Annotated in this window: 97 protein-coding genes, 1 tRNA gene and 1 pseudogene (1 of these 99 only partly in view); 60 read left to right on the top strand and 39 right to left on the bottom strand. The window is 70.6% G+C overall.

Features of this window, described 5'->3' with window-relative positions:
* The 5 genes from pgeF to ACFVUT_RS09475 all read left to right on the top strand — a co-directional run.
* Positions 1 to 415, top strand: the 3' portion of a protein-coding gene (pgeF, locus tag ACFVUT_RS09495) for a peptidoglycan editing factor PgeF (protein ID WP_389646029.1). It extends 347 nt beyond the left edge of the window; only the last 415 of its 762 coding nucleotides appear in the window; the start codon falls outside the window, past its left edge; the stop codon is at positions 413 to 415.
* A gap of 3 nt (positions 416 to 418) precedes the next feature.
* Positions 419 to 1138, top strand: coding sequence for a YggS family pyridoxal phosphate-dependent enzyme (locus ACFVUT_RS09490; protein ID WP_389646032.1), 720 nt, complete (start codon positions 419 to 421; stop codon positions 1136 to 1138).
* Positions 1139 to 1264: 126 nt separating this feature from the next.
* Complete coding sequence (locus ACFVUT_RS09485; protein ID WP_389646035.1) at positions 1265 to 1882, top strand: cell division protein SepF; 618 nt, start codon at positions 1265 to 1267, stop codon at positions 1880 to 1882.
* Between the two features lie 73 nt (positions 1883 to 1955).
* The gene (locus ACFVUT_RS09480; protein WP_389646038.1) at positions 1956 to 2240 is read left to right on the top strand and encodes a YggT family protein; all 285 of its coding nucleotides are present in this window, start codon (positions 1956 to 1958) and stop codon (positions 2238 to 2240) included.
* Positions 2241 to 2289: 49 nt separating this feature from the next.
* On the top strand, positions 2290 to 3423 hold the full coding sequence (locus ACFVUT_RS09475; RefSeq protein WP_389646041.1) for a DivIVA domain-containing protein: 1134 nt from the start codon (positions 2290 to 2292) through the stop codon (positions 3421 to 3423).
* A 319-nt stretch (positions 3424 to 3742) separates the two neighbouring features.
* Here the strand turns inward: ACFVUT_RS09475 and ileS are convergent, their stop codons facing one another.
* Positions 3743 to 6925, bottom strand: coding sequence for an isoleucine--tRNA ligase (ileS, locus tag ACFVUT_RS09470; protein ID WP_389646044.1), 3183 nt, complete (start codon positions 6923 to 6925; stop codon positions 3743 to 3745).
* Positions 6926 to 7468: 543 nt separating this feature from the next.
* Here ileS and ACFVUT_RS09465 point away from each other — a divergent pair.
* From ACFVUT_RS09465 to ACFVUT_RS09440, 6 genes are all read left to right on the top strand, one after another.
* The gene (locus ACFVUT_RS09465) at positions 7469 to 8404 is read left to right on the top strand and encodes a TraR/DksA family transcriptional regulator (RefSeq protein ID WP_389646047.1); all 936 of its coding nucleotides are present in this window, start codon (positions 7469 to 7471) and stop codon (positions 8402 to 8404) included.
* A 58-nt stretch (positions 8405 to 8462) separates the two neighbouring features.
* Positions 8463 to 9053 (top strand): signal peptidase II, encoded by a 591-nt coding sequence (lspA, locus tag ACFVUT_RS09460; RefSeq protein ID WP_389646050.1) that lies wholly within the window; start codon positions 8463 to 8465, stop codon positions 9051 to 9053.
* A gap of 24 nt (positions 9054 to 9077) precedes the next feature.
* On the top strand, positions 9078 to 10019 hold the full coding sequence (locus ACFVUT_RS09455) for an RluA family pseudouridine synthase (RefSeq protein ID WP_389646053.1): 942 nt from the start codon (positions 9078 to 9080) through the stop codon (positions 10017 to 10019).
* Positions 10016 to 10492 (top strand): GNAT family N-acetyltransferase, encoded by a 477-nt coding sequence (locus ACFVUT_RS09450; protein WP_389646056.1) that lies wholly within the window; start codon positions 10016 to 10018, stop codon positions 10490 to 10492. Before ACFVUT_RS09455 ends, ACFVUT_RS09450 begins: the two co-directional genes overlap by 4 nt.
* A 401-nt stretch (positions 10493 to 10893) precedes the next feature.
* A complete protein-coding gene (locus ACFVUT_RS09445; protein ID WP_389646059.1) occupies positions 10894 to 12480 on the top strand; it encodes a Na+/H+ antiporter in 1587 nt (528 codons plus the stop codon).
* A 31-nt stretch (positions 12481 to 12511) separates the two neighbouring features.
* Complete coding sequence (locus tag ACFVUT_RS09440; RefSeq protein ID WP_389646062.1) at positions 12512 to 13090, top strand: dienelactone hydrolase family protein; 579 nt, start codon at positions 12512 to 12514, stop codon at positions 13088 to 13090.
* A gap of 167 nt (positions 13091 to 13257) precedes the next feature.
* Here the strand turns inward: ACFVUT_RS09440 and ACFVUT_RS09435 are convergent, their stop codons facing one another.
* The 5 genes from ACFVUT_RS09435 to ACFVUT_RS09415 form a co-directional block, all read right to left on the bottom strand.
* Positions 13258 to 14250 (bottom strand): zinc metalloprotease, encoded by a 993-nt coding sequence (locus ACFVUT_RS09435; protein WP_389646065.1) that lies wholly within the window; start codon positions 14248 to 14250, stop codon positions 13258 to 13260.
* 316 nt (positions 14251 to 14566) lie between these two features.
* The gene (locus ACFVUT_RS09430) at positions 14567 to 16228 is read right to left on the bottom strand and encodes an alkaline phosphatase D family protein (RefSeq protein ID WP_389646068.1); all 1662 of its coding nucleotides are present in this window, start codon (positions 16226 to 16228) and stop codon (positions 14567 to 14569) included.
* A 140-nt stretch (positions 16229 to 16368) separates the two neighbouring features.
* Positions 16369 to 17184 (bottom strand): DsbA family protein, encoded by an 816-nt coding sequence (locus tag ACFVUT_RS09425; RefSeq protein WP_389646071.1) that lies wholly within the window; start codon positions 17182 to 17184, stop codon positions 16369 to 16371.
* 48 nt (positions 17185 to 17232) lie between these two features.
* Positions 17233 to 17964, bottom strand: coding sequence for a hypothetical protein (locus ACFVUT_RS09420; protein ID WP_389646074.1), 732 nt, complete (start codon positions 17962 to 17964; stop codon positions 17233 to 17235).
* Positions 17965 to 18028: 64 nt separating this feature from the next.
* On the bottom strand, positions 18029 to 19354 hold the full coding sequence (locus ACFVUT_RS09415) for a DUF2252 domain-containing protein (protein WP_389646077.1): 1326 nt from the start codon (positions 19352 to 19354) through the stop codon (positions 18029 to 18031).
* A 171-nt stretch (positions 19355 to 19525) separates the two neighbouring features.
* On the opposite strand from ACFVUT_RS09415, the gene dnaE reads away from it, so the two are divergent.
* Positions 19526 to 23065 carry a DNA polymerase III subunit alpha gene (gene dnaE / locus ACFVUT_RS09410; protein ID WP_389646080.1) on the top strand — a complete coding sequence of 1180 codons (3540 nt, stop codon included), beginning with the start codon at positions 19526 to 19528 and terminating at the stop codon, positions 23063 to 23065.
* A gap of 99 nt (positions 23066 to 23164) precedes the next feature.
* On the opposite strand, the gene ACFVUT_RS09405 is transcribed toward dnaE, so the two are convergent.
* Positions 23165 to 23344, bottom strand: coding sequence for a hypothetical protein (locus ACFVUT_RS09405; RefSeq protein WP_389646082.1), 180 nt, complete (start codon positions 23342 to 23344; stop codon positions 23165 to 23167).
* Positions 23345 to 23568: 224 nt separating this feature from the next.
* Between ACFVUT_RS09405 and ACFVUT_RS09400 the strand changes: the two genes are divergently transcribed.
* The 4 genes from ACFVUT_RS09400 to ACFVUT_RS09385 all read left to right on the top strand — a co-directional run bounded on the left by ACFVUT_RS09400 (position 23569) and on the right by ACFVUT_RS09385 (position 27628).
* Positions 23569 to 24834, top strand: a complete 1266-nt coding sequence (locus ACFVUT_RS09400) for an NYN domain-containing protein (protein WP_389646085.1) — start codon at positions 23569 to 23571, stop codon at positions 24832 to 24834.
* A 143-nt stretch (positions 24835 to 24977) separates the two neighbouring features.
* Positions 24978 to 25952, top strand: coding sequence for an ABC transporter ATP-binding protein (locus ACFVUT_RS09395; protein WP_389646819.1), 975 nt, complete (start codon positions 24978 to 24980; stop codon positions 25950 to 25952).
* A 58-nt stretch (positions 25953 to 26010) separates the two neighbouring features.
* A complete protein-coding gene (locus ACFVUT_RS09390; RefSeq protein WP_389646089.1) occupies positions 26011 to 26850 on the top strand; it encodes an ABC transporter permease in 840 nt (279 codons plus the stop codon).
* 34 nt (positions 26851 to 26884) lie between these two features.
* Positions 26885 to 27628: an ABC transporter permease gene (locus ACFVUT_RS09385; protein WP_389646091.1), complete on the top strand. Its 744-nt coding sequence runs from the start codon at positions 26885 to 26887 to the stop codon at positions 27626 to 27628.
* A 125-nt stretch (positions 27629 to 27753) separates the two neighbouring features.
* On the opposite strand, the gene ybaK is transcribed toward ACFVUT_RS09385, so the two are convergent.
* From ybaK to ACFVUT_RS09365, 4 genes are all read right to left on the bottom strand, one after another.
* On the bottom strand, positions 27754 to 28257 hold the full coding sequence (gene ybaK / locus ACFVUT_RS09380) for a Cys-tRNA(Pro) deacylase (protein WP_389646093.1): 504 nt from the start codon (positions 28255 to 28257) through the stop codon (positions 27754 to 27756).
* A 34-nt stretch (positions 28258 to 28291) separates the two neighbouring features.
* On the bottom strand, positions 28292 to 29035 hold the full coding sequence (locus ACFVUT_RS09375; protein WP_389646096.1) for an LON peptidase substrate-binding domain-containing protein: 744 nt from the start codon (positions 29033 to 29035) through the stop codon (positions 28292 to 28294).
* A gap of 5 nt (positions 29036 to 29040) precedes the next feature.
* Complete coding sequence (locus ACFVUT_RS09370) at positions 29041 to 30078, bottom strand: hypothetical protein (RefSeq protein WP_389646099.1); 1038 nt, start codon at positions 30076 to 30078, stop codon at positions 29041 to 29043.
* Between the two features lie 266 nt (positions 30079 to 30344).
* Complete coding sequence (locus ACFVUT_RS09365) at positions 30345 to 31946, bottom strand: oxidoreductase (RefSeq protein ID WP_389646102.1); 1602 nt, start codon at positions 31944 to 31946, stop codon at positions 30345 to 30347.
* 138 nt (positions 31947 to 32084) lie between these two features.
* Here ACFVUT_RS09365 and hisD point away from each other — a divergent pair, with 138 nt between their 5' ends.
* From hisD to ACFVUT_RS09315, 10 genes are all read left to right on the top strand, one after another.
* Positions 32085 to 33407 carry a histidinol dehydrogenase gene (gene hisD, locus ACFVUT_RS09360; RefSeq protein WP_389646104.1) on the top strand — a complete coding sequence of 441 codons (1323 nt, stop codon included), beginning with the start codon at positions 32085 to 32087 and terminating at the stop codon, positions 33405 to 33407.
* Positions 33404 to 34534, top strand: coding sequence for a histidinol-phosphate transaminase (locus ACFVUT_RS09355; protein WP_389646106.1), 1131 nt, complete (start codon positions 33404 to 33406; stop codon positions 34532 to 34534). Before hisD ends, ACFVUT_RS09355 begins: the two co-directional genes overlap by 4 nt.
* Entirely contained in the window at positions 34531 to 35133 is a 603-nt protein-coding gene (gene hisB, locus ACFVUT_RS09350; protein ID WP_389646108.1) for an imidazoleglycerol-phosphate dehydratase HisB, read from the top strand. The genes ACFVUT_RS09355 and hisB overlap by 4 nt, the downstream gene beginning before the upstream one ends.
* Positions 35130 to 35297: a hypothetical protein gene (locus tag ACFVUT_RS09345; protein ID WP_389646110.1), complete on the top strand. Its 168-nt coding sequence runs from the start codon at positions 35130 to 35132 to the stop codon at positions 35295 to 35297. The genes hisB and ACFVUT_RS09345 overlap by 4 nt, the downstream gene beginning before the upstream one ends.
* Positions 35298 to 35307: 10 nt before the next feature.
* Complete coding sequence (hisH, locus tag ACFVUT_RS09340) at positions 35308 to 35961, top strand: imidazole glycerol phosphate synthase subunit HisH (RefSeq protein WP_389646112.1); 654 nt, start codon at positions 35308 to 35310, stop codon at positions 35959 to 35961.
* Positions 35961 to 36686: a bifunctional 1-(5-phosphoribosyl)-5-((5-phosphoribosylamino)methylideneamino)imidazole-4-carboxamide isomerase/phosphoribosylanthranilate isomerase PriA gene (gene priA / locus ACFVUT_RS09335; protein ID WP_389646114.1), complete on the top strand. Its 726-nt coding sequence runs from the start codon at positions 35961 to 35963 to the stop codon at positions 36684 to 36686. Before hisH ends, priA begins: the two co-directional genes overlap by 1 nt.
* On the top strand, positions 36683 to 37081 hold the full coding sequence (locus ACFVUT_RS09330) for a RidA family protein (RefSeq protein WP_389646116.1): 399 nt from the start codon (positions 36683 to 36685) through the stop codon (positions 37079 to 37081). The genes priA and ACFVUT_RS09330 overlap by 4 nt, the downstream gene beginning before the upstream one ends.
* Positions 37078 to 37833, top strand: a complete 756-nt coding sequence (gene hisF, locus ACFVUT_RS09325) for an imidazole glycerol phosphate synthase subunit HisF (protein WP_389646118.1) — start codon at positions 37078 to 37080, stop codon at positions 37831 to 37833. The genes ACFVUT_RS09330 and hisF overlap by 4 nt, the downstream gene beginning before the upstream one ends.
* Before the next feature lie 158 nt (positions 37834 to 37991).
* The gene (locus ACFVUT_RS09320) at positions 37992 to 38579 is read left to right on the top strand and encodes an ArsR/SmtB family transcription factor (RefSeq protein ID WP_389646119.1); all 588 of its coding nucleotides are present in this window, start codon (positions 37992 to 37994) and stop codon (positions 38577 to 38579) included.
* 26 nt (positions 38580 to 38605) lie between these two features.
* The gene (locus ACFVUT_RS09315) at positions 38606 to 39850 is read left to right on the top strand and encodes an MFS transporter (protein ID WP_389646121.1); all 1245 of its coding nucleotides are present in this window, start codon (positions 38606 to 38608) and stop codon (positions 39848 to 39850) included.
* A 16-nt stretch (positions 39851 to 39866) separates the two neighbouring features.
* Here ACFVUT_RS09315 and ACFVUT_RS09310 read toward each other — a convergent pair whose 3' ends face one another.
* On the bottom strand, positions 39867 to 40499 hold the full coding sequence (locus ACFVUT_RS09310) for a TIGR03085 family metal-binding protein (RefSeq protein WP_389646123.1): 633 nt from the start codon (positions 40497 to 40499) through the stop codon (positions 39867 to 39869).
* 84 nt (positions 40500 to 40583) lie between these two features.
* Here ACFVUT_RS09310 and hisI point away from each other — a divergent pair, with 84 nt between their 5' ends.
* From hisI to lgt, 11 genes are all read left to right on the top strand, one after another.
* Positions 40584 to 40961 (top strand): phosphoribosyl-AMP cyclohydrolase, encoded by a 378-nt coding sequence (gene hisI, locus ACFVUT_RS09305; RefSeq protein WP_389646124.1) that lies wholly within the window; start codon positions 40584 to 40586, stop codon positions 40959 to 40961.
* A gap of 11 nt (positions 40962 to 40972) precedes the next feature.
* On the top strand, positions 40973 to 42466 hold the full coding sequence (locus ACFVUT_RS09300; protein ID WP_389646126.1) for an anthranilate synthase component I: 1494 nt from the start codon (positions 40973 to 40975) through the stop codon (positions 42464 to 42466).
* A 14-nt stretch (positions 42467 to 42480) separates the two neighbouring features.
* Positions 42481 to 43140 (top strand): TIGR02234 family membrane protein, encoded by a 660-nt coding sequence (locus ACFVUT_RS09295; RefSeq protein ID WP_389646130.1) that lies wholly within the window; start codon positions 42481 to 42483, stop codon positions 43138 to 43140.
* A gap of 128 nt (positions 43141 to 43268) precedes the next feature.
* Positions 43269 to 43517 carry an HGxxPAAW family protein gene (locus ACFVUT_RS09290; protein WP_389646133.1) on the top strand — a complete coding sequence of 83 codons (249 nt, stop codon included), beginning with the start codon at positions 43269 to 43271 and terminating at the stop codon, positions 43515 to 43517.
* 151 nt (positions 43518 to 43668) lie between these two features.
* Positions 43669 to 44118 (top strand): DUF2752 domain-containing protein, encoded by a 450-nt coding sequence (locus ACFVUT_RS09285; protein WP_389646822.1) that lies wholly within the window; start codon positions 43669 to 43671, stop codon positions 44116 to 44118.
* A 115-nt stretch (positions 44119 to 44233) separates the two neighbouring features.
* On the top strand, positions 44234 to 45043 hold the full coding sequence (trpC, locus tag ACFVUT_RS09280) for an indole-3-glycerol phosphate synthase TrpC (protein ID WP_389646136.1): 810 nt from the start codon (positions 44234 to 44236) through the stop codon (positions 45041 to 45043).
* An 8-nt stretch (positions 45044 to 45051) separates the two neighbouring features.
* Entirely contained in the window at positions 45052 to 45324 is a 273-nt protein-coding gene (gene trpM / locus ACFVUT_RS09275) for a tryptophan biosynthesis modulator TrpM (RefSeq protein WP_389646139.1), read from the top strand.
* A 137-nt stretch (positions 45325 to 45461) separates the two neighbouring features.
* On the top strand, positions 45462 to 46742 hold the full coding sequence (trpB, locus tag ACFVUT_RS09270) for a tryptophan synthase subunit beta (protein WP_389646141.1): 1281 nt from the start codon (positions 45462 to 45464) through the stop codon (positions 46740 to 46742).
* Positions 46739 to 47551 (top strand): tryptophan synthase subunit alpha, encoded by an 813-nt coding sequence (trpA, locus tag ACFVUT_RS09265; RefSeq protein WP_389646144.1) that lies wholly within the window; start codon positions 46739 to 46741, stop codon positions 47549 to 47551. Before trpB ends, trpA begins: the two co-directional genes overlap by 4 nt.
* Positions 47552 to 47626: 75 nt before the next feature.
* Positions 47627 to 48454 (top strand): DsbA family protein, encoded by an 828-nt coding sequence (locus ACFVUT_RS09260; protein WP_389646147.1) that lies wholly within the window; start codon positions 47627 to 47629, stop codon positions 48452 to 48454.
* A 98-nt stretch (positions 48455 to 48552) separates the two neighbouring features.
* Positions 48553 to 49692, top strand: a complete 1140-nt coding sequence (lgt, locus tag ACFVUT_RS09255; RefSeq protein WP_389646149.1) for a prolipoprotein diacylglyceryl transferase — start codon at positions 48553 to 48555, stop codon at positions 49690 to 49692.
* Positions 49693 to 49848: 156 nt separating this feature from the next.
* On the opposite strand, the gene ACFVUT_RS09250 is transcribed toward lgt, so the two are convergent.
* The 7 genes and pseudogenes from ACFVUT_RS09250 to ACFVUT_RS09220 form a co-directional block, all read right to left on the bottom strand.
* Positions 49849 to 50661: an HpcH/HpaI aldolase/citrate lyase family protein gene (locus ACFVUT_RS09250; protein ID WP_389646152.1), complete on the bottom strand. Its 813-nt coding sequence runs from the start codon at positions 50659 to 50661 to the stop codon at positions 49849 to 49851.
* Positions 50658 to 51857: a CaiB/BaiF CoA transferase family protein gene (locus ACFVUT_RS09245; RefSeq protein WP_389646155.1), complete on the bottom strand. Its 1200-nt coding sequence runs from the start codon at positions 51855 to 51857 to the stop codon at positions 50658 to 50660. Before ACFVUT_RS09245 ends, ACFVUT_RS09250 begins: the two co-directional genes overlap by 4 nt.
* Positions 51854 to 52738: a ribokinase gene (gene rbsK, locus ACFVUT_RS09240; RefSeq protein ID WP_389646158.1), complete on the bottom strand. Its 885-nt coding sequence runs from the start codon at positions 52736 to 52738 to the stop codon at positions 51854 to 51856. The genes ACFVUT_RS09245 and rbsK overlap by 4 nt, the downstream gene beginning before the upstream one ends.
* A complete protein-coding gene (locus ACFVUT_RS09235; RefSeq protein ID WP_389646161.1) occupies positions 52735 to 54108 on the bottom strand; it encodes an ADP-ribosylglycohydrolase family protein in 1374 nt (457 codons plus the stop codon). The genes rbsK and ACFVUT_RS09235 overlap by 4 nt, the downstream gene beginning before the upstream one ends.
* Positions 54105 to 55292, bottom strand: a complete 1188-nt coding sequence (locus ACFVUT_RS09230) for an ADP-ribosylglycohydrolase family protein (protein ID WP_389646164.1) — start codon at positions 55290 to 55292, stop codon at positions 54105 to 54107. Before ACFVUT_RS09230 ends, ACFVUT_RS09235 begins: the two co-directional genes overlap by 4 nt.
* Positions 55234 to 56412 (bottom strand): ADP-ribosylglycohydrolase family protein, encoded by a 1179-nt coding sequence (locus ACFVUT_RS09225; RefSeq protein ID WP_389646825.1) that lies wholly within the window; start codon positions 56410 to 56412, stop codon positions 55234 to 55236. Before ACFVUT_RS09225 ends, ACFVUT_RS09230 begins: the two co-directional genes overlap by 59 nt.
* A gap of 306 nt (positions 56413 to 56718) precedes the next feature.
* A pseudogene (locus tag ACFVUT_RS09220) lies at positions 56719 to 57819 on the bottom strand (ADP-ribosylglycohydrolase family protein); the annotation flags it as partial.
* Positions 57820 to 58080: 261 nt separating this feature from the next.
* Here ACFVUT_RS09220 and ACFVUT_RS09215 point away from each other — a divergent pair.
* The 3 genes from ACFVUT_RS09215 to ACFVUT_RS09205 all read left to right on the top strand — a co-directional run bounded on the left by ACFVUT_RS09215 (position 58081) and on the right by ACFVUT_RS09205 (position 65232).
* On the top strand, positions 58081 to 58815 hold the full coding sequence (locus ACFVUT_RS09215) for a VIT1/CCC1 transporter family protein (protein ID WP_389646167.1): 735 nt from the start codon (positions 58081 to 58083) through the stop codon (positions 58813 to 58815).
* 404 nt (positions 58816 to 59219) lie between these two features.
* Positions 59220 to 63779 carry a glutamate synthase large subunit gene (gltB, locus tag ACFVUT_RS09210; RefSeq protein ID WP_389646169.1) on the top strand — a complete coding sequence of 1520 codons (4560 nt, stop codon included), beginning with the start codon at positions 59220 to 59222 and terminating at the stop codon, positions 63777 to 63779.
* On the top strand, positions 63772 to 65232 hold the full coding sequence (locus ACFVUT_RS09205; protein ID WP_389646172.1) for a glutamate synthase subunit beta: 1461 nt from the start codon (positions 63772 to 63774) through the stop codon (positions 65230 to 65232). Before gltB ends, ACFVUT_RS09205 begins: the two co-directional genes overlap by 8 nt.
* 203 nt (positions 65233 to 65435) lie before the next feature.
* On the opposite strand, the gene ACFVUT_RS09200 is transcribed toward ACFVUT_RS09205, so the two are convergent.
* A complete protein-coding gene (locus ACFVUT_RS09200; RefSeq protein ID WP_389646175.1) occupies positions 65436 to 66359 on the bottom strand; it encodes a rhomboid family intramembrane serine protease in 924 nt (307 codons plus the stop codon).
* 137 nt (positions 66360 to 66496) lie between these two features.
* Between ACFVUT_RS09200 and ACFVUT_RS09195 the strand changes: the two genes are divergently transcribed.
* From ACFVUT_RS09195 to ACFVUT_RS09180, 4 genes are all read left to right on the top strand, one after another.
* Positions 66497 to 67240: a vWA domain-containing protein gene (locus ACFVUT_RS09195; protein ID WP_389646828.1), complete on the top strand. Its 744-nt coding sequence runs from the start codon at positions 66497 to 66499 to the stop codon at positions 67238 to 67240.
* Between the two features lie 382 nt (positions 67241 to 67622).
* The gene (locus ACFVUT_RS09190) at positions 67623 to 68234 is read left to right on the top strand and encodes a TetR/AcrR family transcriptional regulator (RefSeq protein ID WP_389646178.1); all 612 of its coding nucleotides are present in this window, start codon (positions 67623 to 67625) and stop codon (positions 68232 to 68234) included.
* A gap of 844 nt (positions 68235 to 69078) precedes the next feature.
* Positions 69079 to 69282: a cold-shock protein gene (locus ACFVUT_RS09185; RefSeq protein WP_003969786.1), complete on the top strand. Its 204-nt coding sequence runs from the start codon at positions 69079 to 69081 to the stop codon at positions 69280 to 69282.
* Positions 69283 to 69460: 178 nt separating this feature from the next.
* Positions 69461 to 71122, top strand: coding sequence for a DEAD/DEAH box helicase (locus tag ACFVUT_RS09180; protein WP_389646182.1), 1662 nt, complete (start codon positions 69461 to 69463; stop codon positions 71120 to 71122).
* 165 nt (positions 71123 to 71287) lie between these two features.
* Here the strand turns inward: ACFVUT_RS09180 and ACFVUT_RS09175 are convergent, their stop codons facing one another.
* Together ACFVUT_RS09175 and ACFVUT_RS09170 are read right to left on the bottom strand one after the other, a co-directional pair.
* Positions 71288 to 71671 carry a MerR family transcriptional regulator gene (locus tag ACFVUT_RS09175; protein ID WP_389646831.1) on the bottom strand — a complete coding sequence of 128 codons (384 nt, stop codon included), beginning with the start codon at positions 71669 to 71671 and terminating at the stop codon, positions 71288 to 71290.
* 26 nt (positions 71672 to 71697) lie between these two features.
* On the bottom strand, positions 71698 to 72459 hold the full coding sequence (locus ACFVUT_RS09170) for an SDR family NAD(P)-dependent oxidoreductase (protein ID WP_389646185.1): 762 nt from the start codon (positions 72457 to 72459) through the stop codon (positions 71698 to 71700).
* Positions 72460 to 72796: 337 nt separating this feature from the next.
* On the opposite strand from ACFVUT_RS09170, the gene ACFVUT_RS09165 reads away from it, so the two are divergent.
* Together ACFVUT_RS09165 and ACFVUT_RS09160 are read left to right on the top strand one after the other, a co-directional pair.
* On the top strand, positions 72797 to 73732 hold the full coding sequence (locus ACFVUT_RS09165; protein ID WP_389646188.1) for an SDR family oxidoreductase: 936 nt from the start codon (positions 72797 to 72799) through the stop codon (positions 73730 to 73732).
* A 234-nt stretch (positions 73733 to 73966) separates the two neighbouring features.
* Positions 73967 to 75259, top strand: a complete 1293-nt coding sequence (locus ACFVUT_RS09160) for an NADH:flavin oxidoreductase (RefSeq protein WP_389646191.1) — start codon at positions 73967 to 73969, stop codon at positions 75257 to 75259.
* Positions 75260 to 75272: 13 nt separating this feature from the next.
* On the opposite strand, the gene ACFVUT_RS09155 is transcribed toward ACFVUT_RS09160, so the two are convergent.
* Entirely contained in the window at positions 75273 to 76211 is a 939-nt protein-coding gene (locus ACFVUT_RS09155) for a hypothetical protein (RefSeq protein WP_389646194.1), read from the bottom strand.
* Positions 76212 to 76433: 222 nt separating this feature from the next.
* Between ACFVUT_RS09155 and ACFVUT_RS09150 the strand changes: the two genes are divergently transcribed.
* A complete protein-coding gene (locus ACFVUT_RS09150) occupies positions 76434 to 77210 on the top strand; it encodes a S1 family peptidase (RefSeq protein WP_389646197.1) in 777 nt (258 codons plus the stop codon).
* Positions 77211 to 77370: 160 nt separating this feature from the next.
* On the opposite strand, the gene ACFVUT_RS09145 is transcribed toward ACFVUT_RS09150, so the two are convergent.
* Positions 77371 to 79176 (bottom strand): beta-galactosidase family protein, encoded by a 1806-nt coding sequence (locus ACFVUT_RS09145; RefSeq protein WP_389646200.1) that lies wholly within the window; start codon positions 79174 to 79176, stop codon positions 77371 to 77373.
* 227 nt (positions 79177 to 79403) lie between these two features.
* Between ACFVUT_RS09145 and ACFVUT_RS09140 the strand changes: the two genes are divergently transcribed.
* Both ACFVUT_RS09140 and ACFVUT_RS09135 read left to right on the top strand, forming a co-directional pair.
* Positions 79404 to 80297 carry a helix-turn-helix domain-containing protein gene (locus tag ACFVUT_RS09140; protein ID WP_389646203.1) on the top strand — a complete coding sequence of 298 codons (894 nt, stop codon included), beginning with the start codon at positions 79404 to 79406 and terminating at the stop codon, positions 80295 to 80297.
* Positions 80298 to 80308: 11 nt separating this feature from the next.
* Positions 80309 to 80677, top strand: coding sequence for a chorismate mutase (locus ACFVUT_RS09135; protein ID WP_389646206.1), 369 nt, complete (start codon positions 80309 to 80311; stop codon positions 80675 to 80677).
* 158 nt (positions 80678 to 80835) lie between these two features.
* On the opposite strand, the gene ACFVUT_RS09130 is transcribed toward ACFVUT_RS09135, so the two are convergent.
* Positions 80836 to 81279, bottom strand: a complete 444-nt coding sequence (locus ACFVUT_RS09130; protein ID WP_389646209.1) for a hypothetical protein — start codon at positions 81277 to 81279, stop codon at positions 80836 to 80838.
* 777 nt (positions 81280 to 82056) lie between these two features.
* Here ACFVUT_RS09130 and pepN point away from each other — a divergent pair.
* The 3 genes from pepN (at position 82057) to ACFVUT_RS09115 (ending at position 87632) form a co-directional block, all read left to right on the top strand.
* Positions 82057 to 84561 (top strand): aminopeptidase N, encoded by a 2505-nt coding sequence (gene pepN / locus ACFVUT_RS09125; RefSeq protein ID WP_389646212.1) that lies wholly within the window; start codon positions 82057 to 82059, stop codon positions 84559 to 84561.
* Between the two features lie 249 nt (positions 84562 to 84810).
* On the top strand, positions 84811 to 86217 hold the full coding sequence (locus ACFVUT_RS09120) for a pyridoxal phosphate-dependent decarboxylase family protein (RefSeq protein WP_389646215.1): 1407 nt from the start codon (positions 84811 to 84813) through the stop codon (positions 86215 to 86217).
* Positions 86214 to 87632 carry a lysine N(6)-hydroxylase/L-ornithine N(5)-oxygenase family protein gene (locus ACFVUT_RS09115; RefSeq protein WP_389646218.1) on the top strand — a complete coding sequence of 473 codons (1419 nt, stop codon included), beginning with the start codon at positions 86214 to 86216 and terminating at the stop codon, positions 87630 to 87632. Before ACFVUT_RS09120 ends, ACFVUT_RS09115 begins: the two co-directional genes overlap by 4 nt.
* 134 nt (positions 87633 to 87766) lie before the next feature.
* On the opposite strand, the gene ACFVUT_RS09110 is transcribed toward ACFVUT_RS09115, so the two are convergent.
* The gene (locus tag ACFVUT_RS09110; protein ID WP_389646221.1) at positions 87767 to 88333 is read right to left on the bottom strand and encodes a hypothetical protein; all 567 of its coding nucleotides are present in this window, start codon (positions 88331 to 88333) and stop codon (positions 87767 to 87769) included.
* A gap of 73 nt (positions 88334 to 88406) precedes the next feature.
* On the opposite strand from ACFVUT_RS09110, the gene ACFVUT_RS09105 reads away from it, so the two are divergent.
* The gene (locus tag ACFVUT_RS09105; protein ID WP_389646223.1) at positions 88407 to 88952 is read left to right on the top strand and encodes a hypothetical protein; all 546 of its coding nucleotides are present in this window, start codon (positions 88407 to 88409) and stop codon (positions 88950 to 88952) included.
* Positions 88953 to 89396: 444 nt separating this feature from the next.
* On the opposite strand, the gene ACFVUT_RS09100 is transcribed toward ACFVUT_RS09105, so the two are convergent.
* The gene (locus tag ACFVUT_RS09100) at positions 89397 to 91208 is read right to left on the bottom strand and encodes a bifunctional metallophosphatase/5'-nucleotidase (protein WP_389646226.1); all 1812 of its coding nucleotides are present in this window, start codon (positions 91206 to 91208) and stop codon (positions 89397 to 89399) included.
* 261 nt (positions 91209 to 91469) lie between these two features.
* On the opposite strand from ACFVUT_RS09100, the gene ACFVUT_RS09095 reads away from it, so the two are divergent.
* A complete protein-coding gene (locus ACFVUT_RS09095; RefSeq protein WP_389646229.1) occupies positions 91470 to 92174 on the top strand; it encodes an SIMPL domain-containing protein in 705 nt (234 codons plus the stop codon).
* Between the two features lie 125 nt (positions 92175 to 92299).
* Positions 92300 to 93733, top strand: coding sequence for a pyruvate kinase (pyk, locus tag ACFVUT_RS09090; protein ID WP_389646232.1), 1434 nt, complete (start codon positions 92300 to 92302; stop codon positions 93731 to 93733).
* Between the two features lie 8 nt (positions 93734 to 93741).
* Here pyk and ACFVUT_RS09085 read toward each other — a convergent pair whose 3' ends face one another.
* Together ACFVUT_RS09085 and ACFVUT_RS09080 are read right to left on the bottom strand one after the other, a co-directional pair.
* Positions 93742 to 94518, bottom strand: coding sequence for a transcriptional regulator (locus ACFVUT_RS09085; protein ID WP_389646235.1), 777 nt, complete (start codon positions 94516 to 94518; stop codon positions 93742 to 93744).
* Positions 94519 to 94627: 109 nt separating this feature from the next.
* Positions 94628 to 94702 (bottom strand) — tRNA-Leu (locus ACFVUT_RS09080).
* Between the two features lie 101 nt (positions 94703 to 94803).
* Here ACFVUT_RS09080 and ACFVUT_RS09075 point away from each other — a divergent pair.
* Positions 94804 to 95466 carry an ANTAR domain-containing response regulator gene (locus tag ACFVUT_RS09075; RefSeq protein ID WP_389646237.1) on the top strand — a complete coding sequence of 221 codons (663 nt, stop codon included), beginning with the start codon at positions 94804 to 94806 and terminating at the stop codon, positions 95464 to 95466.
* Positions 95467 to 95557: 91 nt separating this feature from the next.
* On the opposite strand, the gene ACFVUT_RS09070 is transcribed toward ACFVUT_RS09075, so the two are convergent.
* The 7 genes from ACFVUT_RS09070 to ACFVUT_RS09040 form a co-directional block, all read right to left on the bottom strand.
* Positions 95558 to 96274 (bottom strand): ABC transporter ATP-binding protein, encoded by a 717-nt coding sequence (locus ACFVUT_RS09070; RefSeq protein WP_389646240.1) that lies wholly within the window; start codon positions 96272 to 96274, stop codon positions 95558 to 95560.
* Complete coding sequence (locus ACFVUT_RS09065; RefSeq protein WP_389646834.1) at positions 96271 to 97281, bottom strand: ABC transporter ATP-binding protein; 1011 nt, start codon at positions 97279 to 97281, stop codon at positions 96271 to 96273. The genes ACFVUT_RS09070 and ACFVUT_RS09065 overlap by 4 nt, the downstream gene beginning before the upstream one ends.
* 5 nt (positions 97282 to 97286) lie before the next feature.
* The gene (locus tag ACFVUT_RS09060; RefSeq protein WP_389646243.1) at positions 97287 to 99083 is read right to left on the bottom strand and encodes a branched-chain amino acid ABC transporter permease; all 1797 of its coding nucleotides are present in this window, start codon (positions 99081 to 99083) and stop codon (positions 97287 to 97289) included.
* 5 nt (positions 99084 to 99088) lie between these two features.
* Positions 99089 to 100018, bottom strand: a complete 930-nt coding sequence (locus ACFVUT_RS09055; protein ID WP_389646245.1) for a branched-chain amino acid ABC transporter permease — start codon at positions 100016 to 100018, stop codon at positions 99089 to 99091.
* A 108-nt stretch (positions 100019 to 100126) separates the two neighbouring features.
* Positions 100127 to 101335, bottom strand: a complete 1209-nt coding sequence (locus ACFVUT_RS09050) for a branched-chain amino acid ABC transporter substrate-binding protein (RefSeq protein WP_389646841.1) — start codon at positions 101333 to 101335, stop codon at positions 100127 to 100129.
* A 702-nt stretch (positions 101336 to 102037) separates the two neighbouring features.
* Positions 102038 to 102508: a PaaI family thioesterase gene (locus tag ACFVUT_RS09045; RefSeq protein ID WP_389646248.1), complete on the bottom strand. Its 471-nt coding sequence runs from the start codon at positions 102506 to 102508 to the stop codon at positions 102038 to 102040.
* Between the two features lie 98 nt (positions 102509 to 102606).
* Positions 102607 to 104928, bottom strand: coding sequence for an FdhF/YdeP family oxidoreductase (locus tag ACFVUT_RS09040; RefSeq protein WP_389646251.1), 2322 nt, complete (start codon positions 104926 to 104928; stop codon positions 102607 to 102609).
* 160 nt (positions 104929 to 105088) lie between these two features.
* On the opposite strand from ACFVUT_RS09040, the gene polA reads away from it, so the two are divergent.
* Complete coding sequence (polA, locus tag ACFVUT_RS09035) at positions 105089 to 107800, top strand: DNA polymerase I (protein ID WP_389646254.1); 2712 nt, start codon at positions 105089 to 105091, stop codon at positions 107798 to 107800.
* Between the two features lie 45 nt (positions 107801 to 107845).
* On the opposite strand, the gene ACFVUT_RS09030 is transcribed toward polA, so the two are convergent.
* Positions 107846 to 108685 carry a DUF4184 family protein gene (locus ACFVUT_RS09030; protein WP_389646257.1) on the bottom strand — a complete coding sequence of 280 codons (840 nt, stop codon included), beginning with the start codon at positions 108683 to 108685 and terminating at the stop codon, positions 107846 to 107848.
* Positions 108686 to 108870: 185 nt separating this feature from the next.
* Here ACFVUT_RS09030 and ACFVUT_RS09025 point away from each other — a divergent pair, with 185 nt between their 5' ends.
* From ACFVUT_RS09025 to ACFVUT_RS09015, 3 genes are all read left to right on the top strand, one after another.
* Entirely contained in the window at positions 108871 to 110529 is a 1659-nt protein-coding gene (locus tag ACFVUT_RS09025) for a lytic transglycosylase domain-containing protein (RefSeq protein WP_389646260.1), read from the top strand.
* Between the two features lie 140 nt (positions 110530 to 110669).
* A complete protein-coding gene (locus ACFVUT_RS09020) occupies positions 110670 to 110807 on the top strand; it encodes an SPW_0924 family protein (protein ID WP_389646262.1) in 138 nt (45 codons plus the stop codon).
* A 41-nt stretch (positions 110808 to 110848) separates the two neighbouring features.
* Entirely contained in the window at positions 110849 to 111859 is a 1011-nt protein-coding gene (locus tag ACFVUT_RS09015; protein ID WP_389646265.1) for a DUF3068 domain-containing protein, read from the top strand.
* Here ACFVUT_RS09015 and hrpB read toward each other — a convergent pair.
* Positions 111846 to 114344: an ATP-dependent helicase HrpB gene (gene hrpB / locus ACFVUT_RS09010; protein ID WP_389646268.1), complete on the bottom strand. Its 2499-nt coding sequence runs from the start codon at positions 114342 to 114344 to the stop codon at positions 111846 to 111848. The two genes, ACFVUT_RS09015 and hrpB, sit on opposite strands and share 14 nt — an antisense overlap.
* 65 nt (positions 114345 to 114409) lie before the next feature.
* Entirely contained in the window at positions 114410 to 115222 is an 813-nt protein-coding gene (locus ACFVUT_RS09005; RefSeq protein ID WP_389646272.1) for a class I SAM-dependent methyltransferase, read from the bottom strand.
* Between the last annotated feature and the right edge of the window lie 121 nt (positions 115223 to 115343).

The following is a 115343-nucleotide window of genomic DNA, read 5'->3' as shown; positions in this document are numbered from 1 at the left end:
CACCCCCGTACTGCTCGCCGACCCGGTCGCCGGGGTCGTGGCGGCCGCGCACGCGGGCCGTCCCGGTCTGGTCGCCGGAGTCGTCCCCGCGGTGGTCGAGGCCATGACCGGTCTCGGAGCCGAGCCCTCCCGGATCCTCGCCCGTACCGGGCCGGCGGTCTGCGGACGGTGCTACGAAGTCCCGGCCCGGATGCGCGCCGAGGTCGCCGAGAGCGTCCCGGCCTCATGGTCCGAGACCAGCTGGGGTACCCCGGCCGTGGATGTCACCGCGGGGGTCCACGCCCAGCTGGAGGCCCTCGGGATCCAGGACCGGCAGGCGTCGCCCGTCTGCACCCTCGAATCGGGCGACCACTTCTCGTACCGCCGCGACCGCACCACTGGGCGGCTCGCCGGATATGTCTGGTTGGACGGGTAGGGCATGACGGACCGTAAGAAGCAACTCGCCGCAAATCTGGCGCAGGTGGAGGAACGTATCGCTTCCGCCTGTGCCGCCGCGGGCCGCAAGCGGGAGGAAGTGACCCTCGTCGCGGTCACCAAGACCTACCCCGCGAGCGATGTGCGGATTCTGCATGAACTCGGTGTGCGTCATGTCGCAGAGAATCGTGACCAGGACGCGGCGCCCAAGGCGGCCGAATGTGCGGATCTGTCGCTCACGTGGCACTTTGTTGGTCAATTGCAGACCAATAAGGTTCGTTCTGTGGCGAGTTATGCCGATGTCGTGCAGTCGGTAGATCGGCTCAAATTGGTCACGGCGCTCTCGGCCGCGGCCGTGCGTGAGGGGCGAGAGCTCGGCTGCCTCATCCAGGTCGCACTCGACGCGCAGAGCGGCGAGCGTGGTGACCGGGGCGGTGTCGCGCCGGACGGGATCGAGGAGTTGGCCGCGGCGGTCGCGTCCTCGCCCGGGCTGCGGCTCGGGGGTCTGATGACCGTCGCACCGCTCGCCGGACCGTACGCGGGACGGCCGCGCGCCGCCTTCGACCGGCTGATGGAATTCTCATCCCGCCTGCGCGGGAACCATCCGGCTGCGAACATGGTCTCCGCAGGGATGAGTGCGGACCTTGAGGACGCGGTTGCGGCCGGAGCGACACATGTGCGCGTCGGTACGGCGGTACTCGGAGTCCGACCGAGGCTCGGGTAACGTCGCCAAGCAAGTCGGACCACAGCAGAAAATATGGTCATTCCCGCCTTTGGCGGGCAGGCCTCAGTGGATCGCGGGGCACTTGGTGACAGATGCCGATCCACCACAGAGCGGAGGACTCAGAGCATGGCCGGCGCGATGCGCAAGATGGCGGTCTACCTCGGCCTCGTGGAGGACGATGGGTACGACGGTCCGGGGTTCGACCCCGACGACGAATTCGAACCCGAGCCCGAGCCCGAGCGCGACCGGCGGCGGCATCAGCCCGCGCATCAGGTGGAGCGGGAGCGGGAGAGGGACGAACCGGTACGAGTGGTGCAGCCTCCCGCGCAGCGGGAGCCGGTTCAGATCCCGGCGGAGAGAGAGCGACCCGCCCGAATCGCCCCCGTGGCGTCCATCACACCTGAACGCCCGAACATGGAGAAGAACGCACCGGTGATCATGCCCAAGGTCGTGTCCGAGCGGGAGCCCTACCGCATCACCACACTGCACCCCAGGACCTACAACGAGGCCCGTACCATCGGGGAACACTTCCGTGAGGGCACTCCGGTGATCATGAATCTCACGGAGATGGACGATACGGACGCGAAGCGACTTGTCGACTTTGCCGCAGGACTCGTCTTCGGTCTCCATGGCAGCATTGAGCGTGTGACGCAGAAGGTGTTCCTGTTGTCGCCTGCTAACGTCGATGTCACGGCGGAGGACAAGGCCCGCATCGCTGAGGGCGGATTCTTCAACCAGAGCTGAGAACACGACACCGGGAACAACCCGGCCCGCAAGGCCGGAGCTACACGAGAGCCAGGGGAGAGGGAAGCGCGAAATGGGCGTCGCAGTGCAGGTTGTCTATATCGCGCTGATGTGTTTCCTCATCGTGCTGATCTTCCGGCTGGTCATGGACTATGTCTTCCAGTTCGCACGTTCATGGCAGCCCGGCAAGCCGATGGTGGTCATACTTGAGGCCACCTACACTGTCACGGATCCACCGCTCAAGCTTCTGCGGCGGTTCATTCCGCCGCTGCGTCTCGGGGGCGTGGCACTCGACCTGTCCTTCTTCGTTCTGATGATCATCGTCTACATCCTGATCAGGATCGTGATCAGGCTGTGAGCGATACGGTCTTGCCGACTGCCGACGACTACGTAGAGGTGAAGAAGAGATGCCGCTGACCCCCGAGGACGTGCGGAACAAGCAGTTCACGACCGTCCGCCTCCGAGAAGGCTATGACGAGGACGAGGTCGATGCCTTCCTCGACGAGGTCGAGGGCGAGCTGACCCGTCTGCTTCGTGAGAACGAGGACCTGCGCGCCAAGCTGGCCGCCGCCACCCGTGCCGCCGCGCAGAACCAGCAGCAGGGAATGCGCAAGCCGGAGCCGCAGGACCGGCCCGGGGCCCCCGTGCCCGCCGCCATATCGGGTCCGCCGGTCCAGCAGCAGCCCCCGCAGATGGGTCCGCCCCAGCTGCCCGGTGGTGCTCCGCAGCTGCCCGCCGGTCCCAGCGGTCACGGTCCTGGTCCTCAGGGCCCGCACGGTCCGGTCCCGCACGGCCCCGGTCCGATGCAGGGCGGTCCCATGGGTGGCCCCATGGGTGGTCCCATGGGTGGTCACGCCCCGCAGCAGCAGATGCAGCAGATGCAGCAGCCGCCGCAGATGCAGCAGCCCGGGCAGGGCCCCGGCGGCGACAGCGCCGCCCGTGTCCTCTCGCTCGCGCAGCAGACCGCCGACCAGGCGATCGCGGAGGCCCGTTCCGAGGCCAACAAGATCGTCGGCGAGGCGCGCAGCCGCGCCGAGGGCCTGGAGCGGGACGCGCGTGCCAAGGCGGACGCGCTGGAGCGGGACGCCCAGGAGAAGCACCGCGTGGCGATGGGCTCGCTGGAGTCGGCCCGCGCGACGCTGGAGCGCAAGGTCGAGGACCTGCGCGGCTTCGAGCGCGAGTACCGGACCCGGCTGAAGTCCTACCTGGAGAGCCAGCTCCGTCAGCTGGAGACCCAGGCCGACGACTCGCTGGCCCCGCCGCGGACCCCGGCGACCGCTTCGCTGCCGCCGTCGCCCTCGCTGGCTCCGGCCGGTGCGGGTGCCATGGGGCACACCATGGGCGGCAACCACGGCGGTCACGGCAACCAGCAGATGGGCGGCAACCCGTCCATGAGCGGCGGACCGTCCTACGGTGGCCAGCAGCAGATGACGCCGGCGATGACCCAGCCGATGGCGCCGGTGCGGCCGCAGGCGCCGCAGCCCATGCAGCAGGCTCCTTCGCCGATGCGCGGGTTCCTCATCGACGAGGACGACAACTGAGCCGGGTGCGCGCGATGAGCGCGTAGCCGTCGGCAGGCTGAGGGCCGGGCCCCGGGGTTTCCCCGGGGCCCGGCCCTTTTGCCATGGGCGGCGGGAGCGCGGGGTGCCGTGGGCCGTATGCGCCGGGCGTTCGCCTGCCCGTACGTTCCCGATCCGGGGCTCCGTCTTCGGCCACCGTGCCTCGGACTCCGGGACGGCGGAGAGCAGGCCCCCTCGGCGTCGCTGTGGGGCGGTCAGGGGGATCCCTCGCTCGCCGGGGGAGGGGAAGCCGGAGGCCCGCCGGACTGTTCGTCCGGCGGGCCTCCGAGCGGGGTGGGCGTTACCGCTCCGTCTTGCGGAGGCGGAACGTCAGGGACAGGCCCTCGTCCTCGAACGGGGTGCCGTAGGTGTCGTCCGCCTCGCCCTGTGCGTAGTCCAGCGCCAGGACCTCGTCCGCGATCAGGGCCGCGTGCGTGGTCAGGGCCTCCACCGTGGCGGGGGAGGCGGATGCCCAGCGGACAGCGATGCGGTCCGCGACGTCCAGGCCGCTGTTCTTCCGGGCCTCCTGGATGAGCCGGATCGCGTCACGGGCGAGGCCCGCGCGCCGCAGCTCGGGGGTGATCTCCAGGTCCAGGGCGACCGTCGCGCCCGAGTCGGAGGCCACCGACCAGCCTTCGCGCGGTGTCTCGGTGATGATCACCTCGTCGGGGGAGAGGGAGATCGTCTCACCGTCCACCTCGACCGATGCCGTGCCTTCGCGCAGGGCCAGCGAGAGCGCTGCCGCGTCGGCGTCGGCGACCGCCTTGGCCACCGCCTGGACACCCTTGCCGAACCGCTTGCCCAGCGCACGGAAGTTCGCCTTGGCCGTGGTGTCGACCAATGACCCGCCCACCTCGGAGAGGGAGGCCAGCGAGGAGACGTTCAGCTCTTCCGTGATCTGGGCGTGCAGCTCGGGCGAGAGGGACTCGAAGCCCGCTGCCGCGACGAGGGCCCGGGAGAGCGGTTGACGGGTCTTGACGCCCGACTCGGCGCGGGTGGCCCGGCCCAGCTCGACCAGGCGGCGCACCAGCGCCATCTGGCTGGAGAGCGTCGGGTCGACGACCGAGAGGTCCGCCTTCGGCCAGGCGGAGAGGTGGACCGACTCGGGGGCGTCCGGCGTGACCGGAGCCACCAGGTCCTGCCAGACCCGCTCGGTGATGAACGGGGTGAGCGGGGCCATCAGCCGGGTCACGGTCTCGACGACGTCGTGCAGGGTGCGCAGCGCGGCCTTGTCGCCCTGCCAGAAGCGGCGGCGCGAGCGGCGTACGTACCAGTTGGACAGGTCGTCGACGAACGATGACAGGAGCTTGCCGGCGCGCTGGGTGTCGTATCCCTCCAGGGCCTGTGTGACCTGGTCCACCAGTGCGTTCAGCTCGCTCAGCAGCCAGCGGTCCAGGACCGTGCGCTCCGCCGGGGCCGGGTCGGCCGCCGAGGGCGCCCAGTGGGACGTACGGGCGTACAGGGCCTGGAAGGCGACCGTGTTCCAGTACGTCAGGAGGGTCTTGCGGACGACCTCCTGGATGGTGTTGTGGCCGACCCGGCGTGCCGCCCACGGGGAGCCGCCCGCCGCCATGAACCAGCGCACCGCGTCCGCGCCGTGCTGGTCCATGAGGGGGATCGGCTGAAGGATGTTCCCGAGGTGCTTGGACATCTTGCGGCCGTCCTCGGCCAGGATGTGGCCCAGGCAGACCACGTTCTCGTAGGACGACTTGTCGAAGACCAGCGTGCCGACCGCCATCAGCGTGTAGAACCAGCCGCGGGTCTGGTCGATGGCCTCCGAGATGAACTGTGCCGGATAGCGGCTCTCGAAGAGCTCCTTGTTCTTGTAGGGATAGCCCCACTGTGCGAACGGCATCGAGCCCGAGTCGTACCAGGCGTCGATGACCTCCGGGACGCGGTACGCCTCCAGCTGGCAGTTCTCCTGCGAGCAGGTGAAGGTGATCTCGTCGATGAACGGGCGGTGCGGGTCGAGACCGGAGAGGTCGGTGCCGGTGAGCTCGCTCAGCTCGGCACGCGAGCCGACGCACGTGAGGTGGCTGTCCTCGCAGCGCCAGATCGGCAGCGGGGTGCCCCAGTAGCGGTTACGGGACAGCGCCCAGTCGACGTTGTTGTTCAGCCAGTCGCCGAAGCGGCCGTTCTTGACCGAGTCGGGGAACCAGTTGGTCTTCTCGTTCTCTTCGAGCAGCCGGTTCTTGATGGCGGTCGTGCGGATGTACCACGACGGCTGCGCGTAGTAGAGCAGCGCGGTGTGGCAGCGCCAGCAGTGCGGGTAGCTGTGCTCGTACGGGACGTGCCGGAAGAGCTTGCCGCGGGCGGCCAGGTCCGCGGTGAGTGCCTCGTCGGCCTTCTTGAAGAAGACGCCGCCGATCAGCGGCAGATTCTCCTCGAAGGTGCCGTCGGGGCGGACCGGGTTCACGACCGGGAGTCCGTAGGCGCGGCAGACGAGAAGGTCGTCGGCGCCGAAGGCGGGGGACTGGTGGACGAGACCCGTACCGTCCTCGGTGGTCACGTACTCGGCGTTGACGACGTAATGCGCCTCGGCCGGGCGGTGTCCGTCGCTTCCCTCGCCGGTGCTCGGGAAGTCCACCAGGGTGAACGGCCGCTCGTACGTCCAGCGCTCCATCTCGCGGCCGGTGAAGGTCTGACCGGTGGCCTCCCAGCCCTCGCCCAGCGCCTTCTCGACGAGGGGCTGGGCGACGACGAGTTTCTCCTCGCCGTCGGTCGCGACGACGTACGTGACGTCGGGATGCGCGGCGACGGCGGTGTTGGAGACCAGGGTCCAGGGGGTGGTCGTCCAGACGAGGAGGGAGGCGTCGCCTGCCAGCGGGCCGGAGGTGAGGGGGAAGCGCACGAAGACCGACGGGTCGACGACCGTCTCGTAGCCCTGGGCCAGCTCGTGGTCGGACAGGCCCGTGCCGCAGCGGGGGCACCAGGGGGCGACACGGTGGTCCTGGACCAGCAGGTCCTTGTTGAAGATCTCCTTCAGCGACCACCACACCGACTCGACGTACTCGGGGTCCATCGTGCGGTAGGCGTCGTCGAGATCGACCCAGTAGCCCATGCGGGTCGTGAGCTCGGTGAACGCGTCGGTGTGACGGGTCACGGACTCGCGGCACTTGGCGTTGAACTCGGCGATGCCGTACGCCTCGATGTCCTTCTTGCCGTTGAAGCCCAGCTCCTTCTCGACCGCGAGCTCGACCGGCAGTCCGTGGCAGTCCCAGCCGGCCTTGCGGCCGACGTGGTAGCCCTGCATGGTGCGGAAGCGCGGGAAGACGTCCTTGAAGACGCGGGCCTCGATGTGGTGGGCGCCGGGCATGCCGTTGGCGGTGGGCGGGCCCTCGTAGAAGACCCACTCGGGGCGGCCCTCGGACTGGGCGAGGCTCTTGGCGAAGACCTTGCTCTCGCGCCAGAAGTCGAGCACGGCGTGCTCCAGCGCGGGCAGGTCGACCTGGGCGGGTACCTGGCGGTACTGCGGCGATGTCATGGGCGGACTTCCTCCGGCGGACGTTTTCCACTTCCGTCGGAGGGACGAGAGCCTCCTCGACTCCCGCGGTACCACCCTCCTTGGCCCCGGGCGTGTGCGCCCGTGGCCCCCTCATTGGGGTCGCGATGCCGGTTCTACTCGCCCTGCGGCTTTCTTCCGACGGCTCCGGGTGATCTTCACGACGCGCTCGCCCCCGGGCTTACACCGTCCCCGGGTCGCTTCTGGCTGCGTACGACGCTACTCGTCCCATCCACGCCTCTCGCTGACGCCAGTGTACGGGCCCGTACGGGCGACGGCCGACCGGTTCAACCCGTGGGGCGGTGCGTGACCCGAATGGGCAGGCCCCCCTGTGCGGGGTGCGGCGGCACGGCGGGGCGGCGGATTACCCGGCGGGGAGCTGGGCACAACGGATTCAGGCGCGTCGGTGTCCGGAGCCGGGGAGGGGCGATGCGGCGGCGTGCCCCGTTGCCGCGGGGCTGGGGTCGACTTATCGTCCCAGCACGATTCGCGTGCAAGATCACAATATGTGAAGGGGCCGCGGCCATGACGGCGAAGAAGACCGCCGCGAAGAAGTCGGAGTCGGCGAGATCCACGGGTGCGGCGGCCGGGAGGAAGGGCGGAGAGGCGGGCCCGGAGGACGGCTCGCGCACGGACGCGGAGACGGCTGCCGGAGGGACGGCGGCCGGGGAGACGGCCCCCTCGGCCGGCCCGGGCGCGTCGGTCATGAAGAAGTCCGCGGCGAAGAAGTCCACGGCGAAGAAGGAAGCGGCGAAGAAGACAGCCGCGAAGAAGACAGCGGCGACGAAGGCGGCGGCGAAGAAGTCCGCCGCGAAGAGGACCGCGGCCCGCAAGCGGGCGGCGCCCGCCGAGCACACGGGACAGGCCGAGAAGGCGCCTGCGAGGAAGAGCGCGGCGAAGAAGGCTTCGAAGAAGGCCGCTGAGGCGGCCACGATGGCGGCCGAGGCCGCCGAGCAGACGGGAGCCCACACGGTGGTAGCCAAGAAGAGCGCGGCCAGGACCCGAACGGCCGGCAAGGGCGCGGCGCCCGTGCCGGCGACCGGGGGAGTCGTCACGACAGTCCCGGGCGAGCTGGCGGTCCGGCCGGGTGAGGACCCCTGGACACCGGAAGAGGTCGACGAGGCACGGGCCCTGCTGAGCAGCGAGATCATGCGGCTGCGCAGCGAGCTGGAGGCCGCGGGCGCCGCACTCGCCGGGTTGATGCGCGACTCCGGCGACGGGGCGGGTGACGACGAGGCGGACACCGGCACGAAGAACATCACGCGCGAGCACGAGATGTCGCTCGCCGCCAACGCCCAGGAGATGCTCGACCAGACCGAACGCGCACTGGCCCGTCTCGACGCCGGGACGTACGGACTGTGCGAGGTCTGCGGCAATCCGATCGGCAAGGCGCGGATGCAGGCGTTCCCCCGCGCCACGCTCTGCGTCGAGGACAAACAGAAGCAGGAGCGGCGCGGCTGATTCGCGGTCGTGTGTCGTACCCTCGTCCTCAGTCGGAAACCTAGGTTGAGGGACTCACGTGGCAGAGGCGGAGCGCATCATCGGTACGCCGGACATCCCCGATGCCGAGGGGGCCGAAGGGGACGAGGCCGCGGACCGGGTCGAGGAGCCGGCCCCGGGCAGAGGCAGGCGGAGGATCGCCATTCTCTTCGTGGTCGCCGTCTTCGCCTTTCTGCTCGACCTGTCCAGCAAGATCGTCGTGGTCGCGAAGCTGGAGCACCACCAGCCGGTCCAGGTCTTCGGTGACTGGCTGAGGTTCGAGGTGATCCGCAACTCGGGCGCCGCGTTCAGCTTCGGTGAGGCATACACGGTCATCTTCACCGTCATCGCGGCGAGCGTCATCGTCGTGATCGCCCGCCTCGCCCGCAAGCTCTACAGCCTGCCCTGGGCCATCGCGCTGGGCCTGCTGCTCGGCGGAGCGCTCGGGAACCTCACCGACCGCCTCTTCCGTGCTCCCGGCGTCTTCCGGGGAGCGGTGGTGGACTTCATCTCGCCCGCGCACTTCGCCGTTTTCAACCTGGCCGACTCCGCGATCGTCTGCGGCGGAATCCTGATCGTGATCCTCTCCTTCAAGGGTCTGGACCCTGACGGCACCGTGCACAAGGACTAGCGGGCGCAAGGCATACTCGATCAGGTGAGTACGTATCCCGAGGTCCGCACCCTGCCCGTACCCGACGGTCTGGAGGGCGAGCGTGTCGACGCCGCCATTTCCCGGATGTTCGGTTTCTCCCGCACCAAGGCCGCCGATCTGGCCGCGGCCGGGAAGGTGCAGGTGGACGGCGCGGTGGTCGGGAAGTCCGAGAGGGTACGGGGCGGCGCCTGGCTGGAAGTGGAGATGCCGCAGGCGCCCGCTCCGGTGCAGATCGTCGCCGAGCCCGTCGAGGGCATGGAGATCGTGCACGACGACGACGACATCGTCGTGATCGTGAAGCCGGTCGGGGTCGCCGCCCATCCGAGCCCCGGCTGGACCGGCACGACGGTGATCGGCGGTCTCGCCGCGGCCGGCTACCGGATCTCGACGTCCGGCGCCGCCGAGCGCCAGGGCATCGTCCACCGCCTCGACGTCGGCACCTCCGGTCTGATGGTCGTCGCCAAGTCCGAGCGGGCCTACACCCTGCTGAAGGCGCAGTTCCGCGACCGGGTCGTCGAGAAGAAGTACCACGCACTGGTGCAGGGCCACCCGGACCCGATGAGCGGCACCATCGACGCCCCCATCGGGCGCCACCCCAACCACGACTACAAGTGGGCCGTCACGGCCGAGGGCAAGCCCTCCGTGACCCACTACGACCTCATCGAGGCCTACCGCGCCGCCAGCCTCCTGGACATCAAGCTGGAGACGGGCCGCACCCACCAGATCCGCGTGCACATGTCGGCCCATCGGCACCCCTGTGTCGGAGACCTCACCTACGGCGCCGATCCGACGATGGCCAAGCGCCTCGGCCTGACGAGGCAGTGGCTGCACGCCGTCCGGCTCGGCTTCGAGCACCCGTCCGACGGCAGCTGGGTGGAGTTCTCCAGCAGCTACCCCGACGACCTTCAGAACGCCCTGGACAAGATCGCGGCGGAGAGCGAATGACCGGCACGCCTGCCTCGTACACCACTCGTACCGCCGTCGACGAGCAGGACCGCGCCGCCTGCTTCCAGGTTCGCAAGGAAGTCTTCGTCGGTGAGCAGAACGTCCCCGAGGAGATCGAGTACGACGCCTACGACGCCGACGCGGTGCATGTGATCGCCGTCGCGGCGAACGGCTCCGCGCTCGGCACCGGGCGCCTGCTGCACGGCCCGGCCGCCGCGGCCAAGACCGGCGGCGACCTCGCCGTGGGTTCCCTCGGCCGGCTGGCGGTGACCGGTCGGGCGCGCGGCCTCGGCGTCGGAGCGGCGCTGGTGCGCGCCATCGAGGACGCGGCCCGCGGGCTCGGTCTGGCCGCCGTCGACCTGCATGCCCAGACGCATGCGCTCGGCTTCTACGAGCGGCTCGGATACGTGGCGTACGGTCCCGAATTCCCGGACGCCGGGATTGCGCACCGGGCGATGCGCAGGGCTCTGTAGCGGCGACGGACCCCGCCCCGGCCGTGCTGAGCCGGAGTCCGCCCCGGTCCGTGGCGAGTCGCCGACCGCGCGCGTACGCCCGGCGTGCTCGCCGACTGGCTTCGGGCCGGGGCAGCGGCGGCCATGGCTTCCTCCTGGTCCGCCCGGAAGAGCGGATCGCGTGGTGCGCGCCGGTGGGCCTCGGCGTGCGGAACGTTTCTGCCGGACGGGACGCGTCCGTCGCCCGCACCTCGACGTACGGGGTGATCCGCCGACGGGACGTCAGAGATACATCGGAGGAATAGCCGGTCAGGTAGGCACTGCAGAGGGGGCGTTGTCCGGTTCGCAGGACCTCCGTGGCACGCTTGAAGTCCAGATCACCGACCGCGGAGGTCGGCTCGCCGCGTTTCGGAAGGCACCTCGTGGACCAAATGGCACTGCTCCTCCTGCTGTTGCTCGGAGCTGTGGTCATGGTGCCACTGGGGGAGCGTCTCGGACTGCCCGCGCCCGTACTGATGACGCTCGCCGGAGTCGGCCTGGCGTTCGTCAGCTTCGTGCCGAATGTGAACATTCCGCCCGAGATCATCCTTCCCGCGCTGCTGCCGCCGCTGCTCTACGCCTCCGTGCAGCGCACCTCCTGGCGGCAGTTCGCCGCCAATAAACGACCGATCTTTCTGCTCGCCGTGGCGCTGGTCTTCATCACGACGGCCGCTGTCGCCGTGGTCGCCAACGCGATCGTCCCGGGGCTGCCCATCGCCGCCGCCGTGGCGCTCGGCGCGCTCGTCGCCCCGCCCGACCCGGTCGCGGCGACGGCCGTCGCGGGCTCGGTCGGGCTGCCGCGCAGGCTCGTCTCCATCCTGGAGGGCGAGGGGCTGTTCAACGATGTGACCGCGATCGTGCTGTACCACGTGGCGGTCGCCGCCGCGGTGAGCGGTACGTTCTCGGTGCCGGAGGCGTTCGGGCTGCTGGTCCTCTCGGCGGTCGTCGCCCTGGTGGTGGGGCTCGCGCTCGGCTGGATCACCATCAAGCTGATGGGGCTGCTCGGTGATGCCACGCTCCAGGTCGGCCTCACCCTGCTGGTGCCGTTCGTGAGTTATGTGCTCGCGGAGGAGTTGATGGGGTCGGGTGTCCTCGCCGTCCTCACCACCGCGCTGTTCCTCGCCGAGCACACCGCCGACGCCGACGACGTCCTCGGGCGTCTCACCGGCCGCACCTTCTGGGAGATCGTCGACACCCTCGTCACCGGGGTGGCCTTCGGGCTGATCGGCCTCGAACTGCACAACGTCTTCGGAACGGCCGACGGGCGCGAACTCCAGCTGCTCGGCTGGGGCCTGGCCGTCGTCGCGGTCGTCGTCGGCGTACGGCTGCTGTATCTGCTGCCCGCGACCTGGCTCACCAAGCGACTGCACACCCGGCGTGACGTCAGCGAGGACATCCCCACCAGCTGGCGGGAGACCGTCGTCATGTGGTGGTCCGGGATGCGCGGAGTGGCCTCGGTCGCGCTGGCGCTCGCGATTCCGCTGAAGACGGACGACGGGAAGCCGTTCCCGGGCCGTGACGAGATCATCTTCATCGCCTTCGCCGTGATCATGGCCACGCTGGTCGTCCAGGGGCTCACCCTGCCGTGGCTGGTCCGCAAGCTCCGTGTCCGTGCGGACACGGACGCCGAGGATGCGCTGGAGAAGGACCTCGCGATCCGCGCCGCGAAGGCGGCGAAGCAGCGGTTCAAGGAGATCCAGGAGGTCGAGGAGTTCCCCGACGAGGTCGTGGAGCGGCTGCAGCGACTCGCGTACGACATGGGCGCGCGGATCAGCCCCGAGATGGTCGACGAGGAGCGTCGGGAGGCGTACGCGAAGCGTGCCGAGCGCTTCAAGGCGGTCCATCGCGTCCAGCGCGAGATGATGTCGGCCGCCCGCCACGCGGTGCTCTCCGCCCGCAACGAGGCGGGCGCGGACCCGGAGGTCGTCGACCGGGTGCTGCGGCAGCTGGACGTACGCAGCCTGCGGTGACACTGCGCCGACCGCGACCGCAACTGGCACCATGGGCCCCATGAACATCATGCTTTTCCACTCGACGTACGGTCTGCGCCCCGCGGTGCACGCGGCCGCCGCGCGGCTGCGCGCCGCCGGTCACGAGGTGCAGGTGCCCGACCTCTTCGAGGGACGCACCTTCGAAACCGTCGAGGAGGGCCTGGCCTTCAAGGAAGAGGTGGGCAAGGACGAACTCCTCAGGCGGGCCGTGCTGGCCGCCGCGCCCTACTCCGAGCGGGGCCTGGTGTACGCGGGTTTCTCCTTCGGCGCGTCCACCGCGCAGACCCTGGCGCTCGGTGATGAGAAGGCGCGCGGACTGCTGCTCTTCCACGGCACCTCGGACATCGCCGAGAACGCCTCGGTGGACGACCTGCCCGTACAACTGCATGTCGCGGACCCGGATCCGTTCGAGACGCACGACTGGCTGAACTCCTGGTACCTACAGATGCGGCGCACAGGTGCCGATGTCGAGATCTACCGCTATCCGGGCGCGGGCCATCTCTTCACGGACGCCGAACTGCCCGACCATGACGCGGCCTCCGCCGAGCTGGCCTGGAAGGTCGCACTCGGTTTCCTCGCCACGCTGTGACCGACTCGGCATACCGTGACCGACTTTCCGCGCTGTGACCGACGTGCCGCGCTGTGACCGACGTGCCGCGCTGTGACCGACGTGCCACGCCGTGACCGACTTGCCGCGCCGTGGCCGTCCGAAGGGCCCCGCTCCGTGCGCGGAACCCGTCGGACGGACGGGGCGGATCAGGCCCGGTAGGCGGTCCAGCTGTCGCTCATCCGCTGCACCTGGCCCGCGGTGAACTGGTACATGCAGGCGTCGTACGTGTAGTCCATGAAGTTGTGGATCGGGTCGACCCCCGCGCTGGTGCAGGTGTCGCGCCCGGTCGGGCACTCGAACGCGGCGCTGCCCTCGGCGGGCGTGTCGGAGACGTAGTCACCGTTGCCGCTGCAGCCGCCCTGGAAGGTGTGGTAGAGCCCCAGCCAGTGGCCGACCTCGTGGGTGGCGGTGTCGCCCTCGTCGTAGTTGGTGGCGGAGCCGCCGGGCAGTGATTCGTCGAGGATGACGACGCCGTCCATGCTCGGGCTGGAGGAGTACGAGCTGGGGAAGGTGGCCCAGCCGAGCAGGCCGCCGCCGAGGTTGGCGGTGTAGACGTTGAGCGCGTTCTTGCCGCCCTTGCGCAGCGCCGTCTTCATCGTCCGCTCGGTGGACGAGCCCGAGGAGACGTTGTACCAGGTGGCGTTGTCGGTGTAGTCGGTGCCGGCCAGCGAGAACTGGAAGCCGGTGTTGGTGTTGCCGGTGCCCTGGCCGCTGTAGGCCGCGTTCAGCACGCTCATCTGGCTGCTGATGTCGGCCGCGGTGAGCTTGCCGGTGGTGCCGGAGTGGATGACGTGGAAGTAGACCGGGATGGTCGCCGCGGCGACGGTGAGCGTGGAGCCGCTGAGCCGGCGGGCCGCGAGTCTCTCCTTGAGCTGCGTGTCCATGGCCTTGGCCTGGGACGCGGTGAGTTCGTTGGGCTCCGCGGCGTGCTCGGTGCCCGAGGGGCGGGCCTCGCGCGCGGTGGCGTCGGTGCCCGCCCCGCTCGCGCACTTCTCGGCGGATGCGGCGGACGCGGACGTCGACGCGGCGGACGTCGACGAAGCGGACGCCTTCGCGGCGGCGGAGCCGGTGGAGACGGAGAGCGGTGCCAGGGCCAGGGTTCCGGCCAGGACGGCGGTGCCGATCGCACGGTGACGCATACGCGGTGATAGGCGGGCAAGAGTGCGCACGTGGACTCCTCGCGAATGATGTGGGGGGAGAGGGATTTCCTCGCCTGCCGTCGAAGATTACGTGCGCATGTCATCTCTTGGGGAGCGGCGATCAGGCCCATTCGCTCACGGGCGGATGGGGAGGAACGTGGGGTGGTCGGGCTCCGGGCCCGGGAGTTCGATACGCGGACGTAACGTCGCGCGTCACCCCGGCGGGTGGTGTGTCCCCATTGGGGCAGGGCGGACACCACCCGCCGTAGCGACGTAACGCACCGTCAACACGAACCGGTCTGGCCGAGAACAGACTTCACAGCACCGGGTTGTCCACCCGCTCGACCTTCTGTGTCCCGCTGAGCGTTCGGTACGAACGCGTCCAGGCGGAGGTCGCGTCCCGCTTCGTCCGGTCGGAGACCGCGTAGTAGTCCATCTGCGCGCGCTCGGCGGTCACGTCGAGGACGCCGTAGCCGTGCGCGTCCATGTCCACCCACTTCACATGGCGGTTGGCGGCCTTGACCGCCGCGGCGGCGACCACCGAGACGGTCTTCGGCGCGACGTGCAGGATGTCGTCGAGATTGTCCGAGGTCACCGACGTCACCACGAACTCGGTGGCGGCCGACGCCGAGAGCGGGTACGTCGCCGCCTTCACCGGCACGTCATTGGCCCACGCCATGTGGATGTCGCCGGTCAGGAAGACCGTGTTGGTGATCGACCGGTCCCGCAGATGCCCGATCAGCTCCTTGCGGTCGTCCGTGTAGCCGTCCCACTGGTCGACGTTGACGGCGAGTCCCTCGGTGGGCAGCCCCAGCAACTCGGCCAGCGGCGCCAGCAGATGCGCGGGCACGGAACCGAACGCCACCGGCGAGATCATCACCGATGTACCGACCAGCCTCCAGGTGGCGTCCGAGCCGGCCAGGCCTGACTTCAGCCAGTCCAGCTGCGCCCGGCCGGTGATCGTGCGGTCCGGGTCGTCGACCGAGCCGCTGCCGATCGTCGCCTGCTGGGAGCGGAAGGTGCGCAGATCGAGCAGATGGAGATCGGCCAGGTCGCCGAAGCGCAGCCGCCGGTAGACGGTGCCCTCGGTGGAGGCGCGCACCGGCATCCACTCGAAGTACGCCTGCTTCGCGCCCGCCGCCCGCTCGGCCCAGGAACCCTCGGTCTCCGGCGTGTGGTTCCCGGCCCCGCCCGACCAGGCGTCGTTGGCGAACTCGTGGTCGTCCCAGATCGCGATCAGCGGGTGGGTGGCGTGCAGGGCCTGGAGGTCGGTGTCCGTCTTGTAGTGGCCGTGCCGGGTCCGGTAGTCGGCGAGGGTGAGGATCTCGTGCCGCGGCTCGTGCGGTCGTACGACGTACTTCGCGTCCGGGTAACTGCCCGACGCGTACTCGTAGATGTAGTCGCCGAGATGCAGGACCGCGTCGAGGTCGGCGCGGGCGGCGAGATGCCGGTACGGGGAGAAGAACCCGGCCTCCCAGTTGGCGCACGACACCACTCCGAAGCGCACGCCGGGCGTGGCCGTCCCGGTCGCGGGCGCGGTGCGGGTGCGGCCCACCGGCGAGAAGGTCTCCGTACCGTCGCCCGCCGAGAAGCGGAACCAGTAGGCGGTGGCCGGGCTCAGCCCCCGCACGTCGGCCTTGACGGTGTGGTCGGAAGCGGCCTTCGCGACGGCCGCGCCCCGGGCCACGACCCGGGCGAACTCCTTGTCCGCGGCCACCTCCCAGCGCACCGCCGTATCGGCGCCGCGGCCCGATCCGGGCACGGCGTCGGGGGTCGGGGTGACGCGGGTCCACAGAAGTACGCCGTCGGGAAGGGGATCACCGGAGGCGACGCCGTGCAGGAAGGCAGGCCCGTCCGCGGCATGCGCGGTGGTGGCGGCGCCCAGCACGGGCGCGACGACGGCGGTGGCGGCAGCGGCCTTGACGACCGCGCGGCGGCTGGGTGCGGAAAGCTGCGAGGTTACGTGTCGACTGGTCACGGAGCAGCACCCTACTGACGGGTACGGCGAACGGGCAGGCGAATGACGGAAGTTCGCCTGCCCGTCGGGGAGCCGCTGCCGGGGGTTTGCCGTTCGAACGGTCCGGCTCGGCCCGGTCGGCGCCGGACCCGGCCGCGCTGCTAGCCCTTCAGCGCGGCGGAGATCGCGGTGTTGAACTCGTCCACCGTCATCGGCGCGGCCTTGCCGTCCGAGCCGGTGAGCGCCTTGCCGTCCATCTTCAGCGTCGGAGTGCCCTCCACGCCGCTCTTGTCGAAGGCCGCGGACATCTTCATCGCCCAGCTGTCGAACGTGCCGTCCTCGACGTTCTTCTGGAACGCCTTGTTGTCCTTCAGGGCGTCGACCGTGTCGGCGACCTTGATCAGGTACGCGTCGTCCTTGAACTTGTCGTCGCTCTCCTCCGGGTGGTACTTCGCGGAGTAGAGCGCGTACTTGTAGTCGAGGAACGCCTGCGGGCTGACGTCGAGCGCCGCGCCGAGCGCGCTCAGCGCGTTCTTCGAGCCCTCGCCGTTGTCACTCGTGTCGATGAACGTGGCACCGATGTACTTGATCTTGTACTTGCCCGCGTCGACGTCCTTGTGCACCGTCTCACCGACGGTCTGCTCGAACGAGGCGCAGATCGGGCAGCGCGAGTCCTCGTACAGTTCCAGGGTCTTCTTCGCGGTCGACTCGCCGATGACGACGGTCGTGCCGTTGTCGCCCGAGGTGTTCTTGGGGACCGTGACGTCCTTCGCGTCCTTGGCCGCTTCCCAGTGGGACGGCTTGTTCAGCTCCGATATCCCCCAGGCACCGGCGCCCACGACCGCCAGGACGGCCACGATGGAGGCGCCGACGACGATCTGCCGGCGGGCCTTGTCCTTCTTGGCCTGGCGCTCGCGCTCGGCCCGCATCCGCTCGCGGGCCGCCGCCTTGTTGGACTGGCTGTTGCGCTTGCTCATGTTCGTTTCTCCATGGTGTGGGTGGTCTGTCGGCGGGGATCCATGTGCTCAGGCGATGGCGAGGGCCGAGCGCGGTGGTCCCCTCCGTCCCACGGAGTGCACGAGCAGACGGGCGTGTACGGGCAGGTGCGGGCCGCGTCCGGCGGGGTGCGTCCCGCAGCGTGCGGGGCGGCGGGCCCCACCCGCCACGGCGACCGCGATCAGCAGCGGCCGGAACGCCAGGACGGCGACCGCGCCCAGCAGGCCGGCGAGCGCGGCCTCGCCGCGCCGCAGCCAGGCCGCGGCGAGCAGCCCGACCGTCACGTGGGCGGCGAGCAGCAGCCACGGCACCGCCGGGCCCGGGGAGGCCAGCAGCGCGGCGGCCGTGTGCCCGCCGCCGGTCACCGAGGTGAGCGGGGTGCCGACGTCACCGACGCCGCCGAGCTTCGGCGCGCCGGCGCCGATGTCGCCGCCGCCGCAGAGCACGTCGACGCCGACCGAGCGCAACGGCCCCGCGATGGGGCCGCCCGCCGCGCCGTAACAGAGGTGCTGGCCGGTCGTGAAGACGGTGTCGGCGGCCAGCTCCAGCGGGACCAGCAGTCCGGCGATCGCCCCGAAACCGCGCTCCCGGCCGGCCAGCGCGTACGCCACGGCGAACACCGCGCCGGCCAGCAGGGCGACGACGGTCAGCGGCAGCGCGACCCGGGAGAGCAGTACGTGGGACGCGGCGGAGAGCGTCACGACGAGCGCTGTGAAAAGCGCCGCGCGAACGACTCTGAGCTGCGTCCCGGATATGTCCATCGCCGAGGAGTGTCGCACGCGAACCTGTAAGCGACCGCTAAAGGGGTCGCCGGTGTGCGGTGCCTTACAGCCCCGGGATGCGGCCGTTGCGGAAGAGGTCCACGAAGATCTGGTGGTCGGCGCGGGCCCGCGCGCCGTAGCTGTGGGCGAAGTCCACCAGCAGGCCGGCGAATCCCTCCTCGTCCGCCGCGATCGCGGCGTCGATCGCCCGTTCCGTGGAGAACGGAACCAGCGAGTGGCCGCTCTCGTCGTCCGCCGCGGAGTGCATCGTCGCCGTCGCCCGGCCGAGGTCGGCGACGACCGCGGCGATCTCCTCCGGCTCGTCGATGTCGGACCAGTCCAGATCGACCGCGTACGGAGACACCTCGGCGACCAGATGACCCGCCCCGTCCAGCTCGGTCCAGCCGAGCCACGGGTCGGCGTGCGCCTGCAGGGCACGCTGCGAGATCACCGTGCGATGGCCCTCGTGCTGGAAGTACTCGCGCACGGCCGTGTCGGTGACGTGGCGGGAGACCGCGGGGGTCTGTGCCTGCTTGAGATAGATCACCACATCGTTCTCCAGGGCGTCGCTGTTGCCCTCCAGAAGGATGTTGTACGAGGGCAGCCCGGCCGAACCGATGCCGATGCCGCGACGGCCGACGACATCCTTCACGCGGTACGAGTCGGGGCGGGTCAGGCTCGACTCCGGCAGTGTCTCCAGATAGCCGTCGAAGGCGGCCAGCACCTTGTAGCGCGTCGCCGCGTCCAGATCGATCGAGCCGCCGCCCGGCGCGAACCGGCGCTCGAAGTCCCGGATCTCCGTCATCGAGTCCAGCAGCGCGAAGCGGGTCAGCGACCGGGCGTCACGCAGCGCGTCCAGCAGCGGGCCCTCGGCCGTGTCGAGAGTGAAGGGCGGCACCTCGTCGTTCTTCGCGCCCGTCGACAGGGCGTGGATCCGCTCGCGGTAGGCCGCCGCGTAGATCCGGACCAGCTCGGTGATCTGGTCGTCACCCAGCGCCTTCGCGTACCCGAGCAGCGCGACGGAGGCGGCGAACCGCTTCAGGTCCCAGGTGAACGGGCCGACGTACGCCTCGTCGAAGTCGTTCACATTGAAGACCAGCCGGCCGTTGGCGTCCATGTACGTGCCGAAGTTCTCCGCGTGCAGATCGCCGTGGATCCACACCCTTCCGGTCCGCTCGTCCAGATACGGGCCGCCGTGCCGCTCGTGCGCCAGGTCGCCGTAGAAGAGGCACGCCGTGCCCCGGTAGAAGGCGAACGCCGATCCCGCCATCTTGCGGAACTTGACCCGGAAGGCGGCAGGATCGGCGGCCAGCAGCTCCCCGAACGCGGTGTCGAACACCTCAAGAATCTGCTCCCCGCGCTGCGCTGCGCCGGTCTGCGCTTCCGACATCTCTGGTTGCCTCTCCTGGTACCTGGCGTGCATGACAAAAAGGACGGACTTCTCAGCCCTTCCAACGCGCGACCGTACCCGGGAGTGCCCCTCGGCTGTCACCTCGGAGACGTAGACTTCCACGCTGTCCCCCCAGTCCGTCATCGCCCGTTTTCCCGGAGGCACAGCGCCGTGACCAAGCCGCCCTTTACGCACCTCCACGTCCACACCCAGTACTCGCTGCTGGACGGTGCCGCGCGGCTCAAGGACATGTTCGACGCGTGCAACGAAATGGGCATGTCGCACATCGCGATGACGGACCACGGCAACCTGCACGGTGCCTACGACTTCTTCCACCAGGCGAAGAAGGCGGAGGTGACGCCCATCATCGGCATCGAGGCGTACGTCGCCCCGGAGTCGCGCAAGCACAAGCGGAAGATCCAGTGGGGCCAGCCGCACCAGAAGCGTGACGACGTCTCGGGTTCGGGTGGTTACACCCACAAGACGATCTGGGCGGCGAACGCGACGGGCCTGCACAACCTCTTCCGGCTGTCCTCGGACGCGTACGCGGAGGGCTGGCTGCAGAAGTGGCCGCGCATGGACAAGGAGACCATCGCCCAGTGGTCCGAGGGCCTGATCGCCTCCACCGGCTGCCCCTCGGGCGAGGTGCAGACACGCCTGCGGCTCGGCCAGTTCGACGAGGCGGTCCAGGCGGCCTCCGACTACAAGGACATCTTCGGCGAGGGCAAGTACTTCCTGGAGCTGATGGACCACGGCATCGAGATCGAGCGCCGGGTCCGCGACGGGCTCCTCGAAATCGGCAAGAAGCTGAACATCCCGCCGCTGGTGACCAACGACTCGCACTACACCTACGCGCACGAGGCCACCGCGCACGACGCCCTGCTGTGCATCCAGACCGGCAAGAACCTCTCCGACCCGGACCGCTTCCGCTTCGACGGCACCGGCTACTACCTCAAGACGACCGAGGAGATGTACGGCGTCGACTCCTCCGACGCCTGGCAGGAGGGGTGCGCCAACACGCTGCTGGTCGCCCAGCAGATCGACACCAGCGGCATGTTCGAGAAGCGCGACCTGATGCCGAAGTTCGACATCCCGGACGGCTACACGGAGATCACCTGGTTCCAGGAGGAGGTCCGGGTCGGCATGAACCGCCGCTTCCCGGGCGGCGTCCCCGAGGACCGGCAGAAGCAGGCCGAGTACGAGATGGACGTCATCATCCAGATGGGGTTCCCGGGATACTTCCTGGTGGTCGCCGACTTCATCATGTGGGCGAAGAACAACGGCATCGCGGTCGGCCCCGGCCGAGGCTCCGCGGCCGGCTCGATCGTGGCGTACGCGATGGGCATCACCGACCTCGACCCGATCGAGCACGGACTGATCTTCGAGCGGTTCCTCAACCCCGAGCGCGTCTCCATGCCCGACGTCGACATCGACTTCGACGAGCGCAGGCGCGTCGAAGTGATCAGGTACGTGACGGAGAAGTACGGCGCCGACAAGGTCGCCATGATCGGCACGTACGGCAAGATCAAGGCGAAGAACGCCATCAAGGACTCCGCCCGCGTCCTCGGCTACCCGTACGCCATGGGCGACCGGCTCACCAAGGCCATGCCCGCCGACGTCCTCGGCAAGGGCATCGACCTCAACGGCATCACCGACCCGAAGCACCCGCGCTACAGCGAGGCGGGCGAGATCCGGGGGATGTACGAGAACGAGCCGGACGTGAAGAAGGTCATCGACACCGCGAAGGGCGTCGAGGGCCTGGTCCGGCAGATGGGCGTGCACGCCGCAGGCGTGATCATGTCCAGCGAGCCCATCGTCGACCACGCCCCGGTCTGGGTGCGGCACACCGACGGCGTCACCATCACGCAGTGGGACTACCCGCAGTGCGAGTCGCTCGGCCTGCTGAAGATGGACTTCCTCGGCCTGCGCAACCTCACCATCATGGACGACGCCGTCAAGATGGTGGAGAGCAACAAGGGCGTCAAGCTGGACCTGCTCGGCCTCCCGCTGGACGACCCGAAGACGTACGAGATGCTCTGCCGCGGTGACACGCTCGGCGTCTTCCAGTTCGACGGCGGCCCGATGCGCTCCCTGCTGCGCCAGATGCAGCCCGACAACTTCGAGGACATCTCCGCCGTCTCGGCCCTGTACCGACCGGGCCCGATGGGCATGAACTCGCACACGAACTACGCCGAGCGCAAGAACGGCCGCCAGGAGATCACCCCGATCCACCCGGAGCTGGAGGAGCCGCTCAAGGAGACGCTCGGCCTGACCTACGGCCTGATCGTCTACCAGGAGCAGGTGCAGAAGGCCGCCCAGATCGTCGCCGGATACTCGCTCGGCGAGGCCGACATCCTGCGCCGCGTGATGGGCAAGAAGAAGGCCGACGAGCTGGCGAAGAACTTCGTCCTCTTCCAGGCGGGCGCCAAGAAGAACGACTACTCCGACGCCGCGATCCAGGCCCTGTGGGACGTGCTGGTCCCGTTCGCCGGATACGCGTTCAACAAGGCGCACTCCTCCGCGTACGGCCTGGTCACCTACTGGACCGCGTACCTGAAGGCGAACTACCCCGCCGAGTACATGGCGGCGCTGCTGACCTCGGTCAAGGACGACAAGGACAAGTCGGCGGTCTATCTCAACGAGTGCCGCCGCATGGGCATCAAGGTGCTGCCGCCCAATGTCAACGAGTCCCTGTCGAACTTCGCCGCACAGGGCGACGACGTGATCCTCTTCGGCCTCACGGCCGTCCGCAACGTGGGCCAGAACGTCGTCGACTCGATCATCCGCTCCCGCAAGGCGAAGGGGAAGTACAGCAGCTTCCCCGACTTCCTGGACAAGGTCGAGGCGGTCGTCTGCAACAAGCGCACCGTCGAATCACTCATCAAGGCCGGCGCCTTCGACGAGATGGGCCACACCCGCAAGGGCCTGGTCGCCCACCACGAGCCGATGATCGACAACGTGGTGCAGGTCAAGCGCAAGGAGGCCGAGGGGCAGTTCGACCTCTTCGGCGGCATGGGCGAGGAGGAGAGCGACGAGCCGGGCTTCGGGCTCGACGTGGAGTTCTCCGACATCGAGTGGGAGAAGTCGTACCTGCTGGCGCAGGAGCGCGAGATGCTCGGCCTGTACGTCTCCGACCACCCGCTCTTCGGCCTGGAGCACGTGCTGTCCGACAAGGCCGATGCCTCGGTCTCCCAGCTCACCGGCGGGGAACACGCCGACGGCGCCATCGTCACCGTCGGCGGCATCATCTCCGGCCTCCAGCGCAAGATGACCAAGCAGGGCAACGCCTGGGCCATCGCCACCGTCGAGGACCTGGCCGGTTCCATCGAGTGCATGTTCTTCCCCGCCACCTATCAGCTGGTCTCCACCCAGCTCGTCGAGGACACCGTCGTCTTCGTCAAGGGACGCCTCGACAAGCGGGAGGACGTGCCCCGGCTCGTCGCCATGGAGATGCAGGTCCCCGACATCTCCTCGGCCGGGACCAACGCCCCCGTGGTCCTGACCATCCCCACGGTCAAGATCACCCCGCCGATGGTCAGCCGCCTCGGCGAGGTCCTCAGCAACCACCGGGGGGACACCGAGGTGCGGATCAGGCTCCAGGGCCCGCGCAAGACCACGGTGCTCCGGCTCGACCGGCACCGGGTGAAGCCCGACCCGGCGCTCTTCGGTGACCTGAAGGTGCTGCTCGGACCGTCCTGCCTGGCGGGCTGAGCGGCACCGCACCGGCAGACGCACAAGAGGGGCGCCCCGCGGCCGCGGGGCGCCCCTCTCGGCCACCCGGCCTGCGGCCGGACCGGAGAATCCGCCCGGTCAGTTGTGGCCGAAGCGCCGCTGATGCTTACGGGCGGCATCACCAGGGCTGCCCTGGGCCTGCGACTGAGGCTGTATCTGCGATTCGTACGTCGTCGCCTTGTCCTCTTGCGCACCGTGCTCGGGACCGGACGCGCGGTTCTGCCGGCCGCTCTGCTTGCGGTTCTTGTTCTTGGCCATGGTGTTCCTCCTGGGGGACTCTCGGGGCCAGGACCGCGTTCAGATTCACATGAGGGAATAAACGGTGCATGTTGGATCATTACTGTGCGTAGCGGTGGGGTATTATGCGCCGTTTTCCGGATCCGCCACGCCGATGATCGAGTTCCGGACGTCTACCCCCGTGCCGTCGGGCAGACTCGATGGAAACCCTTGGCAAAGACCACACCCGAACTTCTGGAAGAGGGGTGGAACACGTGGACCGTTGCGTCGTCCTCGTGGACGCCGGCTACCTGCTGGGCGCAGCCGCGAGCCTGCTGGCCGGGGAGCCCGCCCGTTCCCGCATCACCGTCGACCACGCGGCCCTCATCCGGGGCCTGCGCGAGCTGGCCGAGGACGATACGCAGCTGCCGCTGCTGCGCATCTACTGGTTCGACGGCGCCCCCGACCGCGTACCGCAGCCCGAACACCGCAGGCTGCGGGTGATGCCCCGGGTGACCGTGCGACTCGGTGCCCTGACCCGCAGCGACGGGCGCTGGGCGCAGAAGGGCGTCGACGCCGCCATGCACGCCGAACTCACCGAACTGGCCAGGAACCGGGCCTGTTCCGATGTGGTGCTGGTGACCGGTGACGGCGATCTGCTGCCCGGCCTGATGTCCGCCAAGGAACACGGCGTCGCCGTCCACCTGTGGGCCGTCCAGGCCGCCGACGGGGACTACAACCAGTCCGAGGACCTGGTCGCCGAGGCCGACGAACGAAGGGTGCTCGACCGGGCCTGGATCACCCAGGCCGTACAGGCCAAGGAGACCGGCGGTGTCTGCGCCCCGCCGCCCGCGCCCCGCCCGGAGATCGCCGCGATCCTCTCGGCGCCGCTGCCCGAGGCGGCCCTCGCCGCCTCCGCCGAGCGGGCCTCACAGGCCCGGACGGCCGCCGACGACGGCGCGGGGCCGGTGCGCGGGGAGAGCCCCGCCGACCGGCCCGGCCACGGTGCGAAGGGCGTGCCCACCCCGAAGGACCTGGCGGGAAGCCTGCGCGGCCCCGGCGTCCAGCCCGCCCAGCCCTCGCCCGCCAACGCCACCCTGCGCTGGTCCTCCGACAAGGGCTGGATGGAGCGCGGCGGGCCCCTGGGCGAGCCCGCCGAGACCGCGTCCCTCCCGACCCTGGCCCAGCTCACCAGCGCCGAGCAGCGCTGGGCGGACCGCGAGGAGGACATCACGACCGTCGGCGGTGACCCCTTCGAGGTGGGTCAGGTCTTCGCCCGCCGCTGGATGGAGCGCCTGCCGGAGACCGCTCATCTCCAGACGCTGTCGACCATGTATCCGCGCATTCCGCACCGCATCGACGGAGAACTGCTGCGGTACGCGGCACGGTTCGGCCTGCTCGCCCACAAGGACGACCAGATCGACGAACACGACCGCTACGCGATCCGGGCGGGCTTCTGGCGGGAGATCGACGTACGGGCCGCGGCGGAGCAGGCCCCGGCGGAGGAGCGGACGACTCCGTCCGGCGACTGAGGGCACAGCGGCCTCGCGGCCGGCCGGCTCGCGGCGCCGGTGCCCCACCGGCACGGCCCCGCGCGCGATCAGGGGCATCCGACCCCGTACTCTCGTACCTCGTGAGTACGGGCACAGCACAGGCGCAGACGGCGACCGGGACCGTGTGCGCGGTGCGTGATCTGGTCAAGACCTATCCCGCAGCCCGCGGTCGCCGCGGTGCGCCCGCCACGCCCGAGGTACGCGCCACCGACGGGATCAGCCTGGATGTCCGGCGCGGCGAGATCTTCGGACTCCTCGGCCCCAACGGCGCCGGAAAGTCCACCCTGGTACGGCAGCTCACCGGGCTGATGCGACCCGACTCCGGCAGCGTCACGCTGCTCGGCCACGATCTCGTACGCCATCCCGAGCGCGCCTCCCGGCTGATCGGATACCTCGGGCAGGAGTCCACCGCCCTCGACGAACTGACCGTGTCGCTCGCCGCCGAGACCACCGGACGGCTGCGCGGCCTCGCGGTACGGGACGCCCGCGCCGAGCGCGACGCCGTACTCGACGAACTCGGTCTCACGGAGATCGCCGGCCGCCCGTTGAGGAAGCTCTCCGGCGGGCAGCGGCGGCTCGCCTGCCTCGCCGCCGCGCTCGTCGGCGAGCGGCCGGTGCTGGTGCTCGACGAGCCGACGACCGGAATGGACCCTGTCGCACGGCGCGCCGTCTGGGCCGCCGTGGACCGGCGCCGGGCCGAGCGCGGCACGACGGTGCTGCTCGTCACCCACAACGTCATCGAGGCCGAGACGGTGCTCGACCGGGTCGCCGTGATCGAACGGGGCAGGGTCATCGCCTGCGACACCCCTGCCGGGCTCAAGGAGCGGGTCGCGGGCGAGGTCCGGGTCGAGCTGGTGTGGCGTGAACGGGCGCCGCTGGACGTGCCCGAGGTCGCCGCGCTGCGCGGATCGGCGCAGGAGTCCGGGCGGCGCTGGGTGCTGCGGCTCTGCCCCGACGAGGCGCGGGCGGCGGTCGCCGCGGTGACCGGCGGTGCGGCCTTCGCCGCGCTCGACGACTTCACGCTGGCGACGCCCAGCCTGGAGGACGTCTACCTCGCCCTCGGCGGGGACGGGGCCAAGGGGCTGGTGAAGTCATGAGCGGGGCGATCGGGTGCACAGGCGTGGCCGGGCCGGGAGCGAACAGGAGCAGTGCCAGGTGACGAGCATCGTTCCCGCGCAGGCGGTGACCGGACCCGTCCGGACCGGCGAGGACGGACGGGTCGGCGGGGGACCGGCGGCTGCCGTGCCGCTTGCGCCGCGGGCCCGGCTGTTCCCCTCCCTCGCGGCGGTCTACCGGGCTCAGCTGTCCCGGGCCAGGGTCGCCCGTATCCCGCTGCTCTTCGTCGCGACCTTCCAGTCCGTGGGGATCATGGTGCTGATGCGCGGCGTCGTGGACGGCGGCGTCGAGGCGCGTGCCGTCGTCGCCGGGTCCAGCGTCCTCGTGGTGGCGTTCGTCGCGCTCAATCTGCTCGCCCAGTACTTCGGGCAGCTGCGGGCCGGCGGCGGGCTCGACCACTACGCCACGCTGCCGGTGCCGCCCGCCGCGGTGGTGCTCGGTGCGGCCGGGGCGTACGCCTCCTTCACGGTGCCCGGCACGATCGTCACAGCCGTGGCGGGGAGCATGCTGTTCGGGCTGCCGCTGACACATCTGTGGGTGCTCGTCGCCGTCATTCCGCTCTCCGGGGCGGCGCTCTCCGGGCTCGGTGCCGCGATGGGGCTGCTCGCTCCCCGGCAGGAGCTGGCCACGCTGCTCGGGCAGCTGGGCATGTCGGCGGCGCTGCTGCTCGGCGTCCTGCCGGCCGACCGGCTGCCCGAGCCGGTCGTCTGGGCCCGCGATCTGCTGCCGTCGACCTACGGCGTCGAGGCGCTCTCCCGGTCCTTCGACGCCCACCCCGACTGGAAGATCGTCGTACTGGATCTCGCGGTCTGTGCCGTCGTCGGCGTCCTCTCGCTGGCGGCGGCCACCTGGGCATATCGCAGGGCAGCGGTCCGGTGAGGCACGCCACAGGGACGCCTGGCACGATGGCACAGTGACCGCACCCCTGACGCCGCCCCACCAGCCCTCGTCCGACGGCCCCTGGCAGACCTCGCCGCAATGGGGTGGCCCCGGAGGCCCGGGGAGTCACCCTGCCGGCAGCCTGCCGGATTCGCCCGAGGAGCGGGATCTCCGTGGGGATCTGCGGCGAGCGGCTGTCGTCACCGCCCTCGTGACCGTGGCGGGCGTCGGGCTCGGTCTCCTCTGGGTGTGGCTGGCTCCGCGGGTTCCGCTGATCTCCGACAGCACGGCCGTCTTCCTCAACGACAGCGAGGGCGAGGAGGCGATCGGCGCCGACGGAACGTTCGTGCTGCTGGCTCTGGCCTTCGGCGCCGTCTGTGCGGCTGCCGTCTTCCTGTTCCACCGGCGTGGCGGAATCGCCCTGGTGGTGGGGCTCGCGCTGGGCGGCCTGCTCGGTTCCGTGCTGGCCTGGCGGCTGGGGGTGTGGCTCGGGCCGGACCAGGACGTGGTCGCTCACGCCCGAGCGGTCGGCAAGGGCGTGGTCTTCGACGCGCCGCTCCAGTTGCGGGCCAAGGGAGCGTTGCTGGCGTGGCCGCTGGGGGCGATGGCCGTTCATCTCGGCTTGACCGCGTTGTTCGGGCCGCGCGATCCGGAGCCGGAGTGGGGGGTCTCCCCGCAGTGGGCCGCGGGCGGGCCCGTGCCGGGTGCGGCCCCGGGGTCGGGCGCGGGGACAGGTGCGGGCGGAGACGTGCCGCCGGTGCCGCCGGCCGGGTCGTAGCGGATCCGGGCTGGTTCGGACGGGATCCTCCGGCGCAGCGCAGTGCCGTGCAGCGCCGTAGTGCCGTTCAGTGCCGGGCGTCGCGAGTCAGTGCCGGGCGTCGCGAGCCGGTGCCTGCCGCGGCACTAGCCCCGGCCGATCTCCGCGAACACCGCTCCTGTCAGGGACGCCAGATCCACGGGGGAGAGTTCGACCTCCAGACCGCGGCGGCCGGCCGAGACGCAGATCGTCTCGTGGGACCGCGCCGAGGCGTCCAGCACCGTACGCAGCCGCTTCCGCTGACCCAGCGGGGAGATGCCGCCCCGCACGTAGCCGGTGGTGCGTTCCGCGGCTGCCGGGTCGGCCATCGCGGCGCGCTTGCCGCCCACCGCGGAGGCCAGGGCCTTGAGGTCCAGGGAGCCGGCCACCGGGACGACCGCGACGGTGAGGGTGCCGTCGACGTCCGCGACCAGGGTCTTGAAGACCCGGTCGGGGGAGACACCCAGGGCCTCGGCGGCCTCTTCGCCGTAGGAGGCCGCCGCCGGGTCGTGGTCGTACGCGTGGACGGTGAACGCCGTGCCGGCCGCACTCAGCGCGACCGTTGCCGGGGTGCCGCCGGACTGTTGCTGCTTCTTCGGCTTCTTCGCCACGGGGCGGGGTCCTCGGGTCGCTCGGTCGTCGGTTTCAGTTGGGGTGGGTCGGGGCGCGCGTCAGGTCCACCGCGGGCAGGGACGGAAGATGCCGGATGACGGCGGTCTCGGCGCGCAGCAGCGTCAGTTCCTCGCGCAGCCTGGTCGCGGTGTCGGGCGCCTGGAGCAGCCGCTGCTTGCACGGGATGTCCAGGACGGCCGCCGCCGCGACCAGGTAGGAGACGACGGAGGGGTCGTCGGGCAGGTCGGCGCCCGTCGTCAGGGAGCGTTCGCTCGCCCCGGCCAGCCGCTTCTGGTAGGTGCGGAAGGCCCGCAGGACGCCCTCGGCGAGCGCGCCGGCCTCCTCGCCGGGTTCTTCGTCCAGCTCTTCGAGTTCGGCCGTCAGAAAAGGGCCGCTCGCGTCGACGGAGAGCAGCTTGGCGCGGGTGGTGCCGGTCGCGAGGACCTCGAAGCTGCCGTCCTGCCGTTCCCGGATCTTCGCCGCGTCGGCGACGCAGCCGACCCGGTGGAAGGTCTGGATCGGGTCGGGGCCGAAGCCGTCCGCGGGCCCTCGCTCGGCGGGGGTACGCGTCGCCTCCGGCATTCCGGCGGCTGTCGGGGCGACCTCGCGGCCGTCGCGGATCGCGACCACGGCGAAGCGGCGGGGCTCGTCGGCGTCGGTCTTCAGCAACTCGCGCATCATGGCGCGATAACGCTCCTCGAAGACGTTCAGCGGCAGCACGAGGCCGGGGAACAGCACCGCGTTCAGCGGGAACAGGGGCAGGCGAGCGGTGGTCACAACCGTTAAGCGTAATGGCCGTGGGACCGGCCCCGGTCGGTCCGGCCCGGTACGGGCCTCGCGCGGGCCACCCGGAGCCGTGCTTCCTCCCGCGCGTCGAGGAACCGGCCGAGCGGATCGTCGGAGACGGACGACCACGGGAACGACGACGCGTGGGGGCCGATCCGCCGGAACTGTTCCAGCGCCTCGTCCCAGCGGCCCCGGGCGACCAGCACGAACGCCAGCAGGTTGCGGACCTCGGCGGGCCACGGATCACCGGGTTCGAACGAGGCGGACAACGTGATCGCGAGATCCGCCGCCGCGTCGATCCGTTCCTCCTGCACCGAGGTGGTCCGTGCGTCCGGACCCTCGATCAGCAGGGCGAAGGCGGCCCGCAGCGGCAGCGCCTGCACGAGCGAGCTGGGCAGCGCGTCCTCGGCGGCCCGCTCGGCGAAGTCGAAGCATTCGCGGTGCGAGCCGTACCAGGCGGCGGAGAGGTACCGCAGCGCCGCGACATGGCAGCCGTAGTGGTGCGAGGAGCGCTGGATCGCCTGCGCCCACAACTCCCCGAACAGGGTGTGCGTGGCGTGCGTGCCGCGCGCGTGGTCGAGCGCGAGCCGCCAGGGCACCGGGTCGCGGGGGTCGCTGTCGGCGGCGGCGGTGATCAGCGGTGCCACCTCGCGCAACTGCTCCGCCCGGACGGGGGACTCCCAGGCCCGGCGGACCGCCAGCTCGGCCTTGACGAGGAGCGCGTCCGGGTCGTGCGGCGCGGCGGCGAGCCAGTCGGTCAGCCAGCCGTCGCGGTTGCGGGCGAACGTGACGAGCCGGCTGAGGTAGCGGTCCCGGTTCTCCCACTCGGCGCCGTCCCGCGTGGTGGCGAGGAGTTTCGAGGCCGGTTCGTACTCCCCGAGGGCGGCGGCGACGAGCGCCGGGGAGAGCCGCTCGTCGGGGGCGTCGAGCAGCACCGCGTTGTCCGCGGGCACTCCGGCGAACCCTGGCGGGAAGTGCCGGACGGTGCGCGCGGTACGGAGCAGAGCGCGAAGGAATGACATGGTGTGGACCATTAAAAAGGCTGGTCGGGACAGCGCCAGGGGGGCGCTGTGAAGCTTTGGTGCCGAGTGGATTGGTTGTACCGGGAAGAGTCAACAGAAGGTAAAGGAATGCGGGGGATCTGGCTTGTTCCTGTGGTTCCGGCCATCGGGATCCGGTACTTCGGCCGCGCCTCGTCCGGCCTTTCGACCGCGGCCCCGGACGCCGTGCGGGCCGTTCAGCGGAAGGGGTTCCGGGCCTGGCACGCCCGGTCTCCCGCCCCGCCGCGGCCGGATTCCGGTCACCCCCGGCGCAGCAGGCGCGAGGCGCCCGCCGCGACGGTCGTGGCCAGGATCCACCCCAGCAGGACGAGCACGGCCGCCGCCCACTGCCAGCCGCCCTCCATCCGCCAGTAGCCGTCCTGGCCGAGATTGATCACCGGAATCAGCAGGTCCAGGGCGTACAGCGGCGCGTTCCACGACGGGTGCTCGTCCCCTTTGATCGCCGCCGGGTCGTGCTGGGAGAAGGCCAGCGCGCCCGCCGCCCACAGCACCGCCATCCACACCGCGGCCCGCCCCGGCCGGTAGCCGTACGCCACCGTCCAGTCCTGGAGGAAGCCCCAGAGCTTCGCGGCCGGGGGCAGCGCCTCGCGGCGCCGCCGCTGCTTGGCCAGCAGCACCTCGCGGGCGTCCGCGTCCTCCCCGCAGTTGCGCAGCACCGTGGCGAGGCGTTCGTACGGTTCCGGTACGTACTCCGGGGTCGCCGCCGCCACCCACTCCAGGCGCCGGGAGAGCGGGAAGTGCCCGTACGGGACGAGGTTCTCGTACACGAAACCGCCCATCGCCAGACCGCCGGGCCCCGGCCAGCTGGTCGACACGTCGATCAGCGTGACGACCCTCGCGCCGTTCAGCACGACCCGGCCCTCCTCAGGCCGCTCCGCGTTGAACCGCAGCTCCGGGGCGACGATCCGGCGCAGTGACAGCTCCTCGTGCCGGGCCAGGACGAACCGCGCCTTGTGCAGATCGACCGCGTCGCCGAAGCGCCCGTCGTCCAGGCGCACCCCGCCGCGGCACTCGAAGAACTGCGAACGCGTACCGCGCGCCGGGGTGGGGGCCATGACGATGCCGTACGGCGGAGTGGTGCCCTGGTTCCCGGTGTCGATGCTCACCCACGCCTCGCTCATGTACAGCGTCCGCTCCACTGTGAGCTGCGGCGCGTTCAGCGCGCGCCTGCCCTCCCTGCCCCGCAGCCGGCTGCCGCGCAGGCTCAGCGAACCGCCGACCTTCGCCCCGCGCAGGCTCAGCTCGCCGCGCGCCTCCACGAGTTCCGCCTGAAGGTCCTGGGCGACCGCCAGCCCGTCGGCGGCCAGGGCGCGCCCGTTCCGGTCGGGGCCGATCTCGATCTGGTTGATCAGCAGGTCGGTGCCGATCTGCGCGTCGGTGAGCCGGATCCCGTGCGCGACGCGGCAGCGCGGCAGATGCAGATCGCCCTCCGTGCGCAGCCGGGCCGCCTCCAGCCGCGGCATCGCACAGCCGACGATCCGCAGCGTGGTGAAGTGGCATTCCGGCAGCACCACCTCGCTCTCGAAGCGGCAGCCGGTCAGCTCGACGTACGGTGCGACGCGCCCGCCCGCGAGATCGAGTGTTCCGGTGACGCGTACGCCCCGGAGCTTCAGCGCGGCGACCCGGCCGGGCCGCGGCGGCGGCCCGGACAGCAGCAGCCGGGCGACGACCCGCCCGTCCACACTGCGTTCCGGTCCCCAGACGCGGGGCGCGAACGGATCGTCCTGCTCCGGATCACGGGTCCGCAGATCGTAGGTACTGCCGTTCCTGAAGGCCTGCCACATGCCCAGTTCGGCCGCGCTGAGACCGTCCGGGAAATCGCCTTCGTGCGGTTCCGTCACGGGTGCCCCTTCCGCTCGGAGCTGTTCTTCCCTCTGAGTGACGACGTGAACGCTATTGGTCAGCTATGACGGGCAGGACATGTATCAGCCAGTGATACGGGCGACCGGACGCCGGAGACGGTCTGCGAGAATTGCGGTGTGATCTCTCGAATCGATCTGCGCGGCGACACCCTCCCCGAGGGCGGAGCCCTGCGCGACCTGCTGCCCCGTGCCGAGTTCGACGTGGAAGCCGCGCTGGAGACGGTGCGCCCCATCTGCGAGGACGTACGCCATCGTGGCTCAGCGGCAGTGATCGAGTGGGGGGAGAAATTCGACGGCGTACGGATCGACTCGACCCGTGTCCCGGCCACCGCGCTCACCGAGGCGCTGGAAGGGCTCGACCCCGGCGTACGGGCCGCCCTGGAGGAGTCGATCCGCCGCGCCCGTCTCGTCCACCGCGAGCAGCGCCGCGCCACGCACACCACCCAGGTCGTCCCCGGCGGCACCGTCACCGAGAAGTGGGTGCCGGTCGAGCGCGTCGGGCTGTACGTGCCGGGCGGGCGCTCCGTCTACCCGTCGTCCGTCGTCATGAACGTCGTACCGGCCCAGGAGGCCGGCGTCGAGGGCGTCGCCGTGGCGTCCCCGCCGCAGAAGGACTTCGACGGCCTGCCGCACCCGACCATCCTCGCCGCCTGCGCCCTGCTCGGCGTCGACGAGGTCTACGCGGCCGGTGGCGCCCAGGCCATCGCGATGTTCGCGTACGGAACGGCCGAATGTCCTCCGGTGAACCTCGTCACCGGCCCCGGCAACATCTACGTCGCCGCCGCCAAGCGCCTCCTCAAGGGCCGGATCGGCATCGACGCCGAAGCGGGCCCCACCGAGATCGCGATCCTCGCCGACTCCACCGCCGATCCGGTGCACGTCGCCGCCGACCTGATCAGCCAGGCCGAGCACGACCCGATGGCCGCCGCCGTCCTCGTCACCGACTCCGAGGAGCTGGCCGCCGCCACCGAGGCCGAGCTGAAGCCGCAGATCGCCGCGACCAAGCACATCACCGACCGGATCGAGCCCGCGCTGGCCGGCCGCCAGTCCGCGATCGTCCTCGTCGACGACCTGGAGGACGGCCTCAAGGTCGTCGACGCGTACGCCGCCGAGCACCTGGAGATCCAGACCGCGGACGCCGCCGCCGTCGCCGACCGGGTCCGCAACGCCGGGGCGGTCTTCGTGGGCCCCTGGGCCCCGGTCTCCCTCGGCGACTACTGCGCCGGCTCCAACCACGTCCTGCCGACCGGTGGCTGCGCCTGCCACTCCTCGGGCCTGTCCGTGCAGTCCTTCCTGCGCGGCATCCACATCGTCGACTACACGCGCGACGCGCTCGCCGAGGTCGCCCACCACGTGGTGACCCTCGCCGAGGCGGAGGACCTCCCCGCCCACGGCGCCGCGCTCAAGGCCAGGTTCGGCTGGAAGGTTCCGCAGCAGTGACGCACAGCAACACCCCGCCGACGACACGCATCGACGATCTCCCGGTCCGCGACGAACTGCGCGGCAAGTCCCCGTACGGAGCGCCGCAGATCGACGTGCCCGTGCGGCTGAACACCAACGAGAACCCCTACCCGCTGCCCGACGCGCTCGTCGACCGGATCACCGAGCGCGTCCGCGAGGCCGCCCGCGACCTCAACCGCTATCCCGACCGGGAAGCCGTGGAGCTCCGTACGGAACTCGCCCGCTACCTCAGCCGCACCGCCGGCCACGAGGTCACCGTCGCCAACGTCTGGGCGGCCAACGGCTCCAACGAGGTCATCCAGCAACTGCTGCAGACCTTCGGCGGCCCGGGACGCACCGCGATCGGCTTCGAGCCCTCGTACTCCATGCACGCCCTCATCGCCCGGGGCACCGGCACCGGCTGGATCTCCGGACCGCGCAACGAGGACTTCACCATCGACGTCGAGGCCGCCCGGAAGGCCATCGCCGAGCACCGGCCCGACGTCGTCTTCATCACCTCGCCCAACAACCCCACCGGCACCGCCGTCGACGCCGAGACCGTCCTCGCGCTCTACGAGGCGGCCCAGGCGGCCAAGCCGTCGATGGTCGTCGTCGACGAGGCGTACGGCGAGTTCAGCCACCGCCCCTCGCTGCTCCCGCTGATCGAGGGACGGCCGACCATGGTGCTCTCGCGCACCATGTCGAAGGCGTTCGGCGCCGCCGGACTGCGCCTCGGCTACCTCGCCGCCGACCCGGCCGTCGTCGACGCCGTCCAGCTGGTGCGCCTGCCGTACCACCTGTCCTCCCTCACCCAGGCCACCGCGCTCGCCGCCCTGGAGCACACGGACACGCTGCTCGGATACGTCGCCCAGCTCAAGAGCGAGCGGGACCGGATCGTCACCGAGCTGCGCGCTCTCGGCTACGACGTCACCGACTCGGACGCGAACTTCGTCCAGTTCGGCCGCTTCGCCGACAGCCACACCGCCTGGCAACGGATCCTCGACCGGGGCGTCCTGGTCCGGGACAACGGCGTACCGGGATGGCTGCGGGTCTCCGCGGGCACCCCGGCAGAGAACGACGCGTTCCTCGATGCGGTACGCGAACTGAAGAAGGAGCACGACGCATGACTCGCGCGGCCCGCGTAGGAAGAGTCGAACGCACCACCAAGGAGACCTCGGTCCTCGTCGAGATCAACCTCGACGGCACCGGCAAGGTCGACGTGTCGACCGGGGTCGGCTTCTACGACCACATGCTCGACCAGCTCGGCCGGCACGGGCTCTTCGACCTCACGGTCAAGACCGACGGCGACCTGCACATCGACTCGCACCACACCATCGAGGACACCGCCCTCGCGCTGGGCGCCGCGTTCAAGCAGGCCCTCGGCGACAAGGTCGGCATCTACCGCTTCGGCAACTGCACCGTCCCGCTGGACGAGTCGCTGGCCCAGGTCACCGTCGACCTGTCCGGCCGCCCGTACCTCGTGCACACCGAGCCCGAGAACATGGCGCCCATGATCGGCGAGTACGACACCACGATGACCCGGCACATCCTGGAGTCCTTCGTCGCCCAGGCGCAGATCGCGCTGCACGTCCACGTGCCGTACGGGCGCAACGCCCACCACATCGTCGAGTGCCAGTTCAAGGCGCTCGCCCGCGCTCTGCGCTACGCCAGTGAGCACGACCCGCGCGCTGCCGGGATCCTCCCCTCCACGAAGGGCGCGCTGTGACCGGCCTCAACACCGTCCTGATAGTCGTCGGCCTCTTCCTGGCCGGCGGTGTGTACTCCTTCTCGAAGCAGAAGATGCCCAAGGGCGTCATCGTCCTGCTCGGGCTCGCGTCCGTGATGTGCCTGGTCGCAGGTGTCATGCGGATCCAGGGACTCTGGGACTGAGGTACGACTTGTGAGCGATACGCAGAGCGGCAAGAAGAAGGTCGTCGTCTTCGACTACGGCTTCGGTAATGTCCGGTCGGCCGAGCGGGCCCTCGCCCATGTCGGAGCGGACGTCGAGATCACCCGCGACTACGAGAGGGCGATGAACGCCGACGGGCTGCTGGTGCCCGGCGTCGGTGCGTTCTCCGCCTGCATGGAAGGGCTGAAGAAGGCCCGGGGTGAATGGATCATCGGCCGCAGGCTCTCCGGAGGCCGCCCCGTCATGGGGATCTGCGTCGGTATGCAGATCCTCTTCGCGCGGGGCATCGAGCACGGCGTGGAGACGGAGGGGCTGGACGAATGGCCGGGCGCCGTCACCCCGCTGAAGGCCCCGATCGTCCCGCACATGGGCTGGAACACCGTGCGGTCCCCCGAGGACTCCCAGCTCTTCGCGGGCCTCGACCCCGAGGCCCGGTTCTACTTCGTGCACTCCTACGCCGCGCACGAGTGGAGCCTGGAGGTCACCAACGCCAATATCCGCGCTCCCCGGGTCACCTGGGCCACCCACGGCGAGCCGTTCGTCGCGGCCGTGGAGAACGGCGCCCTGTGGGCCACCCAGTTCCACCCCGAGAAGTCCGGCGATGCCGGCGCCCAGCTGCTGACCAACTGGATTGAGACGCTGTAATGCCGAAGCTTGAACTCCTCCCCGCCGTCGACGTCCGCGACGGCCAGGCCGTCCGCCTCGTCCACGGCGAGTCCGGTTCCGAGACCTCCTACGGTGACCCGCTGCAGGCCGCCCTGGCCTGGCAGCAGGCGGGCGCCGAATGGCTGCACCTCGTCGACCTGGACGCCGCGTTCGGCACCGGCGACAACCGGGCGCAGATCGCCGAGGTCGCCCGTTCCATGGACATCAAGGTCGAGCTCTCCGGCGGCATCCGCGACGATGCCTCGCTCGCCGCCGCCCTCGCCACCGGCTGCACCCGGGTCAACCTCGGCACCGCCGCGCTGGAGACCCCGGAATGGGTCGCCAAGATCATCGCCGAGCACGGTGACAAGATCGCCGTCGGCCTCGACGTCCGCGGCACGACGCTGCGCGGCCGCGGCTGGACCCGCGACGGCGGAGACCTCTACGAGACGCTCGCCCGTCTCGACTCCGAGGGCTGCGCCCGTTACGTCGTCACCGACATCGCCAAGGACGGCACGCTCCAGGGCCCCAATCTGGAGCTCCTGAAGAACGTCTGCGCCGCCACCGACAAGCCCGTCGTCGCTTCCGGCGGCGTCTCCTCGCTGGACGACCTGCGGGCCATCGCCTCGCTCGTCCCGGACGGCGTCGAGGGCGCGATCGTCGGCAAGGCGCTGTACGCCAAGGCGTTCACCCTCGAAGAGGCGTTGCAGGTGGTGTCCGGATGACCGACTCCGTCAACCGCATCTCCTCCGGCGCCCCCTGGGAGGAGAAGTTCGGCTACTCGCGCGCGGTCCAGCTGCCGAACGGCCTCGTCCTGGTCGCCGGCTGCACCTCGGTGGAGAACGGCCAGATCGCCGCCGGCGGCCCGTACGAGCAGACCGTCACCTCCTTCAAGGTCGCCATCGACGCCCTGAAGCAGCTCGGTCTGGGCCGCGAGGACGTCGTCCGCACCCGGATGTACCTCACGCACGCCCGGGACGTGGACGAGGTCGGCCGCGCCCACAAGGAACTGTTCGGCGACGTGCGCCCCGCCGCGTCGATGATCATCGTGTCGGGTTTCGTGGATCCGAGCCTGGTCGTCGAGGTCGAGGTCGAGGCGTACCGGGCAGGTGCGCGATGACTCTCGCGGTACGTGTCATCCCGTGCCTGGACGTCGACAACGGCCGGGTCGTCAAGGGCGTCAACTTCCAGAACCTGCGCGACGCGGGCGACCCCGTCGAAATGGCGAAGCTGTACGACGCCGAGGGCGCCGACGAGCTGACCTTCCTGGACATCACCGCGTCCAGCGGGGACCGGGAGACCACCTACGACGTGGTGCGCCGCACCGCCGAGCAGGTCTTCATCCCGCTCACGGTCGGCGGCGGCGTCCGTACCACCGAGGACGTCGACAAGCTGCTGCGGGCCGGAGCGGACAAGGTCGGCGTCAACACCGCGGCCATCGCCCGCCCCGACCTCATCCGGGAGATCGCCGAACGCTTCGGCCGGCAGGTCCTGGTGCTCTCCGTGGACGCCCGTCGCACCCCTGCGGGCACCTTCGAGGTCACCACGCACGGCGGACGCAAGGGCACCGGAATCGACGCCGTCGAATGGGCGCACCGGGCCGCCGAGCTGGGCGCGGGGGAGATCCTGCTCAACTCGATGGACGCGGACGGCACCAAGGACGGCTACGACACCGAGATGATCGCGGCGGTCCGGGAGCACGTGACCGTCCCCGTCATCGCCTCCGGCGGCGCGGGCCGGCTCGCGGACTTCGCGCCGGCCATCGCGGCGGGCGCCGACGCCGTGCTCGCCGCGTCCGTCTTCCACTTCGGCGATCTGCGGATCTCCGAGGTCAAGGGCGCTCTCAGGGAGGCCGGACACCCGGTCCGCTGAGCGCCGTACTCCATCGATCGCCGGACGAGCCGTGATGGCTCGTCCGGCGATCGGCGTTCCGCGCGCTGCTTCCGCACCCCCGCAGCGACCGGAATCCCACAACTTTTATTGCGCAAATAATATTGCGCAAGTTTCCTTTCCTGTCTACGGTGAGGGACATGGCAAGCAACGAATTGCGCCGGATCTCGGACCTGGAGACCCTCAAGGCGTTCGGGCACCCCCTGCGGATGAAGCTCTACCGCGCGCTCTACATCTCCCGTCAGGCCACCGCGTCGCAGCTCGCCGAGCAGGTCGACGAGGCGGTCTCGCTGGTGAGCTACCACCTGCGCAAGCTCGCCGACCACGGCCTGATCGAGGAGGCCGAACAGCAGGGCACCGACGGCCGCGAGCGCTGGTGGCAGCCCGCCTCGAAGGGGCTGACCTTCCACGACGAGGACTTCAGGGACGCGCCCGAGAAGGCCGCCACGCACGCCGCCGTCGGCCGGCTCTCCTTCGATCAGCACGTCGAGCTGTACCGCCGCTACCTCGACTCGGTCCAGGGCTGGCCGCAGGAGTGGCGCGCCGCCGCCTCCAGCTCCGAGTACCTGGCCCGCCTCACCGCCGAGGAGCTCGCCGCTCTCAACCGCGAGATGCACGAGCTGATCCGGCGGTACGAGGAGGCCGGCCGCGCCCGTGACGAGGCCGGAGACACGGAAGGGCGCGAGAACGTCGCCCTGCACCTGTACGGATTCCCGTTCCGCACCTGACGCGCCGACCCTGGAGGACCACTCGCATGACCGCCACCGTCACGGCCGTGAAAGCTCCGGAACGCCCCGCCCACCGCGACGGCAACGTCCTGCGCTGGCTCGGCGCCTACGCCGCGTCGATGATCGGCGACAGCGTCTACTACATGGCCCTCGCCTGGTCCGCCGCCCGCACCGGCAGCGCCACCCAGGCCGGACTCGTCCTCGCCGTCGGCTCCATACCCCGGGCCGTGCTGATGCTCGGCGGGGGAGTGCTCGCCGACCGGCTCGGCCCGCGCCGCGTCGTCATCGGCAGCGACGCCGTCCGCTGCCTGGTCGTGCTGGGCCTGGCGGGCGCGCTGCTGTTCACCTCGCCCGCCGTGTGGATGCTGGTCGCCGTCGCGCTCGTCTTCGGCGTGGTCGACGCGCTCTTCCTGCCCGCCGTCGGCGCCCTGCCGCCCCGGATCACCGCCGCCGGACAACTGGCCCGCGTCCAGGGGCTGCGCGGGCTCGCCGCCCGTACCGCCAATGTCGTCGGCGCCCCGCTCGGCGGCGCCGCCGTGGCCTTCGGCGGCCCGACGCTCGCCTTCGCCGCGGCCGGGGTGCTCTTCGCCGTGTCCCTGCCCCTGCTCCTGGCCCTGCGGATCAGCCCGCTGCCCGCCGCGGAAGCCGACGGACCGCCCGGTACCGCCTGGCACGACCTGACCGACGGGCTGCGCCACATCCGCCGCCACCCGGTGCTCGGGCCGCTGATGCTCGCCGTGGCCCTCAGCGAGCTGGGCTTCACCGGGCCGTTCAACCTCGGACTGGTCCTGCTCGCCGGACAGCGCGGCTGGGGGGCGTCCGGCATGGGCTGGGTCGTCGCCGCGTTCGGGATCGGCGCCGGTGCGTCGGCGCTGCTGCTCGCGGTGCGCGGCCGGGTGCCACGTGCCGGTCTCGTCATGTGCCTGACGGTACTGGTCGGCGCACTCGCCACAGCCGCCCTGGCCTTTGCCCCCTCGGTGGGCCTCGCCGCCGCCGTCGCCGTCTGCGTCGGGCTCTTCGCCGGACTCGGCGGCGCCCTGTGCGGCGCCCTCATCCAGACCGTCACCGACCCCGCCTACCTGGGCCGGGTCACCTCGGTCTCGACGCTCTTCACCCACGCGATCGCCCCGCTCAGCTACCCGGTCACGGGAGCAGCCGTCGCCGCCTGGGGGACGGGCCCGGTCTTCGTCACCAGCGCGGCGGTGAGCGCGGCGGGGGCGGCGGCCGGTCTGGCCTTCACCCGGCTCCGCCGCGCGGAACTCCCGCGCTGACCCGGACCCGTACGCCCTACATCCCCAGCTCCGCCGTGTGCAGCCGGTCCACCGCCTCCTTGTCGCCCTCCAGATCCACCTTCGCCGCGTTCTGCCGGCCGTACACGAAGAGCAGCAGCTCGTCCGGCTCACCGGTGACCGTCACCACCGGGGTGCCCTTGTGCGCCACCGCCGTCTGGCCGTCCGGGCGGCGCAGCACCAGCCCCACCGGGGACCGGCGGCCCAGCAGCCGGGCCATCCTCTCGGTGCGCGACCACAGCACACCGGCGAAGACCGGGTCCAGCTCGCGCCGCGACCAGTCCGGCTGGGCCCGGCGCACGTCCTCCGTATGGATGTAGAACTCGACGGTGTTGGCGGCCTCGTCGACCTGTTTCAGGCCGAACGGGGACATCCGCGGCGGCCCCGTACGGATCAGCTGGATCAGCTCCTCGTACGGTTTGGCGGCGTACTCCGCCTGCACCCGTTCGAGGCGGTTCTTCAGGACACCCAGCAGCACACCGCCCGCCGCGTCGGGACGGCGCTCGCGCACCACCACATGGGCGGCCAGATCCCGGGTCGTCCAGCCGTGGCACAAGGTCGGGGCCTCCGGTCCCACCGCCTCCAACAGGTCGGCGAGCAGAAGGCGTTCACGCTTCGCATGGGTCGACATGCTCGCCAGCGTACGACCGCCTCGCGCGGTCCGCCCAGTGGACGCCGAACGAAGCCGCCCCGAAGGCCACGGCACAATGGGCGCATGACCAGCACGCCCACCACCCCGCCGCCGTCCGGGAACCTCGACCCGGCCATCGCCGCCCGTCTCAAGCGCGGCGCCGACGGGCTCGTCCCGGCCATCGCCCAGCAGTACGACACCGGTGAGGTGCTGATGCTCGGCTGGATGGACGACGAGGCCCTGCACCGCACCCTCACCACCGGCCGCTGCACCTACTGGTCCCGCAGCCGCCAGGAGTACTGGGTCAAGGGCGACACCTCGGGCCACATCCAGCAGGTCAAGTCCGTCGCCCTCGACTGCGACGCCGACACCGTCCTCGTCAAGGTCGACCAGACGGGTGCCGCCTGCCACACCGGCGACCGCACCTGCTTCGACGCCGACGTCCTCCCCCTCACCCAGTAGGGTCAGCCGCCATGGATCTCGATACCTTCCGCAAGCTGGCCGTCGACCGGCGTGTCATCCCCGTCAGCCGTCGGCTCCTCGCGGACGGCGACACCCCGGTCGGCCTCTACCGCAAGCTCGCGGGCGAGCGCTCCGGCACCTTCCTCCTCGAATCCGCGGAGAACGGGCGCACCTGGTCGCGCTACTCCTTCATCGGGGTGCGCAGCGCGGCCACTCTCACCGCCCGCGACGGACAGGCCCACTGGCTGGGCACCCCGCCCGTCGGCGTCCCCGTCGACGGCGACCCGCTCCAGGCCCTGCGCGCCACCATCGAGACCCTGCACACCCCCCACGACCTGGTCGCCGACGACGGGCTGCCGCCCTTCACCGGCGGCATGGTCGGCTATCTGGGCTACGACATCGTCCGTCGCCTGGAGAAGATCGGCGACAGCGTCGAGGACGACCTCCACCTCCCCGAGCTCACGATGCTGCTCACCTCGGACCTGGCCGTACTCGACCACTGGGACGGCAGCGTCCTGCTCATCGCCAACGCGATCAACCACAACGACCTCGCGACCGGCGTCGACGAGGCGTACGCGGACGCCGTCGCCCGTCTCGACGCCATGGAGCGGGACCTGTCGCGCCCGGTCGAGAACGCCCCCGCCACCCTCCCGCCGTCCGAGCTCCCCCCGTACACCGCGCTGTGGGGCGGCACGGCGTACCAGGACGCCGTCGAGGACGTGAAGGAACGCATCAGGGCCGGCGAGGCCTTCCAGGTCGTCCCCTCCCAGCGCTTCGAGACCCCGTGCACGGCAAGCGCCCTGGACGTCTACCGGGTGCTGCGCGCCACCAACCCGTCGCCGTACATGTACCTCTTCCGCTTCGACGGCTTCGACGTCGCGGGCTCCAGCCCGGAAGCCCTCGTCAAGGTCGAAGGCGGACGCGCCATGGTCCACCCGATCGCCGGGACCAGGCACCGCGGCGCCACCCCGCAGGAGGACCAGGCCCTCGCCGACGAACTCCTCGCCGACCCGAAGGAACGCGCCGAGCACCTGATGCTCGTCGACCTCGGCCGCAACGACCTGGGGCGGGTCTGCGAGCCCGGCAGCGTCGAGGTCGTCGACTTCATGTCGATCGAGCGGTACTCGCACGTGATGCACATCGTCTCCACCGTCACCGGCCGCGTCGCCGAGGGCCGCACCGCCTTCGACGTCCTCACCGCGTGCTTCCCCGCGGGCACCCTCTCCGGCGCCCCCAAGCCCCGGGCGATGCAGATCATCGAGGAGCTCGAACCGACCCGCCGCGGACTGTACGGAGGCTGCGTCGGCTACCTCGACTTCGCCGGGGACTCCGACACGGCCATCGCGATCCGTACCGCCCTGCTCCGCGACGGCACGGCGTACGTCCAGGCCGGGGCGGGCGTCGTCGCCGATTCCGATCCCGTCGCCGAGGACACCGAGTGCCGCAACAAGGCCGCGGCGGTGCTCCGCGCGGTGCATACGGCCAACCGGCTCCGCGAAGCATGAGGCGGTAGGGGATAGTGGAGTACGTGAGTGCTGTCCCCGTACCCCAGCCCCGTACCCGAGCCGCCACCGCGTCCGACCCCGCGGGGAGCCGCCGTGTCCTGGCCGCCGGCCTGCTCCTCGGAGCAGCGGGCGCCACCGTCGTCCTGCTCGCCTCCGGCCAGACCTGGGCCGAGGGCCGGGCGGCCGTCGGCGGCGGCTCGCTGCCCCTGACCGCCGACGGCCAGGACGTCACCGGCCTCCCGGCGGCCCTCGCCATCGTCGGCCTGGCCGCCCTCGTCGCCGTCTTCGCCGTCCGCGGCGGCGGACGGCTCGTCGTCGCCGGACTCCTCGCCCTCAGCGGCCTCGGCGCCGGACTGAGCGCCTACCTCGGCGCCTCCGACAGCGGAGCGCTCGACGAGAAGGCCGCCCAGACCACCGGCGACGCCTCGGCGACCATCAACGCCCTCAGCCACACCGCATGGCCCTACGTCACCGCGGCAGGCGGCCTGCTGATCCTCCTCGCCGGGCTGCTCGCCCTGCGGTACGGAAAGCTCTGGCCCACCATGTCGGGACGGTACGAACGGGACGGCACCCCCCGCCCCCGCAAAGCCGCCCGCACCGCCCCGGACCCGGATCGGCCCGAGGACCTGTGGAAGGCCCTGGACCGCGGCGAGGACCCGACGCGCGAGGCGTGACCCCCCAGCTCACGCCCTACCCGCACGTACGGGACAATGGAGCCGAGCTTTCAGCACAGCGGCACCAACAGCGGCACCAGCTTTGCGTACAGCGATACCAACAGCGCATCACCAACAAGGAGCAACTCATGGCGGGCAGCAGCCACGGACACACCCCGGCCGCCTGGACCGGTGTCATCATCTCCTTCATCGGCTTCTGCGTCGCAGGCGTCTTCATGGTCGCGGCCAACCCGATCGGCTTCTGGGGCGGTATCGCCGTCATCTTCATCGGCGGGATCGTCGGCCTCGCGATGAAGGCCGCCGGCCTCGGCATGCCAAAGGAGTCGGAGGAGATGGCCCGCGCCAGGGCCCGTGCCGCGCAGGCCCAGATCTCCTGACGCACGCACCGCACGCACGCACACGAGGCGCAGCCCGGCCCGGGCTGCGCCTTTCCGCGTCAGCGGGGACAATCACCGCGTGGACGCATCGCCTACTCCAGCCGCCGCACCGTCGGCGCCGGGCTCCCCGCCCGCCCCCGGTCACCCGCCGATGCCCGGCCGGCAGCCGCTCCCGCCGGTCTTTCCCCCGGCACCCGTTCCCGTCTCGCGCGTCCGGCGGCTCGCCACCCCGGTGGGCGTGATGGCCGCCGTCGTCGGGGCGTTCGGCTACGTCGGCGCCGTCGATCCCAACCAGCCCGGCCACTACCCGGTCTGCCCGCTGCTCCGGTTCGCCGGGCTGTACTGCCCGGGCTGCGGCGGACTGCGCAGCGCGCACGCCGTCGCGCACGGCGACCTCGCCACCGCCCTCGGCTCCAACGCGCTCGCCGTCGCCGGTTACGGCGTCTTCGCCGTTCTCTGGGTGCTCTGGGTGTCCCGCGCCGCCCGGGGACGGCCCATGAGCATCGCCGCGAAGCCCGTCGTCTGGTGGGGGATCGGGGCTGTGCTGCTGATCTTCTCGATCGTCCGGAATCTTGCGTTCGGATCGGCCCTCGCGCCTTGAACGCCCAGGTAGTGGGACGTTCGCCGGCCGGATTCGGGCACTCGGCCCTCCTGCGGATAGCATGGAGATGGCTGAACCTGTTCCCTCATCACCGTCCCGGAAGGGGGCCGCTCGCGTGAGTGTGCTCGACGAGATCATCGATGGCGTACGCGCCGACCTCGCAGAGCGGCAGGCGCGTGTCAGCCTCGACGAGCTGAAGGAACGCGCGGCGCGCGCTCCGGCGGCCAAGGACGGAGCCGCCGCCCTGCGCAGCGAGGGTGTGACCGTCATCTGCGAGGTCAAGCGCTCAAGCCCCTCCAAGGGGGCCCTCGCCGCGATCGCCGACCCGGCAGCCCTCGCCGCGGACTACGAGGCCGGTGGCGCGTCCGTCATCTCGGTCCTCACCGAGGAGCGCCGCTTCGGCGGTTCCCTCGCCGACCTGGAGGCCGTCCGCGCCAAGGTCGACATCCCGGTCCTGCGCAAGGACTTCATCGTCACCTCGTACCAGCTCTGGGAGGCCCGCGCCTACGGCGCCGACCTCGCCCTGCTGATCGTCGCCGCCCTCGACCAGGAGGCCCTGGTCTCCCTCATCGAGCGCGCCGAGTCCATCGGCCTGACGCCGCTGGTCGAGGCACACGACGAGGAGGAGGCGGAACGCGCGGTGGACGCCGGGGCCAAGGTCATCGGTGTCAACGCGCGCAACCTGAAGGACCTCAAGGTCGACCGCTCCACCTTCGAGCGCGTCGCCCCCGAGATCCCGGACCACATCGTCAAGGTGGCCGAGTCCGGCGTCCGCGGTCCGCACGACCTGATCGCGTACGCCAACGCGGGTGCCGACGCGGTACTCGTGGGCGAATCCCTGGTCACCGGCCGTGACCCGCGGGCCGCCGTCGCCGACCTGGTCGCCGCCGGCGCCCACCCGGCGCTCCGGCACGGACGGAGCTGACCGCAGCCATGTCCGCCGACCGTCCCGCGTCCCGTCACCGGCCGGGCCCGCGCCCAGCCGGCGTGACGGCCGCCCGGGACGGGTACGCGCCGCCCGCACGCTGCTGCCTCCCGGGCGCCTCGTGCCACCACCCGCAGCCCAGGCGCTGCGCGCCGCCCTTCTGGCACCGCGGCTGCCGCGCCCCCGCGCGCCGTGTGCACGGCCGACGGGTGCGGTACGTGATCGGTGACGAACCCGGCCAGGTCAACGGCATGCGATGGCGCACGGGGCCCGCGCTGTAGCGAGCCCCGGCCGGCGTACCCGCACCACACATGCCGTACGTACGACCGCACCGCCCGACCGCCCGCCGGTCGAGGTGGCGCTCCGCTCACGGCGCATACGGTGAACCCACCCATTGCAATGTCGAGGAGCACGTCGGATGTCATCTGACTTCTTCATCCCGGACCCGGAGGGTCTGATCCCCAGCGCCGAGGGGTACTTCGGTGCGTTCGGCGGCAAGTTCATCCCGGAGGCGCTCGTCGCCGCCGTGGACGAGGTCGCCGTCGAGTACGAAAAGGCGAAGGCCGACCCGGCCTTCGCAGCCGAGCTCAACGAGCTCATGGTCAACTACACCGGCCGTCCCAGCGCCCTGACCGAGGTCCCGCGCTTCGCCGAGCACGCGGGCGGAGCCCGGATCTTCCTCAAGCGCGAGGACCTGAACCACACCGGCTCGCACAAGATCAACAACGTGCTGGGCCAGGCGCTGCTCACCCGGCGCATGGGCAAGACCCGGGTCATCGCCGAGACCGGCGCCGGCCAGCACGGCGTCGCCACCGCGACCGCCTGTGCGCTCTTCGGCCTCGACTGCACCATCTACATGGGGGAGATCGACACCGAGCGGCAGGCGCTGAACGTGGCGCGGATGCGGATGCTCGGCGCCGAGGTCATCGCCGTGAAGTCCGGCTCCAGGACCCTGAAGGACGCCATCAACGAGGCGTTCCGCGACTGGGTCGCCAACGTGGACCGCACGCACTACCTCTTCGGCACCGTCGCGGGACCGCACCCCTTCCCCGCCATGGTCCGCGACTTCCACCGCGTCATCGGTGTCGAGGCCCGCCGCCAGATCCTGGAGCGGACCGGCCGGCTGCCGGACGCCGCCATCGCCTGTGTCGGCGGCGGATCCAACGCCATCGGACTCTTCCACGCCTTCATCCCGGACGCCCACGTCCGGCTGATCGGCTGCGAGCCCGCCGGACACGGTGTGGAGACCGGCGAGCACGCGGCGACCCTGACCGCGGGCGAGCCCGGAATCCTGCACGGTTCGCGCAGCTACGTCCTCCAGGACGACGAGGGCCAGATCACCGAGCCGTACTCCATCTCGGCCGGTCTCGACTACCCGGGCATCGGACCGGAGCACGCGTACCTCAAGGACATCGGCCGCGGCGAGTACCGCGCGGTCACCGACGCCGCCGCCATGGAGTCGCTGCGTCTGCTCTCCCGCACCGAAGGGATCATCCCGGCCATCGAGAGCGCCCACGCGCTGGCCGGAGCCCTGGAGGTCGGCAAGGAGCTCGGCAAGGACGGACTGCTCGTGGTCAATCTGTCCGGCCGGGGCGACAAGGACATGGACACCGCGGCCCGCTACTTCGGGCTCTACGACGAGGCCGACGGGGTCGTCGAGGCCGATGTGGCCGACGAGGAAGAGGAGGTCACCAAGTGAGCGGCAATGTGGAGCTGTTGAGTTCCTCCCTCGCGCGGGCGAAGGCGGAGAACAGGGCCGCGCTCATCGCGTACCTCCCGGCCGGCTTCCCGACCGTCGACGGCGCGATCGCCGCCGTGAAGGCGGTCGTGGCGGGCGGTGCGGACGTTGTCGAGGTGGGGTTGCCGCACAGCGACCCGGTGCTCGACGGCCCGGTCATCCAGACCGCCGACGACATCGCCCTGCGCGGCGGCGTGAAGATCGCCGACGTGATGCGCACGGTCCGCGAGGCGTACGAGGCGACCGGTGTCCCGATCCTCGTCATGACGTACTGGAACCCGATCGACCGGTACGGCGTCGAGCGCTTCACGGCCGAGCTCGCCGAGGCGGGCGGCGCCGGGTGCATCCTGCCCGACCTGCCGGTCCAGGAGTCCGAACTGTGGCGCGAGCACGCCGACAAGCACGGTCTCGCGACCGTCTTCGTCGTCGCGCCGAGCAGCAAGGACGAGCGGCTCTCCACCATCACCGCGGCCGGCTCCGGCTTCGTCTACGCGGCCTCGCTGATGGGTGTCACCGGCACCCGCGAGTCCGTGGGCGAGCAGGCCCAGGACCTGGTCGCGCGCACCCGGGCCACCACGTCCCTCCCCGTCTGCGTCGGCCTCGGCGTCTCCAACGCCCGGCAGGCCGCCGAGGTCGCGGGTTTCGCCGACGGGGTGATCGTCGGCTCCGCCTTCGTCAAGAGCATCCTCGACGCTCCCGACGAGGAGGCCGGCCTGGCCGCGGTCCGCTCCCTGGCGGGTGAACTCGCCGAAGGCGTTCGAAAGCGCTGAATCGGGCGTCATCCGAACGGGTGGACCTGGACCCGGGGAGGCACGCACGTGCCTCCCCGGGTCGTTGCTGCGGGTGTGAGCGAGAAGAACGAACAGGGAAAAAGGGCCGCGCGAGACCGGCTCGTCCAGCAGCGGGAGCGCCAGAAGGCGCGCGAGCGCCGCAGGCGCACGCTGATCGTCAGCAGCGGCCTGGTGGGTGTGCTGGCGCTGGCCGCCGTCGTCGGCCTGATCGCGGCGAACGCGGGCGGCGACGGCGGCAAGAGCAAGGCGGCAGGCCCCGTCGTCGCGCCGTCCGGTGCGACGGGCAAGGACAGCCTGGCCATCCAGGTCGGCAAGGACGGCGCCCCGTCCACGCTCACCATCTGGGAGGACTTCCGCTGCCCGGTCTGCGCCCAGTTCGAGAACGCGTTCCGGGACACCATCCACCAGCTGGAGAGCTCCGGACAGGTCAAGGTCGAGTACCACCTCGCCACGATCATCGACGGCAATATGGGCGGCAGCGGCTCGCTGCGGGCGGCCAACGCCGCCGCCTGCGCGCAGAGCGCCGGCAAGTTCTCCGCGTACCACGACGTCCTCTACCGCAACCAGCCGACGGAGACCGACGACGCCTTCGGTGACAACGACAAGCTGATCAAGCTCTCCGGGAAGGTCACGGGACTCGACACCCCCGCCTTCCGTAGCTGTGTGGAGGACGGCAAGCATGACAGCTGGGTCCGGAAATCCAACACGGCCTTCGGCAAGAGCGGATTCCAGGGCACGCCGACCGCGCTGCTCAACGGAGAGTCGATCTTCCCGAAGAAGGGGAACGAGCCGATCACCGCGGCGAATCTGAAGAAGTGGGTCGCCGAGGCGGACAAGGGCAGGACACCGGGCGCGGCGACCCCGTCGCCGTCGGGCTCCTGACCGGCCTCCGGCAGGGAAAGAGATGACCCGCCCGTTACCCAGACGTTGTCGGGTGGGTTGCCGTATGCCCCACCTGGCAGGGTAGCGTCGACCCTGCCATGGACCTTGCCTACATTCCCAGCCCGTCGACCGGCGTGATCGATCTCGGCCCGATCCCGCTCCGCGGCTACGCGTTCTGCATCATCATCGGTGTCTTCGTCGCCGTCTGGTTCGGCAACAAGCGCTGGATCGCCCGGGGCGGCAGAGCCGGCACGGTCGCCGACATCGCCGTCTGGGCCGTGCCCTTCGGCCTGGTCGGCGGTCGGCTCTACCACGTCATCACCGATTACCAGCTGTACTTCAGCGACGGTGAGGACTGGGTCGACGCCTTCAAGATCTGGCAGGGCGGCCTCGGTATCTGGGGTGCGATCGCGCTCGGTGCCGTCGGCGCCTGGATCGGCTGCCGCCGCCGCGGGATCCCGCTGCCCGCCTGGGCCGACGCGCTCGCCCCCGGCATCGCCTTCGCCCAGGCGATCGGCCGCTGGGGCAACTGGTTCAACCAGGAGCTGTACGGCAAGCCGACCGACGTGCCGTGGGCCCTGAAGATCAGCGAGGGCCCCAACCGGGTCGCCGGTACGTACCACCCGACGTTCCTGTACGAGTCGCTGTGGTGCATCGGTGTCGCCCTTCTGGTGATCTGGGCGGACCGCCGCTTCAAGCTGGGGCACGGACGGTCGTTCGCGCTGTACGTCGCCGCGTACTGCACGGGCCGGGCGTGGATCGAGTACATGCGGGTCGACGAGGCCCACCACATCCTTGGCCTGCGCCTGAACGTGTGGACCGCGCTGGTCGTGTTCCTGCTGGCGGTGACGTACATCGTGATCTCGGCGAGGGTGCGGCCGGGGCGCGAGGAGATCGTGGAACCGGGCGCGGTGGACGCGGCCGAAGGCGTCGAGGGCGAGACCGCCGAGACCGCCGAGAAGGCTGAGACCGCCGAGAAGGCTGAGACCGCCGAGAAGGCTGAAGACACCGAGCGCGGTAAGACCGGGGACGGCGGTGACGCCGCGCCCGACACGGAGGCGGCCGACGACGCCGGGCGGGACGCCGACGGTGATGCCGCGCCCGACACGGACGCGGGCAGTGACGCCGGTCGTGCCGAGGACAGCGCCGAGACCGGGGCGCCGGAGAAGAACGCCACCGCGGAGGCGGCGCAGAACGTGACCGCGAACGTGACCGCGGAGGCCGCGAAGAACGCCTGAGCCGGATGTGCTCCGTGCTTGTGCGGGGGAGCCCCGAACCGAACGGTTCGGGGCTCCCCCGTTCGACGTCGGCCTGCGGACGTGCGCGTCCCTCCGCGGCGGACGGGCTCGGCCCGGGCCCGGTGAACCGCACCCGGCCCGGCCGGTCCCTCACCGTCACCCCGCCTTCCGTGCCAGTGCCAGCGTGCGGCGAGCCGATGCCACGACCGCCGCGTCGACGAACCGGCCGTCGGGGAGGGCCAGCGCACCGTCGTCCGAGGCGGCGGCCTCCACGATCTGCTGTGCCGCCTCGACCTCCCGCGCCGTCGGGGTGAACGCCCGCTCGATGACAGGGAGCTGGCGGGGATGGATCGCCGCCCGGCCCAGGAAGCCCAGCGCCCGGCCATGGGCACAGGACGCCCGTAGGCCGTCCAGGTCCCGTACGTCCGGGAACACCGACTGGGTGGGGGGCGCGAGCCCGGCCGCGCGCGCGGCGACCACGACCCGGCTGCGCGACCAGTCGAGGCCGGCGTCCTCCCGTACCCCCAGGTCGGCCCGGAGGTCCGCCTCGCCCAGGGCGATGGAGCGGACCTGCGGATGGGAGGCGGCGACCGTGTACGCGTGTTCGATGCCGAAGGCCGACTCCAGCAGCGGGCAGAGCGCGACCCCCGGTGCCACCGCCGCGATGTGATGGACGGACGCGGCGTGCGTGATCTTCGGCAGCCGGAGTTCGGCGAGACCCGGCAGCCCGGCCAGGGCGAGGACGTCCGCCTCGGTGTGGACCCGGACATGGATCGGCACACCCGCCCCGCCGGCCGGCTCGGACAGGAGCTCGGCGGTGGCGGACCGCGCGTACTCCTTGCGGTCCGGCGCGACCGCGTCCTCCAGATCGACGATCACCGCATCCGCCCCGGAGTCGCGCGCCTTGCGCACCACCTCGGGCCGGTCTCCGGGCACGTACAGCAGGGTGAGGGGAACCCGGGCCGTCACAGGACGCGCTCCGCCCGGAGCGCGGTGATCTCCGGGCCCGACAGACCGATCCCGGCGAGGATCTCGTCGGTGTCCGCACCGTGCGGACGGCCCGCCCAGCGGATCGCGCCGGGTGTCCCGGAGAGCCGGAACAGGACGTTCTGCATCCGCAGAGGTCCCAGCTCCGGGTCGTCGATCTCGATGATGGAGCCCAGGGCCCGGTACTGCGGGTCCTCCATCACGTCCCGGATGTCGTGGATGGGCGCGATCGCCGCCTCCGCCTTCTCGAACGCGCGGAGCGATTCCTCCCGGGTGTGCCGGGCGACCCAGTTGCCGACCGCCTCGTCGAGCTCGTCGGAGTGATCGGCGCGGGTGGTGCCGGAGCCGAACCAGGGCTCGTCGATCAGCTCGGACCGGCCGACCAGACGCATGACCCGCTCGGCGATCGACTGCGCGGAGGTGGAGACGGCCACCCAGTGCCCGTCCGATGTGCGGTACGTGTTGCGCGGGGCGTTGTTCCGGGAGCGGTTGCCGGTACGCGGTTGTACGTAGCCGAGCTGGTCGTACCAGACCGGCTGCGGGCCGAGCACGGTCAGGATCGGCTCGATGATGGCCATGTCGACGATCTGCCCCTCCCCGGTGCGGTCGCGTCCGGCCAGTGCGGCCATCACGGCGTACGCGGTGGCCAGCGCCGCGATCGAGTCGGCGAGCCCGAACGGGGGCAGGGTGGGCGGTCCGTCCGGCTCCCCGGTGATCGCGGCGAATCCGCTCATCGCCTCGGCCAGGGTGCCGAAGCCGGGACGGTGCGCGTACGGGCCCAGCTGACCGAAGCCGGTGACCCTGGCCAGCACCAGCCGCGGATTGACGGCGTGCAGTTCCGCCCAGCCCAGGCCCCAGCGCTCCAGGGTTCCCGGCCGGAAGTTCTCGATGATCACATCGGTGTCGGCGGCCAGCCGGAGCAGGATGTCCCGCCCGCCGGGGGCGGACAGATCGAGGGTGAGATTGCGCTTGTTGCGGCCGAGCAGTTTCCACCACAGGCCGACGCCGTCCTTCGTGGGGCCGTGCCCGCGCGACGGATCGGGGCGGCGGGGATGCTCGACCTTGATGACCTCGGCGCCGAAGTCGCCGAGCAGGGTGGCGGAGAGGGGACCGGCGAAGAGCGTGGCGAGGTCGATGACCCGCAGTCCGGTCAGCGGTGCCTGCGTGGTCGTGTTCATGCGGCGTCGATCTCGTTGCGGTACGGCATGGAGGTCGAGGCGCCCGGCCTCTGCACGCAGAGCGCGGCGGCGGACGACGCCCAGGCCAGGGACTCCGGCACGGACCGGCGCTCACCGAGGGCCACGGCGAGCGTCCCGACGAAGGTGTCCCCGGCCCCGGTGGTGTCCACGGCGGTGACCTCGGGGGCGGGGAAGAGGACGGGCTCGCCGCCCCGGGCCGCGTACAGGCAGCCCCTGGAGCCGAGTGTGACGACGACCGCCGGGACCTGGCTGAGCAGGATCTGCGCCGCCGCGTGGGGATCAGGGGAGCCGGTGAGTGCGGCGGCCTCGTACTCGTTGGGGATCAACAGGTCGACGCAGTCGAGGAGTTCACCCGGCAGGTGTTGTACGGGGGACGGGGTGAGGATGGTCCGTACGCCCTGGGCGTGGGCCACCCGCGCGCCCTCCGCCACGGCGGACAGCGGCAGTTCCAGCTGCAGGAGCAGCAGATCGGCGCCGGCGATGGCGGCCATCTCCCCGGGGCCGAGCGAGGTGACGGTTCCGTTGGCGCCGGGCACCACCACGATGGAGTTGGAGCCTTCGTCGTCGACCACGATGTGCGCGGTGCCGCTCGGGCCTTCCGCGGTGTGCAGCAGATCGGTGTCGACGCCGGAGTGCTCCAGGCCGGCCCGCAGCAGGGTGCCGTACTCGTCGTCGCCGACCGCGCCGATCATCAGGACGTTGCCGCCCGCGCGGGCGGCGGCGACGGCCTGGTTGGCGCCCTTGCCGCCGGGGACGGTGCGGAACTCCCGTCCGGTGACGGTCTCTCCGCGCCCCGGAGCCCGTGCGGCGTATGCGACAAGGTCCATATTGGTGCTGCCGAGCACCGCGATGCCGGTCATGGGCGGAGTGCCTCCTTGTGGGTGAGCCGGTGGGTCTGTTCGGCGAGTGCGTCGAAGCCGATGGAGTCGAAACCGGGGACGGACGTGGCGAGGCGGTTCTTCAGCGGTGCGGTCCAGCGGTCGGGCAGCCGCTCCGGGGCCCCGGCCAGCAGACCGGCGAGCGAACCGGCGGTCGCGCCGTTCGAGTCGGTGTCCAGGCCACCGGAGACCGCACGGCAGATGGAGGCGGAGAAGTCACCGTCCGCGTGTGTGAGGGCCGCCGCCAGCAGCGCGGCGTTGGGCAGCACATGGACCCAGTGGTACGAGCCGTACTCGGCGTGCAGCCGGTCGACCACCGTGTCGAAGCCACCCCCGCCGCGGGCCGCCCCGATGCCGAGGCGGACCGCGTGCGCGAACCGTGAACGCGGCGGGACGACCCGCAGCCCGGCAGCCAGGCACCCGTGCACGTCGCTCTCGCCGCCGGCCGCCTCGGCGAGCGCCGCGGCGGTGAACATCGCCCCGTACACCCCGTTGGCGGTATGAGTGAGGACCGCGTCCCGATGCGCCTGCTCCGCCGCGGCCGACGGGTCGCCCGGATGCGTCCAGCCGTGCACATCGGCCCGGATCTGCGCGCCGATCCACTCCCGGAACGGATTGCGGTACCGGGCGGTGTGCGGGGGCTCGATCCCGTCGAGCAGATTGCGGTACGCGACCCGCTCGGCGGTGAACGTCCGGCCCGCCGGGAGTTCGTCGAGCCAGAGCCGGGCGAGATCGCAGGTGGTGAAGGACGTGCCGCGGCGCTGGAGCAACAGCACGGTCAGCAAAGGGTGGTTGAGGTCGTCGTCCTCCGGCATGCCGTCGATGTTCTCGGCCAGGGAGGTGGCTGCGGAGCGACGGTTCCAGGGGTAGGTGGCGGCCAGTTCGGTGGGCACCCCCTTGGCCGTGAACCAGGTGGTCAGCGGCCAGTTGCCGGTGGCGCGGGCCAGTGCGCGGATGCCGGCGAGCGGCAGTTTCTCGACGGGTTTGCCGAGCAGGCAGCCGGCGGCCCGGCCCAGCCAGGCGGCGTGCAGCCGGTCCTGACTCACCGCGGGCGGGTCGGCGCGCGGGACCGGCCAGTGGGGGCAGGCGGCCCGGATCGCGGTCAGCTCCGTCGGCTCGTCGGCCGCCAACGGTGATTCCAGCCGGGCGAGTTCGTCGAGCAGGTGCCCGGCGAGCACGCGCAGCTCGGGTGCCGGGGAAGCCGACGCGCCCGCGCGTTCCGGTGCGGGGGCACCGCCCGCCTCGTACCAGCGGCGTGCGACGGCTCGCGCGTCCCGTCCGTCCTCGGCCGCCTGGCGCAGCTCGTGCCCGACCAGGTCCTCGGGCTGCACCCACGTCACCCGTACGTTCACGGCGAACCCACCAGTGCGGCGAACGCGGACTCGTGCGCGCGGCGTCGGGCCGTGTCGCGTGCGAACACCTCGCGGGCGACGTCCGACAGGGTCCGCGCGGGGGCGTGCAGATCGAGCCGGCTGGCCTCGGCGACCGTCTTCGCCCAAGGGGCGGGGATGGCCTGTGCGCCGTGGAGCGCGCCCGCGACAGCACCGCTCATCGTGGCGATCGAGTCGCAGTCCCGGCCGTAGTTGACCGACCCGAGGACCGCGTGCCGGAAGTCGCCGTCCGCGACGATCAGCATGCCGAGCGCGATCGGGAGCTCCTCGATGGAGTGCAGTCGTGACGGCCGACGGGCGCCGAGGGAGGGCGCGCGGTAGTCGGGGCCGACGGTGTCGAAGGGAGCGACGGCGGCCCGCAGCGGGGCCAGCGCGGACTCGAAGTCGCTGTACCGGACGGCCACGTCGCAGACCGCCTCGATGGCGGACCGGGTGCCGTCCTTGGCGAGCGACAGACAGGTGTCGACGACGGAGGCGGGCGTCGCGTCCGGGGCGCAGGCGGCGGCGACGGCCGCCGCGAGGACTCCGGCCGCCTCCCGGCCGTAGGAGGACTGATGGGCGCCGGCGACATCCAGCGCCTCGGCGTACGCGGCCTGCGGGTGGGCGGCGTTGACCAGGCCGACCGGCGCCATGTACATGGCCGCACCGCAGTTGACGATGTTTCCGGAGCCCGCCTCGCGCGGATCGACGTGGCCGTAGTGCAGCCGGGCGACGATCCACTTCTCGGCGAGGAAGATCCGCTGGAGCGGCAGTGCGTCGGCCTCCAGTTCCGGGATCCAGCGAGGGGCGGAGATCAGCTCGGGCACGAGATGGTCGGCGACCGCGTACGCGTCGAGATGGTCGCGCACGGTGTCGTACACCCGTACCAGCGCATGGGTCATCAAGGTGTCGTCGGTGACGTGTCCGTCGCCCTTGTGGTACGGGGCGATGGGGCGGGCCGTACGCCAGTCGTCGCCGTCCCACGGGCCGACGATGCCGCTGATCCGCCCGTCGTGGCGGGCCGCGATCTGTTCGGGGGACCGGCCCTCGACCGGACCGCCGAGCGCGTCGCCGACCGCGGCGCCGACGAGCGCTCCGGTGATCCGTTCATCGAGTGTGAGTGTCGTGGTCCTCGCCTCGGACCGCAGGGGAGTCGTGGATGTCATGCCCGAATTGTCTACCCGTGGGCTTCTGTTCCGTGTCTGCCAGCAGCCCGGCGAGTTCGATGAGATCGGTCCCCGCGAGACGGGGCAGCGCACATCCTGCCAGGGTGCGGCAGGCCTCGCGCCAGCTGTCGGGGACGGCGCCGATCCCGCCGAGCGCGCCGGTCAGCGCGCCGGCCAGGGCGGGTGCCGAGTCGGCCACCCGCGACAGGCACGCCGCCGCGGGAACGGTCTGGGCGATCCGGCCGCGGGCCGCGGTGGCCAGGGCGAGGGCGACCGGGACGGTCTCGGCTGCGGCGATTCCGTAGCTGTAGACGTGGTCGACGATCTGATGCTCCAGCACCGGGACGACGGCGAACGCGCCCGCCGCCTCGCCGACGAAGGCGCGGGCGATCCGGACGGCGTGGTGGGCGTTGCGGGCGATCTCCGTGCCGTCGGGGAGCTGGGCGAGCGCGGCGTCCACCGCGGTGTCCACGTCGGCACCGCCCAGTGCCTCGGCGATCGCGGCCGCCATCGCGCGGGCTCCGTGCACACCGTCGCCGTCCTGGGTGTAGCGGGCGTCGAACTCGGCGAGGTCTGCGGCGGCGGCGGGGTCCGCCGGGTGGACCACCGCGAGCACGGCGGCCCGTACGCAGGCCGCGTCGTCGAAGTAGTGCGGGTTGTCGTGGCCGGTGGCGGGCGGGCACAACCCGGCGGCGAGATTGCCGAGCCCGGCCCGCACGGAGATCCGGGCACGCAGGGGCAGCACCGCGGACTCGACCTCGGGGGCGCGGGCGGCAGCCGCGGCGACCTCGGCGGCCAGCGCGTTCCAGGCGACGTCGACGGCGGCGCGCATCCGTCGTTCGCGGGACAGCCCGTGCAGCGGACCGGCCGCCGAGGTGAGCACGGTTCCGGCAGCGAACGCCGCCCATTCGGCGTCGTCGGACGGCCCGAGCCGCAGGGGTTCGGGCGGCTGGTTGAGCGCGATGGGGACGGGCAGCGTGGTCGTGGCGTTCTGCTCCGCGAAGGTGTCGAGTTCCCGGGTGAGGCGCCGGGTCCACTCGGGCATCCGGGCGGCCCTGTGCCGCGCCGCCGGCCACCCGGCGGCGTCCCCGGCGGCCAGCCCGATCAGCAGCCCCTCGATCCGGGCCCGATGCCCCGGGGCGGGACGGGCACGGAGCCGAACGGCGGGAGAGGCAGGGGAGGCGGGGGAGGCAGCGGAGGTGGGAGAGGCGAAAGAGGCAGGAGAGGCAGAGGAGGCGGGAGAGGCAGAGGAGGCAGAGGAGGCAGAGGAGGCGGGGGAGGCGGGGGAGGCGGGGGAGGTGGGAGAGGCGGGGGAGACGGGGAAGGCGGGGGGCGCAGGAGAGGAAGAGGAGGCAGGAGACGTGGGGGCGTCGAGGGGGTCCTCCGAGGTGCTCTCCCGCGTACCGGCGTCGTCCCGTGCGCCCCCGCGCACCTCGTCCGCGTCGTCCGGGGTGAGCAGCTCCGCGATGTCCAGGACGTGATAGCCCCGCATCGACGGCAGGCAGCTGCCCCGGACGGGGCCGATCGCCTCCCCCCAGTGCCGGGGAATCGCGGACGCTCCGTGCAGGGCGCCGGCCAGGGCCCCCGCCACCGCGGCCGTCGTGTCCGCGTCGCGGCCCATGTTGACCGCGGTGAGCACCGCCGTACGGAAGTCGCCGCGTGCCGCCGTGAACGCGCCGAAGGCCAGGCCGACCGCCTCGGGCGCCAGGTCCGTCCACGGGTAGCCGCCGACGACCACCGCGGAGCGCACCGCGCGTTCCCCGGTGAGCCGGTCGGGGTACGTGCGCTGGGCGGCGGCCACCGCGCGCCGCAGCGAGCGCGCCGTCCAGGAATCCATGGGAACGACGGACAGCGCGGCGGCGATCACCCCCGCGACCCCGGCACCCACCATCGCGGCGGCCACCCCGGCCGCCACCGCCTGGCCCCCGTAGATGCCCTCCCCGTCATGGCTGACCTGCCCGTCCACCGCGACCAGCCGGGCTGCCTCGTCGGGGCGGCCCGCCGCGAAGACGCCGAACGGTGCCGCCCGCATCGCCAGGCCGTCGCTCCAGGCGTGCCGGTGCTGGGCGGAGATCGGGGCGGCGAGGCCCCGGCGCAGATTCTCCAGCGTGCCCCGCTCACTGAACCCGGCGCCGCGGAACGGTCCCTCGTCCAGGTCGGCGATCCACAGGTGCCAGGCCCGTTCGACCTGGGTGACGGTCAGCGCCGAACCGTGCCGCGCGAGCAGCAGCCCGGAGAAGATCGCGTACTCCGTGTCGTCCGTCCCCGCGGGGTCGTCGCTCACGAAGCCCTCGATCCGGCCCCAGCGACGGCGGATCTCGGACGGCCGCAGATTCTCCGCGGGTGCGCCCAGCGCGTCACCGACCGCGAGGCCGAGCAGCGCCCCCCGGGCCCGGTCGCCCAGGTCTCCCCCCACCACGGCGCCCTGGTTCGCGTCGCCCCCGGCCGCCGCCTGTGTGCCGTGCTCCGCCGCCTGCCGCGTACCGCCGTTCCGCGGCTCCGCCGGATTTCCTGCAGTCAGCTCCATCGCGTCGACCCTTCGCCCACACCGAGTCAGTTCTCGTGCCTGCTCGATCTGTCCCACGCGGAGCGCCGCCAAAGGCCGATCATCGCAACAAAAGGGCCAGTCGGATGACGGCTCAGAAGTGGTGAGGCAGGCCGTACTTACCTGGTCACAGGGCAGGTAAGTACGGCCTGCCTTGCTGGCGGGGGGCGTTTTTCGTGCGTAGTTTCGATGGTGCCGAGCAGGGGGGAGCGGGTGGCACCCGCTGCCGGAGAAGGGAGAACTGTGTCCATCATCGAGACCGACGCCGTGCTGCACGAGGCGCACCGCGACAACCACACCCACCGCGATGTGAACGGCGGCTGGCTGCGTCCCGCGGTGTTCGGCGCGATGGACGGGCTGGTCTCCAACCTCGCGCTGATGACCGGCGTCGCGGGCGGTGCCGTCTCCCAGCAGACGATAGTGATCACCGGGCTGGCAGGGCTGGCCGCCGGTGCGTTCTCCATGGCGGCCGGCGAATACACCTCCGTCGCCTCGCAGCGCGAGCTCGTCGAGGCGGAACTCGACGTCGAGCGGCGCGAATTGCGCAAGCATCCCCAGGACGAGGAGCGGGAGCTCGCCGCGCTCTACGAGGCCCGCGGCGTCGAACCCGAGCTCGCCCGCGAGGTCGCGCGGCAGCTGTCGCGCGATCCGGAGCAGGCCCTGGAGATCCACGCCCGCGAGGAGCTCGGCATAGACCCGGGCGATCTGCCCTCGCCGCTCGTCGCCGCCGTCTCGTCGTTCGGCGCGTTCGCCATCGGAGCCCTGCTGCCCGTGCTGCCGTATCTGCTCGGGGCCAGTGCGATGTGGCCGGCCGTGCTGCTCGCGCTGCTCGGGCTGTTCGCCTGCGGTGCGGTGGTGGCCAGGGTGACGGCACGCAACTGGCTGTACAGCGGACTGCGTCAGCTGGCGCTGGGCGGGGCAGCGGCGGCCCTCACCTACGGGCTGGGCACTCTGTTCGGTGTGGCGGTCGGGGGCTGACGCGTCGGCGACCGGGCAGGTCAGGGCCGCGGCCCGTAACATGTCCGCCATCCGTGTGACGTACGTCTTGGCATCCGCCTCTGGGCGGAGGGGCTGCCTCCACGTAAAATGAGTCTCTATGCAGGGCTACACATAAGTAGCCATTACCTGGCGGTTTCGATTCCATTGCCGCCGGGCATGAGCCGTAGACACCGCGGGCAACGACGCCTGCTCTCTGTGGTCCCCCGGGCGCCGATCCTCCGACAGCGACCCGCTCATCGCCTGACACCGATGCGATGTCCGTATGTTGGAACGAACTATCCGCTTCTTGAGAAGCGCCCCATCATGTAACCTGCACGAAATTTCGCAGAGGGCCAACGTCGTCCCTCGGCACTGCATATGCCACGACGACGACGGGAGAGCCGATGCGCACCGACGCCTGGTCGCCCATGGACGGTCGCCCCGCCCAGCAGGGGATGTACGACCCCCGTAACGAGCACGACGCCTGCGGCGTCGGGTTCGTGGCCACTCTGACCGGTGTGGCCAGCCATGAGCTGGTCGAGCAGGCGCTGACGGTACTGCGCAACCTCGAACACCGCGGTGCCACCGGATCCGAGCCCGACTCCGGCGACGGCGCCGGAATCCTGCTCCAGGTTCCGGACGCCTTCCTCCGCGACGAGGCCGCCTTCGACCTTCCCGAGGCCGGTGGCTACGCCGTCGGAATCGCCTTCCTGCCCGCGGACGACCCCACCGAGGCCGTCCGCAAGCTGGAGAAGATCTCCGCCGAGGAGGGCCTCAAGGTCAACGGCTGGCGCGAGGTCCCGGTCACCCCGGACATCCTCGGCAAGGGCGCCCGCGCCACCATGCCCGAGTTCCGCCAGCTCTTCGTCTCGGACGGCGAGAGCACCGGCATCGCGCTCGACCGCAAGGCCTTCGTGCTGCGCAAGCGCGCCGAGCGGGAGGCCGGGGTGTACTTCCCCTCACTCTCCGCACGCACGATCGTCTACAAGGGCATGCTCACCACGGGGCAGCTGGAGCCGTTCTTCCCGGACCTCTCCGACCGCCGCTTCGCCACCGCGGTCGCCCTGGTGCACTCGCGCTTCTCCACGAACACCTTCCCGAGCTGGCCGCTCGCCCACCCGTACCGCTTCGTCGCGCACAACGGCGAGATCAACACGGTCAAGGGCAACCGCAACTGGATGAAGGCCCGCGAGTCCCAGCTCGCCTCCCGCCTCTTCGGTGAGGCCCAGCTCGACCGGATCTTCCCCGTCTGCACCCCGGACGCCTCCGACTCGGCCTCCTTCGACGAGGTCCTGGAGCTGCTCCACCTCGGCGGCCGTTCGCTGCCCCACTCGGTGCTGATGATGGTCCCCGAGGCGTGGGAGAACCACAGCTCCATGGACCCGGCCCGGCGCGCCTTCTACCAGTACCACGCCACGATGATGGAGCCCTGGGACGGCCCGGCCTGCGTCACCTTCACCGACGGCACCCAGGTCGGCGCGGTCCTGGACCGCAACGGTCTGCGCCCCGGCCGCTACTGGGTCACCGACGACGGCCTCGTCGTGCTCTCCTCCGAGGTCGGTGTCCTGGACATCGACCCGGCGAAGGTCGTCCGCAAGGGCCGCCTCCAGCCCGGCAGGATGTTCCTCGTCGACACGGCCGAGGGCCGCATCATCGAGGACGACGAGATCAAGGCCGCCCTCGCCACCGAGCAGCCCTACCAGGACTGGCTGGAAGCCGGCGAGATCGAGCTGGAGGACCTCCCCGAGCGGGAGCACATCGTGCACACGCACGCCTCCGTCACCCGCCGCCAGCAGACCTTCGGCTACACGGAGGAAGAGCTCCGCGTCATCCTCGCGCCGATGGCCCGCACCGCCGGCGAGCCGCTCGGCTCCATGGGCACGGACTCGCCGATCGCCGCGCTGTCCGAGCGCCCCCGGCTGCTCTTCGACTACTTCACCCAGCTGTTCGCGCAGGTCACCAACCCGCCGCTGGACGCCATCCGCGAGGAGCTCGTCACCTCGCTGCGCTCCTCGCTCGGCACTCAGGGCAACGTCCTGGAGCCGACCGCCGCGTCGTGCCGCAGCGTCACGCTGCCGTTCCCGGTGATCGACAACGACGAGCTGGCCAAGCTGATACACATCAACGCCGACGGCGACATGCCGGGCATGAAGGCCGCCACGCTCTCCGGCCTCTACCGGGTCGGCGGCGGCGGAGACGCCCTCGCGGCGCGGATCGAGAAGATCTGCGCCGAGGTCGACGCCGCCATAGAGGACGGTGCCCGCCTGGTCGTCCTGTCCGACCGGCACTCCGACGCCGAGCACGCGCCGATCCCGTCGCTGCTGCTCACCTCGGCCGTCCACCACCACCTCATCCGCACCAAGCAGCGCCTCCAGGTGGGCCTGCTGGTCGAGGCCGGAGACGTCCGCGAGGTCCACCACGTCGCCCTGCTGATCGGTTTCGGCGCCGCAGCGGTCAACCCGTACCTGGCGATGGAGTCCGTCGAGGACCTGGTCCGCGCCGGTACGTTCATCGAGGGCATCGAGCCCGAGAAGGCCATCCGCAACCTGATCTACGCCCTCGGCAAGGGCGTCCTGAAGGTCATGTCCAAGATGGGCATCTCGACGGTCGCCTCCTACCGCGGCGCCCAGGTCTTCGAGGCCGTCGGCCTCGACCAGGACTTCGTCGCGAAGTACTTCCACGGCACCGCCACCAAGATCGGCGGCGCGGGCCTCGACGTCGTCGCCCGCGAGGTCGCCGCCCGGCACGCCAAGGCGTACCCGGCCTCCGGCATCTCCGCCTCGCACCGCGCGCTGGAGATCGGCGGCGAGTACCAGTGGCGCCGCGAGGGCGAGCCGCACCTGTTCGACCCGGAGACCGTCTTCCGCCTCCAGCACGCCACACGCACCAAGCGGTACGACATCTTCAAGAAGTACACGGACCGGGTGAACGAGCAGTCCGAGCGCCTGATGACGCTCCGTGGCCTGTTCGGCTTCACGAGCGACCGCGAGCCGATCCCGGTCGACGAGGTCGAGTCCGTCTCCGACATCGTCAAGCGCTTCTCCACCGGCGCCATGTCGTACGGCTCGATCTCCCGCGAGGCCCACGAGACCCTCGCCATCGCCATGAACCAGCTGGGCGGCAAGTCCAACACGGGTGAGGGCGGCGAGGACGCCGACCGGCTCTACGACCCGGCGCGCCGCTCGGCCATCAAGCAGGTCGCCTCCGGCCGCTTCGGTGTGACCAGCGAGTACCTGGTCAACGCGGACGACATCCAGATCAAGATGGCGCAGGGCGCCAAGCCCGGCGAGGGCGGCCAGCTGCCCGGCCACAAGGTCTACCCGTGGGTCGCCAGGACCCGGCACTCCACCCCGGGTGTCGGCCTGATCTCGCCGCCGCCGCACCACGACATCTACTCCATCGAGGACCTGGCGCAGCTGATCCACGACCTCAAGAACGCCAACCCGGCGGCCCGCATCCACGTGAAGCTGGTCTCCGAGGTCGGTGTCGGCACGGTCGCCGCGGGTGTCTCCAAGGCACACGCGGACGTCGTCCTGATCTCCGGACACGACGGCGGAACGGGCGCCTCCCCGCTCACGTCCCTGAAGCATGCGGGCGGCCCCTGGGAGCTGGGCCTCGCCGAGACCCAGCAGACCCTGCTGCTCAACGGCCTGCGCGACCGCATCGTCGTCCAGACCGACGGCCAGCTCAAGACCGGCCGCGACGTCGTCATCGCCGCGCTGCTGGGCGCCGAGGAGTTCGGTTTCGCGACCGCGCCGCTCGTCGTCTCCGGCTGCGTCATGATGCGCGTCTGCCACCTGGACACCTGTCCGGTCGGCATCGCCACCCAGAACCCGGTCCTGCGGAGCCGGTTCGCCGGCGAGGCCGAGCACGTCGTCAACTTCTTCGAGTTCATCGCGCAGGAAGTCCGCGAGCTCCTCGCCGAGCTGGGCTTCCGTACGATCGAAGAGGCCGTCGGCCACGCCGAACTGCTCGACACCGACCGGGCGATCACGCACTGGAAGGCACAGGGCCTCGACCTGGAGCCGCTGTTCCACGTCCCCGAACTGCCCGAAGGCGCCGTCCGGCACCAGCTGACCGAGCAGGACCACGGCCTCGCCAAGGCCCTCGACAACGAGCTGATCAAGCTCGCCGCCGACGCCCTGAGCGCGGAGAGCGCCGAGGCGGCCCAGCCGGTCCGGGCCCAGATCGCGATCCGGAACATCAACCGGACCGTCGGCACCATGCTCGGCCACGAGGTGACGAAGAAGTTCGGCGGCGCCGGCCTGCCGCAGGACACCATCGACATCACGTTCACCGGCTCCGCCGGCCAGTCCTTCGGCGCGTTCGTGCCGAGCGGGGTGACGCTGCGCCTGGAGGGCGACGCCAACGACTACGTCGGCAAGGGCCTCTCCGGCGGCCGCGTCATCGTCCGCCCGGACCGCGGCGCCGACCACCTCGCCGAGTACTCCACCATCGCGGGCAACACCATCGCCTACGGCGCCACCGGCGGCGAACTGTTCCTGCGCGGCCGGACCGGCGAGCGGTTCTGCGTCCGCAACTCCGGCGCGACGGTCGTCTCGGAAGGCGTGGGCGACCACGGCTGCGAGTACATGACCGGCGGCCACGCGGTCGTGCTCGGCGAGACCGGACGCAACTTCGCCGCGGGAATGTCCGGCGGGGTCGCGTACGTCGTCGACCTGGACCGCGCCAACGTCAACGTCGGCAACCTCGGCGCGATCGAGGCCCTGACCGACACCGACAAGCAGTGGCTGCACGACGTGGTGCGCCGCCACCAGGAGGAGACCGGTTCCACGGTCGCCGAGAAGCTGCTTGCCGAGTGGGACACCGCGGTGGCCCGCTTCAGCAAGATCATCCCGTCCACGTACAAGGCAGTGCTCGCCGCCAAGGACGCCGCTGAGCTCGCCGGTCTCTCCGAACAGGAGACCACCGAGAAGATGATGGAGGCGGCGACCAATGGCTGACCCCAAGGGCTTCCTGACCACCGGACGCGAGGTCGCCAGGACCCGCCCCGTCGGCGAGCGCGTCAAGGACTGGAACGAGGTCTACGTTCCGGGCTCGCTGCTCCCGATCATCAGCAAGCAGGCCGGCCGCTGCATGGACTGCGGCATCCCGTTCTGCCACAACGGCTGTCCGCTCGGAAACCTCATCCCCGAGTGGAACGACTACGCCTACCGCGAGGACTGGACGGCCGCGTCCGAGCGCCTGCACGCCACGAACAACTTCCCGGAGTTCACCGGCCGGCTCTGCCCGGCCCCGTGCGAGTCGGCGTGCGTGCTCGGCATCAGCCAGCCGGCCGTCACCATCAAGAACGTCGAAGTCTCCATCATCGACAAGGCGTGGGACAGCGGTGACGTCACCCCGCAGCCGCCCGAGCGGCTCTCCGGCAAGACCGTCGCGGTCATCGGTTCGGGCCCGGCGGGTCTCGCCGCGGCCCAGCAGCTGACCCGGGCCGGCCACACCGTCGCCGTCTTCGAGCGCGCGGACCGCATCGGAGGTCTTCTCCGGTACGGCATCCCCGCGTTCAAGATGGAGAAGGCGCACATCAATCGCCGTATCGAGCAGATGCGCGCGGAAGGCACCAAGTTCCGTACGGAGGTGGAGATCGGCAAGGACATCGACGCCGCCAAGCTCCGCCGCCGGTACGACGCGGTCGTGATCGCGGCCGGCGCCACCATCTCCCGCGACCTGCCCGTCCCGGGCCGTGAGCTGAACGGCGTGCACTTCGCCATGGAGTACCTGCCGCTCGCCAACAAGGTGCAGGAGGGCGACCTGACGGTCTCCCCGATCACCGCCGAGGGCAAGCACGTCGTCGTCATCGGCGGCGGCGACACCGGCGCCGACTGCGTCGGCACGGCCCACCGCCAGGGCGCGCTCTCCGTCACCCAGCTGGAGATCATGCCCCGGCCGGGCGAGGAGCGTAACGCCAACCAGCCCTGGCCGACCTTCCCGATGCTCTACAAGGTCACCTCCGCGCACGAGGAGGGCGGCGAGCGGGTCTACTCCGTCTCCACCACCCACTTCGAGGGCGACGAGGACGGCAACGTCCAGGCCCTGCACCTGATCGAGGTGGAGTTCAAGGACGGCAAGCTGGAGCAGAAGCCCGGCACCGAGCGGACGATCCCCGCCCAGCTCGTCACCCTGGCCATGGGCTTCACGGGCACCGACCAGTCCAACGGCCTGGTCGAGCAGTTCGGCCTGGAGCTCGACGCGCGCGGCAACGTCGCGCGCGACGCGGACTTCGCCACCAACGTCGGCGGTGTCTTCGTCGCCGGTGACGCGGGCCGCGGCCAGTCCCTCATCGTGTGGGCCATCGCCGAGGGCCGCTCCGCGGCACGCGGTGTGGACCGCTTCCTGACCGGAGCCAGCACCCTGCCGGCCCCGATCCGCCCGACGGACCGCTCCCTGGTGGTCTGATCACGGCACACAAAGACGTCCCGTACAAAGGCGTACGGAACTGAACGCGGCGCCTGCCCGTCCCCGACCGGACGATCTCGGCAGGCGCCGTGGCGCGTCCCGGGGCCGGTGACGAGGGCGGGCGGCCGGCGGGGAGGCGTCCCAGCCGGCCCGGGCCGGGCGGCGTCTCAGCCGTCCCGGCAGGCCGGGGAGCGGGCGGCCCCTCAGCCCGACAGCGCGGACGTCTTGAGCACCACCAGCAGCACCAGTCCGGCGAACAGCACCACGCACGCGGCTGCCTGGACCCTCGTCCGCCGCTTCGCCGGGGCGTACGCGTACGCGACCGTGACCATGCCACCCGTCAGCAGCCCGCCCAGATGGCCCTGCCACGAGGTGAATCCGGCCGAGATCAGCATCCAGATCACGAACCCGGCCATGAAGCGGTTCACCGCCTGCATGTCGCGGCCCAGCCGGCGGTGGATGACGTAGAACGCCGCTCCGAGACCGAAGATCGCCCCCGAGGCCCCCACCGTGGCATCGGACGGCGCGATGAGATACACCAGGACCGAACCGCCCAGCGCGGACAGCAGGTACAGCGCGAGGTAGCGGGCCCGGCCCAGCTGCTCCTCGACGACGCGGCCCAGATTCCACAGCGCGTACATGTTGAAGAGGATGTGCAGCACCCCGAACGGCAGCGCGCCGAAGGACGCCCCGGTCGGCGGGAGATGAAGGAAGGCCCCGGTCAGCAGCCGGTACCACTCGCCGTCCACCACACCGGTCACGTCGAAGCCGGGGAAGCCGCCGGCCCGGTAGACGTACTGGTCCCCGTCCGGACCGGTCAGCCCCGCACCGAGCATCGCGAACCGGTCGACGATCCCCGGACGGATCAACTCGCCCAGATACACCAGGATGTTGAGGCCCATCAGCACATAGGTGACGAGCGGCACCGCGGTCCTCGACACCGCACCGCCGAACACGGTGCGGGCCTGCCGGATCGAGCGCTGCCCCTCCTTCACGCACCCCACACAGTGATGGCCGACAGCGGCCTCACGCATGCAGTCGGGGCAGATGAACCGTTCGCAGCGGGTGCAGCTCACATACGTCTCGTACGACGGATGGCGGTAACAAGTGGTGGCCGCGGCGTCCACGGCAGGCTCCTTCACGGTGGTCATACACGAGCGGCCGGTGGGGGCGGCGGCGATCAAGATAGCGAACATTGCCGCCCGCGGTGCACCCGGGTGCCTTAGGCTCGATGACCCGACACGCCGAGGAACGGAGCATCCGCATGGCCGGTTCGTCCACCACCACAGGTCCGGCCATCAGCCTCCGCAAGGTCGAGGAGACCGCCCCCGCGCTGGCGGGCCTCTACCGGAGCGCCGCGGTCTCGCTGACGAAGCACGGCATGGGCGGCGAGCGCGCCGCGGTCTATCTGGTGCTCGACTACTCGGGCTCCATGAGGGAGTACTACAAGGACGGCAGCGTCCAGGCCCTGGCCGACCGGGTGCTGGGCCTCTCGGCGCATCTGGACGACGACGGCCGCGTACCGGTCGTCTTCTTCTCCACGGATGTCGACGCCGTCACCGACATAGCCCTGGACAACCACCGCGGCCGGGTCGACGAGATCGTGGCCGGCCTCGGGCACATGGGGAAGACCAGCTACCACCTGGCCATGGACGCGGTCATCGACCACTACATCGACAGCGGCTCGACCGCCCCCGCGCTCGTCGTCTTCCAGACGGACGGCGGGCCGATCAGCAAGCAGGCGGCGGAACGCTATCTGTGCAAGGCGGCGAAACTACCGCTGTTCTGGCAGTTCATCGGCTTCGGCAACACGCGCAGCACGCAGTTCGACTTCCTGCGCAGACTCGACGAACTGGCCGTGCCCGCCAAGCGCCCCATCGACAACGCGGGCTTCTTCCACGCCGGACTCGACCCGCGCCGGGTACCGGACACCGAGCTGTACGACCGGCTGGTCGCCGAGTTCCCGCAGTGGCTGGCCGCGGCCCGGGCACAGGGAATCGTCAGGTGACGCCCCGGGTGCCACGGGCCGCCGGGCGCGCAGACCGCGTGGCCGGGCGGACGCGCATCCGGGAACACGCGCATCCAGGAGCACGGGGACGCGGTTAAGGCGGCGACGCGGGAAGGCTGCGACGAGGGAATCCGGTCCGGCGACGCGGGAAGCCGCTGCGCACGATCCACCGCGCCTCCGACAACGGCGCCCCGTACGAGACCTGACCCCTCGCTCCCCCCGCTCCTTCGCTCTCCTTGCTCCTCGCCCCTCGTACGCCGGACGGTCCCGCCTTCCCCGAGTGCCCCGCGCGACCGCGGCGGCGCGTGCGGTGGCGGGCGTGCGGACCACGGTCACGTGCCACGGCGTCCGCGAGAGCGTGCGGCGGGCGGAGAATGGGCGGGTGCCTACCAAGAAGAAGTCCCCGGTGACCCCCTCTCCCGAGCGCCGCCGCGAACTGCTCGCCACCGCCGCCGAGGTGTTCGCCGCGCAGGGATACAACGCCACCACCGTCCGCAGGATCGCGGACGAGGCCGGGATGCTCGCGGGCAGCCTCTACTACCACTTCGACTCCAAGGAATCGATGGTCGACGAGATCCTCTCGACCTTCCTCACCGAACTCTGGGAGGGGTACGACGCGGTGCTCGCCGCCGGACTCGGCCCCCGGGAGACCATCGAGGCCCTTGTCACCGAGTCCTTCCGCGAGATCGACCGGCACCGCGCCGCCGTCGCCATCTACCAGAAGGAGTCCCGGCACCTGGCCGCCCAGCCGCGGTTCCAGTACCTCGTCGACTCCCAGCAGAAGTTCGAGAAGGCATGGCTCGGCACCCTGGAACGGGGCGTCGCCGACCGGACCTTCCGCGCCGACCTCGACATCCGTCTCACCTACCGCTTCGTCCGCGACACCGTCTGGGTCGCGGCGTCCTGGTACCGGCCCGGCGGACAGCACAGCCCCGAGGAGATCGCCCGCCAGTACCTCTCGATGGTTCTCGACGGCATCGCCCTGGACACCTGACCCACCCGAGGAGACGCGAAGCGCGTCCACGCCCCCACCGTCCGGTGCGCGGTGAGGCCCCGGTCCGCCTGCTGCCCCGGCGGCCTCCCCTGCCCCGGCGGCCTCCCCTGTCATGGCGTACGTACCGGCAGGCGCCTTTTCCGGCCACGGGCGCGCTGGAAATTGCCGGATTTTCCCTCGGCGGCATCGACCCGGCCGAAACTATTGAGCCATTTCGACGCGGCCGTCCCGCCCAGCCGGAAGAAGGCGGAGCCGAGCCGGACACGGCCGACGTCAACGGCGGTGCGATCGCTCCGGGTCACCCGCGCGGTGCAACCCGCACAGAAATCCGGCACAGAAATGATGACGGCGCCGCCGCGCGAGCCGCAGCGCACCGGCGGCCGTTGCGGTACGCGGACCCTGTGCCGGGGCGGCGCTCAGGTGAACGGAGCGGCCCCCGAACGGCCCCGCCCCCGGGGCCGGCCACAGTGCGGAACACCAGCGCGACACCAGCGGAACGCCAGTGGGACACCAGCGCGACATCGGCGGGACACCGAGTCCATCGCGGCCAGGGTTCCGGGAACGGATGCGGCAGATTTTTCAGCCCGCCCCCGGCCGGTTGCGCCAAGGGCCGAGGCAAAAATCCCGCAGGCCGGCGGCGTGGCGTGTTCCCGCACCCGTCGGCAGGACGTGCTAAGGTTGCCGCGTTGCAGTTTTGGTACCCATGAACATTATGTGCGCCTGACGGGAATGCTTCCTCAGGCGCATTATTGTTTTCCGGCTTTCTCCGGATGGGGCTCAATGCGGCGACTCGGAATTCGTAAAGTGCGGAATTCCGGCACTGCACCTCTGTAGGGAGAATGACATGGCTACTGGAACCGTGAAGTGGTTCAACTCGGAAAAGGGCTTCGGCTTCATTGAGCAGGACGGCGGCGGCGCCGACGTCTTCGCCCACTACTCGAACATCGCCACCTCGGGCTTCCGTGAGCTCCAGGAGGGCCAGAAGGTCAGCTTCGACGTCACGCAGGGCCAGAAGGGCCCGCAGGCGGAGAACATCGTCCCGGCCTAATCGCCGGACGCGTACCTCGCAGCCGGGGCCCGCACCTTCACGGTGCGGGTCCCGGCTTGTGCTGTCCCCGGGGCATGGCGAAGAAGCGCGCCGTCCCGCAGCGCTTTCCAGCAGTCCCACGCAGTTCCCAGGAATCCCCACAGGAATCCTCAGGAATACCCCAGAAGGGCAATTCCGTATGACCCGCTCCGAACGCCAGGACCGACCCGCCCGCAACCGCCCGTCGAGGGGGCGAGGCACGGCCCCGGCAAAGGCGACCGCCAAGGGTTCCGGCAAGGGATCCGGCAAGGCGTCGGCCCGTCGCAGGGCCACGCCGCCACAGGGCGAATTCGCCCTGCCCGAAACCATGACCCCCGCACTGCCCGCCGTCGAGGCGTTCGCCGAGCTGGACATGCCCGCGGCCCTGCTGAAGACCCTTGCCGCGCAGGGCGTCACCGAACCGTTCCCGATCCAGGGCGCCACCCTGCCGAACTCGCTCGCCGGCCGGGACATCCTCGGCCGTGGCCGCACCGGCTCCGGCAAGACCCTCGCCTTCGGCCTCGCGCTGCTGGCCCGCACCGCCGGACGGCGCGCCGAGCCGCGTGCCCCGCTCTCCCTGGTCCTCGTCCCGACCCGCGAACTCGCCCAGCAGGTCACCGACGCGCTGACGCCGTACGCGACGTCGGTGAACCTGCGCCTGGCCACCGTCGTCGGCGGCATGTCGATCAGCAAGCAGTCCGGCACTCTGCGCCGGGGTGCCGAGGTCCTCGTCGCCACCCCCGGCCGGCTGAAGGACCTCATCGAGCGTGGCGACTGCCGCCTCGACCAGGTCGCCATCACCGTCCTCGACGAGGCCGACCAGATGGCAGACATGGGCTTCATGCCGCAGGTCGTCGCCCTGCTCAAGCAGGTCGAGGCGGACGGCCAGCGGATGCTCTTCTCCGCGACGCTCGACAAGAACATCGACCGGCTGGTCACGATGTTCCTGACCGACCCCGTCGTGCACTCGGTCGACCCGTCCGCGGGCGCGGTGACCACGATGGAGCACCACGTGCTGCACGTGGCCGACGAGACCGACAAGAAGGCCGTCGCCACCAGGATCGCCGCCCGCGACGGTCGGGTGATCATGTTCGTGGACACCAAGCGTGCCGCCGACCGGTTCGCCAAGCGACTGCTCGCCAGCGGTGTACGGGCTGCCGCCCTGCACGGCGGACGCTCGCAGCCGCAGCGCAACCGGACGCTGGACCAGTTCAAGAACGGCCAGGTCACCGCGCTCGTCGCGACGAATGTGGCGGCGCGCGGCATCCACGTCGACGACCTCGACCTGGTCGTGAACGTGGACCCGCCGACCGACCACAAGGACTACCTCCACCGCGGCGGGCGCACGGCGCGCGCCGGGGAGTCCGGCAGCGTCGTCACCCTGGTGCTGCCCGAGGAGAAGCGGGAGATGACCCGGCTGATGGCCGCCGCGGGCATCGCGCCGCGGACCACCCGGATCACCTCCAGCGACGAGGAACTCACCCGGATCACCGGGGCCCGAGAGCCGTCCGGTGTCGCGATCGTCATCGAGGTCCCCCAGCCGACCCCGCCGAAGCCGCGCACGCGGTCGGGCGGGGCCGCGGCCGGTGGTACGGGCCTGCGCTCGGGCAGCCGCGGCCGGGGCCGGCGCGGTGGCGCCGGGCAGGGCGGTGGCGGCGAGAGCCGGGGGACGGGCGGCTCCGCCGCCCGTGGCGCCGGTGCGGGCGGCGCGGTCCGCGGTACCACCGGTTCGGGCTCCGGCGGTGGCCGCGGTGCCGGGCGTGCCGGTTCCGCGGCCGGGCGCGGTGGCGCTGCCTCGGGGCGTGGCCGCAGGGCCGCGTAGCGCCGAGGACGCTGTGAGGCGGCGCTCTGCCTCACGGCGCGGGCCGCAGGGCCGTGTGGCGCTGAGGACGCTGTGAGGTGGCGCTGCTTCGGGGCGCGGGCGGCAGGGCCGTACAGCGGTCGGGGGCGGTCGGCGGCCGGATGCGTCCGGTCACCGACTTCCGTATCACCGGCGGCCGGTGGGCACCGGGCGGATCCGGCCGCCGGCCTGCTGCCGGAGCGCGGCTTCCAGCCGGTCGCGGGCCTCGGTCTGGGCGGCGATCCGTCGGTTGAGGACCGCCAGCCGTTCCCACGCGACCCGAAGCCCCTTCTCCGACGGTGGCGCGGCCGCCACATCGCCGTCCAGGCAGGTCAGAAACACCTGCACGTCGTCAAGGGTGAGTCCGGCGGCCAGCAGGTAGCGGATGTTGCGGACCCGCACCACTGCCCGTTCGTCGTAGACGCGGTAGCCGTTGGGGGCCCGCTCGGAGGAGATCAGCCCGGCCTGTTCGTAGTGCCGCAGCGCACGGGGAGTCGCCCCGGTCGCCCTGGCCAGCTCGCCGATCCTCACCCGTTCCACCCCCGCCGCCACTCCTATCACGCCACCACCGCCCCGCCGTCGACCGGGAGCACGACTCCGGTGACGAACGACGCAGCCGGTGAGGCGAGCCCGGTGATGGCCCAGGCCACCTCCTCGGGCCGGCCGATACGCCCCAGCGGGGTGTGGGCCAGCTGCCACTTCCGTACCGCGGCGCGCCGCTCCGGCGTCAGGCCCTGGTGTTCGCCGATCGGGGTGTCGACGGCGCCCGGGGCGACCGCGACCACGCGGATGCCGCGCGGGGCCAGTTCGACCGCCCAGCTGCGGGTCAGCAGGTCCAGCGCGGTCTTGGTCGCCGCGTAGACCGAGCTGCCGGGCCAGGCCCGCTGCCCCACCGATGTGCTCACGTTGACGATCACCCCGCCGGTCGCCTCCAGGAGGGGGAGCGCCGCCTGGGCGAGCAGGATGGGGGCGATCAGGTTGGTGGTGATCTGCGGAGTGATCGTCTCCGGTGCGAGGGTGCCGAGGGGGCCGCTGCGCACGATGCCGGCGTTGTTGACCAGTACGTCCAACCGGCCGTGCAGCTCCCGCGCGGTGCTGATGATGCGCTCGGGCTCTCCCGTGGCGGTGATGTCCGCGGTCAGCGGGGTGATCCGGCCGTGACCGGCGGCGGTCTCGTGAAGGGGCTCGGCCCGCCGGCCGACGGCGAGTACGTGGGCGCCCTCGGCAGCGAAGGCCCGCGCCGTGGCCCGGCCGATCCCGGTGCCGGCCCCGGTGACGGCGACGACCCTGCCGCTCTGCGGTGCGGTGCTGGTGTCCATGCCGTGATCCTTCAACCCTGCCGCCAGTGGCAGGGTCAAGCGGAGCCCGGCGGGTCCGGCCCCCCCCGCCGGTCCGAGGGCCCACCGTGCCCGGGGCGGGGGACCGTGGCGCGGTTCGTCACCGTCACGGGCCGGGGGACCGGGCTCGTCGGCGCGGCAGGTTTCGTCGCCGCGGAGAAGATTCGCCGGGGCGCGCGGTGGAGACACCCACGGGCACATCGGCTACCTTTCCATCAAACGTTTGTTAGGTGCTCGTTCGCCGGGCGCGGAAGACGGTGGCCCGCCCCTACGTCACCGGCAAGGACCCGCCCCCGCATCGCCGACAAGGAGACGTGAGATGACGGCAAGCAGCGACGAGCACGGCACGGGACTCTGCGCGGGCCGTGTGGTGATCGTGACGGGTGCCGGTCGCGGGCTCGGACGCGCCCACGCGCTCGCCTGCGCAGCCGAGGGAGCGAAGGTCGTGGTCAACGATCTCGGTGTGGGCGCGGACGGGGGCGGGACCTCGGCGGGACCGGCGCGTCGGGTGGCCGACGAGATCGTGGCGGCGGGCGGCGAAGCGGTCGCCCACGGCGGAGACATCACGACGACCGAGGGGGCCGGGTCGCTGGTCACTGCCGCGCTGGAGACCTTCGGGCGGCTGGACACGCTGGTCAACAACGCCGGATTCCTGCGCGACCGGATGCTGGTGAATCTGGAGGAGGACGACTGGGACGCGGTGATGCGGGTCCATCTGAAAGGCCACTTCCTGCCGCTGAAGCACGCGGCCGCACACTGGCGGGCCGAGGCGAAGGCGGGGCGCACGCCGGTCGCCCGGGTGGTCAACACCAGTTCCGGCGCGGGGCTGCTCGGGAGCGTCGGACAGGGCAACTACTCCGCCGCCAAGGCGGGCATCGTGGGCCTGACGCTCGTCGCGGCGGCGGAGATGGGCCGGTACGGGATCCAGGTCAACGCGATCGCGCCGGCGGCCCGGACCCGGATGACCGAGCGGACGTTCGCCGCAACGATGGCGGCGCCGGGGGAGGGGGAGTTCGACGCGATGGCACCCGAGAACGTGTCCCCGCTGGTGGTGTGGCTCGGCTCGGCCGCGAGCGACGGGGTGACCGGGCGGGTCTTCGAGGCGGAGGCCGGGCGGATCACGGTCATGGAGGGCTGGCGTCCCGGCCCCACCGCGGACCGGGGGGCGCGGTGGGCGCCGGCGGAGGCGGGGGAGGCGGCGAGGAAACTGCTGGCGCAGGCGGAGCCCGTACAGCCGGTGTACGGGGCGCGGTAAGAGGCGCGATGCCGCCGAGTGCCGCGCCGGGGGATGCCCGCGCCTCGCCGCCGCACGGTGCCGTTTCCGTCGCGGGGGCCGTCGCCGGACCCCTGCTCCCCCTCACGGCCGTGGGGCCCAGGGGTCGAGGGCCCGTGGGGTCGTGAGGCCGTGGGGCCGAGGGCTCGTGGGGCCGAGGGGCCGTGGAGGACCAGTTCGCTTGTGTATCCGTCACTTACCCGATCGGAGACCGGCATGACCCGTCAGCTTCCCCCCTCCCCCTCCTCCCCCTCCTCCCCCTCACCCTCCCGCCCCGCTCCGCCGGACCCCTTCGCGCCCGCTCGTCTGGGCCCCCTCACGCTCCGGAACCGTTTCATCAAGGCCGCCACCTTCGAAGGCGCGACCCCGCGGGGCCTGGTGACCGACGAACTGATCGACTACCACCGCGGACCCGCTGCCGGCGGTGTGGGGATGACGACCGTCGCGTACTGTGCCGTTGCCCCCGAGGGCCGCACCGAGCGCCGTCAGATCTGGATGCGCCCCGAAGCCGTACCGGGGCTGCGCCGGCTCACCGACGCCGTGCACCGCGAGGGTGCCGCCGTCAGCGCCCAGCTCGGTCACGCGGGCCCGGTCGCCGACGCCCGTTCCAACCGGCTCCCGGCGCTGGCGCCCGGCCGGTTCCTCAGCCCGCTCGGGATGCGGATGACCAGGGCGGCCACCCCCGACGACATCGCCCGGGTCATCCGCGCCCACGCCACCGCCGCCCGGATCGCCGTCGAGTCCGGGTTCGACGCGGTCGAGCTGCACTTCGGCCACAACTACCTGGCCAGCTCGTTCCTCAGCCGTCGCCTCAACCACCGCGACGACGCGTACGGGGGCAGCCTCGCCAACCGTGCGAAGGTCGCCCTCGGTATCGCCCGCGCCGTGCGCGACGAAGTCGGCGACACGATCGCCGTGACCGCCAAGCTCAACATGGACGACGGTGTGCCGGGCGGCTTCTGGCTCGACGAGAGTCTCCAGGTCGCGCGCCGGCTCCAGGACGAAGGGACGGTCGACGCCCTCGAACTGACCGCCGGCAGCTCCCTGCTCAACCCCATGTACCTGTTCCGCGGCGACGCGCCGCTCTTTGAGTTCGCCGCGGTCTTTCCCCGGCCGTTGCGTGCGGGAATCCGCCTCGCGGGAGGCAGGTTCCTGCGCGCGTACCCCTACGAGGAGGCGTTCCTGCTCCCGTCGGCCCGTCAGTTCAGGGCCGCGCTGGATCTCCCGCTGATCCTGCTCGGCGGTATCACCCGCCGGGCCACCGTCGAGCAGGCCATGGAGGAGGGCTTCGCGTACGTCGCCATGGCCCGCGCACTCCTGCGGGAACCGGACCTGGTGAGCCGCATGGCGAAGGACCGCGGCGTACGGTCCCTGTGCGTCCACTGCAACAAGTGCATGCCGACCATCTACACGGCCACCCACTGCCCCCTCGCCGGGCCCCTGTCCGGACCTCCCGGCCCGCACCTCAAGGACGGCGAGGGAGGCCCATCCCTGCCGGACGGTCCCTGACCCCGCGTCCCGCTCAGGTGGCGCAGTCGAGGACCGTGCGGCACAGTCCGCACCGGGCCCGCAGCCGGCCGCGCACCGGAACGCGGATGCGCTGGTGGCAGGTGGGGCAGGCGAAGGAGACCCGGAGCCCTTGCGGTCCGCTCTCGAAGGCGTACGGGGCGCCGGCGCCCGGGGCCGTCTCCGCACCCGGGTGGTCCATGGCGTACCGCCGGTCCTTGGCGTAGCGGTGGCGGCCCGCCCAGCCCGCGGCGGCGAGGGGCGGCTGACGGGAGTCCTGAAGAGCCCGCGCCCGCCCCTTCGTGTACGCCGTGTACGCCTGCGGACTCGTGAACCACGGAGAAGGGTCCTCGTCGAAGGCGAACGCCCGCTTGGCGAGGACGTATCCGAACTCCTCCGGGGTGAGATAGCCGAGTTTCTGGCTGGACACGGCGTCCTCACGGAAGGCGTCCAGCAGCAGCCAGCCCGCGCCCAGGTACGTCGTCGCGGTGTCGGTGAGGATCTCGTTGTCGCGCGTACCGGGGAACTCCAGGCCGAGGCGGTGCAGCAGCACATGCATGACCTCGTGCGAGAGTGCGGCGCCGATGTCCCTGCGATGGGTGCGGAAACGGTCGTTGAGTTCGATGAAGTACTCGGGCCCCGCGGCGAGTTCGACTCCGGCGGCGTGTTCCATCGTCCGGAAGCCGACGATCATGCGGGCGTCCGGCAGATGCAGATGCCGGACCATGGCCCGCGCCACCCGCTGGGCTCCGAGATGGAGGTCGTCCTGGTCGGAGAAGGCGGCGTCGGCGGGGGCGAGGCTCGTGGCGTAACCGCGGACCCCGTCGTACGAAAGCCTCCGGTACAGCGCCGTGATCGCGGAGCGGACGGTGCCGAGATGGGGGAAGCCGTGGACGACCGGACCGCCGCCGTCGCGGCCTTGCTCCCGACCGCCGTGCCGCCTGTTGTCCGTCACGTCCCCCGCCCCCGTCCGAGACGCTCGACCGATCCCCACTGTAGCCGCATCGAGAAACGTGATCTTGGCCGGAAAACGAATCTTGTGAGGCCGTGATCACTTCCCGATAATCCCCATCACGCACTTGTCGGGGGCATGACCAAATAGACTTCGCTGTCCGTGGTCGGCCCTGCGCAAGGCATGGCCCCACGGGAACCCCCCCCCACGAAAGAAGGCAGTCCGTTGAAGCAGCTCCTGCGCGCCGTGAAGAGATGTTCCGTCATAGCCGCCGTGGTCCTCGCGGCCGTCAGCCTCCAGCCCGCCGGAGCGTCCGCCGCCCCGAACCCGATCGTCGGCGGAACACGCGCCGCCCAGGGCGAGTTCCCCTTCATGGTGCGGCTGTCGATGGGCTGTGGCGGAGCCCTCTACGCCAAGGACATCGTCCTCACCGCCGCGCACTGCGTGGACGGCACGGCCGGCGACACCTCCATCACCGCCACCGCGGGCGTCGTCGACCTCCAGTCCCCCCACGCGATCAAGGTCCAGTCCACCAAGGTCCTCCAGGCACCCGGCTACACGGGCCTGGGCAAGGACTGGGCGCTGATCAAACTCGCCAGGCCCCTGCACCTGCCGACGCTGAAGATCGCCACGAACACCAGGTACAACAAGGGCACCTTCACCGTCGCCGGCTGGGGCGCCGCCGCCGAGGACGGTGACCAGCAGCGGTATCTGCTGAAGGCCACCGTGCCGTTCGTCTCCGACGCCGACTGCCAGGCCGCGTACAGCGGCGACCTCCTCCCCGACGAGGAGATCTGCGCCGGGCTGATCGAGACGGGCGGCGTGGACGCCTGCCAGGGCGACTCCGGCGGCCCCATGTTCCGCAGGGACCGCGCCGGAGCCTGGATCCAGGTGGGCATCGTCAGCTGGGGCGAGGGCTGCGCCGAGCCCGGCTACCCGGGCGTGTACACCGAGGTCTCGACCTTCGCCGCCGACATCGCCGCCGCCGCGGCCACGCTCTGACCCTGCTCCCGCGTCACCCGCCGGGCCCCGTGCCGCGCACCGGCCCCGGCGTCGGCCCCGGCGTCGGCCCCCGTGTCCCGCGTCGGGGCCTGCGTCGTGCACCGGCCCGGGCGTCGGCCCCCGCGTCGCGCGTCGGGGCCTGCACCGGCCGGCGCGTGACTCACCTCTGAACATCCCCGGGGGCGTCCGCCCGCACGGGCACCCCCGGGCCCAGCTCCGCATACGGCGCGCCCGCCTCCTCCAGCTCCAGCACCCACACCTCGTTGGTGCCCTCCCGCAGCACCGGCCCCGGAACGTGCAGCGTCCGCTGCGGACCAGCCGACCAGTAGCGTCCCAGGCAGAAACCGTTCACCCACACGAACCCGCGCGTCCAGCCCGGCAGTTCGAGGCCCGCGTACCCGGTGCCGTCCACCCCCACGACCTCGAACGAGCCCCGGTACAGGCCGCTGCGCCCGGTCCCCCCGGCACTCTCGAACACCACCCCGGCCAGGGCGTCCGGCTCCTCGAACGCTTCGAGCCGCAGGGCCCGGGCCCGTACCCCGTGCAGGAACTGACGCTCGTGCAGCACTCCGCCGGTGATCCCCTTGGACTCGCCGAGCCGCGGCCCGTAGTTCACGCGGCCCAGCGACTCCACCCACAGCTCGACCTCCGCGGGCCCGCCCACCGGCCCGTCCAAGGTGTCGGTCCCGTCGCTCAGCACACCCCTCCGGACACCGTCCACGTACACCACGGCCCGGTCCCGGAGCCCCACCACACCCAGGGCGTACGGGCGGCGGGGGCCCGGAACACCGACCCGGTAGCGCACCAGTCCCCGGTCGACGCCCAGCTCCTCGAAGGTCGGCGGAACGCCCGACGGCGCCGATTCCTCGTCGCCCAGGGCCTCCAGCACGGCGGTCAGCGCCGCCCGGTCCGTCAGCTCCACCCGCACCGGCGCGGCGAGCCCGGCGGGCTCGGGCGGAAGCTCCGGGAGCGGCCCGTCCGCGTACTCGGCGAGGACCTTGCGGAACCGCCAGAACTTCTCCGTGGGGCGGCCGTACTCGTCGATCGGCGCGTCGTAGTCGTACGACGTCACCGTCGGCAGCAGATCCTGGTCCTGCAGCGGACCGGACCGGTTGGCCCCCGCCCACCCGGCGAAGCTCGTCCCCCCGTGCGCCATGTAGATGTTCACCGAGGCCCCGCACTCCAGGATCTCCCGCAGCGCGTCGGCGGCCCGCGCCGGATCCCGTACGACCGGCTCGGCACCCCAGTGCTCGAACCACCCGCACCAGAACTCCATGCACATCAGCGGCCCCTTCGGCTGATGGCGGCGCAACACCTCGAACGCCTCCCGCGCACCCGACCCGAAGTTCACCGTGGCGAGCAGTCCCGGCACACTGCCGCCGGTGAGCATGTGGTCCTCCGGCCCGTCGGAGGTGAACAGCGGCACGGTCACCCCGCGCTCCCGCAGTATCCCGGTCACCCGCCGCAGATGGACCCGGTCGGTGCCGTAGCTCCCGTACTCGTTCTCGGCCTGGACCATGATCACCGGACCGCCGTGTCCGATCTGCCGCCGCACCACCTGGGGCAGCAGCACCGTGAACCACCGCTCCACGGCGTCCAGGTACTCCGCGTCACGGGTCCGCACCCGTCGGCCGAACCGCCCCGTCACCCAGGCGGGCAGACCGCCGTTCTCCCACTCGGCACAGATGTACGGCCCGGGGCGGACGATCGCCCACAGCCCGGCCCGCTGAGCCGCGTCCAGGAAGCGGCCCAGCGCCGCCACGTCCCGGAACCGGCCGGGCCGCGGCTCATGGAGATTCCACGGCACGTACGTCTCGACGCAGTTGAGCCCCATGGCACGCAGCATCGACAGCCGGTGATCCCATTGCGCCTCGTGGACCCGGAAATAGTGCAGGGCCCCCGACAGCAGCCGTACGGGCTTCCCGTCGAACCGGAAGTCATCGTCCCCCACGGTGAATTCAGCCATCGTGCTCGTACTCTCCTGTGCGTGTGGGCCCAGGACCCCGCCGCGCCCCGGGCCGTACGGACGGCACGCACCACGGAGCGGGCGAACCCGGGAAGAATGTCGCAACCCACCATCGCCCCCTGGCGTGCGGCCGGTCCATGGACAAAGATCACTGCTGTTTGGACGCAACGTGTTCGGACCGAGGCACGCAAGAACGGGCGGAGACGGGCAAAGGAGGGAGCCGGCCGGTGTACCACACCTGGATGCGTTTCTTCACTCCCGGCCCGCTGCACCACCGACTGGGCCTCGTCTGCCTGGGAGTGGGGTTGCAGCACGGCGCCCTGCCGACGGTCGGCCCGCGCACCCTGGACCACCATGTCGCCGTCGTCATCCACTCCGGCAGCGGCTGGTACAACGGCTCGGACGGCCGCCGGATGCCCGTCGTCGCACCCAGCCTGATCTGGCTGACTCCCGGCACCCCGCACCACTACGGCGCCGACCCGGGCACCGGCTGGGACGAAAGCTTCGTCGACTTCACCGGCCCCGCCACCACCACGTACACCGAGCTCGGCTACATCGAGCCCGACCGTCCGCTCGTCCCGCTCGCGGACACGGCAGGCCCGCGAGCGGCGGTGGGGCGGATGGTACGGGCCGCGCGGCGCGGCAACCCGCTGCTGGAGGTCGAGACGGGCGCCGCCGTCCACGAGCTCCTCGTCGCTCTGCGCCGGTCCCGCGCCGATGTCAGCCCCGAGGGCGACCCCGTCCTGCGGGCTCTCGCCCGCGACGCATTCCAACCGCTCTCCGTCGCCGAGCACGCGGCCCGGCACGGAATGACACCCGCCGAACTGCGCACGGCGGTGCGGCGGGGCGCGGGATGCAGTCCGAAGGACTACCTCCTCGGTATCCGGCTCGGCCGCGCCAAGGAGCTACTGGCCGCCACCGACCTGCCGGTCGCCGCGGTCGCCCGGCGCGTCGGCTACGACGACCCGGCGTACTTCTCACGCCTCTTCGCCCGCCGGGTCGGGACCGCCCCGGTCCGGTTCCGCGATCAGCAGGGCCGCAGTGTCCCGGGCGGCTGGAGCGACCAGGTACCGGACCCGCACGACCCACCGACGATCACCCCGTCCGGCCCGGCCGTCTAAGCTCGACGACCATGACCACGAGGGACATCGACGAGTCCGTACGCGCGGAACTGAACCGGCTGCGCGAGAGCATCGACAACATTGACGCCGCTGTTGTCCACATGCTCGCCGAACGCTTCAAGTGCACCCAGCAGGTGGGCCATCTCAAGGCCGCCCACCACCTCCCGCCGGCCGACCCGGCCCGCGAGAGCCGACAGATCGCCCGCCTGAGGCAGCTGGCGGAGAGCGCGCACCTGGATCCGGCCTTCGCGGAGAAGCTGCTCAACTTCATCGTGGCGGAGGTCATCCGCCACCACGAGCGGATCGCGGACGAGTCGGCGGCGACCGCGGAGAAGCCGGCGGTGAACGACGAGGCGTCGGCGGTGAACGGGGAGGTGTGAGCGCCGCGGGCCTGCCTCCGGCTCGGCGCCTCCGGCTCGGCGCCTCCGGCTCGGCGCCTCCGGCTCGGCGCGTCCGGTTCGGCGCGTCCGGTTCGGCGCGTCCGGCTCGGCGCGTCCGGCCCGGCGCGGGAGTGCGCCCGCGGTCATCGGGCCGGAAGCTACTCGTCCGCCTGCCGTGAGGGATCCGGGACGCGCCGTCCGTCCGCCCGCTTGCGCCTCGACCAGGCCACCCAGGCACTCACCAGCAGCCCGAACCCCGTGGACAGGACGGCGAGCCCGGCCGTTGCCGACTCATTGACGTGTTCGCCATTGCCCTCGGGCGCGGGCAGCCCGGCGGCCGCGCAGTGCGGAAGAACCAGCAGACCCACCCCCACCAGGGCGGGCACCACCCAGCGGACGCTCTCGCGGCGCGTGGACCGGGCCGTCACCAGGGCGCCCACCGCCAGAAGCGCCGCACAGCCGAGCGCGGGCAGCACCGTGAAGGTGAGCCATTCGGACAGCAACGGCCGCCAGTACCACTCCGACACCGGCCTCGGCCCGTCAAAGTAGTACAGAGTCCGCGGCTGCGGCGCGCCCATGAAGTCCCGGACAGACCCGGGCACGAGCCCGCCCAGTAGCGCACCGGCGAAGACCAGGACCGCGAACCGCGCCGCCCCCGTCTCCCCTCCCGTCCCCGTCTCCCCTCCCGTCCCCGTCTCCCCTCCCGTCCCCTTCCTGTTCCTGTTCCTGTTCCTGTTCCTGCGGACCGTCGACCCCAGCCGAAGACACAGCACGGCACACCCGCCGGCCAACAGCCCCAGGAACACCCCCCTGACCGCCCCGTAACCGATCGGAGTCCACGCGTTCCAGGGGTAGTTCCGCATGACGTCGGCACGCCGGACCCCGGCGAGACACCAGGCGACCGCACCCGCCCCGACTCCCCACGGCACGACACCGACGAACCGCGGCCCGGAACCCCACGTCCGCCCGCGGTCCGGCCCGACTCCCCTCATGACCTCTTCGGACACTCCGAGCCCCCACCTCGATACCCCCACCGCCACCGACCCGGCACCCGTCGGCACCGGCCCGCAGTGCCCGGCACGCGTCTGTCGCAACGCGGGACGCGGTGGCCGTCCGTACGGTTGCACAGGCGGGCGCGGATGCGACGGACAGCGCCGTCCCACCAACCCGCCCACTCACCCGCCCCACGACAAAACGGCCCCCCTGCCCGCCGCAACACCGCCAGCACGTCGAACCCAGCCATCGACAAACTCCTGCACTCCACCGGACGGCCCGAGATCAAATCGCCGCCCTGTACCGCAAGGACCACCCGCACACCCCCGTTCGGCTCCCGGAGAACCCGCCTGCGCCCCGCCCACCCCGTACGGCAGCATGGACGCATGTCCGTACTGACGCGCGACGAAGCGCAGACCCGAGCCCAGTTCCTCGACGTACACCGCTACACGATCGACCTCGATCTGACCGCGGGGGAGGAGACCTTCGACTCCCGAACCGTCATCCAGTTCACCGCGACCGCGGCCGGAGACACCTTCGTCGAACTCAAGCCGGCCACCCTGCGCTCGATCAGCCTCGACGGACAGCCCCTCGACCCCGCCGACCTCACCGAGAACCGCTTCCCGCTCACCGCACTCACCACCGGCGCACACGAACTCCGCATCGACGCCGCCATGCGCTACTCCCGCACCGGCGAAGGCATGCACCGCTTCACCGACCCCACCGACGGCGAGACCTACACCTACACCCAACTGTTCATGGAAGACGTCCAGCGCGTCTTCGCCGCCTTCGACCAGCCCGACCTCAAGTCCGTCTTCGAACTCACCGTCACCGCACCCGAAGACTGGACCGTCCTCGGCAACGGCATCGCCGAACACCGGGGCGACGGCCGATGGGCCCTGGCCGCCACCCCACCGATCTCCACCTACCTCGTCGCCGTCGCCGCCGGCCCCTGGCACTCCGTGACCACCGAACACGCCGGACTGCCCTTCGGCATCCACTGCCGCCGCTCACTCGCCCCCCACCTCGACACCGACGCCGACGAAATCCTCGACATCACCCGCGCCTGCTTCGACCGCTACCACAAAAAGTTCGACGAGCCCTACCCCTTCGACTCCTACGACCAGGCATTCGTCCCCGAATTCAACGCCGGCGCCATGGAGAACCCCGGACTCGTCACCTTCCGCGACGAATTCATCTACCGCTCCGCCGTCACCGACACCGAACGCCAGACCCGCGGCATGGTCATCGCCCACGAAATGGCCCACATGTGGTTCGGCGACCTCGTCACCCTCGCCTGGTGGGACGACATCTGGCTCAACGAGTCCTTCGCCGAATACATGGGCTACCAGACCCTCGCCGAAGCCACCCGCTTCACCCACACCTGGGTCGACTTCGGCGTCGTCCGCAAAGGCTGGGGATACGACGCCGACCAACGCCCCTCCACCCACCCCGTAGCCCCCGACCCCGACGCCGTCCCCGACACCGCCTCCGCCATGCTCAACTTCGACGGCATCTCCTACGCCAAAGGCGCATCCGCCCTGCGCCAACTCGTCACCTGGATCGGCGAAAAAGACTTCCTGGCCGGCATCAACACCCACTTCACCCGCCACAAATTCGCCAACGCCACCCTCGCCGACCTCATCGACAACCTCGCGTCCGCCACCGACCGCGACGTCCACGCCTGGGCCGACACCTGGCTGCGCACCACCGGAGTCGACACCCTCACCCCCCACATCGACGAGTCCGAAAACACCTGGACCCTCACCGTCGACCACCACGGCAACCGACCCCACCGCATCGCCGTCGGCGCCTACGACCACGCCCCCGACGCCCACTCCGGCCCCGACCGCCTCCTCCTGCGCGAACGGTTCGAGATCGACATCCCCCACCACGACACCCCCACGACACTGCCCGGCCGCCGCCCCGCCCTCGTCGTCCTCAACGACGGCGACCTCAGCTACACCAAGGTCCGCCTCGACCCCACCTCCTGGGACACCGTCCTGCGCGACCTGTCCGGCATCCCCGACGCACTGACCCGCGCCGTCATCTGGAACACCGCCCGCGACATGGTCCGCGACGGCGAACTCGCCCCCACCACCTACCTCGAAGCCGCCCGCGCACACCTCCCGCACGAAACCGACCTCGCCCTCACCCAAGGCGTACTCGCCTTCGCCCGAACCCAGATCACCGACCGCTACCTCACCCCCGAAAACCGCCCCACCGCCCTCGCCACCCTCACCACCCTCTGCCGCGACCTCATCCGCCGCACCGAAGACGGCCACAACCCCGGACTGCGCCTCGTCGCCGTACGCCACCTCATCGACGCCGCCACCCAACCCCACACCATCCACGACTGGCTCACCAACGGCACCGTCCCCGGCGGACCCGAACTCGACCCCGAACTCCGCTGGCGCATCCTCACCCGCCTCGCCGTCCTCGGCGCCACCGACGAAACCACCATCGCCACCGAACTCCACCAGGACCCCAGCGCCACCGGCCAGGAAGGCGCCGCCCGCTGCCGCGCCGCCCTCCCCACCCCCCACACCAAAGCCGCCGCCTGGCACGCCCTGTTCAACGACGACAACCTCTCCAACTACCTCTTCGCCGCCACCGCCCAAGGCTTCTGGCAACCCGAACAAGCCGACCTCGTCGCCGACTACGTACCCCGCTACTACCCCGAAGCGACCCAGCTCGCCGCCCGCCGCGGCCCCGCCATCGCCGAAGCCGCCGGCCGCTACGCCTTCCCCGCCCACACCATCGACACCCACCACCTCCACCTCGGCCAACAAGCCCTCGACAACAACGACCTCACCCCCGCACTCCGCCGCAAACTCACCGACCAGATCGACGACCTGCGCCGCGCCCTCGCCGTACGCGACACCCACTGACCCACCACCCCACACCGGAACCACCGTGCCCGGCGCCCCCACCACACAGGGACGCGCCGGGCACACCCATATCCAGCGGCACACCCATACCACCAAAACCCCCGACAACACCCCCCACACCCCACCCACATCCCCCTTTCGAGTTCAGATCACCGAGCTCTCCGACAGCGCACCCGAAAACCCGGACAAGCTGACAGGCCCACCCATGCCCACCACCCCCACCCAGCGCACCCGAAGGGCCCCACCACCATGCCCACCCCCACCACCCCACCCCTCGCCGGAAACACCACCGGACCCGCCGCCCTCCGCCCCCTCATCGACACCGTCCTCACCGCACTCCACGACGGCGCCCACCGACGCGACGGCCCCCTCCCCGCCGGCGGACCCGACACCATCACCCCCCGCACGCGCACCGCCACCCACCCCACCATCCCCGACCACGGCACCGACCCCCACCACGCCCTACGCACCCTCATCACCGCCCTCACCGAAGGCGCCGCAGACCCCGCACACCCCCTCTGCACAGCCCACCTGCACACCCCACCCCTCGCCCTCGCCACCGCCGCGGACCTCGCCGCCTCCGCCCTCAACCCCTCCATGGACTCCTGGGACCAAGCCCCCGCCGCCTCCACCCTCGAAGCCGACATCACCACCGCACTCGCCACCGAGATCTACCCCCACCACCCCACACCCGACGCACTCCTCACCACCGGCGGCACCGAAGCCAACCAACTCGCCCTCCTCCTCGCCCGCGAACGCAACGGCCCCGTCCAGACCATCTGCGCCGCCAACGCCCACCACAGCATCACCCGCGCCGCCTGGCTCCTCGGACTCCCCACCCCCGTCACCATCCCCGCCCCCACAGGCGTCATGGACCTCGCCGCACTCGACGAAGCCCTCACCGAACTCCACCGCCCCCTCCTCGTCACCGCCACCGCCGGCACCACCGACACCGGCCAGATCGACCCCCTCGCCGACATCGCCGACCTCTGCACCACCCACAACGCCGAACTCCACATCGACGCCGCCTACGGCGGCCCCCTCCTCTTCAGCCCCACCCACCGAGGCAAAGTCCACGGACTCGACCGCGCCCACAGCGTCACCCTCGACCTCCACAAACTCGGCTGGCAACCCGCACCCGCAAGCATCCTCGCCGTCCCCGACCACACCCACCTCCACACACTCCACCACCAAGCCCCCTACCTCAACGCCGACGACGACACCGAAGCCGGCCTCCCCGACCTCCTCGGACGCTCCCTGCGCACCACCCGCCGCCCCGACGCACTCAAAATCGCCGTCACCCTCAAAGCCCTCGGCCGCACCGGACTCGCCGACCTCATCGACCGCACCATCGCCACCGCCCACCACCTCGCCGACCTCATCGCCCAAACCCCCACCCTCGACCTCTACGACCGCCCCACCATCAGCACCGTCCTCTTCCGACCCACCAACGCCGACAACAACACCGTCGCCACCATCCGCCGCACCCTCCTCACCCGCGGCCACGCCGTACTCGGCCGCGCCCGCACCGACCACCGCCTCTGGCTCAAAGCCACCCTCCTCAACCCCCACACCACCCCCCACGACCTCCACACACTCCTCGACCTCGTCACCCACCTCGCCCACGACCTCGCGGAAGGCAACACCCCCCGATGACCGACCTGCCCACCCCCGAAACCGACCGCCCGCACGACCTCGTCGGCATCGGCATCGGCCCCTTCAACCTCTCCCTCGCCGCCCTCGCCCACGGCATCCCCGGCAACCCCCACCCCCTCGCCGCCACCTTCTACGAACAACGCCCCGCCTTCCACTGGCACCCCGGCCTCCTCATCGACGGAGCCAGCCTCCAAGTCCCCTTCCTCGCCGACCTCGTCACCCTCGCCGACCCCGCGAGCCCCTGGACCTTCCTCAACTACCTGCGCACCCGCGACCGACTCTTCCCCTTCTACTTCGCCGAACGCTTCCACATCCAACGCGCCGAATACGACGCCTACTGCCGCTGGGTCAGCAACCAACTCCCCGGCCTCCACTTCAGCCACCAGGTCGACGCCGTCCGCTGGAACAACGAACGCGCCCTCTTCGAAGTCGACTTCACCGGACTCGACGCCGACGGCGAAGCCGAAGCACTCGGCCGCGCCTACACCCGCCACATCGCCCTCGGAGTCGGCACCGAACCCCACATCCCCGAACCCCTCAAACCCCTCGCCGAAGCCGAACCCGTCCCCGTCATCCACTCAGCCGACTACCTCCACCACCGAGAAGAACTCCTCCGCGCCGAACACATCACCGTCATCGGATCCGGACAATCAGGCGCCGAAATCTTCCTCGACCTCCTCCGCGCCCGCCCCGCAGGCCACGAAAAACTCCACTGGCTCGCCCGCACCCAGGCCTTCGCACCCATGGAGTACTCCAAACTCGGCCTGGAACACTTCACCCCCGACTACAGCCGCTACTTCCACGCCCTGCCCGAAACCGTCCGCGACGAACTCATCCCACACCAATGGCAACTCCACAAAGGCATCGACGCCGACACCATCGCCGCCATCCACGACGAGCTCTACCGCCGCACCCTCCACGGCGGCTGGCCCGACACCACCCTCACCCCCGGAGTCTCCGTACGCACCGCAGGACGCCTCACCAACAACCGCGTCGAACTCCACCTCGAACACACCCAGCAGAACACCCGCACCAGCCTCACCACCGACGCCGTCATCCTCGCCACCGGCTACCGCGAACGCTCCCTCGACCGCATCCTCACCGGCCTCGACCCCTACATGCGCCGCGACGCCTCCGCACGCCCCCGCATCGACCACCGCTTCCGCCTCGCCCTCGACCCCACCGTCACCGGCAACGTCTACGTCCAGAACGCCGAACGCCACACCCACGGCGTCGGCGCCCCCGACCTCGGACTCGCCGCCTGGCGCAGCGCCACCATCCTCAACGACCTCACCGGCACCAATCCCTACCCCCTCCCGCAACGCACCGCCTTCACCACCTTCGGCCTCACCCCCCACACCCCACCCATCCCCACCCAGAACCCCGACCTCATCCCCCTCACCCACGGCAACTGACACCCACCCCCAACAGCAGACAACCGCACCCCCGGCCACCGGACACGAGAAACCCACCGGACACGAGAAACCCACCGGACACAAGAAACCCACCGGCCGCCGCACAACCACCACCCCCACAGCGGCCAACACACTCACCCCACCCCGGACACCCCTCGCCGACACCGACGCCGATACCAGACCACCAGAACCACAAACACCACCACCCCCGCGCCACCCACCGTCCACACCACCGGATCCCGAGAGAACCGGTAAGGCAGAGCCGGCGACGCATCGAGCGGAATGACAGCCGTGTCATTCCCCGGCGTCCGGTCGAAAGGGTTGTACGTCCGAATGGAGCCCACCGCGCCAGGCACCTGCCGATCGATACGGACATGGAAATCGATCACCGTCACACCACCCTCGTGCCGCACCTCGGAGAAGTCATCGAAACCGATGTCGCAGACAAACGCCCCACCCGGCTCCTCCGGCCGCTTGCACGCCCAACGGCCCTGCGAATCCTCAAAGGTGAACGGCACGGAAGTGACCGTGGTCCCCTCCGGAGGAACCACCTCGAAACCACCCATCACCTCCGAGCCCAGCAGCCGGCCGGGCCCGTGGTCACGCACCCCGAGCCGCACCTTCACCGTGTCACCGACCCGGCCCCGCACAGCCGCCGCCACCGGCTCGTAGTCCACCTGCACCGTCGTCTCGACGTTCACACGGCCACCACCACCCGTGAACCCCCGACCGTCCGCCCCGACCAGAACCAACGGGGCACCCCCACCACGCACGGTGAGGTCACCGGGCCTCTCCGGCTCCGACGACCAGCTGTACGACAGCGAGCCCGTCAGACTCCCCGCCGCAGCCGTAAAACCGATCGGCGAACCCGTACGGTACGCGGTGCCCGGACCGGCCTTCGTGGAGAACAGACACCACGCCGACGTGGACGAGGCATCGAAGAAACAGTTGCTCGGACGCGACGTCAACAGCAGACCGTCCTCCGCACGGATACGCAGAGCGACCCCCCGCCCCGCCGCGAACCGGCTGCGATTGGCGAACCGCGGAGTGAACGACACCGACTTCCCCGGCACCACACCCTTCACCGCCACCGCCTCCTCGGGCGCGTGCAGCGTGGGACCACCCACCGTCATCCGCGTCGTACCGGTGACCGGAGCCGCGTTGTCAGCCGACGCCGTATACGTCACCGTCCCACTGTCACCCGGCTCGACGCCCGCCACACCATGGAGCGTGAACGGCGCATTCGACTCCCCGTCCCCGTTCTGCACGTCGCCGTACCTGCACGTGAACACCGGACCCTCGCCCGTACAGTTCCCGTAACCACCCTTCCCCGCCCGGGCGACACCCCCCAGCCCCGACGCGTCCACAACGACCTTCACATTGCGGGCCGGACCACCGCCGCCGCGCACGACGGCGACCGGCACAACGAAGTCACTGTTCGCCGCCCCCGCCCCCTCGTCCGCGCCGTACATCCGGAAGGCCGCCGGAGCCTCCAACCGAAGCACAACCCCACCCGCACCATCGGCCACCGCGGGCACCGGGGCCGAAGCGAGGACGACAGCAGGACAAGCCGCCAGAGCGGCCAGACATCTGATGATCCCTATCCGTCCGAACATGCCGGGCACTATGCCAGCGGGCACCGACGACCGTCACACCCACACCCGACACTCGGGCCCGGCACCCACACCCGGCACCCGGGCCCGGCACCCGCGCCTCCTGAACAGGGGCGCAGGTGCCCGTTCCGACCACCCCCCCCACAAACCCCTAGAACACCGGCACACCCTCACGCGTCAGACGCCAGTCCACCGAAGCGAACTCCGCACTGTCCACCGACCCCTTCGCCTGCACCCAAGCGATGATCGTGTTCCGGATCTCCTCAGAATTCGCCCACAACTGCTTCGCACCGGCCACGTGCGGGAAGTTCCCCCCACCGCTCGCCCGATAGTTGTTCACCGCCAGCACGAACTGCGCCGCCGGATCGATCGGCGCACCCCCGAACGACAGATTCACGATCCGCGAACCATTCGGCTTCGCGATATCGATCTCGTACGTCAGACCCGACACCGCGTCATAGTTGTAATCAGGAGTGTTGTCCGCGTTCGTCAACGCCGCCGGATCCACCGGCGCACCCACCGCCGTCTGCACGTAATACCGGGCCGAGAACTCCAGATACTCCTTGATCTGCGCACCGGTCAGCAACCGCGCCTCAAGCGTGTTCTCGAACGGATACAGACCGGCCGCATCCTTGATCGTCACATTCCCGGCCGGGATCTGCGCCGTACGCGAGAAACAGGACGCCTGCGACAGCACGGGAAGCGCCGCGTACTCACCACCCGCGAGCGCCCCCTTCACCGTCTCCGCCTGCACGAAGTTGATCAGATCGATGATCGGCTCGTCCTTCCACGCCGCCTCCTCCGTCGTCATCGCCGCCGTCGACGTACCGATGACCTGGTTGACGTACGCCACGACCTTCTCGTGCTCATCGACCAGCAGCTTCGTGATCTTCGGGTCCTCGGCCACGGTGTTCGAGTTCAACACCTGCGAGCCCGCCTTCTCCACCACCCAGCGGCCCTTCTCCCACACCAGGTCGAAGTCGAACAACGTCAACCGCTGCCCCCACTTCAACGGCTCGGAGAGCACCACCTTCTTGCCGGTCTGCTTGTTCTCCACGAAATACTCGGGGATCTCCAGATGCGCATGCCCGACCAGGATCGCGTCAATACCCGGCACCTGCTCGGCCACCAGACCGGCCGCGTTCTCCACATACGGAATCTGATCCCCGTACGACGACGTACCACTGTTGCCCGAGTGCGCCGAAACAATCACCACATCCGCACCCATGGAACGCAGCCGCGGCACGAACTTCGCCGCCTGCTCCTCCAGACCGGGAAACACCATCTTCCCGCTGACATTCGCCTTGTCCCAGATCGCGATCCCCGGATTGGTCAGACCCAGGATCGCCACCTTCACATCCGGACCGTGCGGAGTGCGCATCTTCCTGATCACATACGGAGCGAACGCCGGCCGCAACGTCTTCGCGTCCAGCGCGTTCGCACCCAGCAGCGGAAAGTCGCACTGCTCCTCGAACTTCCGCAGAACCGGAATACCGTAGTTGAACTCGTGGTTACCGAGCGCCGCGGCGTCATAACCGATCGCGTTCATCGCCTGCGCCATCGGATGCACCGGGCCGCGCTTCGCCGTGATCGGATCGATCTTCGCGTAGTAGTACGACAACTGCGTGCCCTGGATCGTGTCACCCGCATCGATCAACAGGGTGTTCCGGCGGCCCTTCTCCTCGCGCACCTGGTCCACCAGCGTGGAGATCTTCGCCAGACCGACATCGTTGTGCGCCTTGTCGTCGAACTCCTGATCGGTGAAATAGTCCCAGTTGAACACATTTCCGTGCAGATCGGTGGTGCCCATCACGGTGAACGAGTACCGCTTCGGCGGACGCCCCTGCTCATGCCCATGACCCTGCCCCTGTGCAGCGGCAGGAACGGCGGAACCGCCCACGATCGCCACACCGGCACCGGCAGCCGCCGATGTGCCCAGGAACGTCCTACGGTTCAGCGGCATTTCTTCTCCCACATCTCAGTTCCCGTACAACTCGGTTCTCGTACGGCTCGGTTCTCGTACGGCTCGGGCCACGCGCGACCCGGCCCCCGCACGGCCGGACCTCAGACAGGCCGACCGTCCCACGGCCCAGCCCTCCCACAGACCGGCCCCGCCGCACACAACGCGCGTAGATAATGACCCAGAAGCCTCACCCGGCAACACCCCTAGCAGGTTTCGATCTGATGACCAGCCGCTGTCCTGCCCGGATGCGACAGTGGACCCATGACAGACACCCCACCGCCCTACGGCACCCCCGACCACCCCCGCGTCGCCGTCCGAGGCGAAGCCCGCCTCGAAGTCGACCCCGAGACAGCACGCATCGGCATCACCGTCACCGCCCGCGGAAAAGACCGCCGCGCCGCCCTCGAAGACCTCACCCGACGCAACAACACCGTCCTCGAACTCATACGCACATACGGACAAGCAGTCGAAAAACTGGAAACCGGCGCATTCTCCATCACCCCCGAACTCACCCAACGCGGCCGCGACGAAAAAATCCGCGCCTATCACGGACGCGTCCACGTCACCGCTGTCCTCAACGACTTCACTGCACTCGGAGAACTCACCACCCGCATCGCCGACCTCGACATGACACACGTCAACGGCCCCTGGTGGAGCCTGCGCATCGACTCACCCGCACACGCGAACGCCCGACGCCAAGCCGTACACGAAGCAGTCCAACGCGCCCGCGAATACGCCGACGCCCTCGGCACCCACCTCGCCGCCCTCGTCGAACTCGCCGACCTCGGCGCGGAGAACGCCGTCTCCGCCCTGCCCATACCCGCCCCACCCGGCGGCATCCGAGGCTCCGTCTCCTACGGAGCCCCAGCCCCCGAATCCGCCCCGGCCCTCGACCTCGAACCACAACGCCAGACCGTCTACGCCCAGGTCAACGCCCGCTTCACCATGGCCCCGCCAAAACTATAAAGAGAATGCTCATCCGAGCACCCCGGCGCACAATTCAACACTTGTCAACAACCTTTCATCGAAAGGTTGTTGGGTAGTCACGCACAGCCAATTACCTACCCGTAGGTAAGGTCTAGGGTCGAACCATGCGCCGAGCAAAAATCGTCTGCACCCTGGGCCCCGCAACCGACACATACGACCAGATCAAGGCACTGGTCGAAGCGGGAATGGACATTGCCCGCCTCAACCTCAGCCACGGCACCTACGCCGAACACGAAGAGCGATACAACCACGTACGCAAAGCCTCCGACGAAAGCGGACGCAGCGTCGGCGTCCTCGTCGACCTTCAAGGCCCGAAGATCCGCCTCGGACGCTTCCGCGAAGGCCCCGTACTCCTCGAACGCGGCGACAGCTTCACCATCACCGTCGAACCCATGGAAGGTGACCGCCACACCTGCGGCACCACCTACAACGGCCTCGCCGCCGACGTCACCACCGGCGAACACATCCTCGTCGACGACGGCCGCGTCACCCTCGAAGTCACCGAAGTGGACGGCCCACGCGTCCACACCACCGTCATCGAGGGCGGCATGGTCTCCGACCACAAGGGCCTCAACCTCCCCGGCGTCGCCGTCTCCGTACCCGCACTCTCCGACAAGGACATCGAAGACCTCCGCTGGGCCCTCCGCGCCGGCGCCGACGTCATCGCCCTCTCCTTCGTACGCAGCGGCCGCGACATCGAAGACGTCCACCGCATCATGGACGAGGAAGGCCGACGCCTCCCCGTCATCGCCAAGGTCGAGAAGCCCCAAGCCGTCGACAACATCGACGGCATCGTCGCCGCCTTCGACGGCATCATGGTCGCCCGCGGCGACCTCGGCGTCGAAATGCCCCTGGAACAGGTGCCGATCGTCCAGAAACGCGCGATCAAACTCGCCAAACGCAACGCCAAGCCGGTCATCGTCGCCACCCAGATGCTCGACTCGATGATCGACAACTCCCGCCCCACCCGCGCCGAAGCCTCCGACGTCGCCAACGCGGTCATCGACGGCACGGACGCGGTGATGCTCTCCGGCGAGACCAGCGTCGGCAAATACCCCATCGAGACCGTGCGCACGATGTCCCGCATCGTCGAAGCAGCCGAGGAGGACATCCTCGCCAAGGGCCTCACACCCCTGACCGACCGCAACAAGCCCCGCACCCAGGGCGGCGCCGTGGCCCGCGCGGCAGCCGAGATGGGCGACTTCCTGGGCGCCAAGTTCCTGGTCGCCTTCACCCAGAGCGGCGACACCGTCAGGCGTCTCTCCCGCTACCGCTCACCCATCCCGCTCCTGGCCTTCACCCCGGACCCGGCCACCCGCTCCCAGCTCAACCTGACCTGGGGCGTCGAGACCTTCCTCGGTCCGCATGTGGAGTCGACGGACGCGATGGTGGCCCAGGTCGACGAGGAGCTGCTGAAGATCGGCCGCTGCGAGAAGGGCGATGTCGTGATCATCACGGCCGGCTCCCCGCCGGGTGTGGCGGGCTCGACGAACCTGGTGCGGGTGCACCACATCGGTGAGGACGACAGCCCGAAGTAGGCCGGTCGTCAGTACTTCGGCCCGACATGGGCGTCCATGAGAGCGACGGACGCCCTTCGGGCGACGGAGATGTTGTACCCCGTGCCCGCACGGGTGCAGTGGGCCCACTCGACTCCAACAGCGGTAAGCGTGTCGCTGAACAGCTTGCGAATGTCGTCCGACTTGTTGGTGAAGAAGTACCGAGGGTACTCGTAGCGCTTTCGTTCGCCGCCGATGAGCTTCGTGGTCCAGTTGATGATGCGGCATCCGTCGGAATGGATGAGGCCGCGGACGAACTCCCATGGGTGGGCATCCACAAGCCTCTGCTGCCAGGGTTCCAGAGCGATCTTGCGGTCGTGCTTCTTGCCGGGACCATGCTGGGGGAAGAGGCAGGGCCAGTGCTTGCTGTGGCACGTCACGTTCTGGCAGCCCTGACGCTGAACCCGAAACACCTTGTTTCCGGGACGTGTGATCTGCATGGCTTCGGCGCAGGCGTCGATGAGGCCGGGCCAGGCATCGGCGCAGGCGATGCGGAGGAAGTACACGCCCCTTCTGGCGGAGCTGATGCACCCGTCGCCGAGGTAGAGGCCCAGTAAGTAAGCGTAAGCAGCGGGGTCTTCAGGATCACTCGGTACGTTGCCGCACCTCGGGCATTCCGCGGCGCGGCTCCAGCCGAGGGGTTCTATTCGTGTCTGCCACGAACGGATGGCGGCGCGTGAAATGCCGGTCTGCTTGCTTACGGAGTTTTGGCTCCAGCCTTGGGCGATGAGTGCCAGAGCGCGCTTGCGCGTATCAAGGTCGTACACGAAGCTGAGCCTGTCTGAGTCTTTGACGACTCACAGGCGCGATAGGCCATCATTCACACGTTCATGTGAAGTTCTACAATTCCTTGGTGGCCTTGGAATCGAAGGAAAGTGCCCCGAGTCGGACTCGAACCGACACTGGATGGGTTTTGAATCCATTGTCTCTGACCAATTGGACTACCGGGGCTCGCTGAATCCAAGGTTTCCCTTGACCCGCTGAGCGTCTACCTTACCGCAGCTAGGTAGGCTCTTGGCAGCAGTACCCCTGTCTTGAACAAGGAGCCTCCAGTGACCGCCCCCGAGTCGCCCCAGCCCGCCGCCGACGACGACAAGTCGCACGTTCCGCCGCTGACGACCCGCGTCGTCATCGCCGAGGACGAGGCGCTCATCCGTCTCGACCTCAAAGAGATGCTGGAGGAAGAGGGCTACGCGGTCGTCGGCGAGGCGGGTGATGGCCAGAAGGCTGTCGAGCTCGCCCGTGAGCACCGGCCGGACCTGGTCATCCTCGATGTGAAGATGCCGATTCTCGACGGTATCTCCGCTGCGGAGAAGATCGCTGAGGAGTCCATCGCGCCCGTCCTGATGCTCACCGCGTTCTCGCAGCGGGACCTGGTCGAGCGGGCGCGGGACGCCGGGGCGATGGCGTACCTGGTGAAGCCGTTCAGCAAGAGCGACGTGGTGCCGGCCATCGAGATGGCGGTGTCGCGGTTCACGGAGCTGAAGGCGTTGGAGAAGGAGGTCGCCGACCTCGCGCAGCGGCTGGAGACGCGGAAGTTGGTGGACCGGGCGAAGAGCATTCTGCAGACGGATTACGGTCTGTCGGAGCCGGCTGCGTTCCGGTGGATCCAGAAGACGTCGATGGATCGTCGGCTGTCGATGCAGCAGCTTGCTGAGGCGTTGATCGAGGATGCCGAGGAGAAGAAGCGGGCGGCGAAGGACGGCGACCAGTAGTCGTTCGCTCAGCCGCGAGAGGCCCGCACCCCGGATGGAACGGGGTGGGGGCCTCTCGTGTTCGTGCTCTCGTGTTCGTGCGGCGCGTGGGTCAGTCTTCGCCGAGGTAGGCCTTGCGGACGGATTCGTCGTGGAGGAGGTCCGCTCCGGTGCCGGAGAGGACGATCTTGCCGACTTCCATGACGTGGCCGTGGTCCGCGAGGGAGAGTGCGGCCTGGGCGTTCTGCTCGACGAGCAGGATGGTGGTGCCTTGTGCTTTGAGCTCGTCGATGGTCTCCATGATCTTCTGCATCATGATCGGGGAGAGGCCCATGGAGGGTTCGTCGAGCATCAGGAGCTTGGGCTGGCACATGAGGGCGCGGCCCATGGCGAGCATTTGCTGTTCGCCGCCCGAGAGCGTTCCGGCGGCCTGTTTGCGGCGTTCTCCGAGGATGGGGAAGAGGTCGTAGGCGCGCTGGATGTCCTTTTCGATGCCTGCCTTGTCGTTGCGGAGGTAGGCGCCGAGCTGGAGGTTCTCGGTGATCGTCAGCCGGGGGAAGATGTGGCGTCCCTCGGGGGAGTGGGCGAGGCCCAGGGAGACGATCTTGTGGGCGGGGATGTTGTTGAGTGGTGTGCCGTCGAAGAGGATGCTGCCGCCGACGGGCTTGAGGAGCCCGGAGAGGGTGCGCAGGGTGGTGGTCTTGCCGGCGCCGTTGGTGCCGATGAGGGTGACGACCTGGCCGGCTTCGACGGTGAAGGAGATGCCTTTGACGGCTTCGATCTTGCCGTAGGCGACGCGGAGGTCCTTGACCTCTAGCAGTGCGGTCATCGGGCGTCCTCCTCTTCGGTGCTGGCGGTGCTGGCGGTGCTGGCGGTGCTGGCGGGGCTCGTGGCGTCTGTGGCGTCTGCAGCGTCCGCGGTGTCCGCGGTGTCCGTGGGGCCGGTGGCGTCGGTGGGCTCACTGGCGTCGGTGGTGCTGTGGGCGTCGGCGGTCTTGGTCGCGCCCGCTTCGGCGGCCTCGACCTCGGCGACTTCTTCGGCGCCGGGGGCGCCTTCGAAGGGGGTGCCGAGGTAGGCGGCGACGACGCGTTCGTCGCTCTGGACGATGTCGGAGGTGCCTTCGACGAGTTTTTCGCCCTGGACGAGGACGGCGACGCGGTCGCAGAGGTTGAAGATGAACCGCATGTCGTGCTCGATGACGAGGACGGCGATGCCCTGGTCGCGGATGGCGAAGATGAGTTCTTCGGTGACGCGGGTTTCCTGCGGGTTCATGCCGGCGGTGGGCTCGTCGAGGAGCAGGAGTCCGGGGTCGCTGGCGAGTGCGCGGGCGATTTCCAGCTTGCGCTGGTCTCCGTAGGGGAGGTTGCGCGCGAGGTGGTCGGCCTTGTCCTGGAGGCCGATGAACTGCAGGAGTTCCATGGCGCGTTCGCGGCTGGCGTTTTCGGCTTTGGTGAAGCCGGGGAGTCGCAGGAGGGCGGACCAGAGCCCTTCCTTGGTCCTGGTGTGGCGTCCGACGAGGACGTTTTCCAGGACGGTCATGTTGGCGAAGAGGCGGATGTTCTGGAAGGTGCGGGCGATGCCTGCCTGGGTGACGAGGTGGGGCTTGGGGGGCAGGACGGTGCCTTTGTAGCTGACTTTGCCCTCGGTGGGGACGTAGAGGCCGGTGAGGCAGTTGAAGAAGGTGGTCTTGCCGGCGCCGTTGGGGCCGATGAGGCCGACGATCTCGCCTGCGTTGACGGTGAGGTCGACGTCGCGTACGGCGGTGAGGCCGCCGAAGCGCATGGTGACGCCGCTTGCGTCGAGGACGGTGGTGGCGGTTTTCGTGGTGGTGGTCATGGTGGTCACGCCCCCGCCTTGGCGATGTCCGCGTCGGTCTTGGCGGACTGCTGTGGTTCCGGTACGTCGAGCTGGTCGGTCTCGTGGAATTCGAGCTGCTTCCTGCGGTCGGCGACGAGTCCTTCGGGGCGCAGGCGCATCAGGAGGATGAGTGCGACGCCGAAGAGGAAGAGCTGGTAGTCCTGCATGAACTGCAGTTTGGCCGGGATGAGGTAGAGCAGTGCGGCGCCGACGAGGGGTCCGCTGAGGGTTCCCATGCCGCCGAGGATGACGGCGGCGAGGAGGAACGCGGAGTTGGGGGGTACGGAGCCGGCGAACTGGTACTGCTCGGGCGTCACGGTGTAGTTGACGTGGGCCTGGACGGTTCCGGCGAGTCCGGCGAGGGTGGCGCCGAGGGCGAAGGCGATGAGCTTGAGCCGGAAGGCGTTGATGCCCATGGCGGTGGCTGCGGTTTCGTCCTCGCGGATGGCGACCCAGGCGCGGCCGATGCGGGATTCTCCGGAGCGGCGGAAGACGAGGACGACGACGGCGGTGAAGACGAGCATCAGCAGGTAGTAGTTGGCGGACCTGCCGAGGGTGAAGCCGAGGATGTCGTGCTTGAGGCCGAAGTCGAATCCGAAGAATCTGAGGTCGGGGATGCTGGGGATGCCCTGGGAGCCGTTGGTGAGGTCGGGTCCGCTGTTGCCGTTGAGGTTGTTCACGGTGAGGCGGAAGATTTCCCCGAAGCCGAGGGTGACGATGGCGAGGTAGTCGCCGCGCAGTCTCAGGGTGGGTGCGCCGATGAGGACGCCGAAGACGAGTGAGGCGCCTGCTCCGGTGAGGACGGCGGCCCAGAAGGGGAATTCGACGCCGATGGCCGACATGGTGGAGCCGGAGACGAGGGCGGCGGCGTAGGCGCCGACGCCGAGGAAGGCGACGTATCCGAGGTCGAGGAGGCCGGCGAGGCCGACGACGACGTTGAGGCCGAGTGCCACGGTGGCGAAGATGAGGATGTTGGCGCCGATGAGCGCGTATTCCTCTTTCTGCTGGGTGAAGGGGAAGCAGACGGCGGCGACGAGGGCGGCGGCGAGGGTGATGTTGCGGTGTTTGGTGGTCAGCGCGGTGAGGCGGGAGATGAGTCCGGCGCGGTGGAGTGCGGTGAAGGCGAAGCCGACGGTGATGAGGAAGCCGACGAAGAGTTCGGTGTAGTCGGTGTCGATGCCGTAGGTGAAGACATAGAGGCCGATGCCGAACGACCCGACGATGATGAGGATTTCGGCCCAGTCGGGGAGTGCTTTGGGGCGGGGGGCCGGGGGGGCGCCGAGGCTGTTGCGGAAGCGTTGCCAGGCGCTGGTCGTGGTGGTGTCGGGGTGGGGCTGATCGCCGGGGAGTCCGAGTGCGCAGATGGCGGCGATGAGTGCGCCGATGCCGCTGATCCAGGCGCCGGGTTCGAGGTTGACGGCTCCGCCGAGGTCGTAGGCGATGGCACCGATGGCGTAGCCGGTGGTGCCGAGGGTGCCGAGTGCCAGGAGGCGGATGGGGCTGTTGGTGCCGCCGGGGGTGAGCCAGCGGAGGCCCGGGATGCGGTATGCGGAGAGGGTGAGGAGCAGGGTGAGTGCTGCGCTGATGAGGGTGAGGACCTGGAGGCCGCCGGGGTAGCCGGTGACGGTGAGGTCTCCGGGGAATTCGCTGGTCCAGGTCCAGGCGAGGAAGGTTCCGGCGAGGGCGACGGTGGCGCCGAGGAGGGTGCCGAGTCGGGCCGCGGGTGCGGGGATGGGGAGGAAGGGGGTGGTGCCGGGCGTGGTGGTGTGGTTGGTGGTCATGCGTATCACGCCCGATCCGCGACGCGTTCGCCGAGCAGGCCCTGGGGGCGGAGCAGCAGGACGATGATGAGGAGGACGAAGGCCCATACGTCCTTCCAGGCGCCGCCGCCGAAGAGTTCCATGCCGGGGACGTTGCTCATGTAGCCGGTGGCGAGGGATTCGGCGATGCCGAGTACGACGCCGCCGAGCATGGCTCCGTAGATGTTGCCGATGCCGCCGAGTACGGCTGCGGTGAAGGCTTTGAGGCCCATGATGAAGCCCATTTTGAAGCCGATCTGGCCGTTTTTGAGTCCGTAGGCGACGGCGGCGACGGCGGCGAACGCGGCACCGATGGCGAAGGCCATGACGATGATGCGGTCGGTGTTGATGCCCATGAGTTTTGCGGTGTCGGGGTCTTGGCTGGTGGCTTGCATGCCGCGGCCGGAGCGGGTTTTGGAGACGAAGAGGCCGAGGGCGAGCATGCAGACGGGGGCGGTGATGAGGACGAAGAGGTCACCGCGTTGGATGTGGGCGCCGAAGATGTCGATCGCTTCGCCCTTGAACTGGGGGAAGGAGCGGTCCTTCTTGGCGTCGGGGTACCACTTCCAGATGGCCTGCTGGAGTGCGAGGGAGAGTCCGATCGCGGTGATCAGGGGGGCGAGTCGGGGTGCGTTGCGCAGGGGTCGGTAGGCGAAGCGTTCGGCGGCTGCGCTGACGGCGACGGAGCATATGACGCCGCCGATGATCATGACGGGGATGATTGCGAGGAGGGAGACGCCGGCCGGCATCCAGAGGTACACGGTGAGAGCTCCGAAGCCTCCGATCATGAAGATCTCGCCGTGGGCGAAGTTGATGAGCTGGATGATTCCGTAGACCATCGTGTAGCCGATCGCGATGAGTCCGTACATCGCGCCGAGGATGAGTCCATTGGCCAGCTGTTGCGGCAGTTCGTTCACCGCAGGGCCTCCGTGGAGTGGTTCGGAAATGGCACCGCGCGGGAGTGCTGGTAGCGCCCCCGCGCGGTCTGGTTCAGTTCAGTGCGTGCCCGGGTGGGCCTGCTGAGGTCAGGGCTTGTAGACCTCGCTGAGCTTGGATGTCCACTTGCCGCCGTCGACCTGGTAGGCGGTCATCATGGTGTTGGTGGTGTCGCCGAACTCGTCGAAGGAGACGGGGCCGGTGACGCCGTCGAACTTGACCTTGCTCATGGCGTCGAGCACCTTGGCGCGGGCGTTGTCGGGGAGCTTGCCGTCGTTCTCGGAGACGGCGAGCTTGATGGCCTCGATGATGGCCCAGGTGGCGTCGTAGGTGCCGCCGCCGTAGGCCTCGTAGGCGTCCTTGTATCCGGCGGTCTTGTAGTCCGCGATGAACTTCTTGGCGGAGTCGAGTTCTTCGACGGGCTTGCCGACGGAGGTGGCGATGTCGCCCTGGGCCTTCTTGTTGAGCTTGATGAAGTCGGCGCTGTACATGCCGTCGCCGCCCATGAGGGGGATCTGGACGCTGTCCTTGAGCTGCTGGCTCAGGGGTGCGCCGGCGGGGTATTCGCCGCCGTAGTAGACGGCTTTGGCGCCGGACTTCTTGACCTTGGTGACGACGGCGTTGAAGTCGCGGTCGTCGGGGTTGACGTGGTCGGAGCCGACGATCTTGCCGCCGAGGGCGGTGTAGGTCGCCTTGAAGGAGGCTGCGAGACCGGCGCCGTAGGGCTTCTGGTCGTCGATGAGGTAGACCTGCTTGACGCTCGCGTTGTTGAAGAGGTACTTCGCGGCGAAGGCGCCCTGGATCTGGTCCGTGGTGGCGGTGCGGAAGTAGGTCTTGAAGGGGCGCTTCTTGTCGCCGGACTTCCAGTTCTCGCCCTGGGTGAGCTCGGTGCCCGTGTTGGCGGGGGAGATCTGGGTGAGGGAGGCGTCGTTGAGGGGCTTCTGCATCGACTGGGAGACGCCGGAGTTCAGGGGGCCGACGACGCCGAGGACGGTCTTGTCGTCGATGAACTTCTGGGCGTTCTGCTGTCCGACGGAGGGCTGGGCCTGGTCGTCGAGGGCCTTGATCTCGAACTTGATGCCGGGGACGGTCTTTTCCTTGTTGGCCGTCTTGACGGCGAGTTCCGCCGAGTTCTTGATGCCGAGGCCGAGGGCGGACAGGTCACCCGTGATGGGTGCGTCGACGCCGATGACGACGGTCTGGGTGTCGCCGCTGCCGCTGTCCTTGCTGTCGTCGCGCGACCCGCAGGCGGTGAGCGTCAGTGCTCCTGTCGTGAGCACTGTGGTGAGTATGAGCAACGAACGGTGTCGCACGAATTGGTCCTTTCCCTGGCGCGGCCTCCTCTGCTGAGGTGCCGTGTCGTTCGCCGGGCCGTACTGGTTGGTACAGGGCCGTGCTGTAGACGCGCCCGGCGGCGCGGTGACTGGCCGTGACTCTAGGCGCAGGTGTGGGGGTGCGGGATGGGTCCGCCGCAGGATGTGACTTTCTTGTTATGCCTTTGAGCAAGGCTTGAGGTGGCTGTGCGGACATGTACGGTTTTTTACCGGTGGGTGAAGTGACCGCATGGTGAGAACGCGCAGCTCTGCTAAGGGGCTTGAGTCGATCTTGCTGCTGTCGCGTGGGGAGGTGCGGGGAGGGGCTCCTGGGGGCGCGACGAGGTGCCCGGTGCCTGCGGGGCCGGGTGGGGGGTGCTGCGTGGGTGTGTGTGCGCATTGCGCGCTTGTTACGCAGTGTTACATCTGGGGTGATGTGGTCGACGCGGTGTTGTGTGTGTGGGGGTGTGTGCCGGGGTGGCCGGGTGCTGAGTTGGCCATACAACGGGCTCTGGGGTCAAGGGTGTTGGTCGACAGGTCGGTCAATGGTGTTGTGTGTGCGGGGGGTTGTGGGTGGGAATGGCACTGCCCGGCCGGTTTGCGGTCCGGTCGGGCAGTGGTGCGGTGGGGTGTGTGGTTCGGGCGGGTGGTGGTGTGGCGGGGTGTGGTGCGGTGGCGGTGTGTGGTTCAGGCGGTGTCGGTTCGGGGTGCGTCGCGGAGCAGGCAGGTGAGGCGGGCGGTGCAGACGCGCTTGTCGTGTTCGTCGGTGATGACGATTTCGTAGGTGGCGGTGGAGCGGCCGCGGTGTACGGGGGTGGCGACGCCGGTGACGAGGCCGTTGCGTACTCCTCGGTGGTGGGTGCAGTTCAGGTCGACGCCGACGGCGAGTTTGGTGGCGCCGCCGTGGAGCATGGAGCCGACCGAGCCGAGGGTTTCGGCGAGGACGGCGGAGGCGCCGCCGTGGAGGAGTCCGTAGGGCTGGGTGTTGCCCTCGACGGGCATGGTGCCGACCACGCGGTCCGCGGAGGCTTCGACGATGGTGACGCCCATGCGTTCGCCGAGGTGGCCGGCGGAGAAGAGTGCGGGCAGGTCGACGCCGAGTGCGGCGTACTCGTCGATGATCTCCTGGGGGAACGTGGGTGTGGTGTGCTCGCCCATGGGGTCCGGCTCCGATCGTCTGCGTGGTTCGTGGCTCTGGTGTGGTGCGTCGTTCTTATCAGACGGCTGAGCGGACGCTTAGTGGGTGGTGTCGAGGGTCATTCCCGGGTGGTCCGGCCGTGGGTGTCCGGCTCCTGGCCGCTGTGTCCCCGGGTGTTCTCGAAGCGCACGACGACGGACTTGCTGGCGGGGGTGTTGCTGGTGTCGGCGGTGGAGTCGAGGGGGACCAGCACGTTGGTCTCCGGGTAGTAGGCGGCGGCGCAGCCCCGGGCGGTCGGGTAGTGGACGATGCGGAAGCCGGGGGCGCGGCGTTCCACGCCGTCCTTCCATTCGCCGACGAGGTCGGTGCAGGAGCCGTCGGGCAGGCCGAGGGTGTGGGCGTCGTCGGGGTTGACCAGGATGATGCGGCGGCCGCCCTTGATGCCGCGGTAGCGGTCGTCGAGGCCGTAGATGGTGGTGTTGTACTGGTCGTGGGAGCGCAGGGTCTGCAGGAGCAGTCTGCCTTCGGGGAGTTCGGGGTATTCGACGGGGGCGGCGGTGAAGTTGGCCCGGCCGGTGGTGGTGGGGAAGCGGCGCTCGTCGCGTGGGGCGTGCGGGAGGGTGAAGCCGCCGGGGTGTGCGATGCGGGTGTTGAAGTCCTCGAATCCGGGGATGACGCGTGCGATGCGGTCGCGGATGGTCGCGTAGTCCTTTTCGAACTCCTCCCAGGGGGTGTTCGAGGCGGGGCCGAGGACGGCGCGGGCGAGGCGGGCGACGATGGCGGGCTCGGAGAGGAGGTGGGGGCCGGCCGGGGTGAGGTTGCCGCGGGAGGCGTGGACCATGCTCATGGAGTCCTCGACGGTGACGAACTGCCTGCCGCTCGCCTGGATGTCCTTGTCGGTGCGGCCGAGTGTCGGCAGGATCAGTGCGCGGGTGCCGGTGACGGCGTGCGAGCGGTTGAGTTTGGTGGAGACGTGGACGGTGAGGCGGGCGCGGCGCATCGCGGTCTCGGTGACGTGCGTGTCGGGGGTGGCCGCGACGAAGTTGCCGCCCATCGCGAAGAAGACCTTGGCGTCGCCGTCGCGCAGGGCCTGGATGGAGCGGACGACGTCGTAGCCGTGGTGGCGCGGTGACGTGATCGAGAATTCCTTGTCGAGGGCGTCGAGGAACGCGGGTGAGGGGCGTTCGAAGATGCCCATGGTGCGGTCGCCCTGGACGTTGGAGTGGCCGCGGACGGGGCAGACTCCGGCGCCGGGGCGGCCGATGTTGCCGCGGAGCAGGAGGAAGTTGACGACTTCGCGGATGGTCGGCACGGAGTGCTTGTGCTGGGTGAGGCCCATCGCCCAGCACACGATGGTGCGTTTCGAGGCGAGGATCATCGTGAGGGCTTCCTCGATGGTGTCGCGGTCGAGGCCGGTGGCGGCGAGGGTCTGGTCCCAGTCCGCTTCGCGGGCTGCGGCGGCGAATTCCTCGTAGCCGTGGGTGTGGTCCCGTACGAAGGCTTCGTCGACGGCGCCCTCGGTCCGGAGGATCATTCGGTTGAGGATGCGGAAGAGGGCCTGGTCGCCGCCGATGCGGATCTGCAGGAAGAGGTCGTTGAGTGCGGCGCCCTTGATCATGCCGAGGGGGGTCTGGGGGTTCTTGAACCGTTCCAGGCCGGCCTCGGGCAGCGGATTCACCGAAATGATCTTTGCGCCCGCGGATTTGGCCTTTTCGAGGGCGGAGAGCATCCGGGGGTGGTTCGTGCCGGGGTTCTGTCCGGCGACGATGATCAGGTCCGCGCGGTGGAGGTCTTCCAGGGAGACGCTGCCCTTGCCGATGCCGATGGTCTCCGTCAGGGCCGAGCCGGACGACTCGTGGCACATGTTCGAGCAGTCGGGGAGGTTGTTGGTGCCGAATTCGCGGGCGAACAGCTGGAGCAGGAACGCCGCCTCGTTGCTGGTGCGTCCCGAGGTGTAGAAGAGGGCTTCGTCGGGGGAGGCGAGCGCGCCGAGCTCTTCGGCGATGATGCCGAAGGCCCGTTCCCAGGTGACCGCTTCGTAGTGGTCGGCTCCCTCCGGGAGGTACATGGGCTCGGTGATGCGTCCCTGCTGTCCGAGCCAGTAGCCGCTGCGCGAGGCGAGGTCGGAGACCGGGTGCGCGGTGAAGAAGTCGGGGGTGACGCGGCGCAGGGTCGCTTCCTCGGCGACGGCCTTGGCGCCGTTCTCGCAGAATTCGGCGGTGTGCCGCTTGTCGCCCTCGGGCCAGGCGCAGCCGGGGCAGTCGAAGCCGTTCTTCTGGTTGACCTTGAGGAGGGTCTGCGCGGTGCGTCGTACGCCCATCTGCTGTTGGGCGATGAGCAGGCTGTGGGCGACGGCCGGGAGTCCGGCTGCGGCGTGCCGGGCGGGCCCGACCTGCGGTGTGTCCTGGGCCGGGTCATCTGCGGGTGGCTTCGTTGCCATGTGCGCTCCCCTTCGGGCCGACGGCGGACCCGTGCGGTGTGCCGTACGGGTGCACCGCGGTCCGTTCTCCTCCTTCGATCCTGACACGTGGTGTCGGCGGGGGGTCCGGTGAAGCCGTGCCCGGTCGGGATTGTCAGTGGTCCGTGGCAGGATCGGGGGCGTGGCTGAGACAGCATCGAAGAAGACGGCAGACAACCGACCGCGCCTGCTCCTGATGGACGGGCACTCCCTGGCGTACCGGGCGTTCTTTGCGCTGCCTGCGGAGAATTTCACGACAGGGGCGGGGCAGCCGACGAACGCGGTGTACGGCTTCGCGTCGATGCTCGCGAACACGCTGCGTGATGAGGCGCCGACGCATTTCGCGGTGGCGTTCGACGTCTCCCGCAAGACGTGGCGTGCGCAGGAGTTCCCGGAGTACAAGGCGAACCGCTCGAAGACCCCTGACGAGTTCAAGGGTCAGGTCGAGCTGATCGGTGAGCTTCTCGACGCGATGCACGCCGACCGTTTCGCGGTGGACGGCTTCGAGGCGGACGACGTCATCGCCACGCTGGCCACGCAGGCGGAGGCGGCGGGCTTCGAGGTGCTGATCGTCACGGGTGACCGGGATTCGTTCCAGCTGATCACGGACGATGTCACGGTGCTGTACCCGACGAAGGGCGTCTCGGAGCTGACGCGCTTCACCCCGGCGAAGGTCGTGGAGAAGTACGGGCTCACGCCGCAGCAGTACCCGGACTTCGCGGCGCTGCGTGGTGACCCGTCGGACAACCTTCCGGGTATTCCCGGTGTGGGGGAGAAGACCGCCGCGAAGTGGATCAACCAGTTCGGTTCGTTCGACGAGCTGGTGGAGCGCGCGGAGGAGGTCAAGGGCAAGGCCGGGCAGAATTTCCGCGACCATCTGGACGCGGTGCGGCTGAATCGCCGGCTGACCGAGATGGTCCGTGACGTGGAGCTGCCGAAGACCCCGCAGGATCTGGAGCGCGCTCCGTACGACCGCACCGCGGTGACGGGCGTGCTCGATGTCCTGGAGATCCGTAACCCGAGCCTGCGCGAGCGGTTGCTGGCCGTCGACCCGGGCGCTGCCGAGGCCGAGCCGCCGGCTCCCGCGGCGGGCGTCGAGCTGGACGGCGCGGTGCTGGGCGCGGGTGAGCTGGCGCCCTGGCTCGCGGAGCACGGCGGGCAGCCGCTCGGTGTCGCCAGCGTCGACACCTGGGCGCTGGGCAGTGGCACCGTCACCGAGATCGCGCTCGCCGCGGCCGGCGGCGCGGCGGCCTGGTTCGACCCCGCGGAGATCGACGAGGGCGACGAGCGGGCGTTCGCCGCCTGGATCGCCGACGCGGGGCGGCCGAAGACCCTGCACAACGCGAAGAGCGCCATGCGGGTCTTCCCGGAGCACGGCTGGCAGGTCGACGGCGTCACGATGGACACCGCGCTGGCGGCCTACCTGGTGAAGCCCGGCCGCCGTTCCTTCGCGCTGGACGCGCTCGCGGTGGAGTATCTGGGCCGGGAGCTGGCGCCCGCTGCGGCGTCCGACGGCCAGCTGGCCTTCGGCGCGGACGAGCGGGCCGAGGCCGATGCCCTGATGATGCAGGCCCGTGCCGTCCTGGACCTGGGTGAGGCGTTCACCACGCGGCTGGCGGAGGTCGGCGCGACCGGGCTGCTGCACGACATGGAGCTGCCGACGTCCGCGCTGCTGGCCCGGCTGGAGCGGCACGGCATCGCCGCCGACCGGGCCCATCTGGAGGGCATGGAGCAGCAGTTCGCCGGTGCGGTGAAGGAGGCGGTGAAGGAGGCGCACGCGGCGGTCGGCCGCGAGTTCAACCTCGGTTCGCCCAAGCAGCTCCAGGAGGTCCTCTTCGGCGAGCTGGGCCTGCCCAGGACGAAGAAGACGAAGACCGGATACACGACGGACGCCGACGCGCTGGCGTGGCTCGCCGCGCAGACCGAGCACGAGCTGCCGGTCATCATGCTGCGCCACCGTGAGCAGGCGAAGCTGCGGGTCACCGTCGAGGGTCTGATCAAGACGGTCGCGGCGGACGGCCGCATCCACACCACGTTCAACCAGACGGTGGCGGCGACCGGCCGGCTCTCCTCCACCGATCCCAACCTGCAGAACATCCCGGTCCGTACGGACGAGGGCCGGGCCATCCGCCGTGGCTTCGTCGTCGGTGACGGCTTCGACACGCTGATGACGGCCGACTACAGCCAGATCGAGCTGCGGGTGATGGCCCATCTCTCCGAGGACGCGGGCCTGATCGAGGCGTTCACCTCCGGTGAGGACCTGCACACGACGGTGGCTTCGCAGGTCTTCGGCGTCGACAAGTCGGCCGTCGATCCGGAGATGCGCCGCAAGATCAAGGCCATGAGTTACGGACTCGCGTACGGGCTTTCCGCGTTCGGTCTCTCCCAGCAGCTGAACATCGAGGCGGGCGAGGCACGTGGCCTGATGGACACCTACTTCGAGCGGTTCGGCGGTGTGCGTGACTACCTGCACCGCGTCGTGGAGGAGGCCAGGGCCACCGGTTACACGGAGACGGTCTTCGGCCGCCGCCGCTATCTCCCCGACCTCAACAGTGACAACCGCCAGCGCCGTGAGACGGCCGAGCGGATGGCGCTCAACGCACCGATCCAGGGCACGGCCGCGGACATCGTCAAGGTCGCCATGCTCAAGGTCGACCAGGCACTGGCCGAGGCGAAGCTGACGTCCCGGATGCTTCTCCAGGTCCATGACGAAATCGTTCTGGAGATCGCCCGGGGCGAGCGGGCACAGGTGGAGGAGATCGTGCGTCACGAGATGTCCACGGCCGTGCGGTTGCGTGCCCCGCTGGATGTCTCGGTGGGCGTCGGTACGGACTGGGAGTCCGCCGCGCACTGACGCGGTGGCACGCCCGGCGGCGCGGTTCGGACGGCCCTGGAGCGTTCAGGCCCGTCCGGCGACCGTGGGTGCGGCTGCGCGCGGCCGTCGCAGCCGCACCCATGCCCCGTAGAGCACCAGGCCCGCCGCGAGTCCCGCCCCGGCGCCGAAGCAGATGGTCGGGATGATGTCCAGCGGCGTGTCGATGTGCCCGACGTAGGCGTACCAGCGTGCGCACCGGTGTGCGACGCCGAGCAGTACGCACACGCCCAGCAGCGCCCCCGCCGACCACCGCCCCCGGCGGTCCAGCACCGGCACGGACGGCGGGACGGGGCGTGCCCCGGTCCGCCGCAGCCCCGATGCGGTGAACACCGCGAGCACGGAAAGGGCCAGGGCCGAACTGCCGTACTGCACCCACTGGAACACGGGAATTCCTCCGGCGCTCCCGTCGAGCACCGGTACCCACCGCACACCCCACCGGTCGTGATGCGTGAACGCGTCCCAGACGACATGGGTGGTGGCCCCGATGATCGCCGACAGCGCGAACCATGCACCGTCGCGGACCTTCCGCGCACCCCGTACGGGTGGGTGGGGCCGGCCTCGCACGAACGTGTGGACCCGGCCCTGCCAGGCCGTCGGCAGCAGTGCCACCAACGGTTCGCGCAGCAGCAGCCACAGTCCGGCGGCCATCGCGGTGATCAGCACGTCGACGGTGAACACACCCCACACCGAGTGGGTGACCTGCCCGAACTCCATGGCGCCGGGGATCGCGGTGTCCGCGTAGTACGTCAGGTCGGGGGCGAACGAGCCCGCCACCAGAGCCGAGGCGAACAGCGGGCCGCGCGCCGTTCCGTTCCGTAGCATCCCCGGGAGTACGGCTGCGGCATGACTGAGTGTGAACGGCATGCCCGCAGTATGCGCGAGCCCGTTCGCCCCGCCTGACCACCGCCGTACATCTTGCTGTCCGGAACGTGAAAAACAGGTAAGAACCGGCCGGTGCACGGTGTTCCGGCAGCACGAGTTGCCGTAGGGTCGCCTGAGTCCAGGCGCTGGGGAGCGCGGACAGTCGTCGAAGGGGAGGGGCCAGAGGTATGGCAGCGCAATTCGGTCGCCGACTTCGCAGGGGGGCGACCACGACCGCTGTGGCCGCCGTTGCCGTGGCGGCGCTCTCCGCCTCAGGAGCCCCCGGAACACCGCTGGCCGACGGCGGCGGTGACCAGCCGACCGCCGGTACGGCGCCGTCGTCCGACGACGGCGCGGCCACCGGTAATTCGCCGTACTACACCGATCTGCCCCCGCTGGTCACCCCCGACAGGCCCGGAACGTCCGTCGACCTGCCCGACACCGGTACTACGGAATCCGGCATACCGGCTTCGGTCCTGGCCGCGTACAAGAAGGCCGAGCAGACCATCGCCGGCAGCGACCCCGCCTGCCGCCTGCCGTGGCAACTGCTCGCCGCGATCGGCAAGGTCGAGTCCGGCCAGGCCCGCGGCGGCAGGGTCGACGCGAACGGCACCACGCTCTCCCCGATCCTCGGCCCGGTCCTCGACGGTCAGGGCTTCGCCCTGATCAAGGACACGGACAACGGGGCGTACGACGGGGACGCGACGCACGACCGGGCCGTCGGCCCGATGCAGTTCATCCCGTCCACGTGGGCGGCCTGGGGCCAGGACGGCAACGGCGACGGCCGCAAGGACCCGAACAACATCTACGACGCCGCGCTGGCCGCCGGACGCTACCTCTGCGCCGGTTCCCGCGATCTGTCCGTCGCCGCGGATCTCGACCGGGCGATCCTGAGCTACAACCACTCGGACGCCTACCTCCGTACGGTCCGCTCCTGGTTCGAGTACTACAAGCGCGGCACCCACGAGATCCCCGACGGCACCGGCGTGGTCCCGCCCGACCTCGGCAGCGGCACGGACCCGAGCCCCAGCACCCCGAGCCCGTCCCCCTCACCGTCCGCCCCCGCCACACCGACGCCGAGCCCGGATCCCACGAAGCCGGGTGACGGCGGCACGACGAGCCCGACCACGCCGCCCCCCACGCCGGCGCAGACCCTCGCGGGTGTGGAGAACGCCGGCACCGGCACGCTCACCGCCACCGCGGGCGACGCGTTCGCCGAGCGGATCAAGGTACGGGCCAGGAACAAGGCCGGCGGTGTGCTCGCCAGGGTTTCGGTGACCTTCACCGTCGCCGGTGACACGGACGCCGCGTTCACCGGCGGGAAGAAGACCGTCGCGCTGCTCACCGGAGCCGACGGCACGGTCACCGCCCCCGTGCTGGAGGCGGGCGAGACGACGGGACCGTTCACGGTGCGGGCCGTCGCCACCGGCAGTTCGCTGCCCGCCGTCACCTACACCGCGACCGTCACCGCCCGGCAGGCCGACGCGATCGCCAGGACCGACGAGACGGCACTGACCGCCGCGCCCGGCGCCGAGTTCACCGATCCCGTCGAGGTCACGGCCACCTACCAGGACGCGGTCGCCGCCGGTGTCGCCGTCACCGCGACGATGATCACCGACGACGAGGAGCCGGTCGAGAACGACAAGGGCCCGTACTTCAAGGACGCGGACGGCAAGACGGTCCGCACCCTCACGGACCTCGTCACCGAGGCCGACGGCACCCTGAAGCTCCCGACGGTCTACACCGACGACACCGAGGGAACGTACCGGCTGCGCCTCACCACCGAGGGCGGCGCCACGCTCGTCATCGAGCTGAAGGTCGAGGCCCCTCGGACGCCCGCCGCCTGACCCGCCCGGCCACCCGTCGCAGCAGCCCCTCCGCCGTCGTCGGCAGAGGGGCTGCCGCACGTGTTCTCATCTCGCGCCCGCATTGCTACGGTGCCCCAACCTGACGAACCATCAGGTCCGTGCTCTCCGGGAGGACCGGCATGCGTGCTCTCGTCGCCGCCGCCATCGGGCTGGCCGCAGCCCTCGCGCTCGTCTTCGCCGTCACCACGATCGGTGCCCCGCCCGGAGAGACCTCGCCCAAACCCCTCCTGACCACCGTCCCGGGCCCCAAGAACTAGTGCCGCGAAAGCAACAACAGAAGCTGAGGGAGGGCACCGTCATGCGCCGCCGAGCCAGCCTCGTACTCCTGGCCTTCGCCGTCTTCTTCGCCGCCATGTCGCCGCTGCTGCGCTGGTACGCCTTCCCGAGACTGGCGAAGATCCCGCCCAGCCAGTACCAGGAGACGGTCCTGGAGGCGAAGCCCGCCACCCTCCTCGACTACAACGACGACCTGAAGGTGAAACAGGTCCCCAAGGTCACCATCGTGCAGACACTCAAGGGCAACGTGGAGGAGTCCGAGAAGATCGAACGCAGCGCCGGACGCGACGTCGTCGTCTGGGACTCCCTCAGCTACGTCGTCGACCCGAACGGCAAGATGGTCTCCGCGATCCCCGAACGCTACATCTTCGACGCCCACAGCCAGGCCCCCGTCCACGCCACCGGCGAAATGGTCGACGGCGACCCGGTCAGACGCGAGGGCATCGAGTACAAGTGGCCCTTCCTCACCCAGAAACGCGACTACGAGTACTTCGACGCCCAGACCCGCACGAGCTCGCCCATCCACTACAAGGGCACCCGCACCTTCCACGGCATGGAGGTCTACTACTTCGAGCAGACCATCCCCTGGACCAAGGTCCCGCTGCCGAAGAAGATGCCCATCAAGGGCGTCACCGCGGAGCAGATCGCCAAGACGGGCCTGACCCGCTGGTACACCACCAAGCGGATGTTCTGGGTCGACCCGGTCACCGGAGCGCCCGTCAACGGCGAGGAGATCCACAAGGAGGAGCTGCGCAACGCCAAAGCGATGGGCATGTCGCAGGACACCGTCACCGCGTTCGCCGGACACGTGAAGATGCGCGAGGACTACGTCGATTCGATCGTCGCCATGGTCAAGTCCCAGCGCGTGCTCGTCCTGCTGCTCACGTCGTACCTGCCGTGGGGCTTCGCCGCCCTCGGCACCGCACTGCTCGCCCTCGCCCTGTGGCTGGAGGCCCGCTCCCGGCGCCCGGACGGCGAACTGCCCACCGGGGCACGGGCACCCGAACCGGACCCGGAACCTACTCCCGCCTGAGCCGGGCCTTCGTGAACCGGGTCGCCTCCACCGTCGTGGGATCCTCCGGCCACGGATGCTTCGGATAGCGACCGCGCAGCTCCGCCCGCACGGCCCGATAACCGTCCCGCCAGAACGACGCCAGATCCGCGGTGACCGCCGCGGGCCGGCCGGCCGGCGAGAGGAGATGGACCAGAACCGGCACCCCGGCCACCCTCGGGGTCTCCCGCAGGCCGAACAACTCCTGGAGCTTCACCGCGAGTACGGGCTGCGCCCCGCCGTACTCCACCCTGATCCGGGAGCCGCTCGGCACCTCGATCCGTTCCGGCGCCAACTCGTCCAGCCGGGCCGCCTCACCGGTCGCCCACGGCAGCAGCCGCCGCAGCGCCTGCCCCGCATCGATCCGCGCCAGACCGGAGCGCCGCCGGGCCCGTGACAACTCGGGCTCCAACCACTGTTCGGTACGGTCCAGCAGCGCCGCGTCCGACACATCCGGCCAGGGCGCCCCCGACTCCCGGTGCAGAAACGCGAGCCGTTCCCGCAACTGCTCGCTCTCACGCGTCCAGCGCAGCAGCCCGAGCCCTTCCCGCCGCAGCCCCTCGACCAGCGCCTCACGGACCAGTTCGGACGCCGGCTCCTTCAGCGGACGCACCGACAGCTCCACGGCACCCAGCCGCTCCACCCCGCGCGCCACCACATCGCCGCCGGCCCAGCGGACCTCCTCGCCCGTACACCGCAGATGCCCGGCGGCCGTCCGTGCCGTGTCCTCGTCGATGACGGCGGCGAGCCGTACCCGCGCGGACGCCGCGTGCGCGGGCCGGTCGGCGACCGCGACCGCCAGCCACGGCGCGCTGCGCAGCCCGGACCCGTCCCGCAGCTCCGCACCCGTCCCCGACACCATCAGGAAAGCGCCCTCGCCCCGGGCCCGCGCCACCCGCTCCGGGAACGCCAGCGCAGCCACCAGACCGACAGCGGCGTCGTCCGGACCGGAACCCCCGCCCACATCCCTGACCGACGAGGACAGCCGCCGGACCTCCTGCCGCCACCGCGCGGCATAGCCGTCCCCGCCCCGCCGCGCGGTGCGCAGCACGGCCGCCAGATCGTCCCCGTACGCCTGCGGCGGTTCCTCGCTCAGCAGCGCCACCACCTCGGCCGCCCGCCGCCCGCCCACCTCGGCGGCGCCGTCCAGCAGGGCCCGCGCCAGCCGCGGATGCAGGCCGAGCCGCGACATCCGTACGCCGCGGTCGGTCACCCGCCCCTCCGCGTCCACCGCGCCGACCGCGCTCAGCACCTCGCGCGCCGCGCCCATCGCACCCGCGGGCGGCGGATCGAGCAGTGCCAGCCCCGACGCGTCCGGGTCGCCCCAGCACGCCGCCTGCAACGCGAACGCCGCCAGATCCGCGACCTTGATCTCCGGAGACGGGAACCGCGCCAGCCGTCCGTCCTCCGCCTGCTCCCAGCACCGGTACACCGTCCCCGGCGCCTCGCGCCCGGCCCGGCCCGCCCGCTGCCTCCCCGCCGCCTGCGACGCCCGTACCGTCGTCAGCGCGCTCAGCCCCCGTGCGTGATCGGTACGCGGCTCCCTGGCCAGCCCCGAGTCGACGACGACCCGCACGCCCGGCACCGTCAGGGACGACTCCGCCACCGAGGTCGCCAGCACCACCCGCCGGCCGCCGGACGACCCGGCCAGTACCGCGTCCTGCACCGCGGCCGGAGCCCGCCCGTGCACCTGGAGCACCTCGGCCGGCACACCCGCCAACTGCCCCGCCACCCGCCCGATCTCGCCGACACCGGGCAGGAAGCACAACACGTCACCGTCCCGTTCGCCGAGCGCCCGGCGCACCGTCGCGGCGACATGCGTCAGCAGCGCCGGATCGACCCTCATCCCGTGCGGCGGCCGCACCGTCCCGGCGGGGGGCGCCCAGACCACCTCCACCGGATGCGCGACACCCCGCGCCTCCACCACCGGCGCATCTCCCAGCAGCCGTGCCCAGCCCGCCGCGTCCGTCGTGGCGGACGCGGCGACCAGCCGCAGATCGGGCCGGATCGTCTCCCGCACGTCGAGAAGGAACGCGGCGACCGTGTCCGCGTCCAGATGACGCTCATGGCATTCGTCGATGATCACCGCGTCGACACCGGTCAGCTCCTGGTCGCGCTGGAGCCGCTGGAGCAGCACCCCGGTGGTCACCACCTCCACCACGGTCTCGCGCCCCACCACGCGCTCCCCGCGGACCGTGAAGCCGACCCGCCCGCCGGCCTGCTCGCCGATGAGCCACGCCATCCGCCGCGCCGCCGCCCGTGCGGCGATCCGCCGCGGCTCGGCGACCACCACCCTGCGCGCCGGGCCGCCGCCGGTCACACCGGCCAGGACCAGGGGCACGAGGGTCGTCTTGCCGGTGCCGGGCGGCGCGCAGAGCACCGCGACACCGCGGTCGTCGAGCGCCCGCTCCAGGGCGGGCACAGCGGTGCGTACGGGCAACTGGTCCAGGGCGTCGGTACGGATCACGCCCCCCAGTCTCCAACGGGGCGCCGCGGCTCCCGTACCGCGAGGCCGGTCCCCGGCCCCGCGACTCAGTCCCGCACGCAGACGAAGATCGCCGTCCCGGGGATCAGATTCCCGCGCAGCGGGGACCAGCCGCCCCACTCCTGGTCGTTCCAGGCCGGCCACTCCGGTTCGACGAGGTCGACCAGCCGGAAACCGCCCGCCACCACGTCGCGCACCCGGTCGCCCAGCGTGCGGTGGTGCTCGACGTACACGGCCTCGCCCCGCTCGTCCTGCTCGACATAGGGAGTGCGGTCGAAGTACGAGGCGGCGACCGAGAGCCCCTCGGGCCCCGGCTCGTCCGGGAACGCCCAGCGGATCGGATGGGTCACCGAGAAGACCCAGCGACCGCCGGGGCGCAGCACCCGGTGCACCTCGTGGAACACCCGGACCGGATCGGCGACGAACGGCACCGCGCCGTAGGCCGAGCACGCCAGGTCGAAGGAGCCGTCCCGGAACGGCAGGGCTCCGGCGTCCGCCTCCACCAGGGGGACCTCGCCGCCGATCCGCAGCGCGTGCTGCAGTTGCCGGTGGGAGAGGTCCAGCGCCACCGGGCGGGCGCCCCGGGAGGCCAGCCAGCGCGAGCACTGCGCGGCGCCCGCACCGATCTCCAGGACGTCCAGGCCCCTCAGCGATTCCGTGGGGCCGAGCAGACCGGCCTCGGCCTCGTCGAGCCCCTCCGGGCCCCAGACGAACCGGTCGTCGCCGAGGAAGGCGCCGTGGTCGCTCTGGTACTCGTCGGCGTTCCGGTCCCACCAGCCGCGACTGGCCCGGCCGCTCTCGGCCTCCGACGCGCCGCGGCGGGTCGCTTCGGGTTCGGCCGCGTAGATCTCTTGGCTCATCGTGTCCGTCGCTGTAGTTTGCCTTCACCCCGCCGCACGCGGTAGGTACCCGTGAGTACGGCTCCGTTCCCACGGATTGTCTCCCGGGGCCGACGTGGCCTCGGAGAACACGAATTGTGCC

It is taken from the genome of Streptomyces sp. NPDC058051, from assembly GCF_042885475.1.
Lineage (GTDB): Bacteria > Actinomycetota > Actinomycetes > Streptomycetales > Streptomycetaceae > Streptomyces.
Note: the sequence above shows the minus strand (reverse complement) of the source record. Positions and strands in the feature narration are given on the sequence as shown.

What these genes read in the sequence shown, in the direction of transcription:
- ACFVUT_RS09490 (WP_389646032.1), top strand. Translation starts at nt 419, where the DNA reads ATGACGGACCGTAAGAAGCAACTCGCCGCAAATCTGGCGCAGGTGGAG.
- ACFVUT_RS09485 (WP_389646035.1), top strand. Translation starts at nt 1,265, where the DNA reads ATGGCCGGCGCGATGCGCAAGATGGCGGTCTACCTCGGCCTCGTGGAG.
- ACFVUT_RS09480 (WP_389646038.1), top strand. Translation starts at nt 1,956, where the DNA reads ATGGGCGTCGCAGTGCAGGTTGTCTATATCGCGCTGATGTGTTTCCTC.
- ACFVUT_RS09475 (WP_389646041.1), top strand. Translation starts at nt 2,290, where the DNA reads ATGCCGCTGACCCCCGAGGACGTGCGGAACAAGCAGTTCACGACCGTC.
- ileS (WP_389646044.1), bottom strand. Translation starts at nt 6,925, where the DNA reads ATGACATCGCCGCAGTACCGCCAGGTACCCGCCCAGGTCGACCTGCCC.
- ACFVUT_RS09465 (WP_389646047.1), top strand. Translation starts at nt 7,469, where the DNA reads ATGACGGCGAAGAAGACCGCCGCGAAGAAGTCGGAGTCGGCGAGATCC.
- ACFVUT_RS09450 (WP_389646056.1), top strand. Translation starts at nt 10,016, where the DNA reads ATGACCGGCACGCCTGCCTCGTACACCACTCGTACCGCCGTCGACGAG.
- ACFVUT_RS09440 (WP_389646062.1), top strand. Translation starts at nt 12,512, where the DNA reads ATGGGCCCCATGAACATCATGCTTTTCCACTCGACGTACGGTCTGCGC.
- ACFVUT_RS09435 (WP_389646065.1), bottom strand. Translation starts at nt 14,250, where the DNA reads ATGCGTCACCGTGCGATCGGCACCGCCGTCCTGGCCGGAACCCTGGCC.
- ACFVUT_RS09425 (WP_389646071.1), bottom strand. Translation starts at nt 17,184, where the DNA reads ATGAGCAAGCGCAACAGCCAGTCCAACAAGGCGGCGGCCCGCGAGCGG.
- ACFVUT_RS09420 (WP_389646074.1), bottom strand. Translation starts at nt 17,964, where the DNA reads ATGGACATATCCGGGACGCAGCTCAGAGTCGTTCGCGCGGCGCTTTTC.
- ACFVUT_RS09415 (WP_389646077.1), bottom strand. Translation starts at nt 19,354, where the DNA reads ATGTCGGAAGCGCAGACCGGCGCAGCGCAGCGCGGGGAGCAGATTCTT.
- ACFVUT_RS09405 (WP_389646082.1), bottom strand. Translation starts at nt 23,344, where the DNA reads ATGGCCAAGAACAAGAACCGCAAGCAGAGCGGCCGGCAGAACCGCGCG.
- ACFVUT_RS09370 (WP_389646099.1), bottom strand. Translation starts at nt 30,078, where the DNA reads ATGGTCCACACCATGTCATTCCTTCGCGCTCTGCTCCGTACCGCGCGC.
- hisB (WP_389646108.1), top strand. Translation starts at nt 34,531, where the DNA reads ATGACTCGCGCGGCCCGCGTAGGAAGAGTCGAACGCACCACCAAGGAG.
- priA (WP_389646114.1), top strand. Translation starts at nt 35,961, where the DNA reads ATGCCGAAGCTTGAACTCCTCCCCGCCGTCGACGTCCGCGACGGCCAG.
- ACFVUT_RS09330 (WP_389646116.1), top strand. Translation starts at nt 36,683, where the DNA reads ATGACCGACTCCGTCAACCGCATCTCCTCCGGCGCCCCCTGGGAGGAG.
- hisF (WP_389646118.1), top strand. Translation starts at nt 37,078, where the DNA reads ATGACTCTCGCGGTACGTGTCATCCCGTGCCTGGACGTCGACAACGGC.
- ACFVUT_RS09320 (WP_389646119.1), top strand. Translation starts at nt 37,992, where the DNA reads ATGGCAAGCAACGAATTGCGCCGGATCTCGGACCTGGAGACCCTCAAG.
- ACFVUT_RS09315 (WP_389646121.1), top strand. Translation starts at nt 38,606, where the DNA reads ATGACCGCCACCGTCACGGCCGTGAAAGCTCCGGAACGCCCCGCCCAC.
- ACFVUT_RS09310 (WP_389646123.1), bottom strand. Translation starts at nt 40,499, where the DNA reads ATGTCGACCCATGCGAAGCGTGAACGCCTTCTGCTCGCCGACCTGTTG.
- hisI (WP_389646124.1), top strand. Translation starts at nt 40,584, where the DNA reads ATGACCAGCACGCCCACCACCCCGCCGCCGTCCGGGAACCTCGACCCG.
- ACFVUT_RS09300 (WP_389646126.1), top strand. Translation starts at nt 40,973, where the DNA reads ATGGATCTCGATACCTTCCGCAAGCTGGCCGTCGACCGGCGTGTCATC.
- ACFVUT_RS09290 (WP_389646133.1), top strand. Translation starts at nt 43,269, where the DNA reads ATGGCGGGCAGCAGCCACGGACACACCCCGGCCGCCTGGACCGGTGTC.
- ACFVUT_RS09285 (WP_389646822.1), top strand. Translation starts at nt 43,669, where the DNA reads ATGCCCGGCCGGCAGCCGCTCCCGCCGGTCTTTCCCCCGGCACCCGTT.
- trpM (WP_389646139.1), top strand. Translation starts at nt 45,052, where the DNA reads ATGTCCGCCGACCGTCCCGCGTCCCGTCACCGGCCGGGCCCGCGCCCA.
- trpB (WP_389646141.1), top strand. Translation starts at nt 45,462, where the DNA reads ATGTCATCTGACTTCTTCATCCCGGACCCGGAGGGTCTGATCCCCAGC.
- lgt (WP_389646149.1), top strand. Translation starts at nt 48,553, where the DNA reads ATGGACCTTGCCTACATTCCCAGCCCGTCGACCGGCGTGATCGATCTC.
- ACFVUT_RS09245 (WP_389646155.1), bottom strand. Translation starts at nt 51,857, where the DNA reads ATGAACACGACCACGCAGGCACCGCTGACCGGACTGCGGGTCATCGAC.
- rbsK (WP_389646158.1), bottom strand. Translation starts at nt 52,738, where the DNA reads ATGACCGGCATCGCGGTGCTCGGCAGCACCAATATGGACCTTGTCGCA.
- ACFVUT_RS09230 (WP_389646164.1), bottom strand. Translation starts at nt 55,292, where the DNA reads ATGACATCCACGACTCCCCTGCGGTCCGAGGCGAGGACCACGACACTC.
- gltB (WP_389646169.1), top strand. Translation starts at nt 59,220, where the DNA reads ATGCGCACCGACGCCTGGTCGCCCATGGACGGTCGCCCCGCCCAGCAG.
- ACFVUT_RS09205 (WP_389646172.1), top strand. Translation starts at nt 63,772, where the DNA reads ATGGCTGACCCCAAGGGCTTCCTGACCACCGGACGCGAGGTCGCCAGG.
- ACFVUT_RS09195 (WP_389646828.1), top strand. Translation starts at nt 66,497, where the DNA reads ATGGCCGGTTCGTCCACCACCACAGGTCCGGCCATCAGCCTCCGCAAG.
- ACFVUT_RS09185 (WP_003969786.1), top strand. Translation starts at nt 69,079, where the DNA reads ATGGCTACTGGAACCGTGAAGTGGTTCAACTCGGAAAAGGGCTTCGGC.
- ACFVUT_RS09180 (WP_389646182.1), top strand. Translation starts at nt 69,461, where the DNA reads ATGACCCGCTCCGAACGCCAGGACCGACCCGCCCGCAACCGCCCGTCG.
- ACFVUT_RS09170 (WP_389646185.1), bottom strand. Translation starts at nt 72,459, where the DNA reads ATGGACACCAGCACCGCACCGCAGAGCGGCAGGGTCGTCGCCGTCACC.
- ACFVUT_RS09165 (WP_389646188.1), top strand. Translation starts at nt 72,797, where the DNA reads ATGACGGCAAGCAGCGACGAGCACGGCACGGGACTCTGCGCGGGCCGT.
- ACFVUT_RS09160 (WP_389646191.1), top strand. Translation starts at nt 73,967, where the DNA reads ATGACCCGTCAGCTTCCCCCCTCCCCCTCCTCCCCCTCCTCCCCCTCA.
- ACFVUT_RS09145 (WP_389646200.1), bottom strand. Translation starts at nt 79,176, where the DNA reads ATGGCTGAATTCACCGTGGGGGACGATGACTTCCGGTTCGACGGGAAG.
- ACFVUT_RS09135 (WP_389646206.1), top strand. Translation starts at nt 80,309, where the DNA reads ATGACCACGAGGGACATCGACGAGTCCGTACGCGCGGAACTGAACCGG.
- pepN (WP_389646212.1), top strand. Translation starts at nt 82,057, where the DNA reads ATGTCCGTACTGACGCGCGACGAAGCGCAGACCCGAGCCCAGTTCCTC.
- ACFVUT_RS09120 (WP_389646215.1), top strand. Translation starts at nt 84,811, where the DNA reads ATGCCCACCCCCACCACCCCACCCCTCGCCGGAAACACCACCGGACCC.
- ACFVUT_RS09115 (WP_389646218.1), top strand. Translation starts at nt 86,214, where the DNA reads ATGACCGACCTGCCCACCCCCGAAACCGACCGCCCGCACGACCTCGTC.
- ACFVUT_RS09100 (WP_389646226.1), bottom strand. Translation starts at nt 91,208, where the DNA reads ATGCCGCTGAACCGTAGGACGTTCCTGGGCACATCGGCGGCTGCCGGT.
- ACFVUT_RS09095 (WP_389646229.1), top strand. Translation starts at nt 91,470, where the DNA reads ATGACAGACACCCCACCGCCCTACGGCACCCCCGACCACCCCCGCGTC.
- pyk (WP_389646232.1), top strand. Translation starts at nt 92,300, where the DNA reads ATGCGCCGAGCAAAAATCGTCTGCACCCTGGGCCCCGCAACCGACACA.
- ACFVUT_RS09070 (WP_389646240.1), bottom strand. Translation starts at nt 96,274, where the DNA reads ATGACCGCACTGCTAGAGGTCAAGGACCTCCGCGTCGCCTACGGCAAG.
- ACFVUT_RS09065 (WP_389646834.1), bottom strand. Translation starts at nt 97,281, where the DNA reads ATGACCACCACCACGAAAACCGCCACCACCGTCCTCGACGCAAGCGGC.
- ACFVUT_RS09060 (WP_389646243.1), bottom strand. Translation starts at nt 99,083, where the DNA reads ATGACCACCAACCACACCACCACGCCCGGCACCACCCCCTTCCTCCCC.
- ACFVUT_RS09045 (WP_389646248.1), bottom strand. Translation starts at nt 102,508, where the DNA reads ATGGGCGAGCACACCACACCCACGTTCCCCCAGGAGATCATCGACGAG.
- ACFVUT_RS09040 (WP_389646251.1), bottom strand. Translation starts at nt 104,928, where the DNA reads ATGGCAACGAAGCCACCCGCAGATGACCCGGCCCAGGACACACCGCAG.
- ACFVUT_RS09030 (WP_389646257.1), bottom strand. Translation starts at nt 108,685, where the DNA reads ATGCCGTTCACACTCAGTCATGCCGCAGCCGTACTCCCGGGGATGCTA.
- ACFVUT_RS09025 (WP_389646260.1), top strand. Translation starts at nt 108,871, where the DNA reads ATGGCAGCGCAATTCGGTCGCCGACTTCGCAGGGGGGCGACCACGACC.
- ACFVUT_RS09020 (WP_389646262.1), top strand. Translation starts at nt 110,670, where the DNA reads ATGCGTGCTCTCGTCGCCGCCGCCATCGGGCTGGCCGCAGCCCTCGCG.
- ACFVUT_RS09015 (WP_389646265.1), top strand. Translation starts at nt 110,849, where the DNA reads ATGCGCCGCCGAGCCAGCCTCGTACTCCTGGCCTTCGCCGTCTTCTTC.
- ACFVUT_RS09005 (WP_389646272.1), bottom strand. Translation starts at nt 115,222, where the DNA reads ATGAGCCAAGAGATCTACGCGGCCGAACCCGAAGCGACCCGCCGCGGC.